The organism is Nocardia sp. NPDC056564 (assembly GCF_042793755.1).
GTDB lineage: Bacteria > Actinomycetota > Actinomycetes > Mycobacteriales > Mycobacteriaceae > Nocardia.
Genome location: NZ_JBHTUR010000008.1, coordinates 111,999 through 226,208, shown reverse-complemented (window position 1 = coordinate 226,208; position 114,210 = coordinate 111,999). Strand labels below are relative to the sequence as shown.

The following is a 114,210-nucleotide window of genomic DNA, read 5'->3' as shown; positions in this document are numbered from 1 at the left end:
GCGTCCGCGCTTGGTGCCGAACTCGACCGCGCCCGCCGCGAGGGCGAACAGGGTGTCGTCACCGCCACGACCGACGTTCACGCCGGGGTGGAAGTGGGTTCCGCGCTGACGCACCAGGATCTCGCCTGCGTTGACCTTCTGGCCGCCGAAGCGCTTGACGCCGAGGCGCTGGGCGTTGGAATCGCGACCGTTCCGGGAGCTGGACGCACCCTTCTTGTGTGCCATAGCTGAATCTCCTCGGGATGTCTTACTTGATGCCGGTGACCTTGATGACCGTCAGCGGCTGACGGTGACCCTGACGCTTGTGGTAGCCGGTCTTGTTCTTGAACTTGTGGATGCGGATCTTCGGGCCCTTTGTCTGCTCGACGACCTCTGCGGCCACGGAGACCTTGGCCAGCTTTGCGGCGTCGGTGGTCAGGTCGGCCCCGTCAACGACGAGAACCGGATCCAGGGCGACGGAAGTACCCGGCTTACCCTCGATCTTCTCGACCTTCACCAGGTCACCGACCGCGACCTTGTACTGCTTTCCGCCGGTCTTGACGATCGCGTACGTTGCCATCGGTCGGCTTCCTCCACTCGATTAAGTACAGTCATGTTTCTTCTCGCGACACAACTGCGCGACGCGAGATGTTCTTGGCTGGCTTGCTGCGCGGGGCGTGATATAACGCCCATCGCCAGGCAGCGACCGACCTAGGTTACCAGAGCACCCCTTCAGCGACACAATCCGCCCGTCGGCAGCCTGCGAGCAACCCCGCGTAGGCCCGGTTCCGGTGCGTTCCGCGTGCTGCGCCCCGTGCCTGAGCACGGCCGTGCACCGCCTCAGCGCGACCGTCATCCGACGACGCGGCCGGTCATACCCGAGGGTGTGACCGGCCGCGTCGAGGCTGTCAGATCAGCCGCTACGACTCCGCGGGCGGCGGGCCTGCGGGTCGGCCCACGGCACGCCGCCGCGGCTTGCGCTGCGGCACCTCGACCGGGATCTCGGCGGTGAAGTCGATCGCGGGCGCGGGAGCCTGCTCCGCGGTCGGCAACACGAACACCGCGCCGCTGCTGTCGGCGGCGGGAGCCGCGGCCGAACGCGCGACCCGGCGACGTCGGCTCGTGCGCGGTGCCGGTTCCGGCGCACCGTTGGTTACCGCGTGTTCCACGGTCGGCGGTGTCACCGTTTCCGCAGGAGCCTCGGCGACCGGCGCGGGCTCGACCGGCGCGGTCTCGACGACCGGCTCGGCCGCCTCGACGGTGTCCGCGACCTCGGCGGGCTCGGCAACGTCGGCCTCGGCCGTCGCGACCTCGAGCGGCTTGATATCCACCGACTCGTGCTCGGCGTCAGCCCGATCCTCGGCAGCACCGGGCTCGTCCTCGTCACCGTGATGCGCGGCCATCGCCAACGCCACCGGATGCGCCCGCTTGACGGCGATGTCCTCCTCGGACTCCACCGGCGCGGTCCCGTTGGTCGCGGCGACCGGCGCGGCGGGCGCCGCACCCTTGTCCCGGCCGCGGCGACGCCGCGATCCGGTCTCCCTGGCCGCGCCCCGGCCGCCCCCGTCGTCGCCGGAGGACGGCTCGACCGGGTAGGCGTGCACCAGGATGCCGCGCCCGTGGCAATGCTCACAGGTGGTCGAGAACGCCTCGACCAGGCCGGTGCCCAGCTTCTTGCGGGTCATCTGCACCAGGCCGAGCGAGGTCACCTCGGACACCTGGTGCCGGGTGCGGTCGCGCCCGAGCGCCTCGGTGAGCCGGCGCAGCACCAGGTCCCGGTTCGATTCGAGCACCATGTCGATGAAGTCGACGACGATCATGCCGCCGATATCGCGCAACCGCATCTGGCGCACGATCTCCTCGGCGGCCTCCAGGTTGTTGCGGGTGACCGTCTCTTCCAGGTTGCTGCCGCCGGAACCGGTGAACTTGCCGGTGTTGACGTCGACCACGGTCATCGCCTCGGTACGGTCGATCACCAGGGTGCCGCCGGAGGGCAGCCACACCTTGCGATCGAGCGCCTTGGCCAGCTGCTCATCGATCCGGTACGCCTCGAACACGTCGACGCCGTTGTTCTCGTGCCGGGAGACCCGGGCGAGCATTTCCGGCGCGACGGTGCCGATGTACTTCTCGACGGTGCTCCAGGCCCGGTCGCCCTCGATGACGAGCTTGGAGAAGTCCTCGTTGAACAGGTCGCGGATGACCTTGACCAGCAGGTCGGGCTCTTCGTACAGCGTCTTGGGCTGGCCGTCGTTCTTGCCTTCGGCGGCCTTCTCGATGGTGCGCCAGGTCGCCTGCAACCGTTCGACGTCGCGGGCCAGCTCGTCCTCGGCGACGCCCTCGGACGCGGTGCGGATGATCACACCGGCGTCGTTCGGGACGATGTCGCGCAGGATTTCCTTGAGCCGCTTGCGCTCGGTGTCGGGCAGCTTGCGGCTGATGCCGGTGGAGGTGCCGCCGGGCACGTACACCAGGAAGCGGCCGGCCAGGCTGATCTGCGTGGTCAGCCGAGCGCCCTTGTGCCCGACCGGATCCTTGGAGACCTGCACGAGCACGAGTTCGCCCGGCTTGAGCGCCTGTTCGATCTTGCGCTCTTTACCGCCGAGACCGGCGGCCTCCCAATTCACCTCGCCGGCATAGAGCACGCCGTTGCGGCCACGGCCGATGTCGACGAACGCCGCCTCCATGCTCGGCAGCACGTTCTGCACCTTGCCGAGGTAGACGTTGCCGACCATGGACGCCGAACCGGTGCTGGTGACGAAGTGCTCGACCAGGATGTTGTCCTCGAGCACCGCGACCTGGGTGGCGGTCGGATGGTCCGGGAACGCCTTCTCCCGCACCACCATCACCCGATCCACCGCTTCGCGGCGGGCCAGGAACTCCGACTCGGTCAGGATCGGCGGACGACGCCGGCCTGCCTCGCGGCCGTCCCGCCTGCGCTGGCGCTTGGCCTCGAGCCGGGTGGAACCGGTGATGCCCTGCACCTCGTCGACGGCGGCGGCGCGGCTGCGGCTCTTGTTCCGCGGCTCGCGCTCGTGCACGACGGTGTTCGGCGGGTCGTCCTCGGTGGTGGTGGCGGCCTCGGCGTCGGCGGAGTCGCCGGCCACCTTGCGCCGGCGACGACGACGCCGGCGACGGCTCGCGCCGTCCGACTCGTTCTCGTCCTCGTCGGAGTCGGCGTTGTCCTCGGACGAGTCGCCGGCTTCCGGGGTGCCGCCGGTCTCGGCGGTCTCGGCCGGTTGTTCGTCCTCGGCGTCGTCCGAGTCGTTCTCGTCGTCGGCGTCGCTGTGCTGCTCGCCGCGACCGCGGCCACGGCCACGGCGGCCACGACGGCGGCGACGGGGCTGACCGTCGGCGTCGTTCTGCTGGTCGTTCGAGTCCTGATCGTCCTCGGCGGTCTCGGGCTCGTCCTCGACCACCGGCTCCTCGGCCACCGGCTCTTCGCGGCGGACGTCGCGCTCGGTGCGGCGCTTGCGGCGGGCCTGTTCGGCGGCCGCGGCATCCGGCGGCAGGAACAGCGGCGCCTGCACGACGGCGGCGGACTCGAAGACCACCGGCGCGGCGACGTGCGGCTCTTCCCGGACCGGGTGGGTGAACAGCTGCACCGAGGGCTGGTGGGCGACCTCGTGCGGGTTCTCCGCGCCGGAGTTGCCGATCAGCGGTTCGGGGGCGGAGAAGACCAGGCCGCCGTGACCGCGGCTAGGCGCGGGTTCCGGTTCGGCAGGGGCCTCGACCGCGGCGGCCGGTACTTCGACCGGCGGTTCGGCCGCGGCCTGCGGTGCCGGGGCGTCGCCTTCCGGCGGCCCCAGCGCGTCGCGGACGGACTCCGCGATCGCCCGGTCGACGTTCGATTGCGCGCTGCGCGCGTCGGACCCCAACTCGGTGAGCTTGGCCAGGATGCGCTTGCTCGTTACCCCCAGCAGCTTGGCGAGTGCGTGAACTCGGATTCGCTCCGGCAATTGTTCGGCATCCTGTGGTGTTGTTTCCAATGGCTCTTTTTCGGCCACGAAGTCTCCTCGGACCCCCGGGCGCGTCCCTCCCGGTAAGGAGTGAAGCGGCCGACGCGGGGGCACTATCCGTTCGCCTCACGCCGCTCAGCGCAAGGTCATATGGTCTCGCCCCGCATGTCCGGTTATCACCATGTTGTTCGTCGGTTTGGGCTAACTGGTCACGCGGCGCCTGGCTGTTGGCTGAACTCCACAGTTGTGAGCGCTCATCCAGCGTGCCGACGCGAACAACAGGCCCAGCGACCGGGCCTTTTGTCCGTGGCAGCGATGATCGGCATCGAACCGCGGTGTGTCATCCGGCTGCGATGGCCCCGATAGTCCACGTACCTGCGCGAACAGTCGGCATCAAAAGCAGCCGATGTCAGTATCCCATACCGAGCGCCGCGGGTTCGCCGCGGCGCACGACTAACCTCGCTGAAGCTCGGTCAGCCGCGCACCGCTGGGCGCTGTGTCGTTGGTTCACTCGCTGCGCTCGCTCACGACTGTGTCCAACTCGCAAACTATTTTCAGGCCGGGAACTCCGGGAACCACAGAGCAATCTCACGCTTGGCCGATTCGGGCGAATCGGACCCGTGTACCAGGTTCTCCTGAGTCTCCAGGGCGAAGTCTCCGCGAATGCTGCCCGGTACGGCCTTTTCGACCGGGTCGGTGCCGCCGGCGATCTGCCGGAACGCCGCGATGGCGCGCGGCCCCTCCAGGATGGCCGCGACGACCGGGCCGGAGGTGATGAATTCGATCAGGGAGCCGAAGAACGGCTTTTCGGCGTGCTCGGCGTAGTGGCCCTTGGCCAAGTCCTCGGACACATGCTTCAGCTCGAGGGCCGCGATCTTCAGGCCCTTGCGCTCGATTCGTACCAGCACCTCGCCGACGAGGCCACGGGCCACACCGTCCGGCTTGATGAGTACCAACGTCTGCTCAGTCACGGCGCACACTCTAACCGGAACCCCCAGTGGGTACCGAACCGGCGGTTGCCAAGGCAACGCGGCGGTCCCGGATTCAGGACGAGCGCTGCGCCCGCTGGCTGGGCAGCAGGCCCTTCTCCATCCGGCCGCGCACGTCCGCGCGCAACACCAGGATGAAGCCCCAGACCACCGCGAAGACGATGCCGATGACGCCGATGGACAGGTGGATGAACATGCCGAGCAAGACGAACACCTGCAGCCCGAGGTTGAACGGCATGGCCCATGACCTGCGCTGCACGCCCGCGCCGAGGAACATCACCACGGCGAGCAGCACGAGATAGGTGCCCGAAACCCAGGTCACCCCGCCACCCACGGCACCGACGACGGGCAGCGCGAGCAGCACCACGATCGCCTCGAGGATCAGCGTGCCCGCCATGACCCCGCGAAAGCCCTTCCACGGATCGGTCGCGGGCGGCGGTACCGAATCAGGTTGGGCGGCGGGCTCACTCATGCGGGGTCCTTTCCGAACAGCGCGCGCGTCGCGCCCGCCGTGACCACGGAGCCGGTCACCACGACGCCCGCGCCGGACACCATCTCCCCCGCCTCGCCGACCTCCTCGGCGATGGCGATCGCGGTCTCCAGCGCGTCCGGCAGGGTCGGCGCGGTGATCACCCGCTCGTCGCCGAAGCGCTGCACCGCGAGATCGGCGAGCTGGTCGACGTCCATGGCGCGCGGCGAACCGTTGCCGGTGACCACGATCTCGTCGAGCACCGGCTCCAGCGCGGTGAGGATGCCGTCGGCGTCCTTGTCAGCGAGCACCGAGACCACGCCGACCAGCTTGCGGAAATCGAACTCCGCGGTCAACGTCGAGGCGAGGGCCTGCGCGCCGGCCGGGTTGTGCGCGGCGTCGATGAAGATGGTCGGCGCGTTGCGCATCCGCTCGAGCCGGCCCGGGCTGGTGACGCTCGCGAAACCCGCACGGACGGCCTCGATGTCGAGCTGGCGGTCCGCGCCCGCCCCGAAGAACGCCTCGACCGCCGCGAGCGCGAGCACCGCGTTGTGCGCCTGGTGCTCACCGTGCAGCGGCAGGAAGATCTCGTCGTATACGCCACCGAGGCCCTGCAATTCGAGCTGCTGGCCGCCGATCGCTATCTGCCTGGCCAGCACCCGGAATTCGCTGCCCTCGCGGGCCACCGCGGCGTCCATCTCGACCGCCCGGCGCAGCAGCACGTCCATCGCCTCGGGGTCCTGCTCGGCGATCACCGCGACGGTGTCGCGCGGGATCAGGCTCTCCGGCGCGCGTTTGATGATCCCGGCCTTCTCCCCCGCGATGGAGGTGAGATCGGTGCCCAGGTATTCGGTGTGGTCCAGGCCGATCGGGGTGATCACCGCGACCTGCCCGTCGATCACGTTGGTGGCGTCCCAGGTGCCGCCGAGGCCGGTCTCCACGACCGCGACGTCGACCGGCGCCTCGGCGAAGGCCGCGAACGCCATGCCGGTGAGCACCTCGAACTTGCTCATCGCCGGACCGCCCGCCGCGGCCGACTGCGCGTCGATCATCTCGATGAACGGCACCAGCTCGCGATAGGTCTCCACGTACTGGGCGGGCGTGATCGGCGCGTTGTCGATGCTGATCCGCTCGGTGGCCAGTTGCAGGTGCGGGCTGGTGATCCGGCCGGTGCGCCGATGCAGCGCGGTGAGCAGCGCGTCGATCATCCTGGTCACCGAGGTCTTGCCGTTGGTGCCCGCGATGTGGATCGCCGGGTAGCTCTGCTGCGGCGAGCCGAGCAGGTCCATCAGGGTGGCGATCCGGGTGAGCGACGGCTCGATCTTGGTTTCCGGCCAGCGGGTGTCGAGTTCGGCCTCCACCAGCGCCATTTCGGCCAGCTCGACCGGCGACGGGCCGGAGCTCAGCCGCGGGCCCGCGGCCGGGTGGCGCAGGTCGTCGCCGTACTGCGGTTCCGGTTCGTGGTTCATTTTCCGCTCAGTTCTGCGAGTCGAGCGCCGATGCGCGCCACCTCGGCGGCGGCGACCGCCTGGCGATCCTTGATCTTCGCGACCACCGGCTCCGGCGCCTTGGCCAGGAACGCCTCGTTGCCGAGTTTGGCCGCGGTGCCCGCCAATTCCTTCTCGGCCGCGGCGAGGTCCTTCTCCAGGCGACGACGCTCGGCGTCCAGGTCGACGGCGCCGGAGGTGTCCAGCTCGACGGTGACGGTGGCGGCGCTGAGCCGGACCTCCACGGTCGCGGTCGCCGCGAACTCGTCGCCGGGCTCGGTGAGCCGGGCCAGGTTCGCGACCGAGTCGTGCAGTTCGGTGAGTCCGGCGGCGTCCAGGCCGATCAGCTTGGCCGCCACCTTCTGCTTGTCGGCCAGGCCCTGATCGCCGCGGAACCGGCGGATCTCGGTGATCAGCCGCTGGGTATCCGAAATGCGCTGCGCCGACACCTGATCCGTCGCCACCCCGGAGGCCTGCGGCCACTCGGCGATCACCAGTGACTCGCCGTCGGTCAGTGCCTGCCACAGCGATTCGGTGACGAACGGGATCACCGGATGCAGCAGGCGCAGCACCGAGTCGAGCACGGTGCCGAGCACCACCTGCGTGGCCTCCGCGCGCGCGCCGTCCCCGGCGAACTGCACCTTGGTCAATTCCAGGTACCAGTCACACAATTCGTCCCAGGCGAAGTGGTACAGCGCCTCGCAGGCCTTGCCGAATTCGTAGCTGTCGAACGCCGAATCCACTTCGGCGCGCACCTCTTCGAACCGATCCAGGATCCAGCGGTCGGCGTCGGTGAGCCGGGCCCGGTCCGGCAGTTCGCCGGTGCGCGCGCCGTTCATCAGCGCGAACTTGGTGGCGTTGAACAGCTTCGTGACGAAGCTGCGCGAGGCCAGCGCGTGCGGCTCGCCGACGGAGAGGTCACCGCCGGGCTGCGCGGCCCTGGCCAGCGTGAAACGCAGTGTGTCGGCGCCGTATTCGTTGATCCAGACCAGCGGGTCGATGCCGTTGCCGCGCGATTTCGACATCTTCTTGCCGAACTGGTCACGCACCAGGCCGTGCAGGAACACGTCCTTGAACGGGACCTGCCGCTGATCACCCTTGCCCGCGGTGAGCACCGGGTCGTCGGCGACGTAGGTGCCGAACATCATCATCCGGGCCACCCAGAAGAACAGGATGTCGTAACCGGTGACGAGAACGCTTGTCGGATAGAACTTCTCCAGTTCCGGGGTGGCGTCCGGCCAGCCCATGGTGGAGAACGGCCACAGGCCCGAGGAGAACCAGGTGTCGAGCACGTCGGGGTCCTGCACGTAACCCTCGGGCGCGGTCTCGTCCGGGCCGACGCACAGCACGTCGCCGTCGGGGCCGTACCAGATCGGGATGCGGTGCCCCCACCACAGCTGCCGGGAGATGCACCAGTCGTGCATGTTGTCCACCCAGTCGAACCAGCGCGGCTCCGAGCTGGCCGGGTGAATCACGGTGTCGCCGTTGCGCACCGCGTCGCCCGCGGCCTTGGCCAGCGACTCCACCTTCACCCACCACTGCATGGACAGGCGCGGTTCGATCGGCTCGCCGCTGCGCTCGGAATGCCCGACGCTGTGCAGGTACGGCCGCTTCTCGGCGACCACGCGGCCCTCGGCGGCCAGCCGCTCGCGCACCGCGACGCGCGCCTCGAACCGGTCCATGCCGTCGAATTCGGTTCCGGTGTCGACGATATGGCCGCGCACGTCCATGATGTTGGGCATCGGCAGGTTGTGCCGCAGGCCCATCTCGAAGTCGTTCGGGTCGTGCGCGGGGGTGATCTTCACTGCGCCGGAACCGAATTCGGGGTCCACGTAGTCGTCGGCGATGATCGGGATCCGCCGGCCGGTGATCGGGTGCTCCAGGGTGGTGCCGATCAGCGCCTGGTAGCGCGGATCGTCCGGGTGCACGGCCACCGCGGTGTCGCCGAGCATCGTCTCCACCCGGGTGGTGGCCACGATGACGTGCGGTTCGTTGTCGTCCAGCGAGCCGTACCGCAGCGAGACGAGCTCGCCGGGGACGTCCTCGTACTTGACCTCGATGTCGGAGATGGCGGTGCGCAGCGCGGGCGACCAGTTGACCAGTCGCTCGGCGCGGTAGATCAGCCCGGCGTCGTAGAGCCGCTTGAAGATGGTCTGCACGGCGCGGGACAGGCCCTCGTCCATGGTGAACCGGTCACGGCTCCAGTCGACGCCGTCGCCGAGCGCGCGCATCTGCCACTGGATGGCGCCGCCGGAGTCGCGCTTCCAGTCCCACACCTTGTCGATGAACAGTTCGCGGCCGAAGTCTTCCTTGGTCTTGCCGTCGACGGCGAGCTGCTTCTCCACCATGGTCTGGGTGGCGATGCCCGCGTGGTCCATGCCGGGCAGCCACAGCACCTCGTAACCCTGCATGCGCTTGCGGCGGGTGAGGGTGTCCATCAGGGTGTGGTCGAGGGCGTGGCCGATGTGCAGGTTGCCGGTGACGTTCGGCGGCGGGAGCACGATCGAGTACGGCGGCTTGCCGCTGGTGGGGTCGGCCTCGAAATAGCCAGCGGCTACCCAGCGCTCGTACATCGAGGGCTCTACCTCGCCGGGGGTCCAGCTCTTGGGCAGGGCATCGGCACGATTACGCGTCTGGTCAGGGGCTGCGCTGGTCACCCGACGATTCTAGTGGTCGGGCTCCAGCGATTTCCGCAGGGTTCGGGCCGACGCCGGACGGTCCGTCCGAATGCCCAGGGTGGACGTCACCCAGCGCGCGTCGTGTGAGACTTGCCGGGTGAGTCAGCTCGGCGAATTCCTGAGGGCAAAGCGTGCGTCGATCGCGCCGGAACAGGTCGGCCTCACGCCGGTCGGCAATCCGCGCCGGGTGTCCGGACTGCGCCGCGAGGAGGTTGCCCAGCTGGCCGCGCTGAGCGTCGATCAGTACACCCGGCTGGAGCTGGGCCGGGTGACTCGCGTCTCGGACGACGCGCTCCGCCGCCTCGCGCGGGCCCTGTTGCTGACCGAGGACGAACAGGCGTATCTGCGGCTGCTCATGCTGCCGCACAACGGGATTGCCGGGGTATCGGGCACAAAGAAAGGCGGAGTCTTCGGTGGATGAGGGACACCGAAGACTCCGCCTACACCTCAAAGCTTACCGTCCCAACTGGAAGGGAAAGGGAATCCATAAGCAATTCTCAGCTTCTGGCATTTTCTACCCCTGATCTCCGGATTAACCGGTCGAAACGGGCTCCTGGGCGGCGGCAGGCCAGTCACAATTCGGTCATGTCCGTATTGTCCGTTCTTGCCAGATCGGCCGCCGGTGCGGACCCTGGAAGATGTGAACGCAACCGCTGGTCCGATTCAGGGAAATCTCAGTGAAAAAGCAGGGTTTTCCCCGTTGCCGGAGTTGCGGCCGCTGGGGACCCTGGAAGAGGTGAACCCGCCGCTCGCCATCCTGCCGCCGCCCGCCCCCGCAGCCCTGCTGCCCTTCCTCGCGCCGGATGCCGTGCACGATCTGCGCGGACGGGCGATCGACGAGTTGCAGTATCCGCCGATGTCGGCGCTGGTCGTGGCGGGAATACCAGGCGCGGGGAAGAGCACCGTGCTGCGCCGATTCTTCGGTGCGACCACCGAATCCGAGGATCCGTCCGACGGACCGGAGGGATCGGTGGTGCTCGATTCGCTGCAGGCGCGAAATCGATTGCGGCACCGGCTCGGCTGGCTGCCGTACTCCCTGTGGCGGCCGGTGGTGCACGTCGCGCATTTCGCCGGAATCCGTGCGGCACTGCGGGATACCGACGGACCGGTGGTGATCCACGATTGCGCCACGACCGGATGGTCGCGACGGATCATCTCCCTGTGGGCCGCCGGATACGGCCGGGAGTTGCATCTGATCCTGCTCGACGTCCCCACCGCCGTGGCCCGCGCCGGCCAGCACGCACGCGGGCGGCGGTCCAACCGAATGACCTTCGTGCTGCACTGCTTTCGCTGGCGTCGGCTGATGGAGCGGCTACGCGCCGGTGGCGGACTGCGGCCCGCGCCGGAGTCGCTGGTGATCGTCGACCGGATCAACATCAATCATCTGAGCCGAGTCACCTTCGCCGCGTAGGGAGCTCAGGGCACCAACACGGTCAGCGCGGCGGGCACGGCACGGATGGTGATCGGCAGTACGCCCGCGGGTTCGCCGTCGGCGGTCGCGGGCGCGCCCGGCGCGGTCAGGGTGATCTCCGCGGCCCGGTACTGCCTGACCTCCGGGTGATTCTGCCGCTTGCCCGCGGACAACGCGGGCAGCAGCCGCAACATCTCCGTCCTGGACAGCGCGCCGACCACGGTGAGGTCGAGCAGGCCGTCGTCCAGCACCGCGTCCGGACAGATCAGCATGCCCCCGCCGTAGGTGCGGGTGTTGCCGACCGCGACCATCACCGCGTTCAACGCCAGTTCGGAGCCGATGCCCGGGTTCGTCAGCCCGTCTGTGACCGCACCGGTCAACTCGACCCGGTAGGGCACGGTGAGCCGGCCGGAGATCTCGGCCAGCGCGGCGACGGTATACCGCAGCCGCCCCCTGGGCCAGCGCATGGCGTTGGCGCGCAGGGTAACCCGGGCGTCGAACCCGGTGCCGGTGACGGTGACGAACCACATCGGCGCCGATTCCGGTGCGGCCGACTCGATCCGGCCGAGGTCGATGGTCCTGACCCGGCCGCCGACGACGATATCGGCGGCGGCGACCGGATCCTCGGTCGGCACACCGAGTTCCCTGGCGAGGTCGTTGCCGGTGCCCGCGGGGACCAGGCCGAGCGGCACTCCCGTGCGCGCGACGGCAGCGAGAGTCACGTTGATCAGCCCGTCTCCGCCGATGCACACCACCGCGTCGGAGTTGCCCCGCTCGATCGAATCCCGCACCAGCCGAACAGTTTCGGCGGCCGACGGCGCCTGCACCTCGGCGACCTCGACCCCACGCTCGCGCAACCGCGCCAGCGCCGCGGTCGCGGCCGCCTGCCCTGCACCGAGTCCCGCGTGCCGATTGGTCACCACGGTGATCGCACGCACGGCGCGGGTCGAATACTGCGTCACGGAACCAGCTTTCCAGGATTGAGGATGCCCGCGGGATCCAGTTCGGCTTTCACCGCACGCAATACCCGCACCCCGAGCTCGCCGATCTCGGCGGGCAGCCACGGACGGTGATCGGTGCCGACCGCGTGATGGTGCGTGATGGTGCCGCCTGCCGCCACGATCGCGTCGCCGACCGCCTGCTTCGCCGTGTGCCACTGGGTGATCGGATCGTCGAGTTGCTTGGCGACGATGGTGAAGTACAGCGACGCACCGGTCGGGTAGGTGTGCGAGATGTGGCACATGACCAGCGGCGGGGTGCCCTGCCCGGCGAGCGAATCGGTCAGTGCCGCGGTCACCTTCGCCTTGAGGTCGGCGAGGTTCGCCCACGTGGTCGCGGTCTCCAGCGTTTCGCACAGCACACCGACATCCAGCAGGGCATCGCGCATGTACGGTGCGCCGAACCGTCCGTGTTCCCACTCCTTCGCCGGGGTTTCGCCGAGCGCGGTGCCACCCGCGGCGGCGAGCAGTGCGCCTGCCTCGGCGCTGCGCGCCGCCACGTGCGCCTCGGTGCCCTCGAAGGTGGTGATGGCGAGGCAGCCCGCGACCGCGTTGCCGCCGATATCGCCGGCCCGGGCCAGGTTGATCCCGGTCTCGGCCTCGTCGGACAGCCGGAGCACCGTGGGCGCGGCACCTGCCTGCACCACCGACCGCAGCGCGGTGGCGCCGGTTTCGAAGTCCGGGAACGACCATGCCTGGTAGGCAATGGTTTCCGGCACCGGATGCACGCGCACGGTCACCGCGGTGATCACCCCCAGCGCACCTTCCGAGCCGACGAACAGCTCACGCAGATCCGGCCCCGCCGCCGAGGCGGGCGGACGGCCGAGTACCAGCGAACCGGTGGGAGTGGCGATCTCGAGCCGCTGCACCATGTCGTCGAACCGCCCGTAACCGGCCGACGCCTGCCCGGACGACCGGGTCGCGGCGAATCCGCCGATGGTCGCGAATTCAAAGCTCTGCGGGAAGTGTCCGAGCGAAAGCCCTTGCGCGCGAAGCAGTTCCTCCGCGCGCGGCCCGGTGAGCCCGGCGCCGAGGGTGGCCATGCCGCTGACCGGGTCGATGTCCGACACCGTGTCCAGCCTGCGCAGGTCTACCGCGATCACGGTGTCGAAGCGACCGCGTCCCGGCTCGACGCCGCCGACCACGCTGGTGCCGCCGCCGAACGGCACCACCGCGACGGCGTGCTCGGCGCAGTACGCCAGCACGGCGAGTACCTGCTGGTGATCGGCGGGGAAGACGATCGCGTCCGGTGCGTCCTGCGGGCCATCGGCCCGGCGGCGCAGCAGGTCGGGGGTGCTCTTGCCGCCCGCGTGCCGCAGCCGGTCGTGATGGCCGGCCGAGACGTTGTCCGCGCCGACCACCGCGGCCAACCCGTCTCGTTGGGCAGGCGTGAGCGCCGACTCCCGGAGTGGCACCTCGCCCTCATCGCGGCGCGCCACCGGGTCGCCGGACACTCCGAACACCTGCGTCAGGAGGCCCCGGACCTGCGCGGACAGCGGCTTGTGTCCGGCGGGAATGCCCCAGGCATCCCAGACCATACTCGCCGCGGTCCCGGTTACGCCCGGGTTTTGCGCCGGAGCCGATTCCTCGCCGGTGTGCTTCTGCGTCTCGACCATGCGTTACAGTTTGACATAGAATGTCAAGCAGTAACGAACTCGACCTCTCGAAGGTGACGCCTTGACCGCTCCAGACGCACCCGCCGACGACGCGCTCTCCGCCATCGATCTGGCGATCTTCACCGCGGCCCGCCGCTGTGTGGAGGAGTTCGGCGTGCGCCGGACCACGCTCACCGAGGTGGCCCGCCGGGCCGGCGTCAGCAGGCCGACCGTCTACCGGCGCTGGCCGGACACCGGCGCGCTGGTCGCCGAGCTGCTGGTGCGTGAGCTGCGCGCGATCGTCGCCGAGACCATGCCCAGCGCCGGGCCCGGCCGCACCCGGCTGGTCACCGGCATCGTCGCGGGCGCGGTCAAGATCCGCTCGAACCCGTTGTTCGGCAAGATCTTCCGCACCGACACCGACCTGATGCTCACCTACGTCTTCGGCCGCCTCGGCCGCAACCAGCGCGCGCTGATCGAGTTGTTCGCCGCCGGCATCCGCGCGGGCCAGCAGGACGGCTCCATCCGCGCCGGCGACCCGGAACAGCTGGCCACCATGCTCCTGCTGATCGCGCAGTCCGCCGTCCAGTCGGCGGGCACGGTCGCCCCGCTGCTGGCCGGGGCCGATCTGGACACCGAGCTGGCCAACGCGCTCGACGGTTATCTCGGGCCGAACGATCGAAAGGTGCTGTGACGATGACTGATTCGACCGATCTCGGAAAGGTGACGCGATGACCGCAGTGTCCAGAGGGGATTCCGCGCTCAACGCGGAGCGCCGCACCCGCGAGCTGCGGCGGCTCGGCGACGAGGGCGAGATCGACGTGCTGGTCATCGGTGGCGGCGTCACCGGCGCCGGCGCCGCCCTCGACGCCGCCGCACGCGGACTGCGCACCGTGCTGGTGGAACGGCACGACCTGGCGTTCGGCACCAGCCGGTGGAGTTCCAAGCTGGTGCACGGCGGGCTGCGGTATCTGGCCAGCGGTCAGGTCGGCATCGCGCACGAGAGCGCCGTGGAGCGGGGCATTCTGCTCCGGACCACGGCACCGCATCTCGTGCGACCGCTACCGCAGCTGGTGCCGCTGCTGCCCGGTATCGGAGCCGCGCAGAGCGCGCTCGTGCGGGTGGGGTTCCTGGCGGGTGACGCGCTGCGTCGCGGCGCGGGGACACCGGCCGCGATCCTGCCCCGGTCCCGCCGGGTCGCGGCCGCGGAAGCGCTGCGACTGGCACCGACCGTGCGCCGCAACGGATTACGTGGCGGCCTCCAGGCGTGGGACGGACAGCTCGTCGACGACGCCCGCCTGGTGGTCGCCCTGGCGCGCACCGCGGCCGCCGAGGGCGCGACCATCCTCACTCGGGTGGAAGCCCGTGGCGTGACCGGCAATTCGGCCGCGCTGCGCGACGCCCTGACCGGCGAGACCATGACCATCCGTGCTCGCGCCGTCGTCAATGCCACCGGCGTGTGGGCCGACGAGGTCGATCCCAGCATCGAGCTACGCCCGAGTCGCGGCACCCACCTGGTGTTCTCCGCCGAGTCGTTCGGCGGCCTCACCGCCTCGTTGACCGTCCCGGTGCCCGGCAGCACCAGCCGTTTCGTCTTCGCCTTCCCCGCCGCGCACGGCCGCGTGTACCTCGGCCTCACCGACGAGGACGCCCCCGGTCCGGTCCCGAACGAGCCGAAACCCACCGAATCCGAAATCGGCTTCTTGCTCGACACGATCAACACCGCATTGCGCGAACCGTTGACCCGCAAGGACATTCGCGGCAGTTACGCGGGCCTGCGGCCGCTGTTGAAGACCGCCGACGACAGCACCGCCGACATCTCCCGCAAACACGCGGTGCTGCACTCGCCCACCGGCGTCATCACCATCGTCGGCGGCAAACTCACCACCTACCGGCAGATGGCCGAGGACGTCGTCGACGCCGCCGTCACCCGCGCCGGGCTCACCGCGGGTGCGTGCCGCACCAAGCGACTTCCCCTGGTGGGCGCGGTATCCGGCGCCGCGCGCGACCGCATCGATGCCCCGCCGGTCCTCATCGACCGCTACGGCAGCGAGGCCGTCACCGTTCTAGCCGCCGCGCACGACAATCCGGCCCTGGCGCAGCCGGTGGCTCCCGGAATCGACGTCACCGCCGCGGAATTCCAGTTCGCGGTCACCCACGAGGCCGCCCTCGACGCCGACGATCTCCTCGATCGCCGCACCCGCATCGGCCTGATCGCCGAAGACCGGGCGGCCGCCGCCCCGGCGGCGATGGCCGCGCTGGCACCGGCGACCTAGGTCTCCGAAACCGTCCCGTCGAACGACCAGGACTCCAGATCGGCGCTCATGGAGGCACGCGGCCAGCCGTCCAGGCCGTGTGCCGCCTCCGCGGCGCGGATCGCGTGCAGGCCCGGCGTCTGCTCCTCGTCGCTCAGGTAGCGGAAGCCGAGGCGCTCGTAGTACGGGCCGTTCCACGCGACGTCGATGAACGTGGTGAGGGTGATCGCCTGCATCCCATGGTCTTTCGCCCAGAACACGGCGTGATCGATCAGGCGCTTGCCGATGCGCTTGCCGCGATGACCGGGCAGCACCGACACCTGGTCGATGTGGGCGTCACCGTCGACGACGCCGAGGATCAGGTAGCCGATCGGATGGTCGCCGTCATCGGCCCACACCCAGGCGCGCCCGGCGCGCTGGAATTCACGCAGCGTTTCCAGCGAGGGTGGCTCATCCTCCGCAACGGCCGTCATGCCGATATCGGCGAACGGTTTACCCGCCGCGATTTCGATCTCCTGGAGGGCTGGCAAGTCGACCTCGGTCGCCGGTCGGATCACGGACACCCCTCGCATCTTAGAGTTCAGGTGACCGGCGTGCCGAGAATGCCGTCGATCAGCACCCGGAGCGCCCACTTTCCGCGGGCGTCACCCTCGCCCGCGAGCAGCGGTCCCTGCATCGCCGTGATCATCGGATAGCGGTCTCGCGGCAGCTCGGCGAAGCGCTCGGCGACCTCGGCGAGGTGCTCGGTCTGCGACGAGTCCTTGGTGTTGTAGGCGCTCTGCTCGGCGGCCGCGGCGGTGATATGCAGGTAGATCAGGTCGACCGCCCACGCGTTGGTGAGGTCGTCCACGCCGCCCTCGGCGAACAGCGCCAGCATTCGTTCGAACAGCAGCAGCGCGTTCGCCCCGGTGGGAATCGCGCCGAGGGCGACGAGCGCCAGTCCCTCGTGCTTGCTCATCACGGTGACGGTCGTCTCGACCAGGTCGACCAGCCGTTCGCGCCAGGTATCCCCGGCCGGTTCGCCGATCGTGCCGAGCACGTGATCGAGCATCGCGGCCATCAGGTCGTCCCGGTTGGCGACGTAGACATAGAGCGAGGCCGCGCCGGTATCCAACTCCTGCGCGACGCGGCGCATGGTCAGCGCGGCCAGACCGTCCTCGTCGAGGATGCGCAGGCCGGTTTCGATGATGACGTCCCGGCTCAGCGGGGCCTTCGCCGGGCGAGCGCGGCGACTGACGGGTGCGTTCATGGCGTCGAGCATACGCGCCGACGAACAGCGTTTGACACGAACGCCGTTCGTTTCTTATCGTGGCGTAACCGAACACCGTTCGTAACGATCGAAGTTCGATCGCTTTCTCTTCACCTCGAAGGAGGTGTCCCATGACCACCGTCGCACCCCTTACTCCCACACCACCCCGGGTCAACGGCCGGATGTGGGCGATACTCGCCGTCATCCTCGCGGCCGACATCCTCGACCTGCTCGACTCGACGATCACCAACATCGCCGCCCCCACCATCGCCGAGGACCTGCGCGGCGGCCAGTCGCTGATCCAGTGGCTCGGCGCCGGTTACGCCCTCGCCCTCGGCGTCCTGCTGGTCGTCGGCGGCCGGCTCGGCGATCGCTTCGGCAGGCGCCGCATGTTCCTGATCGGCCTGGCCGGCTTCACCATCGCCTCGGTCGCCTGCAGCCTGGCCATCGGTCCGACCTCGATCATCGCCGCCCGGCTGGTCCAGGGCGCGTTCGGCGCGCTGCTGATTCCCCAGGGTTTCGGCATCCTCACCGCCGTCTTTCCCCGCGAACAGCTCGGCAAGGCGTTCAGCGCGTTCGGTCCCACGATGGGCCTGTCCGCGGTCGGCGGCCCGATCCTGGCCGGGGTCCTGATCGACGCAGACCTGTTCGGATTCGGTTGGCGCGCCATGTTTTTGATCAACATCGCGCTCGGTGGCGCCGCGTTCGCCGCCGCCTACCGGCTGCTGCCCGCCGATACCGGTGACCGCGGCATCGCCATCGACGGGCTGGGCGCCGCACTGCTCGGCGCAGGCATGTTCGGTGCGCTGTTCGGGCTGATCGACGGCTCGGCCAACGGCTGGACCGGCGCGCCCTTCGCCTACCTCGCCGCCGGCCTGGTCTGCTTCGGACTGTTCGCCCGCCGCCAGCTGACCGCCGCGAACCCGCTGATCCAGCCGACGCTGTTCGCGAACCGGGGCTTCACCTCGGGACTGCTGCTCGGGCTCGTGTTCTTCGCCGCGGTCGCCGGGCTGCTCTACGTGCTGTCACTGTTCCTGCAAGCCGGACTCGGCTACACCCCGACCGGTGCCGCGATCGGCTTGGCGCCCTTGGCCGCAGGCATCGTGGTCTCCTCGATCGTGGCGCACCAGTTCATCGCCCGCGTCGGCCGCACCCTCATCCTGATCGGCTTGCTGATCACGCTGGCCGGTACGGGACTGCTGCTCGTGCTCGCCATGACCGCAGGGGCGACCGTCGCCGGGTGGGCGATCGCCGTGCCGATCCTGATCCTCGGTCTCGGCCTCGGCACCTGCTTCGGCACCATCTACCAGGTCACCATCGGCGACATCGAGCAGGACGAAACCGGCAGTGCGAGTGGCTCTCTCACCGCCGTGCAACAGCTCGCCAATGCCGTCGGCGCGGCCGCGGTCACCACCGTGTACTTCCACTCCGCGGGCGCAGGCCAGGTACACGCGCTGATCGTCAGCCTGGTTCTGGTCGCCGCCGTCGCCCTCGCCAGTTGCGGGCTGGTCCGCCTGCTACCGCGCAACGCACCCGCGCAGCACTGACCCATTCCGCCAACGGCCGCAAGCGATTCCACGACGGACACACACCCCTCCTGATCAACTCACCGACTCGAAGGACTTTCGCATGATCCTCATCACCGGCGGCCGCGGCGCGGTCGCCACCCAGCTGCTGACCCTGCTGCACGCCGACGGCCGTGCCGTCCGGGTCGGCTCCGGCCATCCCGGCAAACTCCAGCTACCCGCCGAGGTCGCCGGTGTCGCTTGTGATCTCACCGACCCGGGCACCTTCCCCGCGGCCCTCGACGGCGTCAGCTCCGTGTTCCTCTACGCGGAAGCCGCCGCGATCGGCGAGTTCGTCTCCGCCGCAACCGAAGCCGGGGTCGAGCAGATCGTGCTGCTGTCCTCGTCCGCGGTGCTCGACCCGGACGCCGACGCCAACCCCGTCGCCAAGTCGCACCTCGACGCCGAACGCGGCCTCGCCGACGCCCCGATGACCGTCAGCGTGCTGCGGCCCGGCGCCTTCGCCGGCAACGCCCGCGGCTGGGCCCGGCCGATCAAGGCCGGTACCCCGATCAACCTCCCCTACCCGAACGCCTACGTCGACCCGATCCATGAAATCGACGTCGCCACAGCCGCTTACGCGCTGCTCACCATGCCGGCACACCGCGGCGAAACGCACCACCTGACCGGACCTGAAACGCTCACCTTCACCGAGCAGATCGATCGCATCGCCGAGATCACCGGGCGCGCCGTCGCGATCGAGCAGGTCACGCCCGAGGCATGGAAACGGCAGATGGCCGCCTATATGCCCGCCGAGTACGCCGACGGCCTGCTCGACTACTGGCGCCGGACCGACGGGGTGCCCAATCAGCTCACCGACACCGTCACCCGCCTGACCGGTCGCACACCCCGCACCTTCGCCAGTTGGGTCGAGGAGAACGCCGCCGAGTTCACCGGCTGAGCCCGGCATCCGCACCCAACGACGACCATCCCGCACACCGCTTCCCTCGGCCGCACCCCTGCACTGGTAGTGCGGGCGACCGAAGCGGTGTAGAACAGTTGCGCACAGCCGATACTCAGCATTGCGACGAGCAGCCGAACCCGGTGCCGGGCGAGATGGTCGCCACACTTGCCGCCGCGGGCGAATTGGACGAAACGCCAGGCCGCCAGCATTTACGGGCGGCCGGCACCACGAGCGACGAACCACCAGAATCCCAGCGGCGCTGGGAAATTCGTGGACCGGTCGATACTTCCAGATGAACACGACTGCGCATCCCGGCAAGTCCCCACCGTCGCGGTACGCACCGGATCCGGTCCTCGCGCACGCTCTATGCTGGCTTCGAATGTCGGTAGTGCGCCGGGAAGGAGGGCGCGGGTGCGCAGCAAATCGTCCACTGTCGGTATCGCGCAGGGTCATGGCCTGGTCGCGCGCTTCGGCGGCGTGGTGGTCTATCTGGCGGGCGAAACGGCCGCCACGGACCGGATCCTCGGTGCCATCGAGGCGGTCGCGGACGCCGAGCATCCCGGCGCGGCGATCGCCCAGCGGCTGGCGGCCGTGGTTTTCGGCGGCACCTCCGAGACGCCGCCGTTCGGCGTGGTGGCGCCGACCGACGACGGCACGCTGATCCTGCTGCGCGGACCGGTCTTCGCCGAGATCAACGGCGCCGAGGGCACCCGCAGGCTCGACGGTGCGCGCGCGTTCACCTGGGTCGACGAGATCGTCCGCGAGCCGCTGCGCCGGATCACCGTCGGCACGGACAACGAAACACCGCTGAAGGCGTTGCCGCGCACCGATCTGCGGGCGGGCGTGGTGCCCGGCGGTGGGTTCGTGGTGAACGTGGCGCTTCGTCGCGCGGCCAAAGCGGCCAAGGGTTCGTCGACGCCGCGCCCGTCCGCGCCCACGTCGACAACCGAGCCCGCGCCGACCGCCGCCGCCGGATTCGCCGCGACGCCCGAGCCGACCGGTGCCGACCCGGCGGTCGATTCGCCGACCTCCGTGGCCTCAGCCGTAGCCGCCGCCGGGCCGCCGGCCACCTCCGCCACGCTCCAGCCGAAGGAATCGGCGCGACCACGCGCCAGACCGCGCCCGCCGATCGGCAACCGTCCCGCGGATCGCCAACTCGCCTGGTCCCAGACGCATCTGCCCGAACCGGTCGCGCTACACAAGACCTCGGCCGACCGCGCCCGGCTCGTCCGTCCGGTCGCCGAGAAGGACCGAGCCGCAGGCACCTTGATCCTCGAGAACGGCACGGCGTTCCCCCTGGACCGCCCCTACGTCATCGGCCGCGGCCCGCAAGCCGACGACGCCGTCCGCTCCGCCACCGCCGAGCCCATCGTGATCCAGCGCGACCGGCACGTCTCCCGGGTGCACGCCTACGTCTCGGTCGACCGCGGCAAGGTCTTCGTCCGCGATGCCCCCGCCACCTCCGGCACCTTCATCGCCCCGCCCGGCGCCGACCAGTGGACCCGGATCGGCACCTCCCCCACCGAACTGCCGCCCGGCTGGAGCGTCCGCATCAGCGAACGCGTGATCACCTACCGCTCCCCCGCTGAGCCCGATCCCGAGTCCTGACGCCCGCGCCTGCACGCTCAACGTTGCCGACGGGCGCGGCGAAGATAGCGGCGGCGCTTGCCGATTCGGCGCGCACCGACGGACGCGGCCGATCCCGCCGCGGTGGCGAGGGCGGCCGATCCCACGGTCGCCGGCACCATCGGCGGGTGCCCGAGCAGGATCCACGCGGCGCCGACAAGGGCGATGGCGAGCAGCGCGGCACTGATCATCAGGCCGAGGCTGTTGGCGAATCCACCACGCCCCCTGCGTAACCGGCGCATGTTCGACTTGAGATAAGCCAGCGAGAACAACCCGAGCAGCACGATGCCCGCGGCCGTCGCGGTCGTCGCCGGGGGCTGGACGGTGTGGAATTCGACTCGCTCGACGGCGATTTCGCTGCCGTTCCGCAGTAGTACGAGGTTCCCGGTGAGTGTCCCGGCCAGCACGTACCGATGGACGGGCGCGGGAAGCATGGCGCTGTGCTCACCCGGCACGAACGGAACGATCTCGCCCCCGAGCGGAACGCCGAGCACGGTCACCGTCAGCGCCGCGGCGTCCGCCTCGACCCCGTTGACGCGCAACGGGATCGGCTTCGTCAGATCGATCTCCACCGGTGTGGTCACCGGATCGACGCCACCCAGGCTGACCGAACCCGCCGCCAGACCACCGCCGATCGCCGGCTCCCCCACCCCGAATACGGCGAGCACAGCCGCCGCCACCGCGAGGACCGCGGCCACGGCGAACGGCACCCTGGCCGGCTTGAAACCGACGACCTGCTGAATCGGCACCAGATCCCGCCGATCGATCTCCACCAGCCGCGCCCCGCCCGCCGGCAGCACCTGCAACGGCCGCACCTGCGCCGCCGGCCCTCGAACCGGTCGCCCGCCCTGCCGATAGGACCGCGGCCCAGCGGGTGGCCGAGTCCCGGCCGAAGGGGGCGCACCAACCGGCCGAGCCCCGGCCGGCGGTCGCGGAGCACTGGGAGGCGGCGAGCCGGCGGACCGCGACCCGGCCGGGTACCAGGGCACCGTAGGCGGAGCGGCCCCGGACGACGGCGGCGGACCGGGGTGCGGCTCCGGCATCGCGGGCGGCATTCCTCGACCCGGCCCAGGCGTCACCGGCGGCGTTCGCGGGTAATCGCTCGTCCCACGGCCCGGTGTGCGTCCGGCTCCGGTCGCGGCGGCGATGATCGTGTCCGCGCCGAACACCGGAATGCCCAGGGGGGTAAGCCAATCCTCGCCCCAGCAGGAGGCGGCGGGCTGGGCCAGGGCGATGCCGAAGGATTCGGCCGTGTCGAATCGCTGGGCGGGGTCGGTGGCCAAGCCGCGCATCACCACGGCGGCGATCGGTTCCGGGATGCCCGGCGCGACCTCGCCGAGTGGGATCGGCTCGTCGAAGGCGTGCGCGAACAGCGTCGCCAGCGGCCCGTCGCCCGGCGGGAACGGCAGCACCCCGGACAGCAACTGGTAGAGCATGGTGGCCAAGGCGTATACATCCGTCGCGGGCGAAAGTTGTTGTCCGCGGGCCTGCTCCGGCGCGATGTAGGACGGCGTGCCGATGATGTCGCCCGCCTTGGTCACCAAAGTCTGGTCACCGCCGACGATCTTGGCGATACCGAAGTCGGTGAGCTTGATCGCCCCGCCCGCCGCGAACATCAGATTCGCCGGTTTCACGTCGCGGTGCAGCACCTGGTGCCGGTGGGCGGCGGTCAATCCCGCGGCGCAGGACAGGGCGATCGCGACGGCGGTCGCGGAATCGTAACCCTGCCTGGCGAATCGCTCGCCGACCGTGCCGCCCGGCAGGTATTCCATCACCAGCAGGCAGAGCTCGCCGTGCTCCAGATAGTCGAAAACCCGCACCACATGTGGATGATCGATCGCCGCGAGCACCCGCGCCTCGGCGACGAACCGGCGGCGGACCTGGTCGTCGTGCACGAACTGCGGGGGAATCTGCTTGATCGCCACCGGCCGGCCCAGCCGGCGATGCGTCCCCGCGAGCACCACCCCGCACCCGCCGCGGCCGAGTTCGGCGCCGATGTCGTAGGCGGGCAACGCCGCCCGCACGAGTTCGTCCTGCTCGGTCACGGCGTCGGCCCCTCGGCCGGGAAGCGGTAGGTGACGTCTTCGTCGGCCTCGTCCGTGTCGTCGTCGAGGTCGTCGTCCTCGTCCGGTTCCGGCGTCGGCGACGCGTAGCCGAGCAGAAACGCCACGGCGGCGGTGACGCCCGCGAAGGCCAGCCACAGTCCGGTGTCCGGCACCCACCACCGCGCCACCGACGCGGTGAACGCGAACACCAGACCGATCCCGAGCCCGGGCGCGAGCAGCCGCACCCCCCGCTGCCACCGATTGGCCGAAAGCCGGTGTCGCGCAATGGCCAATGCCGCATCCGCGAAGCCGAGCGCGGTCAGCACGGCCAGCGCGATGCCGAACAATCCATACACCGACCACAGCGACCCACGCACATCGGTGACCAGCGGAATCTTCGCCACCGCGGTATCGCCGGCGCCGTAGACCGCCAGCTCACCACCGATGAACCCGGTCGCCTGCCCGGCCAGCCCGCGCAACTCCAGCCGATAGCCCAGCGAATCGGATTTGCCTGGCGCAATGGTCAATTCGACCGCGGTGGAATAGGAGAAGAAGCTCAGACCGAGCACCTGCCCCGCGAGATCGACGTGCCGGATCTCCAGCGGCTCACTCGTATTGTTGGTCAGCTCGACCGCCACCCGGACCGTGCTGTCCGGCTCGAGCCGCAGCGGCTTGTCCGCCGTGGTCCCCGCGATGTCGTGCCCGTCGAAGTTCGCGGACAGGTCGACCCGGTCGGATCGCGCATCCGCCTGCGCGGCGGGCCAGGCCAGCACGATCAGCAACAGCACCGGCCAGACCGCACGCCGAAAGCCCCGGGAATCACGGTTCATTCGCCCCTCCGCGCGGGTAGCTGCGAAATCAGGCGATTGCCGTAGTACCACCCGCCGAGCAGCAGGAAGAACAGGATCACGGTGAGTGTCGAGGTGGCCGACCCGACGCTGCCGACCAGCACCACATCCAGCGGCGCGACCAGCACCCGCCCGCATCTCGCCGTCACCTGATGCCTGCCGACCTCCACCGCGCCGGTGCGCAGCGGCACCTCGAACGCCCCGTCCACCCCGGCGACGGTCTTGCCGACGGCGACATTCTCGATCGAGACATCGACCGGCGAGCGCGGATCGCAACCGTGCCCGCTGGCGGTGACACCGGCACCGGGGCCGATCGCCGACGGCGTGAGATCCATTGCAGCGGGCTCGGTTCGAGGCGGCGGAGGCGGCAGAACCGCGGGATCGGGCGGCACGACAGCGGGTGTCCGGGCCGGATTCCCGGGCGGCACAACAACAATCGGCGGCCGGATCACCGGCGGCGGCACCGGGACGGCCGCTTCCGGCGGCGGGACAACCTCGGTGGTCGAACTCGCGGGCGGCGTCGATGTGATCGACGGCGGAGTGGTCACCGTCGGGGTCGTGGTGGGTGGGGTCGTCGTGGGTGGAGTGGTGACCGGCGGCGTCGTGGTATCCGGTGTGGTCGGCTCGGTCGACCGCGGCGCACTCGGACACGTCGGTCCATCCGGCTCATCGCACGGTTGCTGCCGCCGCGGCGGCGGCCCGTCCGGCGTCCCGGTCTCGTCCTGCGGCGGTGGCGGCGGTTGCCGCGCGGGGACCGGCGACACCGGCCCGTCGCGCGTCCCGCCACCGTCCCCCGGCGGCGGCAGCGGACTCGCGGGCTGACGTGCGGGAACCGGCGCTACCAGCCGGGCATCGAGGTACCGCACGCTCGCGGGTCCGCCCCGCGAAGGTGGTGATGGTGGTGGTTCCGGCGTGGGCCCGGTCGAGACCGGCCCGGCGCGGGTTCCACCACCATCGGGTGGCAACGCCGGCGACGCCGAATCGGTCGACTGCCGGACAAGGTCGGCCCCAGCACGAGCTTGTCCGCGGTTCAGCCCACCACTCGGTGCCGACCATCGCGGCTGCACCACTACCGGAGCCGGTTCCGCCGACCCCGGATCCCCGACCGCGGCAACCCCCGGAAAACCCACCAGCACAACGCCGTACAGAATTCCGGTGGCGCCGATGAGCGCTCGGCCCGCGCGCCTGTTCCCCACCTGCCGACGCCCTGCGCCGGCACGCGCAGCAACTGGTGCCAGCGTCCCCATCGGCCATGCTCTCGCTAGGCGTACCGCCGCCGTCGCGCCGACCCTGCCCGGTTCGACGGCGGACTCTGTACGACCGCGCCTACGTGCGTGCGATCTCTAGCATCGTAATGCCGTGCGCGCCAACGCGGAGCCAACTCCGGCGAGCCCGGCCGCCGAGGGAGCCGGGCATCCGGCGCGATCTGGGGACGCGCCGGATGCCGCACGCGGTTTAGGGTCAGCGCAGGTTCCGCACCCGCACCGTCCCGAGTGCATACCATCGAAGTAGCTGGTCCCCTGCCCGACTCAGACAGCGCGAAGAGGACAATACGAACTATGCACCGTAATGGTCCGACCGAGGATATCGATGAGTCCGCGCTGCGCGTGACCCCGCCGAAAGAGCAGGCCGCGGGTGTCACCGCGGTCGCGGTGTCGCTGAAGCGCGCGATCGACGAGATGGGCGTGATCCGCACCGCCCGCACCCTCGCGCGGGTCAATCAGGTGCACGGCTTCGACTGTCCCGGCTGCGCCTGGCCCGAACCGACCGGACATCGCCGTCCGGCGGAGTTCTGTGAGAACGGGGCGAAGGCGGTCGCCGAGGAGGCGACCGTGCGCACGGTCACCCCCGAGTTCTTCGCCGCCCACTCGCTCGACGACCTGGCGGACAAGTCGGGCTACTGGCTCGGCCAGCAGGGCAGGCTCACCCATCCGATGGTGCTGCGTCCCGGCGACACCCACTACTCCCCCATCGACTGGGACGACGCCTACCGGCTGATCGCGGATCATCTGCGCGACTTGACATCTCCGGACGAGGCGGTCTTCTACACCTCCGGCCGCACCAGCAACGAGACCGCGTTCCTCTATCAGACACTGGTCCGTAGCTTCGGCACGAACAATCTGCCGGACTGTTCGAACATGTGTCACGAGTCCTCGGGCGCCGCACTGGTCAGTTCGATCGGCATCGGCAAGGGCTCGGTCTCGATCGACGACTTCGCCGCCGCCGACCTGATCATCGTCGCGGGCCAGAACCCGGGCACCAACCATCCACGCATGCTCAGCGCGCTGGCCGGCGCGAAGGACAAGGGCGCGAAGATCATCGCGATCAACCCGCTGCCGGAGACCGGCCTGCTCGGTTTCCGGGATCCGCAGACGGTCAAGGGGTTCACCACCGGCGTGTCGATCGCCGACCACTTCCTGCAGATCCGGCTCGGCGGCGACATGGCGTTGTTCCAGGCGCTCGGCCGGCTGCTGTTCGAGGCCGAGGACCGCGCGCCGGGCACGGTGGTGGATCGGGAATTCGTCGACACGCACTGCGCCGGCCTCGCCAAGTACGAGAAACAGGTCCGCGCCGTGGATTTCGACACGGTGCTGGCGGCGACGGGCCTCACCCAGGCCGAACTCGACCGCACCGCAAAGCAATTGGCCGAATCGAAGAACATCATCATCTGCTGGGCCATGGGGCTCACCCAGCAGGCGCACGGCGTCGCGACCATCGAGGAGGCGACGAACCTACTGCTGCTGCGCGGCATGATCGGCAAGCCGGGCGCGGGCGTGTGCCCGGTACGCGGGCATTCGAACGTGCAGGGCGACCGCACCATGGGCATCTGGGAGAAGATGCCGGACGCGTTTCTCGACGCGCTGGACCGGGAATTCGGCATCACCAGCCCGCGCAAGCACGGCTTCGACACGGTCGACGCCATCCGCGCCATGCGCGACGAGCGCGCGTCGGTGTTCTTCGGGATGGGCGGCAACTTCGTCTCGGCGACGCCGGACACCGCGGTGACCGAGGCCGCGCTGCGCACCTGCGCACTGACCGTGCAGGTTTCCACCAAGCTCAACCGCAGCCACGTCGTGCACGGCCGGACCGCGCTGATCCTGCCCACCCTCGGACGCACCGATCAGGATCTGCGCGACGGCCGCAAACAGCAGGTGTCGGTGGAGGATTCGATGTCGATGGTGCATCTGTCCACCGGCAGGCTGAAGCCGGTGAGCGAGCAGCTGCGCAGCGAGGTCGCCATCGTCTGCGATCTCGCGCTCACCCTGTTCGGCGCGGATCATCCGGTCCCGTGGGCACGCTTCCGCGGCGACTACGACACCATCCGGGACGCGATCTCCCGGGTGGTGCCCGGCTGCGCCGACTACAACACGAAGGTGCGCGCCCGCAACGGATTCGTGCTACCGCATCCGCCCCGGGACAGCCGCGAATTCCGCACCAGCACCGGCAAAGCCAACTTCGCGGTGAACGAGTTGAGCTGGACCCCGGTGCCCGAGGGCAGGCTGATCCTGCAGACGCTGCGCAGCCACGACCAGTACAACACCACCATCTACGGTCTCGACGACCGCTACCGCGGCGTGCACGGCGGCCGCAAGGTGGTGCTGGTGCATCCCGACGACATCACCGCGCTCGGCTTCGCCGAAGACGATCTGGTGGACGTGATCTCGGAATGGACCGACGGAACCGAACGCAGCGTCAAGGGTTTCCGGCTCATCGCCTACCCGACCCCGCGCGGCAATGCGGCGGCCTACTATCCGGAGACGAATCCCCTTGTCCCCCTGGACCATGTCGCCGCCCGGTCGAACACCCCGGTCTCCAAGTCGGTGACCGTCAGACTCGAACGGGCCGCCGATGAGTAGAGTCACCGCCCGCCGCCGAATGCGCCGGATCTCGCCGTCGGGTGAGATCCAACGCCCCGACACCCTCGCCGTCGAGGAGCCGCTGGAGATCCGGATCGGCGGCGAATCGCTCGCCGTCACCATGCGCACCCCCGGCAACGATGTCGACCTGGTGCACGGATTCCTGTTGAGCGAGGGCATGATCGGCGTCGCCGAGGAGATCATGGCCGCCCGGTACTGCGCGGGGACCGACGACGACGGCCGCCAGACCTACAATGTCCTCGATCTCACGTTGCGCCACCCGACCCCGGTGCGGCCCAAGAACTTCCTGACCACCGGCGCGTGCGGCCTGTGCGGCAAGACGGCGCTGGACGAGGTGCGCACGCTGTCCCGGTATCCGATCGCCGAGGGCGGGGCGATGGTGGACACGCAGGTGCTGTCCGGCATGCCGGACACGTTGCGCAGCAAGCAATTCCTGTTCGAGGCGACCGGCGGCCTGCACGCGGCGGGATTGTTCGGCACCGACGGCACGGTGCTCGCGGTGCGCGAGGACATCGGCAGGCACAACGCGGTGGACAAGGTGATCGGCTGGGCGCTGCGGCAAAACCTGGTTCCGGCACGCGATCTGGTGCTCATCGTCAGCGGGCGCGCCTCCTTCGAGCTGGTGCAGAAGGCGGCGATGGCGGGCATTCCGATGCTCGGCGCGGTCTCGGCGCCCAGTTCGCTCGCGGTCGATCTGGCCGCCGAAAGCGGCCTCACCCTCGCCGCGTTCCTGCGTGGCGACACCATGAACGTCTACACCCATCCGGAGCGGATCGTCGCCACGCCCAACGACACCTCGATGCTGGCCTGATCACGCTTGCCCGGACCGGATGGCCGACTTACCGTGACAGCACGTGATCGGAGCGGTTCGGCGGGAACGGAGAGACCGATGCGGATCTCGGTGGAGGGCACGCAGGCGGGGTTACGCGTGCGGATGCGGTTCGAGCAGTATCGCCGCCGCCTGCTGATCACCCGAGCGTGCTGGCGGTGCTGGCCGTTCAAGGTGCGGTCGTCGGGCTGTGGGCGACCGTCGCGCCGCACTCCTGGTTCACCAGCTTCCCCGGCTTCGGCATGCGCTGGGTCGCCGCCGATGGCCCGTACAACCACCATCTGGCCGGCGATGTCGGCGCGTTCTTCCTGGCGCTCACCGCGGTGACCATCGCGGCCCTGGTGCTCAATTCCACCGCGGCGGCGCGCATGGCGGGCATCGGCTGGCTGGTTTTCAGCGTGCCGCATTTCGTCTACCACGCTTTCCACCGACCGATGGAAATGAGCGGGGTGAATTTCGCCGTCAGTCTCGTAGCCGCGGCGTTGCTGATCGTCCTCGGGCTGGCCTGTCTGCTGCTGCCGCCGCGCGGCGACATACCCATGTCGGACCCGGCGCCAGTCAATATCGAGTTCCCGCGTCGCCGACGGTGAACCCCGCCGACGACAACGCCCCACAGCCCGTCTCGGCGCTGTGGGGCGTTTGAACTGTCCGTGCGGCTGGGGGCTGAGCTACGTGGTCAGGACCGCGAGCAGGCGGTCCTTCGCGAGGCAGAGCCGCGCCACCGACGTGAGGTTTCGTTCCCCGGTTCTAACAACCGCGAGTTGTAGCTCGTCAGTCCTTCAGGGCGTCGAGCAGCGCCGCACGCTGACGTGCGCCGAGCCCGCCGATCCGACGATCCTCCGGGATCTCCGCCTGATCCATCAACTTGGCGGCCTTCACCGGTCCGACGCCTGGCAGAGCCTTGATCACCGCGGCGACCTTGGTCTTCTTGACCAGCTCATCGGAATCGGCCTTCTTCAGCAGGTCGGCGACCGAAACCTTGCCCGCCTTCACCTTGCCGATCAGTTCGGAGCGCGCCTTGCGGACCGCTGCCGCTTTGGCCAACGCTTCAGTGCGCTGCTCCGCGGTCATGGTAGGCAGTGCCATGTCTCCTCCGCTTCCACTCGTCACTCGAACATCTGGTTGACCGGACCGAGTAAACAGCACTCCACCGGCAGGGCAAGGCCGACACACCGGGACCGGTTCGGCGGAGTTAGCGATGAGTTTCCTGGTCGGCGGCCGCAGAAAGCAGTAATCAGCGGGCAAAAGGGACAAAATTCGGCTTTGTTCCGCTCACAGGACCGGCGGTAACACCTCGGCCGGTAGACGCGACAGAATCTACGAAAGCATCAGCGCGGGATAAAGGTTCAACGGCGAACCACGGGGGATCAATGACGATCCCCGGCACCGGGCGCGATCGGGATCGCCGATCGTCACCGGGTCCACGGCGCGGATGCCGACAACAGCACAGTGTCTGCGGGGGCAATGCAACTTTCGGGGGGATTCCCCACGGCCCGAGTCACATCGATCGCCGTCGGACAGCGCAACGAGAGCGCGGAACCGATCCTTGACCGCCCCCGCGGCTGTGCTGCTAGTCTGCCGAATTAGAACACGTTCCAATTCGGCAGGAGTTCCGATGTCCAAGCAGATCCGCGACACGGTCGAGCAGTACGTCAAGCTGGTCGGCGCAGGCCCGACCGAGGCCATCGTCGAGCTCTACGCGCCGGAGGCGACCGTCGAAGATCCGGTCGGCACCCCGGTCCGGCAGGGACACGCCGCCATCCGCGAGTTCTACGACGTGATCGCCGCGCTCGACCGGGACACCGAACTGCACGCGGAGAGCGTGCGCGTCGCGGGCAACGAGGCCGCCTTCATGTTCACCATCGTCACCCGGGTCGGCGGGCAGCGCTTCACCATGTCGCCCATCGACGTGATGGAATTCGACGACGCGGGCAAGATCACCCGCATGCGCGCCTTCTGGAGCCAGGAAGACATGGCCATCGAGCCCGAGTGACTCGCCGGGATTTTCGGCGCAGATAACGCTCGACCGTGTCCTCGGCGCGCTGAATCGACTATGAAGAGTAGGTGTCGATGCCACCTGTCCGCTACCCTCGCAGCGAGCTACTACCCAGCTCCCGGTGATCGGGCAGCCCGACATCTCCCGATTTGTCGAGTTCCGTTCAGCCCATCCACTTTTGGAGCAGCATGCCCGAGGAACACCCCTTCGACGAAGTCGCGCAGTTGGCCAGGCGGGTCGAGCGGGCCCGCGGTCGACTGGCTTACCAGTTCGATCCCGCGCTGACCGAGGTCTTGGCCGAGGACGAGCTGGAAGCCGAACGTGAACTGGCCGAACGCATCCGCACCCAGGACCGCGGCCAGCGGTGGAAGTACGCGGAGGCCGTGTCCAACGCCGCCGACCGCGCCAGGCAGACCAAAGAGGCCATCGAGAAGGCCGACATCCGCGACCTGCTGATGGCCCGCAAAGCCATTGCCGCACAGCGTCGCGAGTCCAGCCCGCACGCGCAGCTCGCCTCGCTGTACCGGCATCGCGCCTGGTCGCTGCGCGCGCTGGCGGGCGTGGTGGTCGCGGGCATGCTGTGGTCGGCGGTCAACGTGCAGCACAACATCGCGCCGGACGGCATCACGGATCCGCTGTACTGGTTCAGCTATCTGGTCGAGGCGATGATCAGCGTGTGTCTGGTGATCATCATGATCGGCACGACCAAGCTGGCCGAGTGGGGCGTGCTGAACAGTCGCACCCAGGTGGTCACGGCCGAAATCGTCCTGCTGGCACTGACGATCGGGTTGAACACCTATCCGCACGTGCGGGATGCGCGGTGGTTCGACGCCGGCGTGCATGCCGTCGCGCCGATGATGATCGGTGTCGCGCTGCTGACGCACAACGCGGCGAGCGCGCGATACAGCCAGGCGATCACCCGGGCCACCGAGCACATCCGGGAGAACCCGGATCGGCCCCGGCCGACGTTCGACAGCACGTTACTGGGAGCGCAGCGAGGGTGATCACCGGTCGGGCCCGCTGCCTGACTCGTGCACGCTGATCGGTTGATTTGTCGTGCGCGGATCCGGATCGATCGAGTCCGGTCCGGCTCCGCGGGATCGCTTTCCTCGCTGCCGAGATGAGCCCGTGTTGTTGCGGGGTGCGAGTGGTCGGCGGTACGGTTTGCCCAGGTAACGGGGGCGGGCACCGGGACGTCGCCACCTCCGGATGGAATTCGGACACCGGCGGTTAGGGGAACGGATGACCAGCAGGGGGAGCAGGCTGCGTGGAATCGCCCTGGTAGTGGGTGTTGGTTTGGTGTTGGTGGGGTGTGAGAAGACGACGGATGGGGCGCCTACGGGGACGGGGGCGCCGAGTTCGACGGGGGTGACGAGTGCGAAGCCGTCGGGGCCGAAGGATCCGGATGCGGCGATCTGGGATCCGTGTACATCGCTGCCGGACGATGCGTTGCGCGCCGATGACCTCAATCCCGATACTCGAACCAAGGACATCGCAAGGTTCGACCCGACCGGCTGGAAAGTGTGCGCCTGGCGATCAACAGCCAAATGGTACGACCTGGGAATCTATTCCGGCGAGCCCACGCTCGATCAGGTCCGAAAGCGGCAAGACCTGGAAAGCGTCGTACCGCTCACCGTCGGAGGACATCCGGCATTACGCTTCTTGTTCTCCGACGATGCTGAAAAGCGGCTCGATTGCGGCGTAGCTGTCGAAGTCCCTCAAGGGAAAGCAGCGGGAACGGTGGCGTTCCTGGTCACCACGCGCTACTCGATCGGCAAGCTTGGCGATCCCTGTGACCAGGCGACGCGGCATGCGAATGATTTTGCGAAGTACTTGCCCGGCGGAGGGAACTGAACGATGGATTCAGCTGCGCAACCTTCAGACTGGCGTCAGTTGCTCGACCGAGCTAACGCAGGCGAACTGAGACTGAGTCCGGAAGTCGGCAAGGATCTCGACGCGAAGTGCGAGACGTACCTGGACGACCTTGACGATATCCGCGGCTCTATGCGCGGACTTTCGTGGGCCACGGGGTTCGGCGGAATGCCGTCTGGTCCTGTCCTAGAGCAAAAGTTTGCGCTCAAGGGCAGGGGCGGCGACACCTCACTCGAGTCATCGCTCGAAACGCACATCGATGAAGTCAAACTTATGCGCCAAGTCTTCGCCCAGGCCATGGCGAACTATCGCGCTGTTGACGAAAGCAATAGCCAGCAAATCCCGACCCTCGACGCTCCGGGGAAGGATGGCTCATGAGTCAGGACGACTATCAAGCGCGGATCATCGCGGCCCAGCAGCAGTGGAACGACGACCGCACTGCGATCTACTCACATCTCAGCAGACTGGCGCAGGATCTAGAGCAGGGCTATGACCCGCCGTCGATCACCGACCCCGGCCAGGATCTGTTTGTCATCGAGACCAGCACACTGCAAGATCTCATCGGCAAGGTCGAGGCGATGAAACCCGGCCAGGCGTGGGAAGCCTCGCAGATGTGGCAGAACGTCAGCGCAGCGTTCCGAGAGAAGTCGCACGCCTTTGGTGACGCGATCAAGGCAACCGTCGCCAATGGTTGGAGAGGCCAGGCCGCGGACCAGGCGGTCCAATCAGTCGGCCGGTACGTAGACATGTCGCAACAGCTGACACTGTCCACTGAACTGATCTCCGTGAAGCTCAGCGAGCTGTACACCGGCCTGCACCAAACCCAGGCCCTCATGCCGCGCGCCGGCGACAGCAGCCCCGACCTACGCGGCAAAACGCTGCCCAGCGAGGGCGTGCTCAAGGTCGATGACCACAACCAGACCGAGGCGACCGCCGAGGCTCGGCGCGTGTTGCGCACGGTGTACTGGCAGGTCGCGAATCAGACGGACAACGGGGTGCCGGTCGTGCCCAACAGCCCGACCCTGGTGAGCAATCCGGATCAGCCGTCGAGTCCACCGTCGACTTCGCCCAGCCCGGGGACTTCCACCGGCGCCGGCGATCAGCCGAAGCAGGAGAATCCGGGTTCCACCGAAGACAAGTCCGGAGACAAGTCGGGCGACAAGTCCGGTAACCCGAGCCAGGATCCGAACTCGACCCAACCCGCGAGCAACAACCCGCAGACCACCGCGTCGAGCACGACGCCCCAATCCACCACTCAGGCAAACAACCCGACATCGACGCCGAGCACCACCTCGACGACGCCGAACCAGAACAACCCCGGCACAACACCGGTCACCACACCGACGCCCAGCCGCAACGGCCCGGGCAGCCCGACCAGCCGGTCGCCCGGCAGCCCCGGAAGTCCGCGCACCCCAACCACTCCGGGCACCCCCTCCCCCGGGCGCAGCATCCCCGGCACGCCGGGCCAACCGGGAACCGCGGCCCCGCTGGCCGCCCGCGCGGGCACCAGCACCGGTGCCGCAGGCCGACCCGGCATGAGCGGCATGCCGATGGGTGGCGCCGGCGCCAAGAAGGACGATGACGAAGGCGCCCATCAGACCAAGGATTACTTGATCGGGGACTGGTCCGAGGAGCTGCTCGGCGAACCGACCAAGGCCGTGCCCCCGGTGATCGGGGAAAACTGAGCGTGCGCAGCTGGAGATTCACCGGCCAGGAGTTCGACATCCTCTGGTCGGCCTACGGTCGTGACCGCCTGCCCTATCCCCTGGCGTTCCGCCCGACGACGGCGGTCGATTGGGATGATCTGGTGCGGCAACGCGAGTCGGCCGTTCAAGAGTTGCTCGGCCGGTATTCAGAGAACCTGGAACTCGCCCTGACGACCCTGCTGGAACCCGAAACCCGCGTCGAATCCAAGGGTTTCGGCGGCTCCGGGCTCGCCGCGGTGTTCCGGTTCCACGGCACGGTCCGCAATGGCTCCGGCGCCACCCTGGTTCAACTGCCCGGCACCGCGGAAGACACCGGAGGCGACGTGATCATGGGCCTGTGCGCGCCGAGCGAGGTGGCCGCCGCGGCGGTGGCCGCGCTGCCGAAAACGCAGGCGGGTACCCATCCGGCGGTCAGTTTCCGCAGAGACGAGATCGCCGCCGACCGACAGCGCTACAGTCGCCGCCCCGGCGAGGTCAGCATCAACGACCAACTCAACCGCATGTTCAAGCGCGACCGCACCGCCGTCGGCGAGATCACCGTATTCCCCGGCCCGGCAATAGATTCCAGGCCGACCACCGACGGCCGCGGTTTCCTCTGGACCGATTATGCCGACGACGGCCGCTACTACATCAAGTCCGGCGACCCGATCGTCGCGACGCCGATGAGCCCCACCTCGATGACCAACGAAATAGCCCGCCTCCTCGACCTCACCCGCCGCTACTACCGCATGGAGAACGAGCAGGCCGAAGCCACGTGGTGACGGTCGAGCCGATAGCCGATTCGGCCAACGCCGCGATCGAGGTCGCGGACCAAACCCGCACGCCCCGAGTCGATGTCATCGATCTGGCTACGGTCGGCGATGGCATCCCTGGCGGAACACAACCGCTGCTCGTGCAGGTCGGGTCAGTTCCCGCGCCGGCCGCAGCGCCGACAGCTCACCTCGACAGGCTTGTAGTAGCCCATGTTTCGGCGGAAGTGCAGAGGTAAGCACCGAGATCCCTTCGGCCGCAAAATGATTTCATTGACCTCCGCACGCGCGTCGGCTGGTAGGCCATCAGCTGCGCGACGGTAGACGCGGCGGGTAGTCGGTGTGTCCGGATTGATGAGAAGCCACGACCGGTTCCGGAGGTGCTCCCGGCTGCCCGGCATGGTCCATGCGAACAGCCCCCCGAGTCAGTTCGTAGTGCGGGCGCTCAGGTCAACTTGATGCTGAGCTGAGTGCCCAGTTCACGGAAGCCCAACGCGGCGGCGACTCTTCTGGACTGGGGTGGGCGGGCTCGCCACTGGGGCAGTAGCCCGGCATCGAGTGCGTGGGCCACCGCGGCGGAGGCCGCTACCCGGGCCAAGCCTCGGCCGCGTCGGTCTGGTGCGGTGAGGACGGAGAGGTGAGCGGTCCGGCCGGGCCAGATGTGGTATCCGGCGGCGGCGATCAGGTCCGCTCCGGCGCGAATGGTGAAGGCGGGTGAGGTGATCTCGTCCAGGCCGCTTTCGGCCGCGTCCTGATCACCGGACCGCACCTCGAGGGTGCGGAGGTCGGGATGCTCGGCGGGTAGGGATTCCACGGCGAGCGAGTTCCGCGGCGCAGGACGGAAGCCGTCCTCGCCCACATATGCCAGCGCGGCCGGGCCGAGCACCTCGGCCAGCGGCAACGCCTCGCCGAGGATATCGGGGACGGTCAGATCAGCCACCGACAGCTGGGCAACTGCGGCGCGAATCACCGCCGCGGCAGCCGAACTGGGAGCAGTCACGATCGCCTGCCCGTGCAGCGCGACGATGCCCACCCATCCCGGCGGACAGATCAGCGCTTTCGGTGAGACCACCACGCTGGGCACCGAAGTGAACGAGACCGGCGCTGCCGCCAGTCCCTCCCACAGCGCTCGCACCCTGGCCGGCACCGGATCCGTCGACATGGCCCCATCGTTGTACATCGGCGATCGCCAGAACTCGGCGACACCGATCTCGGGCGACCGCACGGCCCACTCGTCCCCCGGCTCACGACTGACAACGGTGGTCGCCCCGGCCCTCTCGGCTTGCCGTAGACCAGGCCCAGGGGCCTCCCCGGCTCCAGTACACCCGAACCGTCTCGGCCGAGTGCCTCGTCCACGGCCGACTCCCCGCCCAGGACACCGCCGACCAACCGAGCTGACCCCGGACATGGATCTGCCCCGAGGTCGATGTTCGAGTCGACCTCGGGGCAGTCGGGATTGCGCGGGCCGCGGATGCCTGCAGGTGTTCACCCGCGACCCGGTCTATCTACCTACCGGAGGACCCCAGGGCGCCTGCCGCCGCACCAACGAAGTCGGTGACCGCGATGTAGGCAGCAGCGATGGCGACCAGAATGAACTCCATGACGGCTACATCGCTCGGCGATAGTGATTCGTTACCAGAATCTTTTTGCCGGATTGTGTGCCGGCCCGAGCCGACCTCTCGGTGGCTGTCTGCGGCTTGCTGAACTCGGGCCCGACAGGCCAACTCACAGTAGACGTTCCACCAATAGCAACGCGCCGATGATGATCATGGCTACGCCGGACACCCGGGTAACGAGGCGGGCCGCGGTGGGACGAGCACGCAGGACGGTGCGGGCCAGGACGCCGACGCACAGGTAGATCGCCGCGCAACTCAGCGTGTGGATCAGGCCGAGCGTGCCGATCTGGGCGGCGAGCGGCCAGGAACCGGTCCGATCGGTGAATTGCGGCAGCAGGGCGAGGAACAGCAGGATGGCCTTGGGGTTGAGGCCGCTGATTCCGATACCGCGCAGCACGCTGGTTCCCCACGGCGCGGGGTTGGCCTGCTCGGGCAGCGCGGCGGGAGTGCTCGCCGATGCCAGGGTGGTGCCGCCGAGCCACAGCAGATACAGGCCGCCGAACACCGTAAGCGCGGTCAGCACAACGGGATTCCGGTCGACCACCGCCGCGACCCCGGCCGCCACCACCGCGGTCAACGCGACATACCCGAGCAGCAGTCCCCCGACGGCGGGCAGCACCGAGCGCTCGCGCAGGCCGGCGGCGATCGCATACGCCCAATCCGCGCCGGGCACCAGGATCAGCAGAACCGACACGGTCCAGAACGCAGCGATGTACCCGACAGCCATGCGGAAAAGGATAGGCCTGTCGATCCAGCAGGTGATTCCAAGTTTTCGCTGGTAGACGCCAACGTATGGAAGAATCTTCCCCATGGATCGCATCGACCGGAAGATTCTTGCCGAGCTACAGCAGAACGGACGGTTGACGATCACCGAACTCGCCGCGCGGGTGCGCCTGAGCCTGTCGCCGTGTCACCGCAGGCTGCGGGAATTGGAGAGGTCCGGAGTCATCCGCGGCTACCGCGCGCTGGTCGACGCCGCGGCCGTCGGGCTGACCTTCGAGGCGCTGGTTTTCGTGACGATGCGGCAGGAGGATCGCACCACGGTGGCCGCGTTCGAGCAGGCGGTCGCGGAGATACCGCATGTGCTGCAGGCGCAACGCCTGTTCGGCGATCCGGATTTCCTGCTGCGCATCGTGGCGGCGGATCTGCCTGCGTTCCAACAGCTTTACGACGAGAAGCTGGCCACGCTACCCGGCGTCCAGCATTTGACCTCGACCCTGGTGATGAAGCACGTGGTGCACGAACGGCCGGTGCCGCTGTAACCGATCAGTACCGGTGGCGCTGTTCGACGGCGTCCTTGGCCTCCTTGAGACCGGCGCCGGTCAACTCCCGGTACCGCTTGATCGCCTGAATCTTCTTGTCGTGCAGCAAGAGCGCGTCGATCTCGGCCCAATTGACGGCGGGCCGTGCGGTGGTCGGCACGGCCCGGATCGGTTCGGCGGGAGCGGCAGGAAGGTTTTGGATCCCCAGGTGCTGGAGGATCAGATCGACTTTGTAGTTCAGCGCGTCGATCTTCCGTTCGAGGCGGCGGTGAGCAAACATGATCGAATCGTAGTGACCACCACCGCCACTGGAACTAGGCGGCGTCGAGCAACGCGTCGACGAGGTTGGCGGCGGTATCGAAGGTAGCGACGTCGCCCGCGACCTCGAGCAGCCGGTCGACACAGCGCGGCCCGGTGACCAGGCGGATCCGCCGGTCGGTGTGCTCGGCCCAACCGCGGGCCTCGATCAGCACGTGCAGCCCGGCGACGCCGAAGAACGTCACCTGGGACAGGTCGATGACCACCAGCGGTCCGGCGGTGTCCAGTGCTCCGATCAGCTGCGATCGGAACTGGCCGGCGGTGTAGAAGTCCACCTCACCGGCGAGCGCGCACAGGGTCACCCGCTCGCTGGGGGCGGTGATCGAGACGCTCAGCCGGGCCTCGGGTTCGGACAGCTTCGGCAAGGTCGCTCGACTCGGTGCCACACCTCGGTTCGATGTGGGGTCCGATCTCGACGTCGTACCCGCAGCGGATGCGGAAGTAGCAAGGGTTGTCGACATGAGGATCTCAGTCCTGTCGCGCACGGCAATTGACGTCCGTTGCCGGCAATGCGTTGCGCCCGGGGCTCCTCGTGAGCTCAGAACTAGGCTGTGTGCTCAACCCTGAACATTGGGTACCCAAAATGCGGGGCCGTCACACCATGAAAAAAGCCACCGCGCGGGGCGGTGGCTTCTTTCGGCTCTGACGTGGGGTTACGCCGACTTCTCCCGGCGCTCCGTCCGCTGCGCCTTGCGCGGCACGATGGTCGGCAGCACGTTCTCGGTGACGGTGTCGGAGTCGACGACCACCTTGGCGACGTCGTCGCGGCTGGGGATGTCGTACATCACCGGCAGCAGGACTTCCTCCATGATGGCGCGCAGGCCACGAGCGCCGGTGCCGCGCAGGATCGCCTGATCGGCGATCGCTTCCAGCGCGTCGGTGGTGAACTCGAGGTCGACGCCGTCCATCTCGAACAGCCGAACGTACTGCTTGACCAGCGCGTTCTTCGGCTCGGACAGGATCTTGACCAACGATTCCTTGTCCAGGTTGGTCACCGAGGCGACCACCGGGAGGCGGCCGATGAACTCGGGGATCAGGCCGAACTTGATCAGATCCTCCGGCATCACCTCGGCGAAGTGATCGGCGGTGTCGATCTCGGACTTGGACCGCACCTCGGAGCCGAAGCCGATGCCGCGGTGGCCGGTCCGCTCGGAGACGATCCGCTCCAGGCCGGCGAACGCGCCCGCGACGATGAACAGCACGTTGGTGGTGTCGATCTGGATGAATTCCTGGTGCGGGTGCTTGCGCCCACCCTGCGGCGGCACGCTCGCCTGTGTGCCCTCCAGGATCTTCAGCAGGGCCTGCTGCACGCCCTCGCCGGAGACATCGCGGGTGATCGACGGGTTCTCGCTCTTGCGCGCGATCTTGTCGACCTCGTCGATGTAGATGATGCCGGTCTCGGCGCGCTTGACGTCGTAATCCGCGGCCTGGATCAGCTTCAGCAGGATGTTCTCCACATCCTCGCCGACATAGCCCGCCTCGGTCAGCGCGGTCGCGTCCGCGATGGCGAACGGGACGTTCAGCATCTTGGCCAGCGTCTGCGCGAGGTAGGTCTTGCCGCAGCCGGTCGGCCCGAGCATCAGGATGTTCGACTTGGTCAGCTCGACGACCTCGCCGCGGCTGTCGCGGCCCTTGTCGCCGGCCTGGATGCGCTTGTAGTGGTTGTAGACGGCCACCGCGAGGGTGCGCTTGGCGGTGTCCTGCCCGATCACGTAGTTCTCCAGGAAGTCCCGGATCTCCGCGGGCTTGGGCAGCTCATCGAGCTTGACCTCGCTGGACTCGGCGAGCTCTTCCTCGATGATCTCGTTGCATAGATCGATGCACTCGTCGCAGATGTACACCCCTGGTCCCGCAATGAGCTTCTTGACCTGCTTCTGGCTCTTTCCGCAGAACGAGCACTTGAGCAGATCGCCGCCATCTCCGATGCGCGCCATCTCGTGGGTCCCTACTTCCTTGTCCGCGTGCAACCGTCCGTCCAGGTTGCCAGCTATCTGCCGCGTTAACTGTTCGCACCACCGGCCGTAGTCGCAAACGCTTCGACCGGTTCCGGTGGGTGAGGCAGTGCTGTCAACCGGGAGCAAAGGTCCCTAGGTTGACCGTACCTGGTGTGTGCGATGGAGGTCGACAACTCGAGCATGTTTCTCCGCCGGGTTGTGCGAGTTCTCACCGCACCGGAGTGCGTTGTGTGCGTTCAGCAGCCTTTTCGTGCGCCGGCCGCTTGTTTCATCGGGGCTGGTCGCCGGAGCGTTTCCGGGCCAGCCGTTGCACTGAAGCAGTCCGGCCGGGCAGCACGCAACGAGGCGCGCTTCCCGGCCGGAATTCCCTGGGGTGTAGCAACTTACGAGCGAATCACCGCCGGGATCGGCGATTCGCTCCGGTAGATCACTTCTTCTGCGCGCTGAGCTTGCGGTAGTCGAACACCTGGTCGATGATCCCGTAGTCCTTGGCCTCGGCGGCGGTGAGGATCTTGTCGCGGTCGGTGTCCTTGCGGATCTGGTCCGCGTCCTTACCGGTGTGGAAGGCCAGCGTGGTCTCCATCAGGCGACGCATGCGCTCGATCTCGGCGGCCTGGATCTCCAGGTCGGAGACCTGGCCCTGGATGCCACCCTCCAGCGCGGGCTGGTGGATCAGCACGCGGGCGTTGGGCAGGCAGGCGCGCTTGCCCGGCGTGCCCGCGGCCAGCAGCACCGCCGCGGCCGAGGCGGCCTGGCCGAGGCAGACGGTCGCGACGTCGGCGCGCACGTACTGCATGGTGTCGTAGATGGCCATCAGCGAGGTGAACGAGCCGCCGGGCGAGTTGATGTACATGGTGATGTCGCGATCGGGATCGAGCGACTCGAGCACCAGCAGCTGCGCCATGACGTCGTTGGCCGACGCGTCGTCGACCTGCACGCCGAGGAAGATGATGCGCTCCTCGAACAGCTTGTTGTACGGGTTGGACTCCTTGACGCCGAAGCTCGAGTGCTCGATGAACGACGGCAGGATGTAGCGCGAGTCGGCGCCCCGCGGTGCCATACCGCCGAGGCCTGCGCGTGGGTCAAACTGGTTGGCCATCTTGGTCTCCAAAGTCTGTGTGTGGAAGCGGCTGATGCGCTGAACGGACAGAGAGTCCGGATGGCGTCTAGTTGCTGCCTACGCCGTTGGCCTGGCTCGCGTGGCCGATCACGTGATCGATGAAGCCGTATTCCAGGGCTTGCTTGGCGGTGAACCAGCGGTCACGGTCGGCGTCGATGTTGACCTGTTCCACGGTCTTGCCGGTGTGCAGCGCCTGCAGTTCGTTGAGCTCACGCTTGGTGTGCGCGAACTGCTCGGCCATGATCGCGATGTCGGCGGCCGAACCACCGATGCCCGCCGACGGCTGGTGCATCATGATCCGTGCGTGCGGCAGTGCATGGCGCTTGCCCTTGGTGCCCGCGGTGAGCAGGAACTGCCCCATCGAGGCGGCCAGGCCCATCCCGAAGGTGGCGATATCGCAGTCGGCGAACTGCATGGTGTCGTAGATGGCCATACCGGCAGTCACAGAGCCACCGGGCGAGTTGATGTAGAGCTTGATGTCCTTGCTCGGATCCTCCGCCGAGAGCAGCAGGATCTGTGCGCAGATCTTGTTCGCGATGTCGTCGTCGACCTGGGTGCCGAGGAAGATGATGCGCTCACGGAGCAGTCGCTCGTACACCGAATCGCTGAGGTTGAGCCCAGCAGTCGCGGATGTCATGACGACCCCTGCCTGATTGACTGTCACGGATACCTGCCTTTTCTTACCGGCTCGTTGGCCGACGGCCATCTCTGGTTCGTTGTCACAAACATTAACGAAGCAGGGCGGCACCGAACTCCCGGTACCGCCCTTTCTTCGCTCACAGCGCAACTTCGCTAGCGCTCAGCTGCGCTGTTCGCGAGGGCGCGCCGTGTCTTTGGTTCACTCGCTTCGCTCGCTCACAGCGCAATCAACGCAGCTCGCTGCCGCTCATAGCGCTGGTGTTGCATGGATTTATTCGGCCTTCGCCGCGGCGGTCTCGGTCGACTCGTCGTCGGCGGCGACCTCGGTGGTCACCTCGACCTCGGCGTCGGCGTCGGAATCCGCAGGGGCACCGAACATTTCGGCGGTGTCCACCACGTTGCCCGCGGAGTCCGTCACCTTCACCTTGCCGACCACGCCCGCGAGCGCCTTGCCGCGCCGGACGTCGGCGAAGATCGCGCCGAGCTGGCCCGCCTGCTGCACCTGCTGGATGAACTGCTCCGGCGCCAGGCCGTAGCGCTGGGACTGGAACAGGATCCGCTCGGTGAGCTCTTCCTGGCCGACCTGGGTGTTCTCCGCCTCGGCGATGGCGTCCAGCAGCAGCTGGGTGCGCACCGACTTCTCGGCGGACTCCTTAGCATCCTTGTCGAACTCTTCGCGGCTAGAGCCCTGGGCCTCGAGCGCCTCGGCGAGCTTGGCCTCGTCGTGGTCGAAGCCGTGCACGGCGTCGTGGGTGACGGCGTCGATCTCGGCCTGCACGACGGCCTCGGGCAGCGGCACCTCGACCTGCTCGAGCAGGGTCTCCAGCACCTTGTCCCGGATCTGGCCCGCCTGCTCGACCTTCTTGCTCCGCTCGACCCGGCTGCGCAGGTCGGTCTTCAGCTCTTCGAGGGTGTCGAATTCGCTGGCCAGCTGGGCGAAGTCGTCGTCGGCCTCGGGCAGCTCGCGCTCCTTGACGGACTGCACGGTGACCTTGATGACGGCTTCCTTGCCCGCGTGCTCACCGGCGACCAGGGTCGAAGTGAACTCCTTGGACTCGCCGGCGGACAGGCCGACCAGCGCCTCGTCCAGGCCCTCGATGAGCTGGCCGGAGCCGACCTCGTGGGACAGGCCGGTGGTGGCCGCTTCGGGAACGTCCTCGCCGTCGACGGTCGCGGACAGGTCGATGGAGACGAAGTCGCCGTCCTGCACCGCGCGCTCGACCCCGGTGAGGGTGCCGAAGCGCTGGCGCAGCGACTGCAGCTGCTCGTCGATGTCCTCGTCGCCGATGGTGAAGGCGTCGACGGAGACCTCGATGTTCTCGTACTCCGGCAGCGTGAGCTCGGGGCGCACGTCGACCTCGGCGGTGAACGCGAGTTCCTCGCCGTCCTCGATCTTGGTGATCTCGATTTCCGGCTGGCCGATGACCTTCACGTCGGACGCGGTGACGGCCTCGCTGTAGCGGCCGGGCAGCACGTCGTTGACGACCTGCTCCAGCACCGCGCCGCGGCCGAGGCGGGCCTCGAGCAGCTTGGCCGGCGCCTTACCCGGACGGAAGCCGGGGATCTTGACCTGCTTGGCGAGCGCCTTGTACGCGCGATCGAAGTCCGGCTTGAGTTCCTCGAAGGGCACCTCGACATTGATCCGGACCCGGGTCGGGCTCAGCTGCTCGACGGTGCTCTTCACGGACATGCTCCTTGTTCGTCGTCTGTTCTGGTTGAGACGCGATCCCCCGTCGGCCCGGACTTCCACCGGGACCCCGGCACCCGCCGGGTCGGCGAGGGACGCGGCGTACGCATCCCGACCAGGTTAGTTGACCGGCCGGGGCGCGCTGCACTGGGCCGCTTTTCCGGCCCTACTTTCCGACCGATACGGCGTCGGTGACGAAGACCAGCGTCTCGTTCGGGGCGATGCCGCTGCGGCCGCTGGCGCCGTAGCCGAGGTCCGGCGGCACGATCAGCAGCCGGCGCGCGCCCTGCTGCACGCCGACGAGGCCCTGGTCCCAGCCGGGAATGACCTGCCCGCCGCCGAGCGTGAGCTGGAACGGGGTGCCGCGATCGAAGGAGCTGTCCTTCTTCTGGCCGTTGGACCAGGTGATCAGCGCGTAGTTCATGGTCAGTTGCTGACCCGGGGCGGCGCCGGGACCGGTGCCCGCGATGAGGTCCTTGGTGATGAGCTGCTTCGGCGGATCGCAGTTGTCCGGGAGGGTGATCTTCGGGGCGGTGCCGAAGTCGCCGCTCACCCCGATGTCCGCCGCGGTGCATTCGCGGCCCTTGCTCGCGGACGGCGCGCCCTGCGCCTGCGCGGTGGCCTTCGCTGCGGTGGACGTAGCGGAGGGAGTGGACGACGCCTTGTCGTCCGAGCCGCAGGCGACCAGTGTCAACGCTGCCGCGGCCATGGTGCCGATCCCGATGAACCTGCCGAGTGTGTGCATGCGGCGGACCCTAGACCATCGGGGCGGCGGACGTCCGAGTCGCCCGGTGCGCGCCGAACTGCCGATACGCTGGCACTGGAATTCTCCCCCCACTACGAGGAGAGTCGGCGCATGACCCATGCCAGCACGGGAAGTGACACCTCGGCCGACAATGTCGGCGGCACGGGTGGCGAGACCGTCGCCCCCGAGCCCTATCGGCTGACCGACCTCGCGGGACCGCTGGACCGCGACGAGCTGACCTCGATCGATGCCTGGTGGCGGGCCGCGAACTACCTGGCCGTGGGGCAGATCTATCTGATGGCGAATCCGCTGCTGCGCGAGCCACTTCAGGCCGAGCACATCAAGCCGCGGCTGCTCGGTCATTTCGGCACCGTGCCCGGGTTGAACCTGGTGTGGGTGCACGCCAACCGGGCGATCCGCCAGCGCGGGCTCAACGCGGTGTTCGTGGCCGGGCCGGGCCACGGCGGGCCGGGGCCGAACGCGTGCGGCTGGCTGGAGGGCACGTACTCCGAGCTGTACAGCCACATTCCGCAGGACGCGGCGGGGATGGGTGCGTTCTTCGCGCAGTTCTCCTTCCCCGGCGGGGTGCCCAGCCACTGCGCGCCGGAGACGCCAGGGTCGTTCCACGAGGGCGGCGAGCTCGGCTATTCGCTCATGCACGCCTTCGGTGCGGCGCTGGACAATCCGGATCTGACCGTGTTCTGCGTGATCGGCGACGGCGAGGCGGAGACCGGTCCGCTGGCCACCAGCTGGCACGGCAACAAGTTCCTCAACCCGGCGCGCGACGGCGCGGTGCTGCCGATCCTTGCGCTGAACCAGTACAAGATCGCCAATCCGACCATCCTGGCGCGGATCCCGGAGGCCGAGCTGGTTTCGCTGATGCGCGGCTACGGGTACGAGCCGATCATCGTCTCCGGCAGCGATCCGACCGCGGTGCACCAGGCGATGGCGGTCGCGATCGACACCTGCATGGAACGCATCGCGCAGATTCAACGGGCCGCGCGCGGCGGCACCGACGCGGTGCGGCCGATCTGGCCGATGATCGTGTTGCGCACGCCGAAGGGCTGGACCTGTCCGCCGATGGTGGAGGGCGAGCCGGTCGAGGGCACGTTTCGCGCGCATCAGGTGCCGCTGCCCGCGGCGCGCACGAACGCCGATCACCGTGCGGTGCTGGAACAGTGGCTGCGGTCCTATCGCCCGGAGGAGCTGTTCGACGAGTCGGGCCGGCCGGTGTCGGAGCTGCTGGACCAGGTGCCCGACGGCGATTACCGGATGAGCGCCAACCCGGTTGCCAACGGCGGCAGCCTCGTTCGCGACCTGAACCTGCCGGACTGGCGCGAGTTCGGCGTCGAGGTCGGCACGCCGGGCGGGTCGCAGCACGAGGCGACCAGGGTGCTCGGCGGCTGGTTACGCGAGGTCGCCAGGAACAACCCGGACAACTTCCTCACCTTCGCGCCGGATGAGCTGGCCAGCAATCGTTTACAGGACATCCTCGAGGTGACCGGGCGTGACTGGCAGGCCGAGATCGGCGAGCACGACGAACACCTCGACCGCGCCGGGCGGGTGATCGAGGTGCTGTCCGAGCACCTGTGCCAGGGGCTGCTGGAGGGGTATCTGCTGACCGGCAGGCACGGGGTGTTCACCTGCTACGAGGCGTTCATCCACATCGTCGACGCGATGTTCAACCAGCACGCGAAGTGGCTCGACGCGAGCGCGGGGGTGCCGTGGCGGCGCCCGATCGCGAGCCTCAATTATCTTCTGTCGTCGCATGTTTGGCGGCAGGATCACAACGGGTTCACCCATCAGGATCCCGGCTTCCTCGATGTGGTGATGAACAAGAAGGCGTCGATCGTGCGGGTCTATCTGCCGCCGGACGCCAACACACTGCTGTCCACCTACGATCACTGTCTGCGTTCGCGGCACTACGTCAACGTGGTGGTCGCGGGCAAACAGCCACAGGCGGACTGGCTTTCGGTGACCGATGCCGCCGAGCACTGTGCGCGCGGCATCGGGATCTGGGAGTGGGCGGGGCACAACGACGAGCTCGGCACCGTGCCGGATGTCGTGCTGGCCTGTGCCGGCGATGTGCCGACGTTGGAAACCCTTGCGGCGGCCGCGATTCTGCGCGAACGGCTGCCGGAGCTGCGGGTCAGGGTGGTCAACGTGGTCGACCTGACCCGGTTGCAGCCGCAGGACGATCATCCACATGGGTTGCCGGACAGCGAGTTCGACACGTTGTTCACCCATGACCGGCCGGTGATCTTCGCCTTCCACGGGTATCCGTGGCTGGTGCACCGGCTGACCTATCGACGGGCCAACCATGCCGGGCTGCACGTGCGGGGATACCAGGAACGCGGCACCACGACCACGCCGTTCGACATGGTGATGCTCAACGATCTGGACCGGTACCACCTGGTGATGGACGTCATCGATCGGGTGCCGAGCCTGGGCGAGCGGGCCGCAGGCCTGCGGCAGGAGATGGTGGACGCGCGGTGGGAGGCGCGGGCCTGGACGCGCGAGCACGGCGCGGACATCCCCGCCGTCGCGGATTGGACGTGGCCGCACCGGACGGAGTGAGCGCCGGTCCGGTAGCCGCGGCCAGGATGAAACTTCCTTGCGCAGGTTGGCGGGCCTACGCGACGATCGCTGCATGCTGTTGACGATCACCTGCACACCACCGGACGGCGCGGCCTGGCCGGCGACCGATCTGGGGTTCTTGCTGCACAAGAACCCCGACCGGGTGCAGGCGTTCGAGCAGTCCTACGGCACCGCGCACGTGGTGTACCCGGAGGCGACGGCGGCCCGGTGCACCGCGGCGCTGGTGCTGGAGATCGATCCGATCCGGCTGGTGCGTGGACGTTCGCGTGGGACACCGGATTTCAGTCTCGGGCAGTACGTCAACGATCGGCCGTACGCGGCGTCGTCGCTGCTGTCGGTGGCGATCGGCGCGGTGTTCCGCACGGCGCTGCACGGGCGTTGCACGCTGCGGCCGGAGCTGGTGCGGACGGCGCTGCCGTTGCGCATCGAGTTGCCCGCGGTGCCGTGTCGCGGCGGCACGGAGGTGGCCGAGCGGCTGTTCGCGCCGCTCGGCTGGGCGGTGACGGCCGCTCCCCTGCCGTTGGACCCGGCGTTTCCGGAGTGGGGCGATTCGCACTACCTGCGGGTCACGTTGTCCGGGACCGTGCGCCTAGCCGACGCGCTGTCGCACCTGTACGTCCTGCTGCCGGTATTGGACGGGGCCAAGCACTACTGGGTGGCCGGTGACGAGGTGGACAAGCTGATCCGGGCCGGTGGCGGGTGGTTGGCCGAGCATCCGGAGCGTGGGTGGATCACGCGGCGGTATCTGGCGCGGCGGCATTCGCTGGTACGCACGGCGCTGGCTCGATTGGCGGAGTTGGACGAGGTGGAGCCGGAGCTGCTGGATGCGGTGGAGGTGGACGAGCGCGACGAGGTCGCGACCACCGGCGACGACCCGAAAACGACGGTGACAGAACGCATCACTACGCCCACGAACGACAGCTTCACCGCGAGCGGCGCCGAAGTCGGCGCATCGACCGGTGGCGATGGCACGACTGGGAACCCGGTCGGCGACGCGACGGTCGCCGACGGCTCGGCCGCGGTGGCGACTGAACGGCGCGGTGCGGTCGAAGCCATCAGCGGGGCAACGTCTTTGGCGGTGGCTCGGCGGGCGGCGGTGCTTTCCGCGCTGCACGAGGTGGGGGCCCGGCGGGTGCTCGATCTCGGCTGCGGTGAGGGTGCGCTGTTGCGGGAGTTGCTGGCGGACAACGCGTTCAGCGAGATTGTCGGGGTGGATGTGTCGATGCGGGCGTTGCGTGTCGCCGAACGCAAGTTGCGGCTGGAGCGGATGCCCGAACGGGTGGCGCAGCGGCTGACGCTGCGGCAGGGAGCGCTCACCTATACCGATGCCCGGTTGCGCGGCTATGACGCGGCGGTGCTGATGGAGGTCATCGAGCACGTGGATCTGCCGCGTCTCGGGGCACTGGAGCACGCGGTGTTCGCCTCGGCGGCACCGGGAGCGGTGGTCGTCACCACGCCGAACGCGGAGTTCAACGTGCGCTTCGAGACGTTACCGGCGGACACGTTCCGGCATGCCGATCACCGATTCGAGTGGACCAGAGCGGAATTCGCGGCATGGGCCGACGGAGTCGCGGCACGGCACGGCTATCGCGTGCGGTTCGTGCCGATCGGCGTGCCGGACCCGGAGCTCGGAGCTCCGACCCAGATGGCGGTATTCACGGAAGGGGCGGCATGATGGCAGAGCTCTCGGTGCCCGAGCTGTCCCTGGTGGTTTTGATCGGCAGCACCGGATCGGGCAAGTCGACATTCGCGCGCAAGCACTTTCGAGCCACGGCCGTGGTGTCGTCGGATGCCTGCCGCGGCGTGGTCAGCGACGACGAGAACGACCAGTCGGCGACCGCCGAGGCATTCGCGCTGCTGCACCACATCGCCGGCGTCCGGTTGCGGCGCGGTCTGCGCACGGTGGTCGACGCGACCAACGTGCAGGCCAAGGCGCGGCAGGAACTGATCGCGGTGGCCCGCGCGCACGATGTGCTGCCGGTGGCGATCGTGCTGGATGTGCCGGATTCGGTATGCCTGGAACGTAATTCGGGACGGCCGGACCGGGCGACGCTCGGCGCGCACGTGGTGGTCCGGCAGCAGCGCGAGTTGCGGCGCAGCCTGCGCGGGCTGGAGCGCGAGGGCTTCCGCAAGGTGTACGTGCTGCGCGGGGTGGCCGAGGTGGAAGCGGCGACCATCGTCGACGAGAAGGCGTGGAACGACAAGCGGGAGCTGACCGGGCCGTTCGACGTGATCGGCGACGTGCACGGGTGCCGGAGCGAATTGGAAACGCTGCTGGGCGAACTCGGGTATGCGATCGATCGCGACGAGGCGGGCCGGGCGATCGGCGCGCGCCATCCGGCGGGCCGGACGGCGGTGTTCGTCGGCGACCTCGTCGACCGCGGACCCGACACCCCGGGCGTGCTGCGGCTGGTGATGGGCATGGTCGCGGCGGGAACCGGCCTGTGCGTCACCGGCAATCACGAGAACAAGCTCGTGCGAGCCCTCGACGGCAAGCAGGTTCGAGTGGCGCACGGTCTCGCCGAGTCGCTGGCGCAGCTCGACGCCGAGGACGAGGTGTTCCGGAAGGCGGCGCACGACTTCTGCCGCGGGCTGGTCAGCCACTATGTGCTCGATGGCGGCAAGCTCGTCGTCGCACACGCGGGGCTGAAGGAAGAGTTCCACGGGCGCGCGTCGGGGCGGGTGCGGTCGTTCGCGATGTACGGCGAAACCACCGGGGAGACAGACGAATACGGTCTGCCGGTGCGTTATCCGTGGGCGAACGACTACCGCGGACGGGCGACCGTGCTGTACGGGCACACGCCGGTGCTCGATCTGCAGTGGGTGAACAACACGCTGTGCCTGGACACCGGTGTGGTGTTCGGCGGCAGGCTGTCGGCGCTGCGCTATCCCGAGCGGGAGCCGGTTTCGGTTGCGGCCGAAGCGGTGTGGTACGAGCCGGTGCGTCCGCTGGAGGCCGTGACGATCAGCACGCCCGCGGGCGTGGTGCACCGCGATCCCGGCGTGCTCGACCTGGACGACGTGGTCGGCCGGCGGGTGGTGCAGACCCGGTATCACGGCCGCGTCGGCGTGCAGGAGGAAAATGCCTGCGCCGCACTGGAGGTGATGAGCCGGTTCGCCATCGATCCGCGCTGGCTGGTGTACCTGCCGCCGACGATGGCGCCGTGCGCGACCTCGGAGCAGGCGGGCTACCTGGAGCATCCGGCGGAGGCGTTCGCCTACTACCGCGCCGAAGGCGTCGACCGGCTGGTGTGCGAGGAGAAGCACATGGGGTCGCGGGCCGTGGTCCTGGTCGCCAGGTCCGCGCAGGCCGCGCGGGACCGGTTCGGCGTCGACGACGGCGGCGCCGGGGTGATCTACACGCGCACCGGCCGTCCGTTCTTCGACGACCCGGCGCACACCGAGGCGTTGCTCACCCGGGTGCGCGCGGCTGCCGAGACCGCGGGGCTGTTCGACGAGCTGCGCAGCGAATGGCTGCTGCTGGACGCCGAGTTGATGCCGTGGTCGGCGAAGGCGATCGGCTTGCTGCGCAACCAGTACGCCGCCGTCGGCGCCGCCGCCCGGTCGGCGCTCGGTGCGACCGCCGACGTGTTGGCCGCGGTGGCGGGGCGCGGACTGGATGTCGCCGATCTGGCGAGCCGCACCGGAGCGCGCAAGGACGACGCGGCGGCGTTCACCGAGGCGTACGGCCGATACTGCTGGCCGGTCGAGGGCATGTCCGGGCTTCGGCTCGCGCCGTTCCAGATCCTCGCCGCCGAGGGGACGAATTATGCGGTACGCGAGCATGATTGGCACCTCACGCTGATCGATCGCCTGGTCGCCGCCGACACCGAGCTGTTCACCTCGACGGGCCGGATGTTCGTCGATCTGACCGATCCCGACAGCGTCACGGCGGCCACGGACTGGTGGACCGAGCTCACCGCGTCGGGCGGCGAAGGCATGGTGGTCAAGCCCCGGCAAGCGCTGGCGCGCGGGCCGAAGAAGTCCGACAACGCGACGGACGCGGGCAGGCTGGTTCAGCCCGGGGTGAAATGCCGTGGGCCCGAATACCTCCGGATCATCTACGGTCCGGAATACCTGCGCGAGCACAACCTCGATCGCCTCCGTTCGCGCGGCCTCGGCCGCAAGCGCTCGATGGCCCTGCGCGAGTACGCCCTCGGCCTCGAGGCCCTGGATCGGCTCGCCGCGGGGGAACCCCTGTGGCGGGTGCACGAGGCCGTCTTCGCGGTGCTCGCGCTCGAGTCGGAGCCCGTCGACCCACGTCTGTGACCCGCCGCGCCCGCGCCGGGCAACTGTCTCAGACCCATTGCGGGCGGCGACTGACACACGTTACCGTGGGGTGTTAGCAAGCCGCTTGCAAGTGTTACCGCAACGGTTCGGCTGACGCACGGGACGAAGGAGTCTGACCATGCCGTTCGGGAGTTCGGACAGCACGCCCGGCAACGGGCACATGCTCATCGACGACCGCTTCACCGTCGTGGCCGGGAAGTTCTTCTCCCTGTTCCGGCGCAGGCGGCAAGGCGGCGGCGCCCTCGCGGTCTACCTGCACGGCGCGCCCGTGCTGGACATCTGGGCAGGCTGGGCGGACACCGAACGGCGCTGGCATGCCGACACGATGGCGCTGTCCTACTCGACCGGTAAGGGTGTCGCGGCCACGGTCATCCACCGGCTGGCCGAACGCGGCGTGCTCGATTACGACGCTCCGGTGGCGACCTACTGGCCCGAGTTCGCGGCGAACGGCAAGGAAGCCATCACCGTTCGCGACGTGCTGAGCCATCGGGCCGGATTGCAGCGCACCCGCGGACTGGTCGAGGACCCGGCGGACCTGCTCGACCACGACGCCATGGCCGCCGCCATCGCTGCCTCCGCGCCGGACCCGCTGCGGCTGCGGGCGTCCGGGTATCACGGGCTCACCTTCGGCACCATCGTCGCGGAGATCGCGCAGCGGGCGACCGGGCGCACGTTCACCGAATTGGTGCGCGCCGAGTTGGCGAAGCCGCTGGGCGACAACGACTTCTATTTCGGCGTCCCGCAGCGCGAGCGGCATCGGCTGGCCAGGCTGTCGCCGCGGCTCGGCATCGCGCGGGTGCCGTTCGACCGGATGATCGCCCCGTTCGCCTCGCTGCGCGCGGTGCACTCGGCGCGCGGCGCGGTGTACGACGGCTGGGCGGACATGACCCTCGGCGAACAGCCCTACGACACGATGATGCCCGGCTGGAACGGGGTTTTCACGGCGCGCGCGCTGGCCAAGATGTACGGCGCGATCGCCAACGACGGCGCGATCGGCCGCCGGCGGCTGCTGCGCCCGGAGACCACCCGGCTGATCGCGCAGATGCCGCCGAACGGGCGGTTCGACTACGTCCTCGGCGCCGCACCGCATTTCGCGCTCGGGTACCACCGCGGCATCGTCGGCACCAAGCTCACCCGGCAGGCGTTGGGGCACTTCGGGATCGGCGGGTCGGGCGGCATCGCCATGCCCGGGCTCGGCCTGTCGGTCGCGTTCGTCACCAATCACCTGGGCAATCACGCGATGTCGCTGGGTGACGCGCGGCTGCCGGTGCTCGCCATGCTCGCGCAGCGGGCCGCGCGCGGGCTGGACGACACCGGCGAGCTGCCGGACAGTCTCGACGTCGCGGTCGGTTGACCGTCAGCTGTCGCCCTTCAGTTTGCGCCAGCCGCCCGCCCGATTGTTCGCGATGATCTGCTCGAACATCGCGAGCAGCGGTGCGGCAGGAACCTTTTCGCCCTCGCGGACGGCGACGGTGCGCGCGGTCTTGTTGGCGTGCCCCGCGGTGATGATGCCGTCGGGGTCCGGCACGATCGCGCCGTCGTAGAGGAAGACGTTGACGTGCGTCTTCGCCGCGAGCAACGCGCAGATATTGCCGTCGAGCACGAAGTACGGCCGCACTGTGCGCTTGATGGTCTCGACCACCTCGGGATCGGCGGCGTGCACCAGCTCGCGCACCTCCCGGCAGATCGCTTGCTGCCAGGCGGGCAAGGCCTCGATGTAGGCGTCGACGCGCGGGTCGGGCTCGTAGGACATGGGCCGATCCAAACACACTCCCGGCGGGCCGGTGTCCGTTTTTCGCCAGCGTGAGTACGATCGACCGTATGGAAAGTGGCCCCGATACCGCGGCCCTCGCCCACCGCGAGCCCGCCGAGATCACCGACAAGCGCCTGCTCCGCGGGGCGAAGACGCGGCAGACGGTGCTGCGGCACGCGGTGGACATCGCCTCGCTGGACGGGCTGGAGGGGCTGAGTTTCGGCCGGCTCGCGACCGACTCCGGGCTGAGCAAAGCGGGCATCCAGACGCTGTTCAAGACCAAGGAGGCGCTGCAACTGGCCGCCATCGACTTCGCCCGCGACATGTTCGTCGAGACCGTGGTCGAACCGGCCCGGCCCGTGCCGCACGGCGTCGCCCGGTTCCGGGCGCTGGTGCGGAACTGGCTGGCCTATGTGCAGAACCCGCTGTTCGCCGGCGGCTGCTTCTGGGTCGCGAACATGCCGGAACAGGACAGCAGGCCGGGACCGGTGCGCGATGCGCTGTTCCGCGACCGGCAGGCGTGGATGCGCATCCTGGAGGGTGAGCTGCGGCACGCGGTGGCCGCGGGTGAGATCGCCGAGGTGGACGCGGAACTGGCGGTCTTCCAGATCGACGCCGTGCTCTTGGTGACCAACACGGCGCTGCGCCTCGACGACGAACGCGCCATCCCGCGGGCCTGGCGCGTCGTCGACAGCTTTCTCACCGCGCCCTGACCCCGGACGGCAACCGGAAGATCAGCACGATGCCGACCGCGAACGAGCGCCGCACGAGCGGGTCACCGCCGGTCCGATCGACCGACTGGCGACCTGCCGATCAGGCCGAGGGTTTGTGCGCCACCGCGAAGATTCGGCGGAACGGGAACCAGGTGGTGCCGTCGGGGCGGGCGGGGTAGGCCACGCGAAGGCGGGGTGCGAGTTCGGTGCGGAATTCGCGCCAGTCCTCGTCGTCCAGTGCCGCGCGGATCGGGCGCAGGGCAGTGCCGGTCACCCACTCCAATACCGGATCCGGACCCGAAAGACGTTGCAGGTAAGTGGTTTCCCACACGTCGACCGCGGTGTCGCCGACCGCGAGGACCGTCGCGTAGTCGGCAGGCCCGGAGACCGCGTCGGCGCTGCGCAACGCGATCTCGCCGAGCTCGCCCCGCCAGCGCGCCTCGGTGGCGAGCGCGCGGATCTCCCGGTGCGAGGGCGCGTCGAAGTTGCCCGGCACCTGCATGGCGAACCAGGCGCCGGTCGGCAGCGCGCTCACCCACTCCGCGAGCAGCGTCAAATGGTTCGGAACCCATTGCAGGACAGCGTTACTGACGACGACATCGGTCTCGGCGTCCGGCTCCCAGTCGTGCACGTCGAGCACGCGGGCGTCGATCCCCCGCTCCCGCGCCTCCCGCACCATCTCCGGCGAGGAGTCGAGGGCGTCCAGCCGCGCGTCCGGCCATCGCTCGGCGAGCACGCCGGTGAGGTTACCCGGGCCACAGCCCAAATCGACTACGCGGCGCGGTTTTTCGGCGTCGATCCGGGCGACCAGCTCGAAGAACGGGCGTGCCCGGTGGTCGGCGAAGTCGAGATACTTCTTCGGATCCCACATACGAAACCCTTCTCGTAAACAGTACGAGCGTACTTAGTACGATTGTACTGTATAGCATCCGCCGTCCCGAGGGTGCCCGCGCTTCGACGGCACAAACCGCTCCCACCGAAGAAACCGACCGGTTTGCTAAGTACGATAGGGGGTAACCCGGAATGAATGGTTGCCGACCCGATACCCGGCCGACCAGCACAACGGCAGCCACCGCCAGTCCGGCCGGTCCCCGCTTGGTTCATCAATGTTGTTGCACGCAAGCCAGATACAGTGACCTGTATCGGAAAGGTGCGTGAATCATGACGGAAGCCAAGTTCTCGGTAGGCGATCGAATCCGCCACGTTTCAATGGGTCATCACGGCGTCGTCGTCGCCGTCGATCGCGAATACTCCCCGGCTCACGCCGACAACGACCTCAGCCTCAACCCATCCATCCGGGATCACCCCTGGTACCGGGTGACGCTGGAGGACGAGCACGGCAAGGCCGTCGACAGCTACCTGTCCGAATCCCAGATCGACGCCGAATAGGTCGCCGCCTTCCGGACCCGGTCGTTGCCCGAAGCCCGAAGCTTCCGATGGCCGTGCGCTGCCGGAAAATGAGTGGCTCCGGGGATTCGGGCGGGGCTAGGTTACGGCGATGGCGGAGATCCACGGCCGGTGCGCCGGCCGGTTCGAGGCGGTGGCGCACGCGTTGGCGGAGTCACTGGACGGCGACGACGTCGGCGCTGCGGCGGCGGTGTTCATCGATGGCGAAGCCGTGGTCGACATCTGGGGCGGGTATGCCGATGCGGGGCGGAGTGTGCCGTGGGGGCGGGACACGATTGTGAATGTCTGGTCCACCTCCAAGACGATGGTGGCGTTGTGCGCGTTGATCGCGGCGGATCGCGGGGCGCTCGATCTGGATGCGCCGGTTGCGGAGTACTGGCCCGAGTTCGCGGCGGCGGGGAAACACGGCGTGCTGGTCAGGCACCTCCTCGGACATACGGCGGGGCTGCCGGATTGGGACGACCCGGTCACCGTCCAAGACCTGTACGCGTGGCCGGTGGCCACGGCTCGGCTGGCCGCTCAGGCGCCGCGCTGGGAGCCCGGCGCTTCCGCCGGATACCACTCGATCACGTTCGGCTACCTGCTCGGCGAAGTCATCGCGCGGGTGACCGGACGCAGCGTCGGCCGATTCTTCGCCGAGGAGGTGGCGGGGCCGCTGGGCGCGGACTTTCATATCGGGCTCGCGGCCGAACATGACTGGCGGGTGGCGGAATTGATCGCGGCGCCGGAGGGCGACAAGCCGGCGGGATTCGTGGTCGGGGTCTCCGATGCCAATACGCCGGCGTGGCGGCGGGCCGAGATACCGGCGATCAATGGCCACGGCAACGCTCGCTCGGTCGGCTTGGTGCAGTCCGTGCTGGCCTGCGGCGGCACCGTGGGTGGCGTCCGGCTGCTGTCGCGAGCGGGTTGCGAGCGGGTGCTCGACGAGCAGTTCCGGGGCATCGACCGGGTGCTGGGGAGCCCGATCCGCTGGGGTATGGGATACCGGCTGGAGGGGCGCAGCTGCTCGTGGGGCGGGTGGGGCGGCTCGCTGGTGCTCGTGGACCTGGATCATCGAATGACGGTGTCGTACACGATGAATCAGGTGCTGTGGGACTCGGGCTACGACCGGTCCCTCAGCATCCTGCTGGCCGCCTACGAATCGCTCACCGCCTGAGTCGATTCAGGCCGCGACCCGCGCGCGCAGGCGTTCGGCGAAGGCACGGGCAGCCGCGAGATCGGCGCCGTCGGGGCGGTTCTTGCGGATGCCGCCGACGAGTTTGAGGGGGGCGTAGGTGTCGAAGGCCCGGCAGGAGAAGGTGCCTGCCACCTCGAAACCCTTCTGCGCCAGCAGCTTTGCCATCGGACGGGAGAAGCGCTGGAAGCGCGCCTCGGGAAAACCGCTGGTGGCGAAGAGGAATGCCGTGCGCCGCGGTTCCTCCGGCAGAGCGTCGACGAACTCGCGAAGCTGAGCGTGAAAGGAGCCGAGGAAGATTCCCGAACCGAAGCCGACGAGGTCGTAGCCGGCGAGTTCGGCCGCATCGATCTGGTCGGGCGTGACCACCCGGGCCGCCAGGACCTGACCCATGAGGTCGGCGATCCGCTTCGTATTGCCATGGGACACCGAGGTGCACACGATGATGGCCTTCATGACGAGACTCCTTCACGTCGGATTTGCTCCGGTCCCTACTGAGACACCGCTCGGCCCGGGAGCGTGACAGGCGGGCGGCTGTGGCCTCCGTCACCCCGGGCCATCGGGTATCACGCGGTCGAGCGGGCGCAGCACGTCGGCGGAGCGCAGCTTGTCGGGGTTGCGGACGGCGTACAGGCCGGTGATGCGGTCACCGTCGATCTCGATCATCAGGATGGTGTCGAGTTGCCCGTCGGCGCCGGACCGCAGCAGCAGCGCGGGCAGCGCGTTGAAGCTGCCGAACTCGACGGCCATGTCCGCCATGCTGTTGCGGGCCAGCCCGATCAGGAACTTGGCGACCGGCTCGGCCCCGACGATCGGGCGACCGGCGACGACGACCCGACCACCGCCGTCGGAGATCTGCACGACGTCGGGCGCGAGCACGTCCATCAGCGTCTGCACCTCGCCGGTGCGCGCCGCGAGCAGGAAGCGGGTGATGATCGCCTGGTTGGTCTCGGCGTCGGGCTGGAAGCGTTTACGGCGGGCCCGCACGTGTTCGCGGGCGCGGTGCGCGATCTGGCGCACGGTGGCGTCGGTCTTGCCGATCATCTCGGCGATCTCGACGAGGCTGTGGCCGAACACTTCCGAGAGCAGGAACACCGCGCGCTCGGTCGGGCCGAGGGTTTCCAGCACGAGCAGCATGGCCATCGACACCGATTCGGCCAGCAGCACATCGTGACTGGCGTCGTGCTCGGTACGGATCGGCTCGGGCAGCCAGTTGCCGACGTACTCCTCGCGGCGGCGGCGCACGGTGCGTAGATGGTTGAGCGCCTGGCGGGTAACGATCTGCACGAGGTAGGCGCGGGGGTGTTCGACCGTGTCCTGGTCGGTGTCGAGCCAGCGAAGAAAGCTGTCCTGCAACACGTCTTCGGCGTCGGCCGCGCTGCCGAGGATCTCGTAGGCGATGGTGAACAGCAGCGGGCGGAACTGATCGAAGGTATCCGTTTCGGGGAGTTCGCCGTTCATCGGATCGCGGCCGGGATCGGCTCGGGCACAGCCGGTCCGGGCCGCCACCGGTAGGCGCGCGGGAAACGCATCGAGGTGAGGGTCCAGCGGCAGACCTGTTCCTTGGCCACCGCCGCCACCCGCCCGGACAGCGTGAACCCGCGGGCGCTGTCGTCGCGGTGTGTGGCTTGGATGAACCCGTCGCGCCGTCCGAGGCTGATCGCCTGACCGGCCAGGCCGAGCGACAGCGGTTCCGGTTCTTCGCCGCGGATCAGTGCGAGCACCGTGTCGGCGCCGTGCGCGCCCATGGGTATCGCGGCCTGACAGCTCATTCTCACGTGCTCCCCCACATGTCCAGGTGGCATGACGGCGTCCCCGACGCCGACGATCCGTCCATGATCAACACACACCAACGTATCGCCGGTGCGCAAGCGACCGTCGGCCGACACAGGTAGACCACTGCGCAACGCCAGGTCGGGCACGCCGAACGAACCGGCCCAGACCGTGCAGTCACTGGGCAGCAGGTCGGCGTCGGTCACCACTCCATCGGATCGGACTCCGCTCACCCGCAGTCCGGTCAGCAACTGGACACCGGCCTGCACGAGCTTGCCTTCGATCGTCGCCCGGCTCGACTCGGGCAGCCATCCGGCGACCGACCGCGAAACCAGCTCGACCGTCAAAGACGGGTACCGGTAGGCGATTTCGGCGGACGTTTCGATTCCGGTCAGACCGCCGCCGATCACCACGACGCGTGCGCCCGCCGGCAGCCGCGGCAACCGCAGGCGCAACGCCTCGGCACCGGCGAGGTCGGCGACGCGGTACGCGTATTCGACCCCGGGCACGCCGGTGGCGGCCGCACTGCCCACCGCGTACACCAGATAGTCGAATCCGAGCGCGGCACCGTCATCGAGCCGCACCGACCGGGCCCCGATCTCGTCGACCGCCGCTACCCGCAGCCGGACGTCGCGGTGCAGCAGCCCCCTTCGCCGCTGCACCGCGTTCGTCCCGCCGGCCGCGTGCTCGTGCAGCCGGATGCGTTCCACGAACTCCGCCCGCGGATTGACCACCGTCACGCGCACGTCCGACTGCCCAACGGCGGCAAGCCGATTCGCGGCCATCACGCCCGCGTACCCCGCGCCCACCACCACGACGTGTGCCCGCACACCCACCTCCGCTCCAGCTTCGAACCGACATCTCGAAGACACCGGCCGGGCAGAGACCGTGACAGCGCGAAAGTGTGGTGACGATCACAAGGGATCCGACCTGCATGACACAGGCATCGGCCTGCAACGGTCAGATCGGCCCGCTGCCGATCGAACGGCCGGAACGCCGCGAGCCGACCAACGCATCTGACCCGCGTCGATCGGCTCGAATAGTTGTCGGGGTGACAGGATTTGAACCTGCGACCCTCCGCTCCCAAAGCGGATGCGCTACCAAGCTGCGCTACACCCCGTCGTCCCTCGCGGCGGGTATCGGCCGCCGCCGAGGCTGAATTCCGTGTGGAGCCGGTGACGGGAATCGAACCCGCACCATCAGCTTGGAAGGCTGAGGTTCTACCATTGAACTACACCGGCAGGCAAACGACACCGATGGGATCGCCACGATGTCGCGTGCGTCCCGACTGTACCGAACCCTGCTTCGCAAATGCCAATCAGCCCCCCGCGCAGCGAGATAGCGCAGGTGTGTGTCCGGGTAGCCGGCGCGACGCCCTATCGTGAGTCTCGCACGCCACTCGCCCCGGTCAGGGCGGGGCGCGCGGTGCAGAACTTAATGAAATTAAGAGGCATCTCTTCCTTGAAACTCGGGCGTGTCGGATTGGAAGCGGGGAGCATATGGGACGCGTGACGACTCCTGTCGGGGGGAGCCGTGGCCCACGGGGTGGCCACCAGTCACGCCCGACCGGTCGCGGAGAGGATGCCACCCATGGGGACATCACGACTCGCCGAAATAGCACTAGCAGGAAATTGCGCCGTGCCACCGACCGCCGGGTGTGCTGTGGGCAGGAAAATCCGGCTCCACACCCCCACTGGGCAGAAGACCCGCAGACCTTCGGCTACTCGCACCGCTACTTCGGCGCCGCGACCTGGCGGACGGCCCATCCGGCCGCCCGCTCGGCCACATCGCGCCGGGGTCTGGCGAGCGGCCGAGGGGACCCGCATGGCGCGGCGCTACAGCGTGTCGCCAGCGCGTCTCGGCGCGACTTCTCAGCGAACGAAATCCGGGTGTAACGCCGCCGCGACTTCTGCGATCTCATATCCGATCGCCATTCGCGAGGTATCGAGAACACGTTGCAAAACAGCGTTTTTTGATGCCGGGTGGCTTGCTAGGATCCTTTTTGCCGGACGGGGGTATCTGGAAAGGGGGCGGTGAGCGTGCGCCGAGCGAGGTGGACACAACCGCGTAGCAGTGCGAACGATCGGGGTGACGTCGGCACCTGTGTCAGCACAGGGCCTCTGGGTACCGACGCCACCTGCGCAGGGTGAGTTCGATGTCGATCGATATCGAGCCCCCTGTCGCCGCGATGGCCCGCGCCTGGGCCCGTGCGGTGTGCGCCGAGCCGGGTTCCGGCGCGGCGCCGCAACAGCTGGAACCCGTGCTTATCGAGATCGTCGAGCAGCTGCTCACGCTCGCCAGGTCCGAGCCGTTCCCGGTGCCGCAGGCCCGGATGCTCGGCGCCCGGTTGTCGGAGGCGCCGTTCGACCGGATCCGGATGCTCGCGCAGGCCTCCAGGTGGCTGCTCGGCTTCCCGTCCGGCGCCCCGGGTTCGCTGGTCGCCACCCGCTGGCCGTTCATCGCCAGCCAGGCCATCGACAGCTACGCCCAGGCGCTGCAGGAACGCGCGCTGGCCCAGCAGGAACAGAACCTTTCGGCGAAGGTCTCGCTGCGCGTGCAGGAGATCGCGGCGTTGCAGCATCGGCTCCGGCACGAGGCGACCCACGACGCGCTCACCGATCTGGCCAACCGCACCCTGCTGCAGGACCGGGTGCGGCTGATGTCCACCGACCCGAACCGCGGCGTCGGGCTGCTGCTGATCGACCTCGATCGGTTCAAGCAGATCAACGACGGCTACGGGCACGCGATCGGCGACGAGGTCCTGGTCGAGCTGGCCAATCGGCTGCGCGAGGTGTGCGCGCCGGAAACCGTGATCTGCCGTTACGGCGGTGACGAATTCGTGCTCGCGGTCAATCCGCCGCACAACACGCTCGGCGATCTGGCCAGCAAGATCGTGTCCGCGCTGCGCGACCCGGTGTGGTCGACGGCGGGTCCGGTGCCGGTCTCGGCGAGTGTCGGTACGGCGTTCTGTCCGCCCGGAAGTCCGTGCGACTTCAGCGATCTGCTGCGCCGGGCCGACCGCGCGATGTACTCGGCGAAGACGGCGGGCGGGCGGCGGTTCGCGCTGGCGGACGAGCCGGCCATCGACGAGGCCGTGGCGGGTTGAGGAGCCGGCGAAGCTAGACCGCCTGACAGGTAGGGCACCAGAAGAGGTTCCGGGCCTCCATGACCGCGTGCGCGATCGGTGTGCCGCACACGCGGCAGGGAGCGCCCTGGCGGCGGTAGACGTAGGTGCGCGGCCGGTCTGGTGCGTAGGACGGCTCGCCGTGGTCGTCCTCGGGCCGAACCACGACCATCTTGCCGACCCGCACCCCGACCTTCATCAACGCGACCAGATCGACCCACATCGCGGCCCACTCCGCGGCGGACACCGCGGTGCCCGGCCGGTGCGGCGAAATGTGGTGCCGGAACAGCAGTTCCGCCCGGTAGACGTTGCCCACCCCGGCGAGCACCGCCTGGTCCATCAGCAGCGCGCCGATCGGCCTGCGCGAGCGATGCATTCGCTGCCAGGCCCGATCCGGGTCGGCGCCGCGGCGCAGCGGATCCGGGCCGAGCCGATCGGTGAGCGCGGAAACCTCTGGGGCGAGCAGGACTTCGCACGCGGTCGGCCCGCGCAGGTCGGTGCCGAACCCGGCCTGCCCGTCCTTGACGCCGAACATGCGCATCCGCACCTGCCCGACCGGCTCCCCCATCGGCAGCTCGGATTCGGTGAACTTGCCGTACAGGCCGAGGTGCACGTGCACGATCAGGCCCGAATCATAGTGGTGCAACAGGTGTTTGCCCCACGCCTCGGCGCGGGTCAGCAGCTGCCCGTCGACCCGGGCCGCGCCAGCCGCGAACTTGCCCTGCGGGCTGGACACGCGCACCACACTGCCCGCGAGGCGCCTGTGGTGCAGCCTCGCCAGCCGGTGCAGCGTATGACCTTCGGGCACAGTCGGTTACCGCTCAGTACGCGGGAACCGCCGGGGCCTCACCGGACTTCTCGTACTCGGCCAGGATGTCGATGCGCCGCTGGTGGCGCTCCTCGCCCGACCACTCGGTGGTGACGAACGCGTCGACGATGGCCAGCGCCTCCTCGGTGGAGTGCATGCGGCCGCCGATGCCGGCCAGCTGTGCGTTGTTGTGCTGACGCGCCAGCTGGGCGGTCTCCACGCTCCAGGTCAGCGCGCAGCGGGCGCCGGGCACCTTGTTCGCGGCGATCTGCTCGCCGTTGCCGCTGCCGCCGAAGACCAGCCCGAGGCTGCCCGGGTCGGCGACGGTGCGGCGGGCCGCCTCGATGCAGAAGGCCGGGTAGTCGTCGAGCGCGTCGTACTCCAGCGCGCCGCAGTCGACCACCTCGTGGCCCGCCTTTTCCAGATGGTCCTTCACGTGATTCTTGAGTTCGAAACCGGCATGATCGGCACCGAGGTATACGCGCATGGCACGCATTCTGTCAGGCCCGTTTCCGGGCCGTTACGAAGGGGTTCGCCGCCCGATTAACACTGAGGCCCGCCACCGCGAATCGAGAGATACCGCGTGCGTGTCCTGAGCCACAGCGCTCCGCCGGCCACGACCGAGTAACCGCCTCTGTCCCGAGCAACTGAATAGAGTTCATTTCATGCAGCCGCACGAACCCCAGCCCCATCAGACGGGCCCGCACGTCGACCCGTATGCCTCGGCCGGGTGGGCGCAGGCGCAGGACGCGCCCTACGGCTCGCCGCCGCCCTACCCCGTCCCGCCGCCATACGGCCCCTATCCTGGCGCGCCGGTCCCGCCGACCGTGCCGCCCCAGCAGCAGCCCCGCGGGCTGTCCCCGTTCGGCATGCCCGCCCGGCACAGCTGGGAGATCCCGATGCTCATCGTGGTCGTCACGCTGACCGTGCTCGCGTACGCGATCGCGGTGACGTTGCTGGCTACCGGCAGCTTCGACCAATACGTGCTGCTGCTGGTGTTCGCGCCGGTGCTGATCTGGTTCGGTCGCGGCATGCTGTATTCGACCCAGCGGGTCAACGGGGTCAAGATGTCGCCGACCCAGTTCCCGGAGGGGCATCGGCTGGTGGTCGAGGCGGCCGCGCGGTTCGGCATGACGAAGGTGCCGGACGCGTATGTGGTGCTCGGCAACGGCCAGATCAACGCGTTCGCCAGCGGGCACGGGTTCCGCCGGTTCGTCGCGGTGTACAGCGACCTGTTCGAGATCGGCGGCGCCGCACGGGAACCCGACGCGCTGGCGTTCATCATCGGCCACGAGGTCGGTCACATCGCGGCGGGCCACACGTCGTATTGGCGGCAGGTGGGCATGTTCCTGGTCCCGTTCCTGCCGCTCATCGGCAACTCGCTGATCCGCGCGCAGGAGTACACCGCGGACAACCACGGCTTCTGCAATCGGCACACCGGCGCGCCCGCGGCGATGGGCACGCTGGCCGCGGGCAAGTACCTGAACACGCTGGTCGGCGTCGACGAGATGGCCGACCGGGCGGCGACCGAGAAGGGCTTCTTCGTCTGGGTGGTCAACGCCATGTCCTCGCACCCCGTGCTGACCTGGCGGATGTGGGCGCTGCGTGATCGCAGCAGGCACGGCAAGCTGTGGTTGCGGCCGAGCCCGCCCGCGGGCGCGATCCCGCCGCCGGGCGGCTATCCGAGCACCTATCAGACGCCGGCGCTACCGCCGAAACCCGTTTCCTAGCCGGCACGGTCCGAGTGCCGCGGGCGAACCCGCGGCACTCGCCCGGTCTCAGTCGAACTCGGGATCCTCGGTACGGGTGCGCTTGAGCTCGAAGAAGTGCGGGTAGTCCGCGAGCGTCACCGCGGCGTCCCACAGCTTCCCGGCCTGCTCGCCGCGCGGGATCCGGGACAGCACCGGGCCGAAGAACGCGGTGCCGTTGATGTGGATGGTGGGCGTGCCGACGTCCGGGCCGACCTTGTCCATGCCCTCGTGATGGCTCTTGCGCAGCGCCTCGTCGTAGTCGGTGCTCTCGGCCGCCTTCGCCAGCTCGGCCGGCAGGCCGACCTCGGCCAGCGAATCGGCGATCACCGCGGCGAGGGACTCGACGCGCGAGTCCCGCTGGTACTCCTCGCGGCGGTTGTGGATGCGGGTGCCCATCGCGGTGTAGAGCGGCAGCAGCACCTTGTCGCCGTGCTCCTGCGCGGCCGCGATGGCGACCCGAACCGGGCCCCAGCCGCTGGACAGCAGCTCCTGGTACTGCTCGGGCAGGCCTTCCTTGTTCTCGTTCAGCACCGACAGGCTCATCACATGGAAGCGCGCCTCGATGTCGCGTACCTGCTCGACCTCGAGAATCCAGCGCGACGTGATCCAGCACCAGGGGCACAGCGGGTCGAACCAGAAGTCCGCAACATCTTTCGTGGAGCTCTTCTCACTCACGACAGGTCCTCTCGAATCGCATGCTCGACTGGCGGCGCTCAGCTCCGCCGTTATACGGAACCAACCACAGCCGGCGCCGATTCGTTCCCACCCGGTCGTCGCGTTTTCGACTGCGGCCGCGACCGGCCCCAGTAGGGTTGGTCCGCAGGAGTCCACGTTCCCTCTCGACAAGGAGTCCGCATGGGTTCGGATGATCGTTTTGTCATCGTCGGCGGCGGGCTGGCCGCGGCGAAACTGGCGGAAGCGTTGCGCGCCAACGACTTCGACGGCTCGGTGACGCTGATCGGCGCGGAGGAACAGCTGCCCTACGAGCGGCCGCCGCTGTCCAAGGAACATCTGGCCGGCAAGAAACAACTCGCCGAGTTCACCACGCATCCGCGCCAGTGGTACCGCGACCACAACGTCGAGGTCCGGGTCGGCACGACCGTCGAGCGCCTCGATACCGCCGCGCAGACCGTCTCGCTGCCGGACGGTTCGACGGTCGCCTACGACAAGCTGGCCCTCGCCACCGGCTCGACGCCGCGCACGCTGTCGATCCCCGGCGCGGACGCCCCCAACGTGTACACCCTGCGCTCCATCGAGGACTCCGACACCCTGATCGAGTTCTTCGCCGGCGCGACCCGGTCCCTGGTGATCATCGGGGCCGGCTGGATCGGCCTCGAGGTCGCGTCCGCGGCCCGCGCCGCCGGGCTCGCGGTGACCATCGTGGAGACCGCCGAAGGTCCGCTGCTGGCCTCCCTCGGACCGGAGATGGGCGAGGTGTTCGCCGAGCTGCACCGGGCCAACGGGGTCGAGCTGCGTTTCGGCGCCAAGGTCACCGAGATCACCACGAAGGAAGGCATCGGGACCAGGCTGGCCACCGGGGTGAAGCTGGACGACGGCAGCGTCATCGAGTCCGAGGCGGTGCTGGTCGCGGTCGGTGCGAAGCCGAACATCGAACTGGCCGCCGAGGCCGGGCTCGACGTGGACGGCGGCGTGCTCGTCGACGAGCACCTGGCCACCAGCAACCCGGACATCGTCGCCGTGGGCGACATCGCCGAACAGCAGCATCCGCTGCTCAGCCGCCGAATTCGGGTGGAGCACTGGGCGAACGCGCTCAACCAGCCCGCCGTCGCGGCCGCGACCATGCTCGGCAAGGACGCCAGTTACGACCGGCTGCCCTACTTCTTCACCGACCAGTACGACCTGGGCATGGAGTACACCGGCTACGCGGCGCCCGGCGACTACGCACGCGTGGTCACCCGCGGCGATGTGGCGAAACGCGAGTTCGTCGCGTTCTGGCTGGACGCGGACAACCGGATCCTGGCCGGCATGAACGTGAACGTCTGGGACGTCACCGATCGGATCAAGGAGCTTATCCTGGCGGGCGAACCGGTCGACCCGGACGCGCTGGCCGATACCTCGAAACCGTTGTGAGTCCTGATGAAGTACATGCTGCTGAAGACCTACAGCTCCCCCGCCTACTGCGACACACCGATCAGCGAATGGTCCCCACAGGAGATCCAGGCGCACATAGACTTTCAGCGCGCCCTCGGCGAGCAGTTGGCGAAATCGGGTGAGCTGGTAGACGCGCAGGGGCTCACCGGCCCGACCGAGGCGCGCATCGTCAGCTCCGACGACCGCTCCGCGCCGCTGGTGACCGACGGACCGTTCCCGGAGACGAAGGAGTTCCTGGCCGGGTACTGGATCGTGGATGTGGACAGCCCGGAACGGGCCTACGAGATCGCCGCGAGCGCCTCGGCGGCACCGGGGCCGGGTGGCAAACCGATCGGCGAATACATCGAGGTACGGCCGGTGATGAGCGTCCCGGCCAGCGACCTGTGACCTACCGGCGAGTGGTGCCCGACGACACACCGCTCCCGGCGCGGCCCGAGGACCTGTTGCGCGAGTTGGCGCCACAGGTCCTCGGTGCTTTGGTCCGCCGGTTCGGCGACTTCGACACCGCGGAGGACGCGCTCCAGGAGGCGATGCTCGCGGCGGCGACCCAGTGGCCGGTCGAGGGCCTGCCGGAGCATCCGCGCGGCTGGCTGATCCAGGTGGCGCAGCGCCGGATGGCCGACGCGGTGCGCGCCGAGGTGGCCCGGCGGCGCAGGGAGACAACGGCATTCGACCGCGAGGTGCCGGACGCGCTGCCGGTCGACCAGGACGACACCCTGGCCATGTTCTTCCTCTGCTGTCACCCGGCGCTGTCCGCCGCCAGCGCCGTCGCGCTCACCTTGCGGGCAGTGGGCGGACTCGGCACGGCGGAGATCGCGCACGCCTTCCTGCTGCCGGAATCGACCATGGCGCAACGGATCACGCGGGCCAAGAAGAAGCTGGCGACGCTGGACCGGCCGTTCGCGCGCCCCGGCGATGCCGAATGGCGCGCCCGGCTCGGGACCGTGCTGCACGTGCTGTACCTGATCTTCAACGAGGGCAGTACGAGCACGACCGGTCCGGCGTTGCAGCGGGCCGACCTGTCCGGCGAGGCGATCCGGCTGGCCCGCGCGGTGCATCGGCTGCTGCCCGACGACACCGAGGTCACCGGGCTGCTCGCGCTCATGCTGCTCACCGATTCCCGGCGGGCGGCCCGCACGGGGGCGCGCGGCGAACTGATTCCGCTGGCCGAGCAGAACCGGGCGCTGTGGGATCGCGGGCTGATCACCGAGGGCGTCACGCTGACGACGAGCACCCTGGCTCGCGGACTTACCGGCCCCTATCAGCTCCAGGCGGCCATCGCGGTGCTGCACGCGCAGGCCGCGAGCGCCGAGGAGACCGAGTGGCCGAAGATCCTCGCGCTCTACGACCTGCTCGACAAGCTGGCGGACAACCCGATCGTCACGCTCAACCGCGCCGTCGCGCTCGCGATGGTGCACGGTCCCGCGGCCGGCCTCGAACTCGCCGCGACCCTGCGCGACCAGCTGGCCGGCAACCATCGACTCGATGCCGTCCTCGGCCATCTGCACGAGATGGCAGGCGATTTCGACGCCGCGATCACCAGCTACACCACCGCCGCGGGCCGTACGCCCAGCGCACCCGAGAACCACTACTTGACCCTGCGCGCCGCCGAGCTCCGGCATCGGTGAGCCCACCGGGTGCCGCACACCGGCCGGAGCGTGGGGCAGACTGCATAGGTGACGGATAAGACCAGTGCGGGGGTTCTGTTGTTTCGGCGGGGTGCGGACGCGCACGTCGAGGTGTTGATCGGGCACATGGGCGGGCCGTTCTTCGCGCGGAAGGACAACGGCGCGTGGTCCATTCCGAAGGGCGAGTACGAGCCGGAGCTGGAGGACGCGCAGGCTGCGGCCAGCCGCGAGTTCCACGAGGAGCTCGGACTGTTCGTGCCCGCCGGTGACTGGATTCCACTCGGCGACGTGCGCTACAGCAGCGGCAAGGGCAAGAAGACGCTCACCGTCTGGGCCGTCGAGGGCGATCTCGACCCGGCCGACGTGGTCCCCGGCACATTCGAGATGGAGTGGCCGCCGCGTTCGGGCAAGCTGGCCAGCTTCCCCGAGATCGACCGCGCGGACTGGTTCGATCTGGACACCGCGCGGGAGAAGCTCGGCACGGGGCAGCGTCCGTACCTGGATCGGCTGAACGACTACCTCGGCCGAGCCTGACGACTACCGCGGCACCCCGGTCCAGGTGCGGCCGGTGACGAGTTCGTAGGCCTCCATGTACTTCTGGCGGGTGGCCTCGACGATGTCGGCCGGGATCTCCGGGCCGGGGTACTCCTTGTTCCAGCCGGTGGAGGTGGACCAGTCGCGGACGAACTGCTTGTCGAACGAGCGCTGCGCGCGGCCGGGCTCCCACTCGGCGGCGAGCCAGAAGCGTGACGAGTCGGAGGTCAGCACCTCGTCGCCGAGGGTGAGCGTGTCACCGTCCCAGCCGAATTCGACCTTGGTGTCGGCGACGATCACGCCGCGCTCGGTGGCGTGCGCCGCGCCGCGCGAGTAGATGTGCAGGGTCAGGTCGCGCAGCTGCTCGGCGACCTCGCGCCCCTCCTGGTTCACCACGTCGGCGAAGGTGATCGGCTCGTCGTGGCCCTCGGACGCCTTGGTGGTCGGCGTGAAGATCGGTTCGGGCAGCTTGTCGCCCTCGCGCAGGCCGGGTGGCAGCGCGACACCGGACACCGAGCCCTCCCGCTGATACTCCTTCAGGCCGGAGCCGACCAGGTAGCCGCGGGCGATGCATTCGACCTGCACCATCTTCAGCGGCTTGACCCGGATCGCGCGGCCGGCGAACTCGGCGGGCACGTCGGTGGCGGAGACCACGTGGTTGGGCACGTCGGTGAAGTAGTCGAACCACCAGTTGGACAGCTGGGTGAGCAGCGCGCCCTTGTCCGGGATCGGCGTCGGCAGCACCACGTCGTACACCGAGACCCGATCCGACGCGACGAGCAGCAGGGTGTCGCCGTCCTCGTAGAGGTCGCGCACCTTGCCGGCGTGCACATGCTTCACTCCGCAGCTCCGATCCTGGATAGGGTTCATAAGGCAGTCTGCAAAAAACTCCCGCGCGGGCAACCTTACCCAGGTGGCATCGTGGGGAACGCCCGAGCTAGTTCTTCGAACCCGAAGGAGCCTTATGTCCGCACCGAACCTGACTCGCGACCAGGCGATCGAACGCGCGTCGACCGTGTCGGTCGACAACTACCGCATCGACCTGGACCTGACCGACGGTGCGGGCAAACCGGGCGAGCAGACCTTCTTCTCCCGCAGCACGGTCACCTTCTCCGCGACCGCGGGCGCGAGCACCTTCATCGACCTGGTGGCCCGCGGCGTGCGTTCGGCGGTGCTCAACGGCACCGCGCTCGATGTCTCCGGCTACGACGAGTCCACCGGGATCGCGCTGCCCGACCTGGCCGCGACCAACGAGCTGGTCGTCGAGGCCGACTGCGAGTACTCCAACACCGGCGAGGGGTTGCACCGCTTCGTCGATCCGACCGACGACGCGGTCTACCTGTACTCGCAGTTCGAAACCGCCGATGCCAAGCGGATGTTCGCCTGCTTCGATCAGCCGGACCTGAAGGCCACGTTCGACATCAGCGTCACCGCCGCGCCGGACTGGCAGGTCATCTCCAACAGCGCGGTCGTGGAAACCCTTGCGGCAGAACCGGGTAAGCACGTCTTCCGGACCACGCCGAAGATCAGCACCTACCTGGTCGCGCTCATCGCGGGTCCGTACGCGCAGTGGACCGACGTCTACACCGACGAGCACGGCGACATCCCGCTCGGCATCTACTGCCGCGCCTCGCTGGCCGAGCACATGGACTCCGAGCGGCTGTTCACCGAGACCAAGCAGGGATTCGCCTTCTACCACAACAACTTCGGCGTACCGTACGCGTTCGGCAAGTACGACCAGCTGTTCGTGCCGGAGTTCAACGCGGGCGCGATGGAGAACGCCGGGGCGGTGACCTTCCTGGAGGATTACGTCTTCCGGTCCAAGGTGACCCGCGCGTCCTACGAGCGTCGCGCCGAGACCGTGCTGCACGAGATGGCGCACATGTGGTTCGGCGACCTGGTCACCATGAAGTGGTGGGACGACCTGTGGCTGAACGAGTCGTTCGCCACCTTCGCCTCCGTGCTGTGCCAGGCCGAGGCCACCGAATACACCAGTGCCTGGACCACTTTCGCGAACGCGGAGAAGTCCTGGGCCTACCAGCAGGACCAGCTGCCGTCCACGCACCCGATCGCGGCCGACATCCCCGACCTGGCGGCGGTCGAGGTCAACTTCGACGGCATCACCTACGCCAAGGGCGCGAGCGTGCTCAAGCAGCTCGTCGCCTACGTCGGCCTGGAGCCGTTCCTGGCCGGCCTGCGCGCCTACTTCGCCGACCACGCCTACGGCAACGCCACTTTCGACGATCTGCTCGCGGCGCTGGAGAAGTCTTCCGGCCGTGACCTTTCCGACTGGGGCGCGCAGTGGCTCAAGACCACCGGCCTGAACACGCTGCGGCCGGACTTCACCGTCGACGCCGACGGCAAGTTCACCTCGTTCGCGGTCGTGCAGGGCGGCGCGGAGCCCGGCGCCGGTGAGCGGCGCGTGCATCGCCTTGCCATCGGCGTCTACGACGACCAGGACGGAAAGCTGGTGCGCACCAAGCGCGTCGAGCTCGACGTGCAGGCCGCCGAGCGCACCGAGGTGCCCGAACTGGCCGGCGTCGCGAGCGGGCAGTTCGTGCTGATCAACGACGACGACCTGACCTACTGCTCGGTGCGCCTCGACGCCGGTTCGCTGGACGTGCTGGTCAACCGGATCGCCGACATCGCCGAGCCGCTGCCGCGCACGCTGGCCTGGTCGGCGGCGTGGGAGATGACCAGGCAGGCCGAGTTCCGGGCCCGTGACTTCCTCGCGCTGGTCCAGCGCGGCGTCGGCGCGGAATCGGAAATCGGTGTGGTGCAACGACTCCTGATGCAGGCGAACCTGTCGCTGCGCAGCTACGCCGACCCGGTGTGGGCGGCCGAGACCGGCTGGGTCGAGTACGCGAACCGGCTGCTGGAGCTGGCCCGCGAGGCCGAGGCGGGCTCGGATCATCAGCTGGCCTTCGTCAACGCGCTCACCACGGCCAAGCTGTCCGCCTGGCACACCGAGGTGCTGCGCGAACTGATCGACGGCGATCCGGACAAGGTCGGCCTGGCCGGGCTGGCGGTCGACGCCGACCTGCGCTGGCGCATCGTGATCGCGCTGGCGGCGGCCGGTGAGATCGACGCCGACGGCCTCGACACCCCGTTCATCGACCAGGAGCTGGCCAAGGATCCGACCGCCGCGGGCCGCAGGCACGCCGCGACCGCGGCGACCGCAAGGCCGCAGCCCGAGGTGAAGGAACAGGCCTGGGTGAAGGTGGTTTCGGACGATTCCGTCTCCAACATCACCACCCGCGCGATCGTCGCCGGATTCGCCCCGGCGGGTCAGAACGAGCTGCTGGCGCCCTATGTCGACCGCTACTTCGCGGAGGTGGCCGGCGTGTGGGAGCGGCGCTCCAGCGAGGTCGCCCAGACCGTGGTGGTCGGCCTCTACCCGGGCTGGTCGATCAGTGACGACGCCGTGGCGATCGCCGACAAGTTCCTCGCCGGGGATCACCCGCCTGCCCTGCGCCGCCTGGTGGTCGAGGGCAAGGCGGGCGTCGAACGTGCCTTGCGCGCAAGGGCTTTCGACCGGCGGTAATCGAACCACGAATCAACGGGACCTGTCCGCGGGCGTGCGGCAGGTCCCGTTGTTCGTGAATGTCACTGGAACAGCGCGGTATTGGCCGCTGCCCAGTGCGCGAAGGTGGTGGCGGGGGCGCCGGTGAGGTCGGCGACGGCGGTGCCCGGCGTGGGGTGCCAGCCGACCATCGAGCCGGTGGCCCGCACGTACCATTCGGGGGCGGGCATGCTGCGCGCGAAGACCTCGATCGCCGCTTCGGGCGAGACCTGCCGGACGGTCAGGGGGCGGCCGAGGGCCACACCGATCTGCCGGATGCGGTCGGCCCTGGTGCACACCTCCGGGCCGGTGAGTTCGTAGGTCTGTCCCCGATGCCCCTCGGAGAGCAGGACTTTCGCGGCCACCCTGGCGATGTCGTCCATGGCGACCGGGACGCTCTCCACCTCCGGATACGGGTCGAGGATCTCGTCGGACGCGCGGATCTGCTCGGCCCAGACAGTGGCGTTCTCGATGAAGTCGACACCGAACAGGTGCGTCCACGCGAGCCCGGAGTTCTCCACCGCTTGCGCGATCGGCGTCCAGTGCGCTTCCCCGGACAGATCGACGATGTGCCGGATGCCCGCCTGCTTCGCCAGCGCGACCACCTCGGCTACGGTCTCCAGCTTCGGCGCGAGATACATCCGCTGCACGCCCTCGAAGGCGGCGGGCAGGGATGACACCCGGCCCAGATAGCCCTCGGCGATCTCGACGCCCGCGGGCAGCGCGGCCCGGTCCGGATGGTTGGTCAGTGCCCGGACATCGTCGGCGCCCGCCGCGAGCAGATGGTCGACGACCATGCGGCCGATGTTCCCGGTGGCTCCTGTCACAAGAATCTTCACCGCACCACGGTGCGCGAGCCGCGCGGCGGCGCGCAACCCGATTGTGCTGTGCCGCAAACGCCACCGGCGCGCTCACCCGAGGTGGGTGAGCGCGCCGGAAGCATTGCTCGGGACTCCGCCGGGGTGGCGGAACGGGTCAGCGGCCGATCGCGGCGGCCATCACGCGGACCGCGGACACCAGCCCATCGATCAGCTGGCCCTGCCGGAACGAGCTGGACGCGGCGGTGACGCCGAGCTGGCACACCCGATCGTTCGCGCGGTCGGCGACCTCGCGGCCGGAGCGCACCTCGATCGCCTTGTCGTTGGGCGAGACGGCGATCAGCACCGAACGCGCCGCCTCGGGGGTGTTCGGGAAGATCGCGTCCGCGCCGGCGGCCGGATCCGCGCCGAGATCGCCGATGTAGACGTTGAATCGCACCTTGGTCGCGCGGGTCGCCTCGGTGAGCACGTTGTCCATGGCCAGCCGCTCGTCGTCGCTGAACGGGGCCTCCTTGAACACGTCACCCGCCTCGTGCACGCCGGAGACGCGTCCGCTGGTGGTGACCACGTACCCGTGCGGCAGGTCGGCCTCGACCACCGCGGGCCACTTAGAACTTGCCACTTGCCCGGCCTCCGATCAGCTCCGCCTTGGGTGCGTCGATCGCCGCATGATGCCCATGCGCCGTCTCCGCGTGATGACCGTGCGACTCTTCGGCCCGTTCGTGGTGAAATGCCGAGGTCACCTCGTCGGTCGCACTCCACAGCACCGGCGCCGCCGTCCACTGCTGACCGAGGTCGTAGTGGGCGGGCTTCTCACCGGCGAGTGGCTTGCCGAGATATGACAATCCGGCAATCGCGAGGTATATCACCAGCGGGATGCCGAGGAAGACCAGCACTGTCTCGAGAATGCTCACGGTCCAACGGTAGACGATGCTGTGTAGTAGTTCCTCCTCTGGTGGCCGGGAATCCGTCGTGTCGGGCCGTCACCCGGCGAATCACCTGCGGGGATGGCGGAAGCGGACGTTGAGGTTGATCTCCGCGAACCCGAAGTGCCGCCAGAGCGCGCGCAGCGACGACCAGCCGGCGCGACCGGCGAACACCGCCGCGCCGACGAGCAACGTGCGATGCGGTCCGTCCGCGGGCAGTCCGGACCCGGCCAGGTGGGCACCCGTCGCGGCGGTCATGACGCTGCCGGCGAGCAACCGGACATCGACCTTCATCGAGCGCAGGATCGCCCGGGAGGTCCACACGTCGAACGCCGGTTGCGGCTCGGGTGGCAGCACGACCGCGGCGTCCGCGTTCACCTGGTCTTCGACGTCGTCCACCCGCTCGGCTCCGCCCGCGGGATGTCGGTGCGAATTCAGCATCTTGGTTTCGTGCTCCTTGGTGAGGAATCCGTGTTCGTGGACCGCACCGGCCGGTCGAACGACGAACTCGTGAACTGCGGGGAATGTGACCGGCGCACACGCGGTGCGCGTTTATCGAACTGCCCGGCGAACCCGAGCGCAGGCTTGCCGGAGTCGCCGCCTTCCCAGACCGGGGAAGGCGATCATGAGCATAACTAAAACCGGCCGGGTTTCAACGTTCCTTTTTCACCCGTCCGCCCGGATCGATTCATCTTCGAGCGAACATCGGACTTCCGTCCGGACCAAATGCCCATTCGGTTGGATCAATGAATAGTTGGAATTCCAAAGATGAATTCCAAATTGGCCGTTACGGTCCCGATCCAGGCTCCGACCAGGATCGTTGGAATCCGCCAAAAAGTGCGCCTAACAGCACATTTGGAACTTGGATCCGCGTTGGACACGGACAAATAGCCCCTGCGAGTCCCTTGTCGGGACCGTTCTGGCCACGGGCGAATGGTTGATTGGTAAACGAGATGAGCGCCCCGGATCGGTGCGCACACCGAGTCCCCCGACCCAGACGCAGGGAACGCTACCGAGAATAAGGTGACGCCGAATAGACCGCCGTCCGTATGCAGAGGCCCACTCCCGGCGATTAGACCCGCATCCAAAACCGGACTGCATGGTTCTGAAATGGTTGGACAAATTCATCGACCCCGATGACAATGAATTGGAACCGAAATCGACCATCCCACGATCACACAAAAACAATCGAATGGAAGTATTTCGATCGGTTAAGTCCCGCGGACGAGGGATCGCCTCATGTTGCCTAGGCGACACCTGGCCGCGGTCGCCTGCTCCAACGGGCCCTGGGAGCCGTCTCCAGCCTGGCCATCAACTGCTGCGCGGCGGTCGCGGAGTTCTTGGGGAGCGCGTCCTGTATCGCCGTCAACCGAGCGTCGCGCGGATAGACCGGCTCACGCACCGGATCCCACGCGGTCGTGGTCGAGGAGAACTCGATGCCGCCCCGAATCCTGGCCGCGGTGAACAACTCCCGTCCGCTCAGCGGCATCGGCACGGCGCGCTGGCGCGCCCGCTCGACCGCCACGATCACCATCGCCACCACCTCGGCGGTTTCCGGGCACCGGCGATGGCGGCCGCTGCGCCGCTCCCCGGCCCGATAGATCCGCACGAGACGCCCGGTCCCGTCGTGCTCGACGATCTCGACCTTGCTGGTCAGCCCGTAGCCGGTGGGCGCCGGAACAGCGGACACCCGCCACGCCGCCACGTACAGCGCGGGCTGCAACGCGCTGGCGACAGGGGCTCCCGCGGGCCCCAAATAGACCAACTCGCCGCGTTCGCCGTAGAAGCCGAGCACGCCGGACTCGGTGAACACGATGTCGCCCGGGCGCAGCGCCACATGCCGCAGGGCGGCCGCCATGATCGGCAATTCGAACCGGATGCGTTCCGGCAGTGGCAGATCGACGGCCTTGAACGCCTCGCGAACCAGCCACGCCTGCGAGCCCGGATGCGGGAACACCAGCCTGTCGATCGCGCGGAGCGCCGCCAGGCCGGGTTCGGCCGCCCGCCCGGCGGCCTCGACCTGCTCGCTCATCGCGTGCACCAGGTGCTCGTATCGTGCGGCGACCGCTTCGGCCGAGACCGGCGGCTCACCCCCGGTTTCCGTCGGTGCCGGACGGTGCCCGACCTGTCCATACCCGGCGACGGCCACGCCGATCGCCCGCAGCGCCGCCAAGCCCAGTTCGGCCATCGGCCCGGCGGCCTCGACCTGCTCGGTCACCGCGCGCATCAGTTGCTCGTACCGCGCGACGACCGATTCGGTCGAGAGGGACGGCTCACCGGTGGCCGTCGACGACGGCGAACGGTTGCCATCGTCGGCCGGCTTCGGGACCCCGCCGGCGTAGGGCGGTACGCCGTCGGCCGCGATCGAGGGCAGCCTCGAAGCCATCGGCGGCACGGCGTAGGAGGGCGGCGCGTGGCACGGGTCCGGGACGACACCGACCGCACTGCTCGGCGCCCGGCGGTCACCCAGCACGACCCAATCGGCATTCGGCCATACGCCACCCCAGCCCAGGGGGCGGTCGGTGAGTGGCACCGAATCCCAGTTGATGCGATGCACCGTGTGCACCTGGTCATCCCGGATGCCGTGCAGGTTCGCGCCGTCCGCCGCGGTCGCGAGCAGCAGCGCCCAGCCGCCGCCTGCGTACAGGCCTTTGCGGCCGTCGACCAGGGTAAGGATGTCACCGGGCGCGGCCTGCTCGAGCGACACGGGCACCCCGGACTCCTCGCCCGCCCGGGTGCGCAAGGCGATTCCGAGGGTGGCGTACGCCTTACGCACCAGTTCCATGGCATTGCATTCATCTCGCGGCCAAGCGTTTTCGAGCTCGGCCCGGACGATCCGCAACGCCAGCCGACCCGGCGTGACCCGGATACCCGAGTCGCGCAACTCGCGGCCACCCCACGATCGATCCGCGCTGTCGCCCCGCTGCCAGACCGGCGTGTGCTTGCTCGGCTGCCACGGTTCGGACGTGCGCGACCCGTACCAGGTCGACGGCAACGGCGTGACGAAACGCGGCTCACCAGCACCGTCGACCGCGGCCACGATCTTCCTCGCCACAATCAACCGCACCAGACCACGCCACCGCCCGGCCCAACCACCCGATTGCGCCGACAACGGCAGCCCGACGCGCGGCAGGCGGCCACCTCCCGTCAGGCCGGAGTCGTCGGCCGAGCAAGTAGCGCTCACCACGTCATTCGCGCTCGCGAAGCCGGGAGCGTCCACCGAATCGGCACCGTCCACCAGACCCGCGGCGCTCGGCAACTCAGGGGCGGCCGCCGGGGCGGCGCTCGCGGCGCGCTCCAGTCCGTCGGCGCTGCGCTCGTCGGGTCGAGGGGGTGGGGCCTTGCGCGGGCCCGGCTTGCCGGCCTCCGGGTGTCGGCGCCGGATCTGCGCGCAGCGGTCGACCGCGAACCGCACCCGGTCCGGGGGGAGGTCGCAGCTTTCCAGATACCGTTGCAGCAGATCGGGTTTGGGGAAGCTCAGGTATCCGGCGCCGCCGGCGTAGTTGTACACGGTCTGCTTGCCGGGGCGACCGGCGCAGCGTTGCACCACGACCGCCTTGGACTGCCCCGAGGCGCGCTGGGCCGCGGCGGTCATCGCGAGGAACTCGGCGCGCAACTCGGCGTAGGTGGCCGTGTCGAGGTCCAGCGTGAGTTCGAGCGCGGCGCCGAGCAGCGCCCACTCGGCGTTCAATGCGGCGAAAAGTGGTCAGTGACACCCGGATTCACAGATAGCGCGCCGTCGACCTCCACGGTCCGCCAGGCTCGCAGGCGGTGCAGGCATTCCGGCACGGCAAGACCGGTCACGTCAACTCCTCAACCTATGAAACGGAGGGGTTCGCGGGCCGCGATGCTGCGCGCCGTCGGCGCCGCTGGGTCCGGATCCACCACGAGATGGGTTCCGGCCCGACAAACATCGCGCGCCTCGCGAACCCCAAAACTTTGCAGGTGCAGCTCAATTCGGGACCAGCGCAACGCTCGCGCGCAATCAACCGGCAATGCCGAGCGCGGCTCCCCACTGCACTGGGGGCAGCACCAAGTTTGCCACTCCGTCACACTTACGGCCACCCTTCGCGAGCAAAAATCACAAATGTGTAACTATCGTCGGCGTGATCCGTCCGCTGACCACGAAAAATCCCGCCCACCAGCGACTTAAGCGCAAGTGCAAGGCCCCTGGACGCCGGGCCGCAGCGTCCGGGACGCTCCCTAGGGATAGATCCACTGCGGTTCGACGTGCGCATCGGCCGGATGACCGATCTTCGCGGCGGTGCGCATCGCGCAATCCATCCGGAACCGACCCACGGCAGCATGTGCGTTGCGCACGGATAACGAGCGAAAGATCAACCACCGCAACAACTCAGCGATCCACGACCGCGCCGGACGAACAGCAGCTGACCGCCGGTCACTCGTCGGATTCGAGCGTCGCGCAGGCCGGCTCGGTCGCGCGGACCGCAGGATCGCCGGGGCTCGCGGGTAGCCGACCACCGATCATCACGAGCACTCCTCCAGTCCGGCAAGGAGTTCGGCGGGCGACGATGCCAGTCGAGCGCGGCGATCTTCGTGCGTCACGGACTCCACGCAATGGTTCACGGATCCCACCGCACAGGGCCCTGACGGGCTCGGGCGGCGACGCCTCCACAATCCGATCGAAGGCGTCGGCAATTCTTCCACGGCCGGACCGTACATATCCAGTCCTATTGACCGGCAGGTGCTTTCGCCGAACACAATTCGAGTCCAATCAACCGGGTGCGGCAGTCCAAAACAGCTCATGAACTGCCCGTATGTCGAAGGGCGCACCGCCGGAACGGAGTTCGTTGGACTCCGCAAGCCATGCCTGGAATTCCAACAAACCCGTTGCGGCGCAATATTATTGAAATTGCAAATGCATTCTCACCGCACCCGTGCAAACTCAACCGTGCGAATAGCGCCGGGTCCTCGATCCGGACCCGGTGCGATTCAGACCAACCAGGCGGCCGCGTTCGGCGGAAGCTGCCCCCCGTCGAGCGGCGCGCTGGCCAACAGCACGTCCCCCGGCGGCAACTGGGTGGGCGCCTGCGACGCGTTCAGCACGCAGACCAGCCCGCCCTCCCGGCGGAAGGCCAGGCAGCCCGCCGGGCTCCCGTACCACTCGATCCGGTCGCCGCTGAATTCCGGTCGCAGACCGCGCAATTCGATGGCCATCCGATACAACGAGAGGGTGGAGCCGAGTTCCTCGAGTTGCGCCTCGACGGTGTAACCGGCCCAGTCGGCCGGCATCGGCAGCCAGGGTTGCCCGGTGGTGAAACCGAACGGGGGCGTGGCGCCCTCCCACGGCAGCGGCACCCGGCAGCCGTCGCGGCCGCGCTCGGTGTGCCCGGAACGCTCCCAGGTCGGGTCCTGGAGGACCGACTCGGGCAGGTCGTCCACGTTGGGCAGGCCCAATTCGGCGCCGTTGTAGATGAAGACCGAGCCGGGCAGGGCGAGCTCGAGCATGATCATCGCGCGCGCCCTGGCCACGCCGGCGGCCCCGCCGCCGTACCGGGTGACCTCCCGCTCGATGTCGTGATTGGACAGCGTCCAGGTGGGGGCGGCGGCGACCGGCGCCACCGCGGCGAGCGAGTTGTCGATCGCCGCGCGCACGTCGTCGGCGTCGAAATCGGTCTTGGCCAGCCGGAAATTGAAGGCCAGGTGCAGCTCGTCGGGGCGCAGGTACTCGCCGAACCGCACGTTGTCGTCGACCCACACCTCGCCGATCGACACCGCGTCCGGGTAGTCGTCGAGCACCCTGCGGATGCGGCGGTGGATCTCGTGCACGCCGGGATTGTTGAATCGCGGGTCGTCGTCGTCATTGGCGAGCAGCGCGGTTTTGACCACCGCCATGTCCGGCAGGCCGGCCGGTTTGGCCATGCCGTGCGCGACGTCGAGGCGGAAGCCGTCCACGCCGCGATCGAGCCAGAACCGCAGGGTCTTCTCGAAATCGGCGGCTACCTCGGGGTTTTCCCAGTTCAGGTCGGGCTGCTCGGGGGCGAAGATGTGCAGGTACCACTGACCCGGCGTGCCGTCCGGTTCGGTGACCCTGGTCCAGGCCGGACCGCCGAAGATGCTCGGCCAGTTGTTCGGCGGCTCGTCGCCGTGCGGTCCGCGGCCGTCGCGGAAGAGGTAGCGGGCGCGTTCCGGGCTGCCCGGACCGGCCTCGAGCGCGGCGAGGAACCACGGATGTTCGCTGCTGGTGTGGTTCGGCACCAGATCCATGGTGATCTTGATGTTCCGGTAGTGCGCCTCGGCGATCAGCTCGTCCATCGCGGCGAGGCCGCCGAAGAGCGGGTCGATGTCGCGGGGATCGGCGACGTCGTAGCCGCCGTCGGCCATCGGCGACGTCATCACCGGACACACCCACAGTGCGTCGATGCCGAGCAGCTCGAGATAGCCGAGCTTGTCGCGGACGCCCCCGAGATCGCCGACTCCGTCGCCGTCGGAATCCGCGAAGGATCTGGGATAAACCTGGTAGAACACGGCCGACCGCCACCATGGTTGCGTGGTGCGATCCGCCGGAACCAGCACGGCGGGTGTATCAGTCACAGACGTAATAGTGCCAAAGTTTTGCGGCAAAAACCTTTAGGCGGAGCACCGATCTCAACTTTGGGCAAACCGCCAGCGTCCGCCGGGACGCGCCGAAAACCCTCGGCCCGTCTCGGTTCTCGACCCAAACGCCCTCACCAGGGGGCGTTCATCAGCGAATTCGCCGCCATCTCCAGGTAGTCCAGCAGAGCCTTGCGATGTTCGTCATCGAGTAGCTCCGGCTCGATCTCCGCCACGGCGATTCGCATGCAACGCAACCACGCGTCGCGCTCGATCGGGCCGATGACGAACGGGTTGTGCCGCATCCGCAGCCGCGGGTGGCCGCGCTCCTCGCCATAGGTGCGCGGGCCGCCCCAGTACTGCTCCAGGAACATGCGCAGCCTGCGCTCGGCCGGGCCCAGATCTTCCTCGGGATAGAGCGGGCGTAGCACCTCGTCGGTCGCCACCTCGCGATAGAACGCCGCGACGATCCGCCGGAACGTGTCCGCCCCGCCGACCGCGTCGTAGAACGACGCGGGCGTCTGTTCCGCCGATGCCGCTGCTGTCTGCTCGCCCGAAGTCATAGACCCTCTCGATTCGCTGGATGCGCCGACGTCCATTGTGCCCGTGCCCGGCATCGACAGCCCACACCGCGGTTTTCCGGGGCCGCAAATCGCAGACCGGCGGCGCTTCAGCCACAGTTAACCGGACATTGTTGAAAATCACCGTGCAATAGCCGTCGTTCCATGGTCAACTGGGTGGCAATCTCTGCCGAGCTAACAGCATGATCCTGCCAATCATGAAATTGAGGTCCAGATGAAGCAGCGGCACAGCGCCAGATCACACGAGGCGCGGACACACCGACAACTCCAGCCCGCCGACGTCCACAATCGTGGCTCGGGGGCTACTCCGCTGCATATCTTGTCCGATCATTATCCGGGCGCGCATCACGGTCATGCCGATCATGCGCACCGCTCAGCATCGCCGCCCAGTGAGACTCCGAGCTGGTTGAAGCGCCGGGTGCTGCTCCTGAACGCCACCTACGAGCCGCTCACCGCCCTGTCCGCGCGCCGCGCGATCGTCCTGCTCATCTGCGACAAAGCCGACACCGTCCACGGTGACGCCGAAGGCCCGGTCATCCATTCCGCCGAAGCCGCCGTGGCCATCCCCTCCGTCATCCGCCTGCGCACCTACGTGCACGTCCCCTATCGGGCCCGCGTCCCGATGACCCGCGCCGCCCTCATGCACCGCGACCGCTACCGCTGCGGCTACTGCGGCGGCAAGGCGGAAACCATCGACCACGTCATCCCGCGCAGCCGCGGCGGCGAACACTCCTGGGAGAACTGCGTCGCCAGCTGCGCGCCGTGCAACCACCGCAAGGCGGACAAGATGCTGAGCGAACTGGGCTGGACCCTGCGCTCGCCGCTGGTCTCGCCGAAGGGCCCGCACTGGCGGCTGCTGTCCACGACGGCCGACCTGGACCCGGTGTGGTTGCAGTACCTCGGCGAAGGGGCCGCCTGACCCTCGCTCAGGTGTACTCGATCACGAACGTCGCCCACGTCCCCGGCTCCAGCGCCTCGAACACGTGCGGAAGATCGCCGGGATAGGAGATGTAGTCGCCAGGGCCCAGTTCGGCGGGTTCGTCGATCAGGCCGACCTTAGCGCGCCCGCTGGCTAGCAGGACGTGCTCGAAGACCCCGGGGATGTGCGGCTCGGACAGCCGGGCCTGGCCCGGTTCGGCGGTGATCCGGAACAGGTCGCGGCGCGAGTTCGGCGGGCTGGCGGCCAGCAGGGTCGCGCGGTAGTCCGATTCCGCCGCGGCGACGACCGGGCCTTCCCCCGCGCGGATCAGCCGGACCGCCGGGCGCGGCGGCTCGAGCAGGCCGGAGAACGGCATGTCCAGCGCGACGCACAGGGCCCAGAGCGTTTCCAGGCTCGGGTTGCCGGTGCCCGATTCCAATTGGGACAGGGTCGATTTCGCGATGCCCGCACGGTGCGCCACCTCGGTGAGCGAGAGGCCGGCCCTGGTGCGTTCCCGGCGCAGGGCAGCCGCGATCACCGCCTGGGGCGTGCCCGTCGTCGAGTCCTGCTGTGCCACTTGTCCTCCCATTGTGTGGTTGACCACCCAACAGAAAACCATATTGACGGATCGGGCCGTCGTGTTCACTATAAGCTACATGCGTTCGATATGGCGAACACTCGGACGGGACACCTTCTCCGGGATCGTGGCGGTGTGCCTGGCGGTCTTCGTGATCGGGGTGTCCTACGGCGCGACCGCGGTCACCACCGGCCTGCCGGCCTGGTTACCGATCGTGCTCGGCTTCGTGGTGCTCGCCGGGGGCGCGGAGTTTCTGTTCATCGGGATCATCGCGTCCGGCGGCAGTCCGATCGCGGCGCTGCTGGCCGGATTGGTGGTGAATGCCCGGCATCTGCCGTACGGGTTGTCGGTGCCGGAGGTGGTCGGGAGCGGGTGGCGGCGGTTGCTCGGCGTGCATCTGATGAACGACGAGTCGGTGGCGATGGCGCTGGCGCAGTCGTCGGTGGAGCGCAAGCGAGCCGCCTACTGGGCGTGCGGGTTCGGCGTTCTGCTGGCCTGGCCCGGCGGTGCGGTGCTCGGGGTGCTGATCGGGACCTTCGCGCCGGATACCGCGGCGTTCGGGTTGGACGCGGTGTTCCCGGCGGTATTGCTCGCGTTGATCATCCCGGCGTTGCGGGAGCTGGCGACGCTGCGCGCGGCTGTGGTCGGCGCGGTCGTGGCGGTCACCGGCGCGCCGTTCTTGCCGGCGGGAATGCCGGTGCTGGTTGCGCTTTCCGGATTGCTCTTCATCGGGCGGGAACGCGAAACGACGGAAGCATCGGAACCCACTGTGCCGGTGGCAGTTACGAACCGTGAGCTGAATACCGTCGAAGCAGGTGCCGAATGATATTGGCCGCGAGCATGATCGCACTCGCCCTGGGAACCTACGCGTTGCGCTGGTCCGGTCCGGCGCTGCGCGACCGTATTCGCTTCCCGGCCCGCACCATTCGGCTACTGGAGGTCGGCGCCGTCGTGCTGATCGCCGCGCTGGTCGCGGTGACCACCCTGCCCACCGCCACCGGCGAATTCGGATTCGCCCTCCCCGCAGGCGTTCTCGTCGCCGGCATCCTGGCCTGGCGCAAACAACCCATCCTCGTGGTCATCCTCGCCGCCGCCGCAACCACCGCCCTACTCCGCCTGCTCGGCCTCCACTAGCCCGAATCGGCGGCAGCGTCAGCTCGGGGAGAGCGAGATGCCGCCGCCCAGCCGGCGGGCGACCGAGCCGTAGCGGGCGTCGATGCGGAGCCAGGTTTTGGTGGCGCGGACGCGGACGATCTCGGTGGGCAGGATGCGGCGGGAGTCCGCCTTGTCCCCCGAGTGCGGGATGAAATCCATTGCGGTGAGCGCGAAGACGACGCGCATCGGAACCTGCACCTCGGTGTCGGCGCCGGAGACGGTGAGCACCGTCTGGTCGAGCAGGGACGCGGGCGGGCCGTGGCTGCTGCCGTGTTCCTTGGCCAACTGCGCGCCCTGCTCGGCGAGTTCGACCAGGGTGCGGGCCGGCACGTCGTCGATGTGCGCGAAACCGTCCACCGGCGGCAGCGCGCCCCGCCACGCGGAATCCATCGAATAGCCGAGATCGATGGGCAGACCGGAGCCGAGCCCGGCCAGCACCATGTCGGCGCCGACGGTGACGTCGTCGACGCCGAGCTCACCGACGATGGTGCGGACCGCGAGCGCCTCGAAACCCGTTGCCACCCAGGCGGAGACGTACTGCTGCCCGCGGCGGCGGAGACGTACCACCGCCGCGGGGTCCAGCCGCACGGCCCGAGTCAGGAACGTCGCGAGGTTCTCTCGCTCCGCCGGATCGGACACGTGCAGGACACGTTGTTCTGTCGTCACGGCCGTGCTGCCGTTCTCGACCGGCTGCTGTCGATGCGGATCAGTCCAGCCACTCGGCGAGATAGTCGCGTTCGGCGTCGGTGAGCCGGCGCAACCGCTGCGCACTCATGTCGAACGCGGCGATCTGGGTGGAGGCGATCACCGCGGCGGGCGAGTCCGGCGCCGCACCCGCGGCCCGCACCTCGTAGCCGATGGTGAAATCGACCGCCCGCAGCTGCTGGATCCACATCGCGATGTCGAGCGGTGTGTCCTCGTGCCGGAGCTGACCGCGGTAACGCACCCGCAGGTCGGCCAGCACGCAGCCGGTGCCGAGCGCGGCGGTCGGCCGGCCCGGTTCCAGCAGCCACGGGATGCGCGCCTCTTCCAGCAGGGTCACCATGCGGGCATGGTTCACATGCTGGAAAGCATCCATGTCCGACCATCTGACCTCTACCTGGGTGTGAAAACGCTTGGGCAGCACGACCTTGCTGCCCGTGGCGTCCGCCACAGCCGGCGCCTTCCCGTTACCGTTCAACGCACTCGTCAACGTGGTACCTCCGATTGGGCGCCCACCCCGCTCACCATGCTTCGCACCTGCCGCGCGGCCACCGACAGCGTGGCGAGATCGTGGGTACCGGATTCGAACAACTCCGACAGCGCGGCTCGGGCACGCCCGAGCCGGGACTGGTTCTTCGACTCCCAGTATGCAATCTTCTCGTCCGCGCTTTCCTCCGGGTCACCGGCGGAGAGCACATCGAGGGTCAGCGAGCGCAGCGACGAGTACATGTCGTCGCGCAGCGCGAGCCGGGCCAGCGAATGCCAGCGGTCCCCTCGTTCGAGGTGGCTGACCGCCTGGAGCAGCCAGTCGATCTTGAGGTGCTCGTTGAGCGCGTAGTACAGCGCGCCCACCTCGTCGCCGTCGCGATCGGTGATGTCGGCGATGTCCACGATGTCGAGCAGCGGGAACAGGTTGAGCAGGCCGAATACCTCGGTGGCCAGGTCGGTCGGCGCACCGCGGGCGATGAGCTCGGCCGACTGATCGGTGAGCGTCGCGACGTGATGTCCGCGCAGCCAGCCCGGCACCTTCGGCGCCAGCGCCTGCACGTCCTGGCAGTACCGGTTGATCTCCGCGCCGACCGCGATCGGCTGCGGCCGGTTGCTCAGGAACCAGCGCGAGGCCCGGTCCAGGGTCCGCTTGGTTTCCAGTTCCAGCAGGTCGCGCACCGAGGTGGCGGCGTCGGCCGCGCGGATGCGCGCCCACATCTCCGGCAGGCCGAAGATCTCGGTGGCCGCCGCGAACGCGCGCACCGAATCGGTGGGCGTCGCGCCGGTCTCCTCGCTCAACCGGTGGGCGTAGGTGATGCCGCCGTAGTCGACCATCTCGTTCACGATCATCGTGGTGAGGATCTCCCGGCGCAGCCGGTGCTTCTTGATCGCGGCGCCGAACCGCTCGCGCAGCGGCGTCGGGAAGTAGTCGGGCAGCCGGGTGACGAAGAACGGGCTGTCCGGCAGATCCGTGTCGAGCAGGTCGGCCTTGAGCGCGAGCTTCACGTGCGCCATCAGGTTGGCCAGTTCCGGGGAACTCAGGCCGGCGCCCTCGTCGAGCATGCGCTGCAACTGCGCGTCCGAGGGCAGCGCCTCCAGCTCCCGGTCGAGGCCGCGGCGCGCCTCCAGATCATCGATGAGCCGCATGTGCACGTTCAGCATCTGCGGTGCGTCGGTGCGGGACATGCCCATCAGGAAATTCTGCGCCACATTGTCTTCCAGCACCATCTGCGCGACCTCGTCGGTCATCGAGGCGAGCAGCGGGTTGCGCTCCGGCTCGGGCAGCTGGCCCGCGCTGACCACGCCGTCGAGCAGCACCTTGATGTTGACCTCGTGGTCGGAGCAGTCCACACCCGCCGAGTTGTCCAGTGCGTCGGTGTTCATCTTGCCGCCGTTGCGGCAGAACTCGATCCGGCCGAGCGCCGTCGCGCCCAGGTTGCCGCCCTCGCCGATCACCTTGACCCGCAACTGGTTTCCATTGACGCGGACCGGGTCGTTGGACTTGTCGCCCACCTCGCCGTTCACCTCGGTGCTGGCCTTGATGTAGGTGCCGATGCCGCCGTTCCACAGCAGCTGCGCGGGCGCGAGCAGGATCGCGCGCACCAGCTCCGGCGGGGACAGCGATTCGACGTCGTCGGCCAGGCCCAACGCCTTTCGGGCCTCGGGGCTGATCGGGACCGACTTGACCGTGCGGTCGTACACGCCGCCGCCCTTGCTGATCAGCGAGGCGTCGTAGTCCGCCCAGGACGAGCGGGGCAGCGCGAACATCCGCTGCCGCTCGGCGTAGGAGGCCGCGGTGTCCGGGTTCGGATCCAGGAAGATGTGCCGGTGGTCGAACGCCGCGAGCAGGCGGATGTGCTCGGACAGCAGCATGCCGTTGCCGAACACGTCACCGCTCATGTCGCCGATGCCGACGACGGTGAAGTCCTGGGTCTGGGTGTCGATGTCCATTTCCTGGAAGTGCCGCTTGACGCTCTCCCAGGCGCCCTTGGCGGTGATGCCCATCGCCTTGTGGTCGTAGCCGGCCGAGCCGCCGGAGGCGAACGCGTCGCCGAGCCAGAAGCCGTAGCGCTTGGCCACATCATTGGCGATATCGGAGAACGTCGCGGTGCCCTTGTCGGCGGCGACCACCAGGTAGGTGTCGTCGCCGTCGCGGCGCACCACCCGGGCGGGCGGCAGCACCTTGCCGGTCGCGCGATCCACGTTGTCGGTGACGTCGAGCAGGCCGGAGATGAAGGTGCGGTAGCAGCTGATGCCCTCGGCGCCGAGCGCCTGCCGATCCGCGACCGGATCGCCGGTGGCGGCGGGTGGCTGCTTCACCACGAAGCCGCCCTTGGCGCCGACCGGGACGATCACCGCGTTCTTCACGGCCTGGGCCTTGACCAGGCCGAGCACCTCGGTGCGGAAGTCCTCCAGACGGTCGGACCAGCGCAACCCGCCGCGGGCCACCGGACCGAACCGCAGGTGCACGCCCTCCACCCGCGGCGAGTACACGAAGATCTCGAATTGCGGCCGCGGCTTGGGCAATTCGCTGATCTCGCGCGGCTCGACCTTCACCGACACGTAGTCGCGGGACATGCCCTCGGCGTCGGTGACGTAGTAGTTGGTGCGCAGCGTGGCCCGGATCAGGTTGAGGATGGCGCGCAGGATGCGGTCGGCGTCCAGGCTGACCACGTCGTCGATGCGGCCCCGGACCTGGACCTCGAGCTCGGCGGCATGCTCGGCCGAGACGGTGTCCGGGTCGAAGCGGGCCCCGAACAGGTCGACGAACAACCGCGCCACGTCCGGATAGGTGAGCAGCACCCGGGAGATATTGGCCTGGCTGTACGGGAAACCGGCCTGCTGCAGGTACTTCGCGTAGGTGCGCAGGATGGAGACCGCGCGCCACGGCAGCCGCGCGCGCAGCACCAGTTCGTTGAGCCCGTCGGCTTCGGCGCGACCGTACCAGGCCGCCTCGAAGGCCTCGGTGAACCGCTCACGCAGGCCGCGAACCTCGGCCTCCAGCACGGCCGCCCGGGTGGACGACTCCAGCAGTTCCGCGTCCAGGTCCCGGTCGAGCGCGCTGCGCAGCAGCTCCGGACGAGCCAGCAGGCCGAAGTCGTAGATCCAGCGTTCGCCACCGGTGCTCGGGTCGCCGCCGGGCTGCGGCTCCAATTGCAGCTGGTACGGCCGCTCGTCGACCACCTCGACGCCGAGGCTCTGCAGCACCGGCAGCACCTGGCTCAGCGAGATGCCGGGGCCGGCGACGTAGAGCGAGAATCGCCAGGAACCGGGGTCGGACGCCACATTGCGGTAGAGGTACTGATCGATGCCGCCCTCGCGCAGCCGCTCCAGGCGGACGATGTCGGCGAGCGCGCGGCCTGCCTCGAAGTCCTCCTTGTAGGCGTCCGGGAAGGCCGCGGAGTAACGCTGCACCACCGCGGGGTCGAGCATGGTCGAGGTGCTGACCTCGTCGTTGAGCAGATCCTCCCAGGTCCGGCTGGCCTCGCCGAGCAGCCCCTGGATACGCAGCCGGTTGGCCTCGGAGGTGTCCGCGGCCGGGGCCGCGTAGCGCGGGGCGCCGTGCTCGGCCTCGGGCATGCGGACGGTGAAATACACACTGGCCAAGTCGCTTTCGCCGACCCGGGCCGAGTAGTCGATGGAGACGCCGCCGAGCTCGCGGACCAGGATGTCCTGCATCTCCAGCCGCACCCTGGTGGTGTAGCGGTCCCGCGGCAGGTAGACCATGCAGGCGACGAACCGGCCGTAGCCGTCCGCGCGCAGGAACAGCCGGACCTGCCTGCGCAGGCCGATGTTCAGCACCGCCAGAGCGGTGCGGCGCATCGTCTCCGCGTCGGAGGAGAACAGCTCGGTGCGCGGGAAGGACTGGATGACCTCGAGCATCGCCTGCCCGGAGAACGACTCCAGGTCGAACCCGCTCTCCTCGATCACCGAGCGCACCCGGCGCTCGATCACCGGGATGTCCAGCACGTTCTCGTGCACCGCGGTCACCGTGAAGACGCCGATGAACAGGTGCTCGCCGACGATGGTTCCGGACTCGTCGAAGTCGGCGACGCCGATGAAGTACGGGTACACCGAGCGGTGCACGGTGGCGGGCACCAGGCCCTGGGTGAGCATCAGCAGCGGGCGATCGGCGGCGTTGATCGGCACCCGGAAGTCGGTGCCGACGTCGGGCCGGAGCACGCCCAGGCAGGTGCCGGGCATCGGGTTGGACGACGACTCCTGGCCCGGCTCGGCGCTCAGCTGATAGCGGGCATAGCCGAGCACGGTGAAGTTACCGCTGGCCAGCCAGCGCAGCAGATTCGCGGTGTCCACCAGGTCGGTGTCCGGGAACGGCGCGGTGCCCGACTTCGCGGCCAGCTCCAGGTCGTCGGCCAGCTTGCTCTGCACGTCCTTGATCGACTCGGTGTCGCCGATGACCTGGCGCACGTCGGCGACCACGTTCGGCATGCCGGATTCGATCTTGGCCAGCAGCGCCCGGCTGGTCGCCGGGTGCAGTTGCAGGTGCATCCAGGACTCACGCAATGCGCCCGCGCCGTTGGCGCCGTCCACCTCATGCGGGCCCGCGTGTTGCAGTAGGCCGTCCGCATCGCGTTCGACCTCGAAGATCGGGTGGATCACCTCGCTCACGCTGACGCCGAGCCGGCTCAGCGACGAGGTGATCGACTCGACAAGTAGGGGCATGTCATCGGTGACGAGTTGTACCGCCGCGCCGAGGCCGGAGCCGTCGTCGGGGTGGTACACCCGGACCAATGCCCGGCCCGCCGGGCGGTGCATGGCCAACTCCATGTGCCGCCGGAAGATTTGAGTGATGCCGGTGATCGCGCAGTCCACATCGCCAGCGTCGACGTGGCGGAAATACGCCTCTTCGAGAGTCGCGAGTTCGCCGCGCAGTACCTGCGGCAGACTCGCGGCCCACGCCGCACCGGACAATTCGGACGAGACCGTCATTTTTTCGCCAACTCCTCGGATTCGGTTCCGTAACAAAGCGACGCCGGTCCGAGAGTAGCTGTGCGTGGAAGACGAGGGGGTGAAATCCCTTCCAATCCTGGGGTGTTCACCATCACGGCCGTGTTCGCCACGCGATTGCCCAGCTCGGATGAATGATCTCGGCACAGCATCGTTCGGACGCACGAACGTCAGGTGTGCGCGACAGGGTCTTTCTGCGGCGGCAGCGGGGCCGAAGCACCTCGGTTCAGCTCGGCTACCAGGTCGACGGTGGGGGCCGCCGATTGCTCGAACTGTGCCTGCGCATTCACGTGTCCCACACTAGCGAGGCGAAGAGCGTCTGTGGGGCGCAGGTGTACGGCCGTTGTGCCGGATACAAGACATAACGGGCGTCCGGTATTTTCGGCACCGGTCGGGATCGAGTCGTGCGGTCGTGCGCGACGGCACGACTCGATCCGGAACCTGGTCAGTCGCGGGTCAGCCTGCGGTGCGTAACCCGGTGCGGGCGGGCGGCTTCCGGGCCGAGGCGCTCGATCTTGTTGGCCTCGTAGGCCTCGAAGTTGCCCTCGAACCAGAACCACTTGGCGTCGTTGTCGGAATCGCCCTCCCACGCCAGGATGTGCGTGCAGGTGCGGTCCAGGAACCAGCGATCGTGGGAGATGACCACGGCACAGCCGGGGAACTGTTCGAGCGCGTTCTCCAGCGAACCGAGGGTCTCCACGTCGAGGTCGTTGGTCGGCTCGTCGAGCAGGATCAGGTTGCCGCCCTGCTTGAGCGTGAGCGCCAGGTTCAACCGGTTGCGCTCACCACCGGAGAGCACGCCGGCCGGCTTCTGCTGATCCGGACCCTTGAAGCCGAACGCGCTGACGTAGGCGCGCGACGGCATTTCCTGGTTGCCGACCTGGATGAAGTCGAGTCCCTCGGACACGACCTGCCAGACGTTCTTCTTCGGGTCGATGCCGGCCCGGTTCTGGTCGACGTAGCTCAGCTTGACCGTCTCGCCGATCTTGACCTCGCCGCTGTCCGGCGCCTCCAGTCCGACGATGGTCTTGAACAGCGTGGTCTTACCGACACCGTTCGGGCCGATGACGCCGACGATGCCGTTGCGCGGCAACGTGAACGACAGATCCTTGATCAGCTGGCGGTCGCCGAAGCCCTTGTCCAGGTGCGAGACCTCGACCACCACGTTGCCCAGGCGCGGGCCCGCCGGAATCTGGATCTCCTCGAAATCCAACTTCCTGTGCTTGTCGGCCTCGGCCGCCATCTCCTCGTACCGGCCGAGACGGGCCTTGTTCTTGGCCTGACGAGCCTTCGCGCCGGAGCGCACCCAGGCGAGCTCGTCCTTGAGCCGCTTCTGCAGCTTCTGGTCCTTCTTGCCCTGGACCTCGAGCCGCTGCGCCTTCTTCTCCAGGTAGGTGGAGTAGTTGCCCTCGTAGGGGTAGGCGCGGCCGCGGTCGAGTTCGAGGATCCACTCGGCGACGTTGTCCAGGAAGTACCGGTCGTGGGTGACGGCGAGTACGGCGCCCGGGTACGCGGCCAGGTGCTGTTCGAGCCAGAGCACGCTCTCGGCGTCGAGGTGGTTGGTCGGTTCGTCGAGCAGCAGCAGGTCGGGCTTGCTCAGCAGCAGCTTGCACAGCGCGACGCGGCGGCGCTCACCACCGGAGAGGTTGGTGACCGGCTCATCCGGCGGCGGGCAGCGCAGCGCGTCCATCGCCTGTTCCAGCTGAGAGTCGACGTCCCAGGCGTCGGCGTGGTCCAGGTACTCCTGCAACTTGCCCATCTCGTCCATGAGCTCGTCGGAGTAGTCGGTGGCCATCAGCTCGGCGATCTCGTTGAAGCGGTCCAGCTTCACCTTGACCTCGCCGAGGCCCTCCTCGACATTGCCGCGGACCGTCTTCTCCTCGTTCAGCGCGGGCTCCTGCATGAGGATGCCGACCGTCGCGCCGGTGGCGAGGAACGCCTCGCCGTTGTTCGGCTGGTCCAGTCCCGCCATGATCTTCAGGACGCTGGATTTACCCGCGCCGTTCGGGCCGACGACACCGATCTTGGCGCCGGGAAGGAAGTTCAGGAAGACATCGTCGAGCACGACTTTGTCGCCATGGGCCTTGCGAACCTTCTTCATCGTGTAAATGAACTCAGCCATAGAGAGGAAGCCTATCGGTGTCGGAAACGGTAAGGAGAACCGGCGGATGCCCCGCGCAGCGCGCGGCCGGAAGTCCGCCGTACTGGGTCAGGCGTCGGCGGGCTCGGGGTGGGTCGTTCGGGGTGGCGCCGTAGAGGCGGCTGCGACATTCTCCCCCAGCTCGTCGCCTGCCGGTACCTCGACATCAGCGCCGAAGCGGTCTCCAGTATTCCGCATCTGCGACCACCTGGTCACCTGCGCGGTGCACCGGCCGAGATCCGGGCCGACGGCGCTGGCCCGCATCTCCAGGTCACGCCGTTCTATCCCGTCCCGGCCACGGAATTCGTGCGAGCGCAGCTGACCGTACGCGATGACCGGATCGCCGCGCCGCAGCGAGGCCTCGACCCCGGCCACCAGTCTGCGCCAGCAGTTGACGGTGAGGAACAGGGTGCCGTTGTCCACCCACTCCCCCGTGCTGTGGTCCAATCGGCGCGAATTGCTCGCCATCCGAAAACTCAGCAGCTGCTCGCCGTTCGGCAGTTCCCGCCTGATCGGATTGTTGACGACATTGCCGATCACGGTCGCGTGCGCCTCGTACATGTTTACGCCCCTTCGCATTCGGCCCGTGGCGGGTGCCCGGGAACTTCCGCTCGTCCGGAAGGACCCCTCCAGCCTCATCGATGCGCGGGGCGATCGGTCGCCTCGATCCGCGAATGTGGACAACTTTTCCGAATGTGGATATCCGGCGCTTCTTTCCTGCCACCGGCGGGGGCGCTGGGCGAAAGTGGTTACAGCACCGAAAGATCGGTGTTGGCGCCGCAGAGAACGATCACCGGGCGCTCGTCCGGCGCGGGGACGTAGACGCCGCTCTGCACCGCCGCCAGCGCGGCCGCACCGGCGAACTCCACCACGATGCGGAACTCGCGCCACAGATAGTCCCTGGCCGTCGCGATCGCGTCGTCGGTGACCAGCAGCGAACGCACCTGATAGCGGCGCGCGATGTCCATGGCGATATCACCGATCCTGGTGGCGCCCAGGGATTCCGCCGCGATGCTCGACACCGCGACCTCGACCGGCCGGTTCGCCGACAGCGCCGCGTGCAGCGTGGGAATGCCCTCCGGCTCGACCCCGATCACCTGCTGGCGCCTGCCGATCGCCGCCGCGATTCCCGCGACCAGCCCGCCGCCGCCGACCGCCGCCAGCACCGGCGGCCGCCCCCGCACCTGCTCCTCGATCTCCAGCCCGACCACACCCGCGCCCGCGACGATGGCGGGCAGGTCGTAGGCGTGCAGCTGCACCGCCTTCCGCTCGGCGGCGAGTTCGTTCGCGTGGCCGAGGGCCTCCGCGTAAGTCGTTCCGTGCCAGAGCACCTCGGCGCCGTGCGACCACATAGCCGCCACCTTGGTGTGCGGCGCCGACTCGGGAACCACCACGGTGCAGGACTTTCCGAGATGCGCGGCGGCCAGCGCGGCGGCGATCCCCGCGTTGCCGCCCGAGGCGATGACCACCTCGGTGCCCGCCGGCGACTCGAGCAGCGCGTTGAAGCTCCCCCGAACCTTGAAAGTGCCGCCGTACTGCAGGTATTCGAGTTTCATCGTGACCGGCACCGGACCGTTCGGCCCGGCGACGGAGGTATGGAAGACCGGCGTCTTGCGGATCCGGCCGGCCAGCCGCCTACGCGCGGCTCGTACGTCGGATCGGTAGATCCGATCGACCGGTCTGTGTTCGGAGAAAACTACGGACCGCTCGTTCACAACCACACCTTGACCAACTCGACTCCACCATGACCTGAGACCTCATGCCCAAAGGCATTGCGCCGACCGACCGCTCACGACGCGCTGTGCCCTTGGTTCACTCGCTGCCGCTCGCTCACTTACTTGTGTACCCCTCGGTCACGTTTTGCCAGCTCCGCGAACATCGCGTTGTGCGCGGAGAGGGCGGCGTCGTGGTCGCGGTCGGCGGCCCGATCGGTGCGTTGCGCCAGCCGCCGATCGCTGCGCGACCATTGGATGAGCAGTGCCAGCATCACGACGACCAGCGGCACCTCACCGCTCGCCCAGGCCAGGCTACCGCCGGTGCGCTGATCGCCGAGCAGGTCGCCGTTCCAGCCCAGACCGAGGCCACGATAGAACCAGCCGCCGAGCACGGTATTCATGCTCATCAGCGCGATGCCGAAGAAGGCGTGGAACGGCAGCGAGCCGAACACCATGCCGAGCTTGGTCAGCGGTTCCACCCGGCGCGGCTTGGGATCGATGCCGATCACGACCCAGTAGAACAGGTAGCCGCTGAGCAGGAAGTGCACGTTCATCATCAGGTGCGCGGCGTGCGAGTCCGCGTAGGTGTCGAAGATCCCGCCCAGGTACAGCGCGTAGAACCCGCCCACGAAGATGACCGACGCCACGATCGGATGGGTCAGGAAGCGTGACACCGGATTGTGCACGGCGGCCAGGATCCACTCCCGCGGTCCCGGCGCACCCGCACGTCCGGCGGGCGGCAGCGCGCGCAACGCCAGCGTCACCGCGCCGCCGAGCGCGAACAGGATCGGGGCCAGCATGGACAACGCCATGTGCGCGCCCATGTGCACGCTGAACATGGCCGGCGCGTACCGCCCGACGCCGGACGAAGTGGCGATCAGCAACACCACGCAGCCGGACAGCCAGGCGATGGTCCGCCCGATCGGCCACGCGTCGCCGCGCGCCCGGAGCCTGCGCACGCCCAGCAGATACACCACCGCGAGCACGATCGCCAAGGTGCCGAAGATCAGGTCGAACCGCCAGTCGAACAGCAGCCGTGCGACATTCGGCGGCCCGGCCAGGTTGTAGCCGAGTTCGACCTCGGCCGGCGTCGGAATGCTGGTCGGCGGGGGCGGCGGGGTCCGGCCGAGGCCGACCGCGAGCCCCATGGTCGCCGCGAAGACCAGCACCTCGGCCCCGGCGAAGCGGACCAGCGCGCCGCGATCGCGCGGGTTCGCCGCGAGCGCGGGCAGTGCGGCGCGCCGCTGCGCGAAACCGATCAGGCCGAGAACCACCAGCGCCGCGGCCTTGGCCAGCACCAGCCGGCCGTAGGTCGTGGTGAACAGGTCGTCCCACGGCACCCGGATCCACGAGTTGATCACGCCGCTCACCCCGATGGTGACGAACGCGATGCTCGCGGTGAGCGAGAACCGCCGCGCGGCGAGGTCGGTGTGCGCGCCGCCGCGGCGTGCGTGCGCCAGCAGCGCGAACAGGCCGCCGACCCACACCGCGGCCGAAACCAGGTGCAGGATCAGGCTGTTGGTGGCCAGGTCGTGCGCGCCGCCGGAGGACGAGTGCCCAGTCAGCGCCAGCGGCATCATGGTCACGATGGACGCGGCGAACAGCACCGGGGTCCAGCCCCAGCGCAGCGCGATCCGGGCGCCGACCGCGACGATCAGCGCGAACAGCACCGTGGTGCGCCAGGCGCCGGCCAGCTCGATCTGATCGATGGCGCGCCAGAGCGCCTCCGGGCGCAGCGTGTCGCGCACCGGCTGCCCGGTCGTGTCGGACACCGTCAGCGGAATCAGCAGCGCCGCACAGCCCGCCCAGATCAGCGCGAAATTGGAGGCGCGGCGCACCGCGCGATATCCGCCGACGTCGAGCAGCCCGTTCGCCTGCGGCGGCACCAGGAACGCGGCGAACAGCAGCGAACCGACCGTCAGCGCCGCCGACAGATCCGCGAGCGCGCGCACCGCGGGCAGGCCGTAAGTGGTCAACGCGCCGGGATCCGGAATGCCGAGCAGGCTCAGCGCCTGCGCCGCGGACAGGCCGACCACCAGCGCCGCGACCACCGCCGCGATCGCACCGGTGAGCGCGATCACTACCGCGTATGTCGCCGCCGAGCGAGTGACCTCCAGATCGGATGAAGCGGACGGGTCCTGCGCTGACGACATACGACTGAGCGTAGTTCGATTGTTATCGCGTGGCCGCGCCGGGTTTGGGCCGATAGGGTGGTCCCAGATCACGGAGGTGCAATGTCGATCGTTTCGATCGTGTTGATTGCCTTGGTGGCGTTGTTCTTCGCTGCCATGGGTGTTTACGGGCTACTGCGGCCCAGCCAACTCGCCGACCCACTCGGGCTGCTCGCCGACCGCGCGGACGCACGCGCCGAGGTGCGAGCCGTCTACGGCGGATTCGGCGTCGCGATCGCGGTGATCCTCGGGTTGGCCGCCGCCGATGTCGGCGACCTGAGATTCGGGGCCTGTGTGACGGTCGCCGCAGCGCTCGGCGGCATGGCCGTCGGCCGCGTCTGGTCGGGTTTCGTCGAAAGCCCGTCCGCGTTCTTCCCCGTTTGGTTCTACCTGGTGCTCGAGGTGATCATGGCCTCAATGCTCGTACTCGCGGTCACGGTAGACCCCTAGCCATCTGGTCGGTCGCTATAATTGGCGCGCTGGACAGCACGACCAATGTCGGCCAAGGTGGAACCCACTGCCTCCGTAGCTCAGTTGGATAGAGCAAGGGCCTTCTAATCCCTAGGTCGCAGGTTCGATTCCTGCCGGGGGCGCTCTATAGATGGGAACATGGTTCCCATCTACGCGCCGGATCGCGTCGCCACCCAACCGGGTGGCGGCGTTCGCGGTCCCTATGGCCGTGGTCGCGATGTCGGTGGCCAGACGCAACGTATGACCGGTGAGCGTCACCCGGTATTTGGCGCAGTGGTGGATCTTGTTGTACCGAACCTCCAGTCGGAACGCCTCGAACAGCTGGCGAGCCAGTTCGTACGGCAAAGCTTCGATGTCTACGTACCCAATCGGAAGCGCGTCAATCAGATTCACGTTCGGTATCTCGACCACCTCCGCGTCCACGGCAGCCAGGTTGCCGCGGAGCTCGGCACGTTCGTCATTGAGTTCAGCCCGGCGCTGGTTGATGTCGGCGGCGAAGTCCGGATCAGGGTCATCGAGTAGCTCGAGATTGCGGACCAGCCGCTTCATCCTGGCCTCGACATCGGCAATCTGCACCCGCAGCGCTGAGCGCCTCTGCTGGCGTTCGTCTTCGGCGTGACTATCCAAACGATGTTGTCGAAGATGTTCCGTACCGAATCAGGAGGCACAATCATCAGCAAGTCTTCGTCATAGTCCAGGCTGGCTAGACTGCCGATCTTGCTTCTAAACGTATCGACCTGGGCCGCAGAACATTTGGTCAACGCGTACACATCGGGGCTGACCAATACCTGAACCTGACTGACAGCCGCCAATGACTCGTTGGTGCCGAGACTGCCGTTATCTGGCGCCGCCGAGCGTTCGATCGCTGTCGGAGCCGGACAGCGGGGTCGGCGGCTCGAGCGACATCCTGTCCGATACTCGCCTCCACTGACATCTGCGTGTCGCCTGGTCCCTTCACGACGAGCCTCTCGATTCGGCGGATGAGGCCGTCGAGGGGAACGCGGAAAAGCCAGACGATTCCGCCCGCCAGGACGAGCCATTTCAGGGCGTTGACGTACTCCAAGAACATCTCGGGCGCACTCACCTCGCGATCGTAGGCAGCGCGGAGTCGCGCAACGGTTTGACTGGCCGCAGTTGAGCCAAAGGTTATCCCTGTTCGTCGCTGCGCACTGTGCCGATCACCGCACCCCGGAATCCTGCTGGCCGGGACGGGCTCATCAGGACGAATCCCGCCGAGGACCGAATCGATACGCCAATCGGCAGCTGTCACAGCGCAAAGTCAGCTTCGAGCACCTGCCACCAAGAAAATGCTGGTCGGTACTGTTCCCATCTATATGATGCCCCGCCGAGGAGGCGGGTCTCCGGCCGCACGACGAATCCTGTTGGCGCTCAACATATTAAAAGTACACGGAACGCCACTCACAGCCACCACAGGGTAATACGCGACGAAAACGTCTGCACGGTCCGCCGAGCCCAGCTGAACGGGGAGAAGTACATAACCGCCAAACTGGACGGAAGTTTGCGGCATCGGCGCGCATTGGGAAGCCTGGTCGACCAACGGATTTGGACGACAGAGCCAGTCTCAAACGGTGGCGCGGTCGGCATGGGATTTGTCGCTCACAGGCAACAGAAACATCGTTCGTAAAAGATCAACTCTCGCAGGTAAATGACCGATCGCCACCCCACCTATCGTGGATCGTCGTCCACTTCCGTGTCGTCTGGGCCGATCCGTGTACGTGCCTGGTCGGACCTCAGGAGGTCGTTCTTCTCCTCGTCGGTCCAATCGGAGAACTGGTTGATTCCTGCCTCGAAGGCGTCCGGATTGGACGAGCCCGGTCGGCTCGTGACGATCTCCTTTGCGCCCTCGGAGGTCGTCCTCGCGTGCTAAGGGTGTCACTACTCCACCTCAGAGATCAGACGAACGCCCGAACCTGGCGGCCTCGCTCTGAAGGGCCATAGGGGGCGCGGTCGAGATTCACCGGAGAGCGTTCGGAAAACGACCGAACGCCGAACCCGAACACTGGCCGCCGTCCAGCGAAGGTTCGTCACGTTGAAGTGTTCGGTAACCCGTACAAACCGTGCTTCGTGGTGTGGTGCGATGTGTTGACTTGGTTCTGGATGGGGGCACAGCGGCCGAGTTGTTCTCGCAGCTGGGTCAGGCCGGCGGTGGCTATCTGCTCCCACCATTGGTCGCCGACTTCCTGGGTGAGATTGATGGCTTGACGGTAGTGGTTGATGGCGTCGTCGACAGCGTTTGCGTTGGCCAGGACCATGCCGAGCCCGGTCAGTGCTATGGCTTCGCTCCACCGGTCACCGGTTGTGCGAGTGAGACGCAGGGCGTGTTCCAGATGCTGGCGGGCGTGGGGCAGTGAAGTGGTGAGCCCGACGCCGATAGATGCCAATCCTTCGCCCCAGCGGTCGCCTACCTCGCGCGCCAATTCGAGGGCCTGTCGGAATCGGGTGGCAGCTTGGCTGCTGCGACCTGCTTGGTAGTCCAGGTCGCCGAGTCCGATCAGCGCTCGCGCCATGCCGCAACGGTCGCCGCTATCCTCATACAGCTCCGCCGATCGCTGGTGGTGTTTCAGCGCTGCGGCGTGGTCGCCGTCGCGGGCGTGAATGAAGCCGAGGTGGTTGTGGGTTTTGGCCTGGCCCCACGTGTCGCGGTTGGCACGGTCGAGTGCCAGGGCACGGGTGTGCTTATCGATAGCGTCGTCCAGGCGCCCGAGGCGCCAGTAGCCGAGGCCGAGACTTTTACGGATCTCCGCCTCTGCCGCGGTATCCCCCAAGTACAGGGTGCTGGCCAGTGCGATGCGATGGGTTTCGATGAGCAGGTGCATGTGTCCGCGGATGAAGAAGTACCGCCACAATGTCTGGGCGAGCTGCCAGCTCTGTACGTGATGTCCGCGGGTGGCCGCGGCGGCCACGACGGCGGCCAGGTTGAGACGTTCGGACTCGAACCACGTCAGCGCATCCATGGTTGAGTGCAGTGCGGGCAGGTGATCCGGTGGTGGGCTGGTGATCGGGAAACGTTTGCGGGTTGGTTCGAGCAAGTCGGCAGCCATCGCGGCGAGGTGTATGTAGAAAACGTAGGTGCGGGCGGTCGCTTCGTACCGCTGGCCTGCGGGCTCGGTTTGTCCCATCTGCCTGGCGTGATCACGGATCAGGTCGTGGAAGCTATACCGGTCGAGCGTAACCTCATCCAGCAGGTGCACATCGACGAGACTCTGCAGTAGCAAGGTGGTTTCCTCGGCGGTGGAATTATTGATCGCCGCAGCCGCAGCGGCAGTGAAATCCGTCCCGGGAAAGTCGCCCAACAGCCTGAACAGCCGCTGTTGCGCATAGTTCAGATGCCGGTACGACAACGTCAGCGCGGCGCTGACGCTACGGTCGCCGACGCTGAGGGCAGGTAAGCGTCGCCGTTCGTTTCGCAACAGTGCCAACAGGTGCCCCAGTGTCCACGATGGCCGATCACGCAGGCGAGCCGCAGCGATCCGGATTGCCAGCGGCAGGAATCCGCACAGCCGGATGACCTCATAGACTTGATCGTCCTGTCCGCAGATTCGCGGCGTCCCTGCCACCTGGACAAACAGGTCCACCGCCTCGCGGTCGGAGAGCACCTCCAACGGCACGGTGTCGATCGCATCCAGGCTGGTCAACCGGCTTCTGCTGGTAATCAGAAACTGACAGTTCGTGCCGCCGCCCGGAAGCAGCGGCCGGACGTGGGCCGCATCGGCGACATCGTCGAGCACGACGAGTGCTTCCCGGCCTACCAGCAGCGATCGCCACAGCGCCGCACACTGGTCGACTTGATCCGGGATTCGATGCCCGTCCACCCCCAACTGTCGCAACAACGCGTCCAGGGCCGCCTGCACGGTCAGCGGCGCGTGTGTTCCGCTGTGGGTGTGCAGGTCGACGAACAGCCGTCCGTCCGGGAACCGGTCGGCGAGGCGGTGGCCCAGGTGGACGGCCAGCGTTGTCTTTCCGATCCCGGCCATCCCGCTGAGCACATGCACGCCGGGTCCGGTCGCCTTCCACAGGGCCTGGGCCAGGTCGTCGATCTCGGCGGCTCGCCCGACGAAGTCGTCCATGTCCCGCGGCAGGAAGTTGAGACCGCCCAGCGAGCCCCGGCCCGCAGCGGGGATTTCCTGCCGCAAGACCCTCAGCTGCGCGGTGCGGATCTCTGGGCCCGGCTCGATACCCAGCTCCGCAGAGAGCCGTTCAGTCAGGTTGTCGTACAGTTCCAGGGCGGCCGCTTGTTGCCCGTTGCCTGCCAGGGCAGTCATGAGCCGGGCATGCAGGCCCTCGTGCAGCGGCTCGTCGTCACGCACGGCTTCGAGGCGGGTGAGGGTCTGCTCGTGCCGGCCGAGCGCGCACCCGATATCGGCGAAGGCCAACGTCGCAGAGAGCCGCTGCCGCGACAACACTGCCGCCCAGGGGTGCCATGCCAGTCGCTCGTTCCCGGACAGTACCGGCCCACGCCAGCAGGCCAGAGCGCGGTCATAGGTTTCGTACGCGATTTCCAGATCGCCTGCCTCTGCGGCGGTACGCGCCTGGACCGCTAATTCGCCGAACTGTAAGAGGTCCAGCTGCTCAGGGTCCAGATCGAGTCGGTAGAAGCCGCGGCCGACGGTCAACCGTAGACGGGGGCCGAGCAACCGACGCAGCCGCCGCACATACCGGTTCAATAGCTCGGTGGCTGATGTTGGCGGTTGGTCGGCCCACACCGCTGCGGCTGCGCTGGCCAGCGATAACGGCTGATTCACTGTCAGCGCAAGCAATCCGAGCACAGTCGCCTCGCGGGTATCGCCCAGCGCCAGCCGCGTGCCGTCGCGCCCAACAATTAGCGGCCCGAGCACACCGATCCACAATGCCGGAGCCATCGGCTCCGATGTCGCCTCCGTCAACGCGGCGAGCAGTTGGCGCACCGATGCAGTACGGGGATTGCGGACGACCCCGTGCTCGAGATCGCGTACTGTGCGCACACCGACACCAGCACGTCGCGCCAGCTCGGACTGTGTGATGCCCAGTTCGCCGCGCCGCTGCCGCAGGAGCGCCGACAGCGCGGCCGGATCCAACTCCATCCGGTCCCCCAAGTCCCTGGATCCTCTCGTGGGGGTAGTCGCGGGAGGTAAACGTGCCATCAACGCGGTCTCACGCAACGGCAGTTCCCTCAGATGGCCGTTCGGCGTCCGTGCTGCTGAACTGACGGCTGCCACGAAACCGCCGTGAGACGGCGCGATAACCGAATTGTGCTCGACGACAACGCAATCGACAACCCCTACCAGCTAACCTGGTCGAGTTCCCCCTCGATGAGTGCCTCGTCCGCTCTGCCCCGACCAGGTGTTCGATTCGGCGCGCCGCATCGTCTACTCCCGCTGCGGCCGAATCGCGACACGACCGCGTGCTGACACGTCGCACCCTGGCAGCGGCAGAACTGCCGATCCTGCTGCCTCTCCGCCGACCCGATCGGTGGAGAGCCGTGACGTTTTCGCTGGCTGACGCGCTCATAGCGCGCCGGTGCCACGGTCGTTCCGAAGTCGCTTCGCGGCTCCTGCTGGTTGCTAGCGTTAAGGCATCGGAGAGTTCGTGATGGTTGCGATGCCACGAAACTGTGGTCCATAGCACGGGGGATTTGAAACTATTTTCGACAGGCGTATTCGCAGAGTGTCGGCTATTGCAAACCGCTGCCGATTTCGACCCGGACATCGAGTTCCAGATCTATACAATATAGGCCGACCAGGCGAGGGGTCTGACCATGCAAGATTTGGCCGAGCGCGGCTGGCATCGTTCGAAAGCTCTGCCTTCCGGAAACCTCAGAAGTTCAGAAAAGGACCGACGGTTGAGTAAATTAGCCAAGCACGGAGAAGCGTTCGGTGTCGAGCTGTACAAACTCGACAAAGTGGCGAACGACTATTTCCCGGCAATTGCAACGGATTATCAGAAAGCAATCTTTCACTGCAACAGCGTCGAAAATGCGGTGGAGAACATGATGCGGCGACCGCAGTACTTCGGAGGAGAGACCCTAGGCCCGGTATACCGAGCTTATATGCACTTACATTTAGCCGTAGTGAATTGCTTGATAGACACCAAAACCAACCTGGACGATACAGGTGTTGCGCTCGCCAAAGCCGGACGATATTTCGCGGACACGGATCGAGCGGCAGCCGAGGAGATGAATCGGCGAAAGCAAGAGGATGACGCACGATGAGTTACGAGCAGCTCGCGCAGCATGTGAAGGATCTCAGAATCGAGGCGACACGCGCGCAGATGACATACATACACAGATGCGGAAGTACTTCACATTGGGAAAATATTTACAAGAACTACGAATTTATAGAGCCAGTGTTCGATCCGTTTCTCAGGATGCCCGATCCGGCGGTCTACGACCCATCGATCCAGCAATTGGGCGACGCTATGGCCAAGCTGAACAATCGGACTTCCACTATCCACACCGATCTTAGCAAGGACGTGCAAATACTCGGCGGCAATCTCGACCATCTGGAGACTGCTGGAGGTTATTTGGACGACTGGACCGGCGAAGCCGCCATTGCGTTCAAGGCGAATTATATCGACCGTTTCAGAACGATTGCCGGAAACCACTTCACTATGCTGTCCACGATGAGAGGTGCACTACAGGCGCACCAGGCGATGTGGCTTGCCGCGCGCAAAGACATCGACAAAATAGCACACAACACCTTGGACGCGCTCCAGAATTATCAAGAACCCACCAAGAATGACTGGAAGTTTCCGTTCTCGGTACTTGCCGCTGTCGGCACAGTTGCCGCGGCCGCCATTACCATTGTGACCGGCGGGGCCACCGCGCCGGTCGTAGGTATCGGGTCCGCCGCGTCCGTAGGGAATGCAGCTATAACATACGAGGCAAAAGTAGGCGGGGCTACGCCCGATACTATCATCGCTTCGATGCAAAAAGAGATAGATAGTCTGCGGGACCATATTCAGCATGTCGAGTCAGTTCAAATCGAAGAAAGGCTCTGGAGGCTTCAAGATGCTGTGTATCAGAATCGGGATAGTCTAGTCGCCGCTCGCCCGAAGTTGGCCGATATGAGCGACGGCGATCTCTATGGAAAACACGGCATGGGTAGGACATAGGGCGGGAATGAAATAATGTCGAACTTGTCCACTCGGTTGGATAATATTCGGGTACATGTGCGTGCATCCGAGTTGGAAATCGAAGCGGAGCTACGCCATCGTACAAATGTCACGATTTCACTTGGAGAAGGAGTCTATGATTTCGTCGATGAATCGGCGATAGAGCAGGTGCTAGCCAATATCTTGGAGCTATTATGGGCCGGATGGCAGCGCGAGTACCGCAAGGTAATAGAACATACCGACTTGGTTATCGACGCCGAAGACTTAACAGACAAGCGATTTTTCGCCGAGCGCGACTCGGTTGAGGCTGTTGGCAGTTCAAACGACAAACGGATCACCCTTTCCACGGTCGGCATGAAGGACTATTCGGTACACATCACACCTGGCACGATGCGAAAGCTAACCTCAATTGAATTCAGCGTCGGTGTGGGCGACGCGGCAACTGAACTGATCCAAGATTTCCGGGATAAGGTTGGGGAGGTAAAGGACCGACATTACAACTACTGATGCCCCGCATCCTGCTCCACCAAATCATGGGCGCGTGCATCGATCTGCTCGACGCTAGCGCGGCCGGCATCCCTCTCAACCCCCCGAGTCAACGCCACCACCCTCGCCTCACGACCCCGACCGCCACCACAGAGGGCCGCGCCGACCGACGATGACACACAACCAAGTCTCGATGACGACGATCTAAACCAAATCGTTCGATGGGTGCGGGAAACGCGGGGCGCAGGCAGCGGCGAGCCACACAGCCAATGCAAGTTGAGGTGGGAGGGTTGCTCCGGCTCGATCGTACGTCGACGTTACGAATGTCCGTGCGAGTTATCTATTACAGCCGCTGGCCGACGAGCACCACCTGACCAGAACACGCCCGCGAATCCCGCCCAACCCAGACACCAGACGAACTCAGAGAGAACACAAAGTGGCGGCCCGTTCCAGCAACCAGCAATACTCCTTGCAGTAACCGACTCGCACAGAAAGATCGATGCCGATTACCCCTACTGCCTACTGCCAAGGGCAAAAACGGCCTCAATAACCAGCCGACGAGCAAGAAGATACTGGTCGGTGCCGTTCCCATCTATGTCACGCCCAGCCGGGGGCGCTTTCCCGCTCTGACCTGGATATACTCCGGGTCAGAGCGGGATTACCCAAACAGCACAACGCTCAAACAGCTAGGGATTGTCGCGAGGCGACAGTGTCCGTGGAATGACAGCGTCATCGATGGTGCGATTCCCATCGATCGATCTCGCAGTCGTGACGCCGTCGCCAGGTCGAACACCAGGCCCGGGGGCGTACAGCGCCAGTGCACGGGAGTTGGCGATGTGGTGCTCCGGGACTTGGGAACCTCTAACATCACCTGCACCGTCCCGGTCGGCCTTCGGAGTCAGCGGTGCCTGGTCGGCATCACGGGGCGCTTTTCGGGTTGACTCGCTGCACGGCGTGGTGGGTGTGATGCCAAAGCGCTCGAGCGGGCATGTCAGACCGAGAGGCGTCATCTCCTGCGAACCCTGCCTAGATATTGCCCGACCCGTTGTCGATAGCAACGGTCGACACCTCGTCTTCGAACATCCAGCTCCCTTGCCACTCCGGGACCGACCACCCGGACCGGTCGCAAAACCCCGTGATCACAACAAGTTTCGGAACACACGCCGGAGGCCACCGAGTCGCCCTCGATGTCCGCCCATCACCACCGAAACAGTCGGACCGAGTCTCGCGGCCCGCCCCACCTAGGCCTCCGCCAATCCACCGGAGCATCCGCTAGGAATATCTGCTGGAACCTCAAAAGGGAGTGTATATATCAACGTTTCGACGATTTCCCAAACCCTTCTTGCCGTCACGACCTTCATGTCATTGATGACGCAAACCGCTGAAGCCAACGCAGCCCCTCCCGAGAAAGAGCGAATAGCGCAGTTTGAATGGAGCTTCGTCAGACCTGGTCTAGTGCAGCGCGGCGCGACAGTTCGTGGGCTACAACAGCAGGGGATGCCGGTGTGACAATGGTGTCGTTGTCGTTGACTTCGATGATGTAACGTCCTGCCCCTGGGAGATCTGGGTGGATGTCGATCCAACTCAGATACGACGAAGGGTACGGGCGGGCGTCGTGTCGATTACGTTCGATTCGAAAGTGCCCCTCGGCATTACGGCGTCGATGCAACAGGCTCCGGATGCGTTCCTCTACGGCATGTTCGCCGTTCGAGGTTGCTGTCCACGAGGTTGGCGGTTCCTCACCGCGCACGCGTGGTGTGTAACCGATCATCTTTTCGGTGGTCCCGGCCGAAGCCGGGGGCATGGTGCTGGCGAGGTGCCGAGCCAGGTCCTGACGGCGGGTGACGACCAGCTTGATGTCGCCACCGAATTCGGCTGCGGTGCCGGACCTTTGGAACAAGATGACGCCGATTTCACCAACGGCTGCCCCTAGGGTGCGAACTCGCTTGTGGGAGTTATGGGATCGCCCTTTACAGATGATCCGGAGATCAGGGTTTGTAAGTACCCGCATCGGTCCGGTTAGGTCGGGATCACCTCTGCGGGGGTAGCGGACGCTGATCTCCGCGATTAGTTGCTCGTATTCTTCTCGAGTGGTCGCTGACTCGATGATGCTGAGCGGCTCGGGGTACTCGTCGAGACCGGTTTCGCTCCAGACCCAGGCGAATTCGTCTGGAGTGAAGGTCCAGGCTGCCCGAATCATCACGTGGTGCCATTCGAGCGGAGCGTGTCGGTGTCCCCTTCTGGCCGAGCTTCTTTCGCGTTGGCGTCCGCGGTGCCGGGTGTTGCCGGTGAGTCGTTCACGTTCCATCCGTACTCGGCGAATAGATCTTGGAGCGAAGGCCCGGTATCGGGACGTTCGACAGGTTCTGGGGAGTTGGGCTCGGTCTGGGAGTTGATGGAAGCCGGTGCAGCGGCAGCGGCGGCTGATGTCGGTACTGTGTGTGCTTGCGCAGGCAAGCTGAGCGTCGTGTTCGCAGGCGCGTTGTTGTCCGCCGGGTTTCGAGGCTGAGGATCGATCGGCTCGGCAACGATCGGCGCCGGCTGCCTCGGTGGCACCGAAGGTGGTGGCGCGTAGTTGGTATGTGGGTCGGCTTCGGTAAGCGGCCCAGCACCGATCACGTCTACTGATGCAGCTAAGCCTTCGGTCCAATCCGACGCGACTCCCCGGAGGTAGTCGGGAGCATAGTGTTCGGACTCGTCTTCGCCGTCCTTCCGTCGTCCTCCCGCGCCGGATCCGGGGCCCATCGAAGTTCCGGGCCTGCCCGCTCCAGGACGTCCTGCTGCGGTCGCGGCAGCCGGAATCCCGGATCCGGGTACGCGACCGGTTCCGGGTACCGCCGGGACCGAGGCGCCGGGGCCTCCAGTCCGCTGCGGAGTACCGGGTCCGGTGTTTGTGTTGGGTACTCGTCCTGGCCCTGTGAGTCCGGGCGTCACCGGCGATCCGGGAGTATTCGTGACGCTGGCTGGTGTGGTGGTGGCCGAGCTGGTGCCGTCGGGAGTACGGGCACTGGCAGGGCTGGTGTCGCCGGGCGATGTACTGGCTGGTCTGGTCGTGGCCAGGGGTTGTTCGGTGGGTGCGGCAGAGTTTTCCGGCGCACTCCCTTCTGCTGGTGCCGGCGTATCGTCGCCGGGAGGTTTACCGGCGTCGTTGGGACCGGTTCCTGCGGGCACGGGACTGCCATAGTTGATGCCGTTGGGTATGCCCGGATCCCCGTTGTGGACTGTTTGCGGCACGACCGCGTAGGTCGGAACTCCGGTTCCAGCAGGCGGGAACGTCTCTTTGTAGACGCTGTTCAGAGCTCGAATTGCCGCTTGCCGAGCGTGTTCTCGCGTGTTGTCGACTTGATCTTGGTATGCGGGGTTGATCAGTCCGGGCAGGATCGATTCGACCGGGTTGTCAGGGTTCGGGACGACGGTCACCGACGGCGATGTGGTGGGGACCGCGATCCGGACAGCTTCGGCTGCCCACGCGAGGGAGTCCAGGCGCTGGCTCATGGACTCGAACACTCGACCGATCTGATTCGCCACTCGCGAGTACTGCTCGGATGCAGTCTGCGCAGCCGAACCGCTGGCGCCCTGCCAAAGCCCATTGCCGAAAATCCGGTTCATCCCCACCAGGTTGAATGTGGACTGGTTGACCAGGTCGGAGTAGCAGTCGAACCAGGTCTTGCGGATCGTCTGCAGGCCCGCGGCGTTCAACCCGCCGCTGCCGTCGGCTCCGCCGTGCACGGCAGCGATCATGGCTTCCAGTGTCATGCCCTCGAAGCGTTCCTCGGTGCGCACATAATCCGGGTCAGTTCCCGCACCGAGAGCGTTGAGTTCTGCGTCATCTCGACGCACACGCGACTGGGAATCGGTGGACTTGCCTCGGGCAATCTGGACATCGTGCTGGTCCAAGAGATCTTGCAGGCCGGGTATCGGCAGTTTGGCCGGTTTGTCTTGATCACCCATCGTGGTCGTCCCCCTGCGTGAGCCGGTAGCACCAATTCATCTGAACACGAGCCTAACAACGCTCCTCAGCTTATCGCTGGGCGATCCATTCTGGATACTGGACCGCGACCGGCTTGATGGGCGGAGGAGAATCCGGCGATGCCGCAAAGGATTTGGTGATTCCGATCTGGGTAAGCATTGGGAACTGCTGTCGCCACCACTCGATGCAGCTGTCAGGTATATCAGCGAAGGAGAGGAGTTTGAGTTTCTTGATCTTCCATGTTCCGAACACATTCCACGTCGGCAGTCTCCGGGCCTGCGCAGCGTGATCTGACACGGATTCGTCTCGCTGACCTGACGTGCCCGCGTCAGCGCTCGAATTCTCGAGCATGACGCCTTCGCAGAATGTGTGATCGTTGGATTCGGCACCAGGGACAGGTTCAGCTCTGAGATAGAAACGGCATACGTTCGCCGAAACTGTTCTGCCTTCCTCGGCGTATGAGGTGATGTGCAGGTACTCGGTTCTTTTCGATTGCGGCAGGGTTTTGCTGTCGCTGACGAATCCCGAGTCGATGGCGTCGTCGCCGACTTGGCGAGGTCCGTTGATTGCCGCTGCATACCCGGGAAATGATGCGCCGATCCCCGCGAACAACGTGATGTCGCCGGCCTCGACGGCGGCACGCACCAGCTCGGCGCCTCGACTGAAAAGATCAACGCCAGGGTCTGCGGACCAGACATTCGAGTTCAGCAGCTCGGTATCTGGCTGCGGCGATGTCGTGGACGTCGTCGGTGGCTTCTCGTCGGTGGTCCCGCAGCCGACCGTCAGCAGCACTGCCGCAAAGACGACGACCCCCGTTCTGCGGAGGTCAGCCATCTTTGCGCACCACGTCGGAGTAGGCGTTACGGATCTGATGGCCGTCCCCGCCGCCGAGTTGGGTGACCATCCATTCGAACGCGTCTTTGCGCTGAGGATCGTTGCCGAGCTTGATCTGCATGTCGTCGTAACTCAACAGCTTTCCACTCCCATCGACCATCCACGAATACTGCGGCGGAACAGCTGGCAGCGGCAGTCCTTGATCCTGGCGCGCCGAGAGAATCGAGTAGTCGTCGCGGTAGAAATCTACACTGGAAAGACCGGCCAACGCTGCGGGTCCAGGCTTGCCGCCGGTGATCGCATCCTTCAGCGAATCTCCACTGCCATTTATCAACGCATATCCGAGCTTCTCGGGTACGTCACCGAACCCGCTACCGAAGCTCAATGCTGCTTTGGCAGCGTCGAATGCCGCCGCTTTGCGCTTGTAGCTCTCTGTCTCTTGTGTGTGCTGATCGTCGTATCGGTCTTGAATCTCGATCATATTTCCCTTGTCGATCAGGCCGTGCAGCCTGCCCGATGTGGAGAGCCAGCCGCCGGCATTCGGGTCGGTCGGGTTTGCCGCGAAACGCGCTTCATTCTGTACCAGCTCGGAGATTGCCGCCGCGTTGAATTCTTTTCCGGCTGCCTCGTCGGTGTTCATGAGGGCAAAAATGTTCGCCGAGCCGCTGAAGCTGTTGGTTCCCTTGGGATCTGCCCACGACGTGTGGTCGGATCGCAGTAGATCGAAGCCGGGTTTGTTGGGCTGATCGGCTCCGGCCAGATCCGATACGTACGGGGCCATGTTGTGCGAGACCGTGCGGAGCAAGTCAGGATTGAGCTGGCCTACCGATTGGCCGTCGGCGTTTGGGACGTTCGACATCAGTTTCCATGCCTCATCGCTGCTGGTCGCCTCGGCCACCACCTGCATGATGCGACCGGTGCGCGTCGCCGTCTGAACATCGGCCGGGTTGCGTGAATCCTCGACGGTCGCGTCGTGCTCGCCGAAACTGAACACGGACGAGACAGCCTTACCGTTGTCGGACCAGTTGTGAGTCAACGAATCGGACACGAAGTCCTTGCCGTGGTCTCCGGTCACGACCGACTCGACAGCGATCTTGTCCTGACCTACTGCACTGAAGATTCCTTCGGTGATCGCTGAAGTGTCATCGGCGCCCTTGCCGTCGACAGTGAACGACGTAAACTTGCTGTCCGGCATTTGTTCATGACTGACCTGGGCATCTAGGTACTTGCGCCCGACGTCCATCAGCTCACGATCTACAGCCGACCCGGAACGGTATTGTGGGTCGCCCGCGCCGATGATCCTGGCCGTGGCCTGGTTGTCGGCGACACCATTCAATTCGATGCTCGGCGTGATGGCGTTGCCGGTTTGATGGAACTGCGTTGTTACCAGATCGTCGCGGGTCAGCGAAGCCTGCAGCTTCTTCGGTAGCTGGTCCGCACCTCCGGTCTTCGGGATCGCCGGATCCGTCGTGACCCCGGCATTGATCTTCTCGTTCGAGATGATCTGAAAGGTGTTCGACAGTGCTCGCTGCCCATCGGGTGGGAGCTTGTTCATGATCTGCTCGATCTCTTGCGGGCTCTTCCCGTCCAACGATCGGCTGACCTGGGTGAGGTACTCCATTTGCGATGCGGGGATGGTCGTGTTCTCGCCCCGTTGCACCGCGGCCAGCTGTTCCGGGGTCAGCTGGCCGGCCTCGATCAGCCGCTGGGTCGCCTCAGGAGTGAGGTGCGACGGGTCGTTGGCGAGGCTGGTGCCGTCCGCCTTGCCTTGTTCAACGCCCAGCGCGGCCTTGGACGAGAACGCCGCGGCGAGATCTGGGCGGGCGCCGTTCAACGCATCGCGAACAGTGATGTCCGCGCGCATCGCCGACTGGACCGCATCGTTCAAATCTTGTTGCAGCTGCGCCAGTTTGGACGCAGTAACTTCCTTGCCGGAAGGGAAAAGCGTCAAGAACGGCGTCGCGGTGATGCTCAGGCTCTCAGCCTCGGCAAGGATGCCGCGTGCGCGTTGCAAGGGTGCGTTGATTTCGTCGAAGCCGAGCCGTGCCCGTTGCGCCAGCGCCTCGAGCTTGTCGGCGAGGACCTGCATCGTTTTGAGGTCGCCGGTGGCTCGGCCCTGGGCAGCTTCGGCGGCTTGGCCCTCCCAATGGGTGCCTTCCACCTTGACTACCGCATCCACATACCGGGTGAACACGGCTTCGAGCCCGGAGCCTACCGCCACCCACCCGTCGGCAAGTTCGTTCAGGGCCGCGGGGTTGCAGTTCCTCAGCCACTCCAATGGGGTCATTTCGGAGGCTCCGCCGACCAGTCACCCGTGGCGTTCTTATACAAGTCGACCAGCGTGTTCGCGAAGCTGTCGTCCTTGTCCTTGTATTCCTTGGCGAGCAGGGTCATCACGTCCCCGGTTTCGCTCAAACGTTCCTTGACCGCCGATATCAACGCCCCCTGGACCAGATCCCGGGTGATCTCCTCGGCGGCCGTACAGGACAACAGTCCCTTGCCGGATCCAGCAGCTGGAGTCGACGCCGGCTTCACAGCCGCCGCATCACCCGCTAGGTCATGGAGCTGCGGACCCAACTTCTCCAGGATCTCGAGATCCGCTTTGAAAGTACCCATACGCTCCCCCGTCCAGTGGGACCTATAGCGATCGCAAAACGCTATCGCACCCGCAACGAACCGGTCAAACATGGCCTGACCGGGCCGTCGAAGCTTGTCAGAGACCTGCCACCGGTGAACTGTTACCCTCGCACTCGAGGCCGAGACCGGGGGTTGAGTTGACCAGAGTGAGCATCGACTACGGGCAGTCCGCCATCACGGCATTCAATGCGGCGGCGGGCGCAGGGTCCATCAATTTCGACCCAGCCGCTGTCAAGGAAGCCGTCGGGCTGTACACCCAAATGATCAACGGCCTCACCACGACTCGCCAACGGCTGGAGGAAGCCGTCAAGGCCCAAGGCTTCGGCGGTTTCCAATCCGGGCAGGAACTGCAATCCGGATTCATCAGCAAAGCGCGCGAAGGCATCGACGTCATCAACCAGTTGATCGAGGGCGCCATGCGGCTACAAGAGGCGTACCTCCGTGCCGGGAACCTCCTCGAGGATGCTGATCAGAAGAACGCCGCCGCGCTGCGGTTTGCGGCGCAGGCCGCCGAATCCGATAGTTTGCCAACATGAACCGTCGGTGGAGCGCCGCAATCGCTGGACTCGGCATGCTGGTTCTGACCAGCTGCAACGATGGCTCGCCGACGGACGGACCCGCCAGCGTGCCAACCACATCCGTCCCGCCCAGCCTGGCGGTGTCACTCCCGCCCGCGCCTACGCAGCACAATCAGGGGCGGCAAGAAGTGAAGATCGATCCATGCCTCCAGGTCGACGATCAGACAGTTACTCGAGCGGGATTCGACCCGAAGTCCCGCAAACGGGACGATCAAATCTTCGACACCTACTCCATCATTGGATGCAAGTTCGACGACAAGAAACAAGTCGATGGCCAGGTGGTGACAGCTCGATCGTTGACCGTTTGGTCGACAAACGTCAGCCTTGACGAATTCCGCACGCGCGAAAGCAATTCCGCAACAACAGTCAAGGTCGGAAACAACGACGCCATCAAGTACGAGACACCGAATGCCGGTGCCTGCTGGGTCGCGATGAAAGATTCAGACGGTGTGCTCAACATCCGCATCGGAACGAACCTTCCGTTCACCAGCGAAAAGCCGTGCGACCGAATCATCGAAACCGCCGAGATCATCTCGTCGGCGGTACATTAGAACACCTTGCGCTGACCTGCAGTTGCAAAACACCCGTACCAGAATCCATCACACAGTCCGAGCCGCCGGACTGTTGGGTCCTTCGCTGGCTTGAAATACTGTGCTCTTGGGGTCGGTTGACATCACTATCTTAGGAAACCTCCTGCTTCGTAGACCTCGCCCATCTGGGTGACGACTGCGTCCCAAATCAGCGGTCCCCAGTGCGGCGAGCGGGTGGTGTTCGCGACCTCCCGCTCGCCGTGCTCAGACCAGCGCGGAGTCAGTGCAGGGGGAGGTTTTCGACGGTGAACGTGGGACTGGTCAGTGGCGCCCCGTACAGATAGTTGTCCATCTGGGAGTTGGTGACCAGTAGCCGGTCGGCGCTGACGGTGATGCCGGTGGTTGTGTGGGCTCCCGGGTAGGTGCGTTCGGAGACGACGGTGGCGCGGGTGCCATCGTCGGAGAGCCGCAGGGTGGTGAACTCGTTGTTCACCGAGCGGGCGATGTAGAGGGTGTCTCCCTGTCGCGCAATGCCGTCGGCGCTGGGCAACGGTGGTGCGTCGATCTTGCGGATTTCGCCTGTGGCGAGGGTCAGTCGGTAGAGGGCGCCGGTGTACCAGTAGCCGATGATCAGCGACTTGCCGTCGGGGGTGGTGGCGATGCCGTTGCCGTTGGACTGGCCGTCGACGTAGTCCGGTAGGTGGTAGGCCACTTCCAGTGGCCGGTGCGCGCCGGTGGCGGCGGCATTCACCTCGGCGGCTGGGATCCGGTAGACCACGGCGCGGAAGGAGTCGGTGATGTAGACGTCACCGTCGGGGGTGACGACCGCGTCGTTGACGAGGGTCTTCTCGCCGGTGTCGGGGACGGAGTAGGAGGATACGAGCTTTCCGGTGTCGGTGTAGACGAAGAAGCGTCCGGTGAAGGCGCCGGCGAACAACAGGTGGTCGCCGGCGATCTTGACGCCGGTGGTCTGGGTACGGCCGTCCTGTCCGCCCGGCAGGAACGGCTCCAGGGTCGCCGCTCCGACGCGTCCGCGGTAGATGGCGCCGTCGCCGATACTTCCGGTGTAGACGTAATTGCTATCGGCGGCAATGCTTTCGGGGAACGCATTGGCACCGTTGATGGTGATCGTATTGGCGGCGGGCGCGGGACGATCGGCCGGTGTGGCGCAGGCAGCGAGCGCGAAAGCCGCCAGGGCCGTGGATGTCGCGGTGAGCGTGACGAACACGCACCGCCAGGTAGTCCGAGTGGGCATGATGACGGGCCTTTCTTGACGCAGGCAGGGATGCCGCAGTGGTAGCGCTTGCACGTCGGACGCGAAAATGACTGGAGCCGTGGAGCTTTCGAGCGGTCTCCGGTCATTTCGCAATCCTGCGTGGCTTCACGACAACTACGGTGACCTGGTCGCTCTCCAACGGCAAGCAGCCACCTTTCGGTAAGGTAGCAACCCGATAGAAAGCATCGAGGTGAGCAGGATGGCGAGCGCCACGGATATGACCAAGCCGACAGTGTCGTGGGACCCGTACACGCGTGGCTGCCCGTCGCGGGATGTGCTCGATCGGATCGGGGACAAGTGGACGGTGCTGGTGCTGGGCGAGCTCGCTGAGCACGGGGCGCGCCGCTTCACCGAACTGCGCAAGGGATTGATGGGGGTGAGCGAGAAGATGCTCACTCAGACGCTGCGCGCGCTCGAGCGCGACGGGATCGTCCGGCGCACGGTGTATCCGACCGTGCCGATGCGCGTCGAGTACGCGCTGACCCCGCTGGGTCAGACCCTGCGGGAGCCGTTGAAGGCGCTCACGGAATGGTCGGTGCGGCACATGCAGGAGGTCCTCGCCGCGCGCGAGGAGTACGACGCCGATACCGAGCCCGCCGGCCGAGTATCGCCCTAGCGCAGCGGTTCTACCGTCGACCAGATCGGACCGTCGGCGATGATCGGTGACCGCGGCCGGGAGCCTGACGGATCCGCTGCGCAGTGGCCGAGTCGACATCGGCGGCGACCCGCCTACTTCAGGCTAGTTCTGCTCAGGTGTTTCCCAATGCTCCTTTTCGTCCTGTAGCAGCGTCCGTCTCCGGTCGAAAGCGTGCTCCCAGAATGCTATCGAGTCCTTGGCGGATCGTGATGGGACGGTACGGTCATCCGATTCCTCGGGCATATGCGATCCTCTCTCGATCGACTGCGACGCCAGGGCGGCTCATCACATCGCGGCGTTGGAATAAATACG

Annotated in this window: 99 protein-coding genes and 3 tRNA genes (2 of these 102 running past the window's edge); 43 read left to right on the top strand and 59 right to left on the bottom strand. The window is 67.5% G+C overall.

Features of this window, described 5'->3' with window-relative positions:
* From rpmA to ACFQ9K_RS21830, 7 genes are all read right to left on the bottom strand, one after another.
* On the bottom strand, positions 1-225 hold the 5' portion of the coding sequence (gene rpmA / locus ACFQ9K_RS21860) for a 50S ribosomal protein L27 (RefSeq protein ID WP_040732806.1). Its footprint begins 42 nt before the window's first position; 225 of the gene's 267 nt are visible here — the first part of the coding sequence; the start codon lies at positions 223-225; its stop codon lies beyond the left edge, outside the window.
* 22 nt (positions 226-247) lie between these two features.
* On the bottom strand, positions 248-559 hold the full coding sequence (rplU, locus tag ACFQ9K_RS21855; RefSeq protein WP_040732804.1) for a 50S ribosomal protein L21: 312 nt from the start codon (positions 557-559) through the stop codon (positions 248-250).
* A 340-nt stretch (positions 560-899) separates the two neighbouring features.
* Positions 900-3,983, bottom strand: a complete 3,084-nt coding sequence (locus tag ACFQ9K_RS21850) for a translation initiation factor IF-2 N-terminal domain-containing protein (RefSeq protein ID WP_378983477.1) — start codon at positions 3,981-3,983, stop codon at positions 900-902.
* A gap of 506 nt (positions 3,984-4,489) precedes the next feature.
* Complete coding sequence (ndk, locus tag ACFQ9K_RS21845) at positions 4,490-4,906, bottom strand: nucleoside-diphosphate kinase (protein WP_378720321.1); 417 nt, start codon at positions 4,904-4,906, stop codon at positions 4,490-4,492.
* Between the two features lie 73 nt (positions 4,907-4,979).
* Positions 4,980-5,396 carry a DUF4233 domain-containing protein gene (locus ACFQ9K_RS21840; protein WP_378720322.1) on the bottom strand — a complete coding sequence of 139 codons (417 nt, stop codon included), beginning with the start codon at positions 5,394-5,396 and terminating at the stop codon, positions 4,980-4,982.
* Positions 5,393-6,763 carry a bifunctional folylpolyglutamate synthase/dihydrofolate synthase gene (locus tag ACFQ9K_RS21835; protein WP_378720361.1) on the bottom strand — a complete coding sequence of 457 codons (1,371 nt, stop codon included), beginning with the start codon at positions 6,761-6,763 and terminating at the stop codon, positions 5,393-5,395. Before ACFQ9K_RS21835 ends, ACFQ9K_RS21840 begins: the two co-directional genes overlap by 4 nt.
* Positions 6,764-6,858: 95 nt before the next feature.
* On the bottom strand, positions 6,859-9,537 hold the full coding sequence (locus ACFQ9K_RS21830) for a valine--tRNA ligase (RefSeq protein WP_378720323.1): 2,679 nt from the start codon (positions 9,535-9,537) through the stop codon (positions 6,859-6,861).
* Between the two features lie 118 nt (positions 9,538-9,655).
* Here ACFQ9K_RS21830 and ACFQ9K_RS21825 point away from each other — a divergent pair, with 118 nt between their 5' ends.
* Both ACFQ9K_RS21825 and ACFQ9K_RS21820 read left to right on the top strand, forming a co-directional pair.
* Positions 9,656-9,979 carry a helix-turn-helix domain-containing protein gene (locus ACFQ9K_RS21825; protein ID WP_378720324.1) on the top strand — a complete coding sequence of 108 codons (324 nt, stop codon included), beginning with the start codon at positions 9,656-9,658 and terminating at the stop codon, positions 9,977-9,979.
* Between the two features lie 279 nt (positions 9,980-10,258).
* The gene (locus ACFQ9K_RS21820) at positions 10,259-10,969 is read left to right on the top strand and encodes an AAA family ATPase (protein ID WP_378720325.1); all 711 of its coding nucleotides are present in this window, start codon (positions 10,259-10,261) and stop codon (positions 10,967-10,969) included.
* A gap of 5 nt (positions 10,970-10,974) precedes the next feature.
* Here the strand turns inward: ACFQ9K_RS21820 and ACFQ9K_RS21815 are convergent, their stop codons facing one another.
* Together ACFQ9K_RS21815 and ACFQ9K_RS21810 are read right to left on the bottom strand one after the other, a co-directional pair.
* A complete protein-coding gene (locus tag ACFQ9K_RS21815; RefSeq protein WP_378720326.1) occupies positions 10,975-11,931 on the bottom strand; it encodes a diacylglycerol kinase in 957 nt (318 codons plus the stop codon).
* On the bottom strand, positions 11,928-13,505 hold the full coding sequence (locus ACFQ9K_RS21810; RefSeq protein WP_378720362.1) for an FAD-binding oxidoreductase: 1,578 nt from the start codon (positions 13,503-13,505) through the stop codon (positions 11,928-11,930). Before ACFQ9K_RS21810 ends, ACFQ9K_RS21815 begins: the two co-directional genes overlap by 4 nt.
* Before the next feature lie 139 nt (positions 13,506-13,644).
* On the opposite strand from ACFQ9K_RS21810, the gene ACFQ9K_RS21805 reads away from it, so the two are divergent.
* Positions 13,645-14,256 (top strand): TetR/AcrR family transcriptional regulator, encoded by a 612-nt coding sequence (locus ACFQ9K_RS21805; protein ID WP_378720327.1) that lies wholly within the window; start codon positions 13,645-13,647, stop codon positions 14,254-14,256.
* A 37-nt stretch (positions 14,257-14,293) separates the two neighbouring features.
* The gene (locus ACFQ9K_RS21800) at positions 14,294-15,838 is read left to right on the top strand and encodes a glycerol-3-phosphate dehydrogenase/oxidase (RefSeq protein WP_378720328.1); all 1,545 of its coding nucleotides are present in this window, start codon (positions 14,294-14,296) and stop codon (positions 15,836-15,838) included.
* Here ACFQ9K_RS21800 and ACFQ9K_RS21795 read toward each other — a convergent pair.
* Positions 15,835-16,389 carry a GNAT family N-acetyltransferase gene (locus tag ACFQ9K_RS21795; protein ID WP_378983474.1) on the bottom strand — a complete coding sequence of 185 codons (555 nt, stop codon included), beginning with the start codon at positions 16,387-16,389 and terminating at the stop codon, positions 15,835-15,837. The two genes, ACFQ9K_RS21800 and ACFQ9K_RS21795, sit on opposite strands and share 4 nt — an antisense overlap.
* An 8-nt stretch (positions 16,390-16,397) precedes the next feature.
* Positions 16,398-17,066, bottom strand: coding sequence for a TetR/AcrR family transcriptional regulator (locus ACFQ9K_RS21790; protein WP_378720330.1), 669 nt, complete (start codon positions 17,064-17,066; stop codon positions 16,398-16,400).
* A gap of 131 nt (positions 17,067-17,197) precedes the next feature.
* On the opposite strand from ACFQ9K_RS21790, the gene ACFQ9K_RS21785 reads away from it, so the two are divergent.
* The 3 genes from ACFQ9K_RS21785 to ACFQ9K_RS21775 all read left to right on the top strand — a co-directional run bounded on the left by ACFQ9K_RS21785 (position 17,198) and on the right by ACFQ9K_RS21775 (position 21,143).
* On the top strand, positions 17,198-18,613 hold the full coding sequence (locus tag ACFQ9K_RS21785) for an MFS transporter (RefSeq protein ID WP_378720331.1): 1,416 nt from the start codon (positions 17,198-17,200) through the stop codon (positions 18,611-18,613).
* 82 nt (positions 18,614-18,695) lie between these two features.
* On the top strand, positions 18,696-19,532 hold the full coding sequence (locus tag ACFQ9K_RS21780) for an SDR family oxidoreductase (RefSeq protein WP_378720332.1): 837 nt from the start codon (positions 18,696-18,698) through the stop codon (positions 19,530-19,532).
* A 414-nt stretch (positions 19,533-19,946) separates the two neighbouring features.
* On the top strand, positions 19,947-21,143 hold the full coding sequence (locus ACFQ9K_RS21775) for an FHA domain-containing protein (RefSeq protein ID WP_378720334.1): 1,197 nt from the start codon (positions 19,947-19,949) through the stop codon (positions 21,141-21,143).
* A gap of 17 nt (positions 21,144-21,160) precedes the next feature.
* Here ACFQ9K_RS21775 and ACFQ9K_RS21770 read toward each other — a convergent pair whose 3' ends face one another.
* The 3 genes from ACFQ9K_RS21770 to ACFQ9K_RS21760 are packed head-to-tail and all read right to left on the bottom strand — an operon-like array spanning position 21,161 to position 24,389.
* Positions 21,161-23,206: a serine/threonine-protein kinase gene (locus ACFQ9K_RS21770; protein ID WP_378720335.1), complete on the bottom strand. Its 2,046-nt coding sequence runs from the start codon at positions 23,204-23,206 to the stop codon at positions 21,161-21,163.
* A complete protein-coding gene (locus tag ACFQ9K_RS21765; RefSeq protein ID WP_378720337.1) occupies positions 23,203-24,036 on the bottom strand; it encodes a hypothetical protein in 834 nt (277 codons plus the stop codon). The genes ACFQ9K_RS21770 and ACFQ9K_RS21765 overlap by 4 nt, the downstream gene beginning before the upstream one ends.
* Positions 24,033-24,389: a hypothetical protein gene (locus ACFQ9K_RS21760; protein ID WP_378720339.1), complete on the bottom strand. Its 357-nt coding sequence runs from the start codon at positions 24,387-24,389 to the stop codon at positions 24,033-24,035. Before ACFQ9K_RS21760 ends, ACFQ9K_RS21765 begins: the two co-directional genes overlap by 4 nt.
* On the opposite strand from ACFQ9K_RS21760, the gene ACFQ9K_RS21755 reads away from it, so the two are divergent.
* The 4 genes from ACFQ9K_RS21755 to ACFQ9K_RS21740 all read left to right on the top strand — a co-directional run bounded on the left by ACFQ9K_RS21755 (position 24,379) and on the right by ACFQ9K_RS21740 (position 29,351).
* The gene (locus ACFQ9K_RS21755; RefSeq protein WP_378720340.1) at positions 24,379-24,876 is read left to right on the top strand and encodes a hypothetical protein; all 498 of its coding nucleotides are present in this window, start codon (positions 24,379-24,381) and stop codon (positions 24,874-24,876) included. The two genes, ACFQ9K_RS21760 and ACFQ9K_RS21755, sit on opposite strands and share 11 nt — an antisense overlap.
* A gap of 737 nt (positions 24,877-25,613) precedes the next feature.
* Entirely contained in the window at positions 25,614-27,911 is a 2,298-nt protein-coding gene (locus ACFQ9K_RS21750; RefSeq protein ID WP_378720341.1) for an FdhF/YdeP family oxidoreductase, read from the top strand.
* A complete protein-coding gene (fdhD, locus tag ACFQ9K_RS21745; protein WP_378720342.1) occupies positions 27,904-28,743 on the top strand; it encodes a formate dehydrogenase accessory sulfurtransferase FdhD in 840 nt (279 codons plus the stop codon). The genes ACFQ9K_RS21750 and fdhD overlap by 8 nt, the downstream gene beginning before the upstream one ends.
* Before the next feature lie 176 nt (positions 28,744-28,919).
* On the top strand, positions 28,920-29,351 hold the full coding sequence (locus ACFQ9K_RS21740; protein WP_378720343.1) for a hypothetical protein: 432 nt from the start codon (positions 28,920-28,922) through the stop codon (positions 29,349-29,351).
* 181 nt (positions 29,352-29,532) lie between these two features.
* Here ACFQ9K_RS21740 and mihF read toward each other — a convergent pair whose 3' ends face one another.
* On the bottom strand, positions 29,533-29,847 hold the full coding sequence (gene mihF, locus ACFQ9K_RS21735) for an integration host factor, actinobacterial type (protein WP_029895202.1): 315 nt from the start codon (positions 29,845-29,847) through the stop codon (positions 29,533-29,535).
* 529 nt (positions 29,848-30,376) lie between these two features.
* Between mihF and ACFQ9K_RS21730 the strand changes: the two genes are divergently transcribed.
* From ACFQ9K_RS21730 to ACFQ9K_RS21705, 6 genes are all read left to right on the top strand, one after another.
* Positions 30,377-30,754 carry a nuclear transport factor 2 family protein gene (locus tag ACFQ9K_RS21730; RefSeq protein ID WP_378720344.1) on the top strand — a complete coding sequence of 126 codons (378 nt, stop codon included), beginning with the start codon at positions 30,377-30,379 and terminating at the stop codon, positions 30,752-30,754.
* Positions 30,755-30,945: 191 nt separating this feature from the next.
* Positions 30,946-31,761: a hypothetical protein gene (locus tag ACFQ9K_RS21725; RefSeq protein WP_378720345.1), complete on the top strand. Its 816-nt coding sequence runs from the start codon at positions 30,946-30,948 to the stop codon at positions 31,759-31,761.
* A gap of 205 nt (positions 31,762-31,966) precedes the next feature.
* The gene (locus tag ACFQ9K_RS21720; protein ID WP_378983470.1) at positions 31,967-32,611 is read left to right on the top strand and encodes a DUF3558 domain-containing protein; all 645 of its coding nucleotides are present in this window, start codon (positions 31,967-31,969) and stop codon (positions 32,609-32,611) included.
* 3 nt (positions 32,612-32,614) lie between these two features.
* On the top strand, positions 32,615-33,007 hold the full coding sequence (locus ACFQ9K_RS21715) for a hypothetical protein (RefSeq protein ID WP_378720347.1): 393 nt from the start codon (positions 32,615-32,617) through the stop codon (positions 33,005-33,007).
* On the top strand, positions 33,004-34,314 hold the full coding sequence (locus ACFQ9K_RS21710; protein WP_378720348.1) for a hypothetical protein: 1,311 nt from the start codon (positions 33,004-33,006) through the stop codon (positions 34,312-34,314). Before ACFQ9K_RS21715 ends, ACFQ9K_RS21710 begins: the two co-directional genes overlap by 4 nt.
* 2 nt (positions 34,315-34,316) lie before the next feature.
* On the top strand, positions 34,317-35,096 hold the full coding sequence (locus tag ACFQ9K_RS21705) for an ESX secretion-associated protein EspG (protein ID WP_378720350.1): 780 nt from the start codon (positions 34,317-34,319) through the stop codon (positions 35,094-35,096).
* 433 nt (positions 35,097-35,529) lie between these two features.
* Here the strand turns inward: ACFQ9K_RS21705 and ACFQ9K_RS21700 are convergent, their stop codons facing one another.
* Both ACFQ9K_RS21700 and ACFQ9K_RS21695 read right to left on the bottom strand, forming a co-directional pair.
* Positions 35,530-36,246: a GNAT family N-acetyltransferase gene (locus tag ACFQ9K_RS21700; RefSeq protein ID WP_378720351.1), complete on the bottom strand. Its 717-nt coding sequence runs from the start codon at positions 36,244-36,246 to the stop codon at positions 35,530-35,532.
* A gap of 563 nt (positions 36,247-36,809) precedes the next feature.
* A complete protein-coding gene (locus tag ACFQ9K_RS21695; RefSeq protein WP_378720352.1) occupies positions 36,810-37,427 on the bottom strand; it encodes a LysE family translocator in 618 nt (205 codons plus the stop codon).
* A gap of 82 nt (positions 37,428-37,509) precedes the next feature.
* On the opposite strand from ACFQ9K_RS21695, the gene ACFQ9K_RS21690 reads away from it, so the two are divergent.
* A complete protein-coding gene (locus tag ACFQ9K_RS21690; RefSeq protein ID WP_378720354.1) occupies positions 37,510-37,962 on the top strand; it encodes an Lrp/AsnC family transcriptional regulator in 453 nt (150 codons plus the stop codon).
* A gap of 4 nt (positions 37,963-37,966) precedes the next feature.
* Here the strand turns inward: ACFQ9K_RS21690 and ACFQ9K_RS21685 are convergent, their stop codons facing one another.
* The 7 genes from ACFQ9K_RS21685 to ACFQ9K_RS21655 all read right to left on the bottom strand — a co-directional run bounded on the left by ACFQ9K_RS21685 (position 37,967) and on the right by ACFQ9K_RS21655 (position 44,426).
* Positions 37,967-38,242 carry a ribosomal protein L7/L12 gene (locus ACFQ9K_RS21685; protein ID WP_378720355.1) on the bottom strand — a complete coding sequence of 92 codons (276 nt, stop codon included), beginning with the start codon at positions 38,240-38,242 and terminating at the stop codon, positions 37,967-37,969.
* A 34-nt stretch (positions 38,243-38,276) separates the two neighbouring features.
* Positions 38,277-38,645, bottom strand: coding sequence for an STAS domain-containing protein (locus tag ACFQ9K_RS21680; RefSeq protein WP_378720356.1), 369 nt, complete (start codon positions 38,643-38,645; stop codon positions 38,277-38,279).
* 288 nt (positions 38,646-38,933) lie between these two features.
* Complete coding sequence (clpX, locus tag ACFQ9K_RS21675; protein WP_150403131.1) at positions 38,934-40,214, bottom strand: ATP-dependent Clp protease ATP-binding subunit ClpX; 1,281 nt, start codon at positions 40,212-40,214, stop codon at positions 38,934-38,936.
* Between the two features lie 448 nt (positions 40,215-40,662).
* A complete protein-coding gene (locus ACFQ9K_RS21670; RefSeq protein ID WP_378720358.1) occupies positions 40,663-41,334 on the bottom strand; it encodes an ATP-dependent Clp protease proteolytic subunit in 672 nt (223 codons plus the stop codon).
* 67 nt (positions 41,335-41,401) lie between these two features.
* Entirely contained in the window at positions 41,402-41,992 is a 591-nt protein-coding gene (locus tag ACFQ9K_RS21665; RefSeq protein WP_378720360.1) for an ATP-dependent Clp protease proteolytic subunit, read from the bottom strand.
* A gap of 273 nt (positions 41,993-42,265) precedes the next feature.
* Positions 42,266-43,678: a trigger factor gene (tig, locus tag ACFQ9K_RS21660; RefSeq protein WP_378721581.1), complete on the bottom strand. Its 1,413-nt coding sequence runs from the start codon at positions 43,676-43,678 to the stop codon at positions 42,266-42,268.
* A 169-nt stretch (positions 43,679-43,847) separates the two neighbouring features.
* Positions 43,848-44,426: an FKBP-type peptidyl-prolyl cis-trans isomerase gene (locus tag ACFQ9K_RS21655; RefSeq protein WP_378721582.1), complete on the bottom strand. Its 579-nt coding sequence runs from the start codon at positions 44,424-44,426 to the stop codon at positions 43,848-43,850.
* Positions 44,427-44,537: 111 nt separating this feature from the next.
* Between ACFQ9K_RS21655 and ACFQ9K_RS21650 the strand changes: the two genes are divergently transcribed.
* The 4 genes from ACFQ9K_RS21650 to ACFQ9K_RS21635 all read left to right on the top strand — a co-directional run bounded on the left by ACFQ9K_RS21650 (position 44,538) and on the right by ACFQ9K_RS21635 (position 52,668).
* Positions 44,538-47,003: a phosphoketolase gene (locus ACFQ9K_RS21650; protein ID WP_378721583.1), complete on the top strand. Its 2,466-nt coding sequence runs from the start codon at positions 44,538-44,540 to the stop codon at positions 47,001-47,003.
* A gap of 73 nt (positions 47,004-47,076) precedes the next feature.
* Positions 47,077-48,699 carry a 3' terminal RNA ribose 2'-O-methyltransferase Hen1 gene (locus ACFQ9K_RS21645; protein ID WP_378721584.1) on the top strand — a complete coding sequence of 541 codons (1,623 nt, stop codon included), beginning with the start codon at positions 47,077-47,079 and terminating at the stop codon, positions 48,697-48,699.
* A complete protein-coding gene (locus ACFQ9K_RS21640) occupies positions 48,699-51,293 on the top strand; it encodes a polynucleotide kinase-phosphatase (protein WP_378721609.1) in 2,595 nt (864 codons plus the stop codon). The genes ACFQ9K_RS21645 and ACFQ9K_RS21640 overlap by 1 nt, the downstream gene beginning before the upstream one ends.
* A gap of 139 nt (positions 51,294-51,432) precedes the next feature.
* Positions 51,433-52,668: a serine hydrolase domain-containing protein gene (locus ACFQ9K_RS21635; RefSeq protein ID WP_378721585.1), complete on the top strand. Its 1,236-nt coding sequence runs from the start codon at positions 51,433-51,435 to the stop codon at positions 52,666-52,668.
* Positions 52,669-52,671: 3 nt separating this feature from the next.
* On the opposite strand, the gene ACFQ9K_RS21630 is transcribed toward ACFQ9K_RS21635, so the two are convergent.
* On the bottom strand, positions 52,672-53,067 hold the full coding sequence (locus tag ACFQ9K_RS21630; RefSeq protein ID WP_378721586.1) for a DUF1801 domain-containing protein: 396 nt from the start codon (positions 53,065-53,067) through the stop codon (positions 52,672-52,674).
* 68 nt (positions 53,068-53,135) lie between these two features.
* Between ACFQ9K_RS21630 and ACFQ9K_RS21625 the strand changes: the two genes are divergently transcribed.
* Positions 53,136-53,780 (top strand): TetR/AcrR family transcriptional regulator, encoded by a 645-nt coding sequence (locus tag ACFQ9K_RS21625; protein WP_378721587.1) that lies wholly within the window; start codon positions 53,136-53,138, stop codon positions 53,778-53,780.
* Positions 53,781-53,880: 100 nt separating this feature from the next.
* Here the strand turns inward: ACFQ9K_RS21625 and ACFQ9K_RS21620 are convergent, their stop codons facing one another.
* Positions 53,881-54,651, bottom strand: a complete 771-nt coding sequence (locus tag ACFQ9K_RS21620; protein WP_378721588.1) for a trans-aconitate 2-methyltransferase — start codon at positions 54,649-54,651, stop codon at positions 53,881-53,883.
* Positions 54,652-54,941: 290 nt separating this feature from the next.
* Between ACFQ9K_RS21620 and hspQ the strand changes: the two genes are divergently transcribed.
* Positions 54,942-55,169 (top strand): heat shock protein HspQ, encoded by a 228-nt coding sequence (gene hspQ / locus ACFQ9K_RS21615; RefSeq protein WP_378721589.1) that lies wholly within the window; start codon positions 54,942-54,944, stop codon positions 55,167-55,169.
* A 109-nt stretch (positions 55,170-55,278) separates the two neighbouring features.
* Complete coding sequence (locus tag ACFQ9K_RS21610) at positions 55,279-56,343, top strand: serine hydrolase domain-containing protein (protein WP_378721590.1); 1,065 nt, start codon at positions 55,279-55,281, stop codon at positions 56,341-56,343.
* A gap of 6 nt (positions 56,344-56,349) precedes the next feature.
* On the opposite strand, the gene ACFQ9K_RS21605 is transcribed toward ACFQ9K_RS21610, so the two are convergent.
* The 5 genes from ACFQ9K_RS21605 to ACFQ9K_RS21585 all read right to left on the bottom strand — a co-directional run bounded on the left by ACFQ9K_RS21605 (position 56,350) and on the right by ACFQ9K_RS21585 (position 59,375).
* The gene (locus ACFQ9K_RS21605) at positions 56,350-56,817 is read right to left on the bottom strand and encodes a flavodoxin family protein (RefSeq protein WP_378721591.1); all 468 of its coding nucleotides are present in this window, start codon (positions 56,815-56,817) and stop codon (positions 56,350-56,352) included.
* Between the two features lie 90 nt (positions 56,818-56,907).
* Positions 56,908-57,822: an RNA polymerase sigma-70 factor gene (locus tag ACFQ9K_RS21600; RefSeq protein ID WP_378721592.1), complete on the bottom strand. Its 915-nt coding sequence runs from the start codon at positions 57,820-57,822 to the stop codon at positions 56,908-56,910.
* Positions 57,819-58,970, bottom strand: a complete 1,152-nt coding sequence (locus ACFQ9K_RS21595; protein WP_378721593.1) for an NAD(P)/FAD-dependent oxidoreductase — start codon at positions 58,968-58,970, stop codon at positions 57,819-57,821. Before ACFQ9K_RS21595 ends, ACFQ9K_RS21600 begins: the two co-directional genes overlap by 4 nt.
* A 210-nt stretch (positions 58,971-59,180) precedes the next feature.
* A tRNA-Pro gene (locus tag ACFQ9K_RS21590) sits at positions 59,181-59,254 on the bottom strand.
* Between the two features lie 47 nt (positions 59,255-59,301).
* Positions 59,302-59,375 (bottom strand) — tRNA-Gly (locus ACFQ9K_RS21585).
* A 914-nt stretch (positions 59,376-60,289) separates the two neighbouring features.
* Between ACFQ9K_RS21585 and ACFQ9K_RS21580 the strand changes: the two genes are divergently transcribed.
* A complete protein-coding gene (locus ACFQ9K_RS21580) occupies positions 60,290-61,240 on the top strand; it encodes a diguanylate cyclase domain-containing protein (protein WP_378721594.1) in 951 nt (316 codons plus the stop codon).
* 13 nt (positions 61,241-61,253) lie between these two features.
* On the opposite strand, the gene ACFQ9K_RS21575 is transcribed toward ACFQ9K_RS21580, so the two are convergent.
* Together ACFQ9K_RS21575 and ACFQ9K_RS21570 are read right to left on the bottom strand one after the other, a co-directional pair.
* Positions 61,254-62,066, bottom strand: coding sequence for an Fpg/Nei family DNA glycosylase (locus tag ACFQ9K_RS21575; RefSeq protein ID WP_378721595.1), 813 nt, complete (start codon positions 62,064-62,066; stop codon positions 61,254-61,256).
* A 13-nt stretch (positions 62,067-62,079) separates the two neighbouring features.
* Positions 62,080-62,553 carry a ribose-5-phosphate isomerase gene (locus ACFQ9K_RS21570; protein ID WP_378721597.1) on the bottom strand — a complete coding sequence of 158 codons (474 nt, stop codon included), beginning with the start codon at positions 62,551-62,553 and terminating at the stop codon, positions 62,080-62,082.
* Positions 62,554-62,731: 178 nt separating this feature from the next.
* Here ACFQ9K_RS21570 and ACFQ9K_RS21565 point away from each other — a divergent pair, with 178 nt between their 5' ends.
* On the top strand, positions 62,732-63,796 hold the full coding sequence (locus ACFQ9K_RS21565) for a M48 family metallopeptidase (protein WP_378721598.1): 1,065 nt from the start codon (positions 62,732-62,734) through the stop codon (positions 63,794-63,796).
* Between the two features lie 48 nt (positions 63,797-63,844).
* Here ACFQ9K_RS21565 and ACFQ9K_RS21560 read toward each other — a convergent pair whose 3' ends face one another.
* Positions 63,845-64,492, bottom strand: coding sequence for a DsbA family protein (locus tag ACFQ9K_RS21560; RefSeq protein WP_378721600.1), 648 nt, complete (start codon positions 64,490-64,492; stop codon positions 63,845-63,847).
* A 180-nt stretch (positions 64,493-64,672) separates the two neighbouring features.
* On the opposite strand from ACFQ9K_RS21560, the gene ACFQ9K_RS21555 reads away from it, so the two are divergent.
* Genes ACFQ9K_RS21555 through ACFQ9K_RS21540 form a run of 4 tightly spaced genes read left to right on the top strand, consistent with a single transcriptional unit; the run spans position 64,673 to position 68,091 of the window.
* On the top strand, positions 64,673-65,908 hold the full coding sequence (locus tag ACFQ9K_RS21555; RefSeq protein ID WP_378721602.1) for an NAD(P)/FAD-dependent oxidoreductase: 1,236 nt from the start codon (positions 64,673-64,675) through the stop codon (positions 65,906-65,908).
* Between the two features lie 6 nt (positions 65,909-65,914).
* Complete coding sequence (locus ACFQ9K_RS21550) at positions 65,915-66,316, top strand: YciI family protein (protein ID WP_378721603.1); 402 nt, start codon at positions 65,915-65,917, stop codon at positions 66,314-66,316.
* A gap of 14 nt (positions 66,317-66,330) precedes the next feature.
* Complete coding sequence (locus ACFQ9K_RS21545) at positions 66,331-67,557, top strand: RNA polymerase sigma factor (protein WP_378721604.1); 1,227 nt, start codon at positions 66,331-66,333, stop codon at positions 67,555-67,557.
* A gap of 48 nt (positions 67,558-67,605) precedes the next feature.
* The gene (locus tag ACFQ9K_RS21540; RefSeq protein WP_378721605.1) at positions 67,606-68,091 is read left to right on the top strand and encodes an NUDIX domain-containing protein; all 486 of its coding nucleotides are present in this window, start codon (positions 67,606-67,608) and stop codon (positions 68,089-68,091) included.
* A 3-nt stretch (positions 68,092-68,094) separates the two neighbouring features.
* Here the strand turns inward: ACFQ9K_RS21540 and ACFQ9K_RS21535 are convergent, their stop codons facing one another.
* Positions 68,095-68,961 carry a phosphoribosylaminoimidazolesuccinocarboxamide synthase gene (locus tag ACFQ9K_RS21535; protein ID WP_378721606.1) on the bottom strand — a complete coding sequence of 289 codons (867 nt, stop codon included), beginning with the start codon at positions 68,959-68,961 and terminating at the stop codon, positions 68,095-68,097.
* Between the two features lie 94 nt (positions 68,962-69,055).
* Here ACFQ9K_RS21535 and pepN point away from each other — a divergent pair, with 94 nt between their 5' ends.
* Positions 69,056-71,635: an aminopeptidase N gene (gene pepN, locus ACFQ9K_RS21530; RefSeq protein WP_378721607.1), complete on the top strand. Its 2,580-nt coding sequence runs from the start codon at positions 69,056-69,058 to the stop codon at positions 71,633-71,635.
* A gap of 62 nt (positions 71,636-71,697) precedes the next feature.
* Here the strand turns inward: pepN and ACFQ9K_RS21525 are convergent, their stop codons facing one another.
* The 7 genes from ACFQ9K_RS21525 to ACFQ9K_RS21495 all read right to left on the bottom strand — a co-directional run bounded on the left by ACFQ9K_RS21525 (position 71,698) and on the right by ACFQ9K_RS21495 (position 80,515).
* Positions 71,698-72,492, bottom strand: coding sequence for an NAD(P)H-binding protein (locus ACFQ9K_RS21525; RefSeq protein WP_378721608.1), 795 nt, complete (start codon positions 72,490-72,492; stop codon positions 71,698-71,700).
* Positions 72,493-72,628: 136 nt separating this feature from the next.
* Positions 72,629-73,093 (bottom strand): DUF5130 domain-containing protein, encoded by a 465-nt coding sequence (locus ACFQ9K_RS21520; RefSeq protein WP_378723610.1) that lies wholly within the window; start codon positions 73,091-73,093, stop codon positions 72,629-72,631.
* Positions 73,080-73,385, bottom strand: a complete 306-nt coding sequence (locus tag ACFQ9K_RS21515; protein ID WP_378723613.1) for a hypothetical protein — start codon at positions 73,383-73,385, stop codon at positions 73,080-73,082. Before ACFQ9K_RS21515 ends, ACFQ9K_RS21520 begins: the two co-directional genes overlap by 14 nt.
* Before the next feature lie 81 nt (positions 73,386-73,466).
* Complete coding sequence (locus tag ACFQ9K_RS21510; protein ID WP_378723615.1) at positions 73,467-73,838, bottom strand: hypothetical protein; 372 nt, start codon at positions 73,836-73,838, stop codon at positions 73,467-73,469.
* A gap of 805 nt (positions 73,839-74,643) precedes the next feature.
* The gene (locus tag ACFQ9K_RS21505) at positions 74,644-77,088 is read right to left on the bottom strand and encodes a hypothetical protein (protein ID WP_378723617.1); all 2,445 of its coding nucleotides are present in this window, start codon (positions 77,086-77,088) and stop codon (positions 74,644-74,646) included.
* Between the two features lie 1,262 nt (positions 77,089-78,350).
* Positions 78,351-79,952 carry an alpha-amylase family glycosyl hydrolase gene (locus ACFQ9K_RS21500; protein ID WP_378723619.1) on the bottom strand — a complete coding sequence of 534 codons (1,602 nt, stop codon included), beginning with the start codon at positions 79,950-79,952 and terminating at the stop codon, positions 78,351-78,353.
* A gap of 134 nt (positions 79,953-80,086) precedes the next feature.
* On the bottom strand, positions 80,087-80,515 hold the full coding sequence (locus ACFQ9K_RS21495; protein ID WP_375908727.1) for a globin: 429 nt from the start codon (positions 80,513-80,515) through the stop codon (positions 80,087-80,089).
* A 232-nt stretch (positions 80,516-80,747) separates the two neighbouring features.
* On the opposite strand from ACFQ9K_RS21495, the gene ACFQ9K_RS21490 reads away from it, so the two are divergent.
* Positions 80,748-81,452 (top strand): HNH endonuclease, encoded by a 705-nt coding sequence (locus ACFQ9K_RS21490; protein WP_378723623.1) that lies wholly within the window; start codon positions 80,748-80,750, stop codon positions 81,450-81,452.
* 7 nt (positions 81,453-81,459) lie between these two features.
* Here the strand turns inward: ACFQ9K_RS21490 and ACFQ9K_RS21485 are convergent, their stop codons facing one another.
* A complete protein-coding gene (locus ACFQ9K_RS21485) occupies positions 81,460-82,029 on the bottom strand; it encodes a helix-turn-helix domain-containing protein (protein WP_378723627.1) in 570 nt (189 codons plus the stop codon).
* 79 nt (positions 82,030-82,108) lie between these two features.
* On the opposite strand from ACFQ9K_RS21485, the gene ACFQ9K_RS21480 reads away from it, so the two are divergent.
* Both ACFQ9K_RS21480 and ACFQ9K_RS21475 read left to right on the top strand, forming a co-directional pair.
* Positions 82,109-82,855 carry an AzlC family ABC transporter permease gene (locus tag ACFQ9K_RS21480; protein ID WP_378723640.1) on the top strand — a complete coding sequence of 249 codons (747 nt, stop codon included), beginning with the start codon at positions 82,109-82,111 and terminating at the stop codon, positions 82,853-82,855.
* A complete protein-coding gene (locus ACFQ9K_RS21475) occupies positions 82,852-83,163 on the top strand; it encodes an AzlD domain-containing protein (protein WP_378723629.1) in 312 nt (103 codons plus the stop codon). Before ACFQ9K_RS21480 ends, ACFQ9K_RS21475 begins: the two co-directional genes overlap by 4 nt.
* An 18-nt stretch (positions 83,164-83,181) precedes the next feature.
* On the opposite strand, the gene ACFQ9K_RS21470 is transcribed toward ACFQ9K_RS21475, so the two are convergent.
* The 7 genes from ACFQ9K_RS21470 to ACFQ9K_RS21440 form a co-directional block, all read right to left on the bottom strand.
* Entirely contained in the window at positions 83,182-83,850 is a 669-nt protein-coding gene (locus tag ACFQ9K_RS21470) for a hypothetical protein (protein ID WP_378723632.1), read from the bottom strand.
* Between the two features lie 40 nt (positions 83,851-83,890).
* Entirely contained in the window at positions 83,891-84,337 is a 447-nt protein-coding gene (locus ACFQ9K_RS21465; RefSeq protein ID WP_378723635.1) for an acyl-CoA thioesterase, read from the bottom strand.
* A gap of 35 nt (positions 84,338-84,372) precedes the next feature.
* The gene (locus ACFQ9K_RS21460) at positions 84,373-89,325 is read right to left on the bottom strand and encodes an NAD-glutamate dehydrogenase (protein WP_378723638.1); all 4,953 of its coding nucleotides are present in this window, start codon (positions 89,323-89,325) and stop codon (positions 84,373-84,375) included.
* 463 nt (positions 89,326-89,788) lie between these two features.
* Positions 89,789-91,465, bottom strand: coding sequence for an energy-dependent translational throttle protein EttA (ettA, locus tag ACFQ9K_RS21455; protein WP_378714418.1), 1,677 nt, complete (start codon positions 91,463-91,465; stop codon positions 89,789-89,791).
* An 87-nt stretch (positions 91,466-91,552) separates the two neighbouring features.
* Complete coding sequence (locus tag ACFQ9K_RS21450) at positions 91,553-92,044, bottom strand: single-stranded DNA-binding protein (protein WP_378714420.1); 492 nt, start codon at positions 92,042-92,044, stop codon at positions 91,553-91,555.
* Positions 92,045-92,232: 188 nt separating this feature from the next.
* Complete coding sequence (locus tag ACFQ9K_RS21445) at positions 92,233-93,198, bottom strand: serine/threonine dehydratase (protein WP_378714422.1); 966 nt, start codon at positions 93,196-93,198, stop codon at positions 92,233-92,235.
* Between the two features lie 119 nt (positions 93,199-93,317).
* Positions 93,318-95,351, bottom strand: coding sequence for a cytochrome c oxidase assembly protein (locus ACFQ9K_RS21440; RefSeq protein WP_378714423.1), 2,034 nt, complete (start codon positions 95,349-95,351; stop codon positions 93,318-93,320).
* Between the two features lie 81 nt (positions 95,352-95,432).
* Here ACFQ9K_RS21440 and ACFQ9K_RS21435 point away from each other — a divergent pair, with 81 nt between their 5' ends.
* Together ACFQ9K_RS21435 and ACFQ9K_RS21430 are read left to right on the top strand one after the other, a co-directional pair.
* The gene (locus tag ACFQ9K_RS21435) at positions 95,433-95,819 is read left to right on the top strand and encodes a DUF4345 family protein (RefSeq protein WP_378714425.1); all 387 of its coding nucleotides are present in this window, start codon (positions 95,433-95,435) and stop codon (positions 95,817-95,819) included.
* A gap of 69 nt (positions 95,820-95,888) precedes the next feature.
* Positions 95,889-95,962 (top strand) — tRNA-Arg (locus ACFQ9K_RS21430).
* Here the strand turns inward: ACFQ9K_RS21430 and ACFQ9K_RS21425 are convergent.
* Together ACFQ9K_RS21425 and ACFQ9K_RS21420 are read right to left on the bottom strand one after the other, a co-directional pair.
* A complete protein-coding gene (locus ACFQ9K_RS21425) occupies positions 95,931-96,416 on the bottom strand; it encodes a hypothetical protein (RefSeq protein WP_378714426.1) in 486 nt (161 codons plus the stop codon). The genes ACFQ9K_RS21430 and ACFQ9K_RS21425 overlap by 32 nt on opposite strands.
* A gap of 1,469 nt (positions 96,417-97,885) precedes the next feature.
* A complete protein-coding gene (locus tag ACFQ9K_RS21420; RefSeq protein WP_378714428.1) occupies positions 97,886-100,921 on the bottom strand; it encodes a BTAD domain-containing putative transcriptional regulator in 3,036 nt (1,011 codons plus the stop codon).
* A 674-nt stretch (positions 100,922-101,595) separates the two neighbouring features.
* On the opposite strand from ACFQ9K_RS21420, the gene ACFQ9K_RS21415 reads away from it, so the two are divergent.
* The 3 genes from ACFQ9K_RS21415 to ACFQ9K_RS21405 are packed head-to-tail and all read left to right on the top strand — an operon-like array spanning position 101,596 to position 103,457.
* Positions 101,596-102,048: a hypothetical protein gene (locus tag ACFQ9K_RS21415; protein WP_378714429.1), complete on the top strand. Its 453-nt coding sequence runs from the start codon at positions 101,596-101,598 to the stop codon at positions 102,046-102,048.
* Positions 102,045-102,950: a hypothetical protein gene (locus ACFQ9K_RS21410; protein ID WP_378714431.1), complete on the top strand. Its 906-nt coding sequence runs from the start codon at positions 102,045-102,047 to the stop codon at positions 102,948-102,950. Before ACFQ9K_RS21415 ends, ACFQ9K_RS21410 begins: the two co-directional genes overlap by 4 nt.
* Positions 102,951-102,974: 24 nt before the next feature.
* Positions 102,975-103,457, top strand: coding sequence for a hypothetical protein (locus ACFQ9K_RS21405; RefSeq protein ID WP_378714433.1), 483 nt, complete (start codon positions 102,975-102,977; stop codon positions 103,455-103,457).
* A gap of 1,420 nt (positions 103,458-104,877) precedes the next feature.
* Here the strand turns inward: ACFQ9K_RS21405 and ACFQ9K_RS21400 are convergent.
* The 5 genes from ACFQ9K_RS21400 to ACFQ9K_RS21380 all read right to left on the bottom strand — a co-directional run bounded on the left by ACFQ9K_RS21400 (position 104,878) and on the right by ACFQ9K_RS21380 (position 110,856).
* Positions 104,878-105,636 carry an ESX secretion-associated protein EspG gene (locus tag ACFQ9K_RS21400; protein ID WP_378714605.1) on the bottom strand — a complete coding sequence of 253 codons (759 nt, stop codon included), beginning with the start codon at positions 105,634-105,636 and terminating at the stop codon, positions 104,878-104,880.
* A complete protein-coding gene (locus ACFQ9K_RS21395; protein ID WP_378714435.1) occupies positions 105,636-107,387 on the bottom strand; it encodes a hypothetical protein in 1,752 nt (583 codons plus the stop codon). Before ACFQ9K_RS21395 ends, ACFQ9K_RS21400 begins: the two co-directional genes overlap by 1 nt.
* 70 nt (positions 107,388-107,457) lie before the next feature.
* Entirely contained in the window at positions 107,458-108,240 is a 783-nt protein-coding gene (locus ACFQ9K_RS21390) for a hypothetical protein (RefSeq protein WP_378714437.1), read from the bottom strand.
* Positions 108,233-110,527 (bottom strand): hypothetical protein, encoded by a 2,295-nt coding sequence (locus ACFQ9K_RS21385; RefSeq protein WP_378714439.1) that lies wholly within the window; start codon positions 110,525-110,527, stop codon positions 108,233-108,235. Before ACFQ9K_RS21385 ends, ACFQ9K_RS21390 begins: the two co-directional genes overlap by 8 nt.
* Positions 110,524-110,856 carry a hypothetical protein gene (locus ACFQ9K_RS21380; protein ID WP_378714440.1) on the bottom strand — a complete coding sequence of 111 codons (333 nt, stop codon included), beginning with the start codon at positions 110,854-110,856 and terminating at the stop codon, positions 110,524-110,526. Before ACFQ9K_RS21380 ends, ACFQ9K_RS21385 begins: the two co-directional genes overlap by 4 nt.
* Before the next feature lie 167 nt (positions 110,857-111,023).
* On the opposite strand from ACFQ9K_RS21380, the gene ACFQ9K_RS21375 reads away from it, so the two are divergent.
* The gene (locus tag ACFQ9K_RS21375) at positions 111,024-111,413 is read left to right on the top strand and encodes a hypothetical protein (RefSeq protein WP_378714441.1); all 390 of its coding nucleotides are present in this window, start codon (positions 111,024-111,026) and stop codon (positions 111,411-111,413) included.
* A gap of 35 nt (positions 111,414-111,448) precedes the next feature.
* Complete coding sequence (locus ACFQ9K_RS21370; protein ID WP_378714442.1) at positions 111,449-112,006, top strand: DUF3558 family protein; 558 nt, start codon at positions 111,449-111,451, stop codon at positions 112,004-112,006.
* A gap of 259 nt (positions 112,007-112,265) precedes the next feature.
* On the opposite strand, the gene ACFQ9K_RS21365 is transcribed toward ACFQ9K_RS21370, so the two are convergent.
* Positions 112,266-113,240, bottom strand: coding sequence for an SMP-30/gluconolactonase/LRE family protein (locus tag ACFQ9K_RS21365; protein ID WP_378714443.1), 975 nt, complete (start codon positions 113,238-113,240; stop codon positions 112,266-112,268).
* Between the two features lie 220 nt (positions 113,241-113,460).
* Between ACFQ9K_RS21365 and ACFQ9K_RS21360 the strand changes: the two genes are divergently transcribed.
* Positions 113,461-113,877 carry a winged helix-turn-helix transcriptional regulator gene (locus tag ACFQ9K_RS21360; RefSeq protein WP_378714444.1) on the top strand — a complete coding sequence of 139 codons (417 nt, stop codon included), beginning with the start codon at positions 113,461-113,463 and terminating at the stop codon, positions 113,875-113,877.
* Between the two features lie 306 nt (positions 113,878-114,183).
* On the opposite strand, the gene ACFQ9K_RS21355 is transcribed toward ACFQ9K_RS21360, so the two are convergent.
* Positions 114,184-114,210, bottom strand: partial view of a pyridoxamine 5'-phosphate oxidase family protein gene (locus tag ACFQ9K_RS21355; RefSeq protein WP_378714445.1) — the final stretch only. It continues 480 nt past the right edge of the window; 27 of the gene's 507 nt are visible here — the last part of the coding sequence; its start codon lies beyond the right edge, outside the window; the stop codon is at positions 114,184-114,186.

Excerpts from the sequence above, each read along its gene's own strand:
- hspQ (WP_378721589.1), top strand. The coding sequence starts at position 54,942 with ATGACGGAAGCCAAGTTCTCGGTAGGCGATCGAATCCGCCACGTTTCA.
- ACFQ9K_RS21570 (WP_378721597.1), bottom strand. The coding sequence starts at position 62,553 with ATGCGCGTATACCTCGGTGCCGATCATGCCGGTTTCGAACTCAAGAAT.
- ACFQ9K_RS21495 (WP_375908727.1), bottom strand. The coding sequence starts at position 80,515 with ATGACTTCGGGCGAGCAGACAGCAGCGGCATCGGCGGAACAGACGCCC.
- mihF (WP_029895202.1), bottom strand. The coding sequence starts at position 29,847 with ATGGCACTGCCTACCATGACCGCGGAGCAGCGCACTGAAGCGTTGGCC.
- ACFQ9K_RS21810 (WP_378720362.1), bottom strand. The coding sequence starts at position 13,505 with ATGGTCTGGGATGCCTGGGGCATTCCCGCCGGACACAAGCCGCTGTCC.
- ACFQ9K_RS21720 (WP_378983470.1), top strand. The coding sequence starts at position 31,967 with ATGGAATTCGGACACCGGCGGTTAGGGGAACGGATGACCAGCAGGGGG.
- ACFQ9K_RS21460 (WP_378723638.1), bottom strand. The coding sequence starts at position 89,325 with ATGACGGTCTCGTCCGAATTGTCCGGTGCGGCGTGGGCCGCGAGTCTG.
- clpX (WP_150403131.1), bottom strand. The coding sequence starts at position 40,214 with ATGGCGCGCATCGGAGATGGCGGCGATCTGCTCAAGTGCTCGTTCTGC.
- ACFQ9K_RS21715 (WP_378720347.1), top strand. The coding sequence starts at position 32,615 with ATGGATTCAGCTGCGCAACCTTCAGACTGGCGTCAGTTGCTCGACCGA.
- ACFQ9K_RS21600 (WP_378721592.1), bottom strand. The coding sequence starts at position 57,822 with ATGAACGGCGAACTCCCCGAAACGGATACCTTCGATCAGTTCCGCCCG.
- ACFQ9K_RS21580 (WP_378721594.1), top strand. The coding sequence starts at position 60,290 with ATGTCGATCGATATCGAGCCCCCTGTCGCCGCGATGGCCCGCGCCTGG.
- ACFQ9K_RS21760 (WP_378720339.1), bottom strand. The coding sequence starts at position 24,389 with ATGGATCTCACGCCGTCGGCGATCGGCCCCGGTGCCGGTGTCACCGCC.
- ACFQ9K_RS21420 (WP_378714428.1), bottom strand. The coding sequence starts at position 100,921 with ATGGAGTTGGATCCGGCCGCGCTGTCGGCGCTCCTGCGGCAGCGGCGC.
- ACFQ9K_RS21450 (WP_378714420.1), bottom strand. The coding sequence starts at position 92,044 with ATGTACGAGGCGCACGCGACCGTGATCGGCAATGTCGTCAACAATCCG.
- pepN (WP_378721607.1), top strand. The coding sequence starts at position 69,056 with ATGTCCGCACCGAACCTGACTCGCGACCAGGCGATCGAACGCGCGTCG.
- ACFQ9K_RS21620 (WP_378721588.1), bottom strand. The coding sequence starts at position 54,651 with ATGTGGGATCCGAAGAAGTATCTCGACTTCGCCGACCACCGGGCACGC.
- rplU (WP_040732804.1), bottom strand. The coding sequence starts at position 559 with ATGGCAACGTACGCGATCGTCAAGACCGGCGGAAAGCAGTACAAGGTC.
- ACFQ9K_RS21665 (WP_378720360.1), bottom strand. The coding sequence starts at position 41,992 with ATGACATCCGCGACTGCTGGGCTCAACCTCAGCGATTCGGTGTACGAG.
- ACFQ9K_RS21710 (WP_378720348.1), top strand. The coding sequence starts at position 33,004 with ATGAGTCAGGACGACTATCAAGCGCGGATCATCGCGGCCCAGCAGCAG.
- ACFQ9K_RS21550 (WP_378721603.1), top strand. The coding sequence starts at position 65,915 with ATGAAGTACATGCTGCTGAAGACCTACAGCTCCCCCGCCTACTGCGAC.
- ACFQ9K_RS21510 (WP_378723615.1), bottom strand. The coding sequence starts at position 73,838 with ATGCTGAATTCGCACCGACATCCCGCGGGCGGAGCCGAGCGGGTGGAC.
- ACFQ9K_RS21370 (WP_378714442.1), top strand. The coding sequence starts at position 111,449 with ATGCTGGTTCTGACCAGCTGCAACGATGGCTCGCCGACGGACGGACCC.
- ACFQ9K_RS21690 (WP_378720354.1), top strand. The coding sequence starts at position 37,510 with ATGGATCGCATCGACCGGAAGATTCTTGCCGAGCTACAGCAGAACGGA.
- ACFQ9K_RS21750 (WP_378720341.1), top strand. The coding sequence starts at position 25,614 with ATGCACCGTAATGGTCCGACCGAGGATATCGATGAGTCCGCGCTGCGC.
- ACFQ9K_RS21795 (WP_378983474.1), bottom strand. The coding sequence starts at position 16,389 with ATGCGAGGGGTGTCCGTGATCCGACCGGCGACCGAGGTCGACTTGCCA.
- ACFQ9K_RS21365 (WP_378714443.1), bottom strand. The coding sequence starts at position 113,240 with ATGCCCACTCGGACTACCTGGCGGTGCGTGTTCGTCACGCTCACCGCG.
- ettA (WP_378714418.1), bottom strand. The coding sequence starts at position 91,465 with ATGGCTGAGTTCATTTACACGATGAAGAAGGTTCGCAAGGCCCATGGC.
- ACFQ9K_RS21670 (WP_378720358.1), bottom strand. The coding sequence starts at position 41,334 with ATGGCCAACCAGTTTGACCCACGCGCAGGCCTCGGCGGTATGGCACCG.
- ACFQ9K_RS21480 (WP_378723640.1), top strand. The coding sequence starts at position 82,109 with ATGCGTTCGATATGGCGAACACTCGGACGGGACACCTTCTCCGGGATC.
- ACFQ9K_RS21695 (WP_378720352.1), bottom strand. The coding sequence starts at position 37,427 with ATGGCTGTCGGGTACATCGCTGCGTTCTGGACCGTGTCGGTTCTGCTG.
- ACFQ9K_RS21730 (WP_378720344.1), top strand. The coding sequence starts at position 30,377 with ATGTCCAAGCAGATCCGCGACACGGTCGAGCAGTACGTCAAGCTGGTC.
- ACFQ9K_RS21605 (WP_378721591.1), bottom strand. The coding sequence starts at position 56,817 with ATGAAGGCCATCATCGTGTGCACCTCGGTGTCCCATGGCAATACGAAG.
- ACFQ9K_RS21535 (WP_378721606.1), bottom strand. The coding sequence starts at position 68,961 with ATGAACCCTATCCAGGATCGGAGCTGCGGAGTGAAGCATGTGCACGCC.
- ACFQ9K_RS21475 (WP_378723629.1), top strand. The coding sequence starts at position 82,852 with ATGATATTGGCCGCGAGCATGATCGCACTCGCCCTGGGAACCTACGCG.
- ACFQ9K_RS21645 (WP_378721584.1), top strand. The coding sequence starts at position 47,077 with ATGCTGTTGACGATCACCTGCACACCACCGGACGGCGCGGCCTGGCCG.
- ACFQ9K_RS21790 (WP_378720330.1), bottom strand. The coding sequence starts at position 17,066 with ATGAACGCACCCGTCAGTCGCCGCGCTCGCCCGGCGAAGGCCCCGCTG.
- ACFQ9K_RS21640 (WP_378721609.1), top strand. The coding sequence starts at position 48,699 with ATGGCAGAGCTCTCGGTGCCCGAGCTGTCCCTGGTGGTTTTGATCGGC.
- ACFQ9K_RS21610 (WP_378721590.1), top strand. The coding sequence starts at position 55,279 with ATGGCGGAGATCCACGGCCGGTGCGCCGGCCGGTTCGAGGCGGTGGCG.
- ACFQ9K_RS21685 (WP_378720355.1), bottom strand. The coding sequence starts at position 38,242 with ATGTTTGCTCACCGCCGCCTCGAACGGAAGATCGACGCGCTGAACTAC.
- ACFQ9K_RS21410 (WP_378714431.1), top strand. The coding sequence starts at position 102,045 with ATGAGTTACGAGCAGCTCGCGCAGCATGTGAAGGATCTCAGAATCGAG.
- ACFQ9K_RS21765 (WP_378720337.1), bottom strand. The coding sequence starts at position 24,036 with ATGAACCGTGATTCCCGGGGCTTTCGGCGTGCGGTCTGGCCGGTGCTG.
- ACFQ9K_RS21725 (WP_378720345.1), top strand. The coding sequence starts at position 30,946 with ATGCCCGAGGAACACCCCTTCGACGAAGTCGCGCAGTTGGCCAGGCGG.
- ACFQ9K_RS21490 (WP_378723623.1), top strand. The coding sequence starts at position 80,748 with ATGAAGCAGCGGCACAGCGCCAGATCACACGAGGCGCGGACACACCGA.
- ACFQ9K_RS21785 (WP_378720331.1), top strand. The coding sequence starts at position 17,198 with ATGACCACCGTCGCACCCCTTACTCCCACACCACCCCGGGTCAACGGC.
- ACFQ9K_RS21700 (WP_378720351.1), bottom strand. The coding sequence starts at position 36,246 with ATGTCGACGGATCCGGTGCCGGCCAGGGTGCGAGCGCTGTGGGAGGGA.
- ACFQ9K_RS21555 (WP_378721602.1), top strand. The coding sequence starts at position 64,673 with ATGGGTTCGGATGATCGTTTTGTCATCGTCGGCGGCGGGCTGGCCGCG.
- ACFQ9K_RS21840 (WP_378720322.1), bottom strand. The coding sequence starts at position 5,396 with ATGAGTGAGCCCGCCGCCCAACCTGATTCGGTACCGCCGCCCGCGACC.
- ACFQ9K_RS21380 (WP_378714440.1), bottom strand. The coding sequence starts at position 110,856 with ATGGGTACTTTCAAAGCGGATCTCGAGATCCTGGAGAAGTTGGGTCCG.
- ACFQ9K_RS21440 (WP_378714423.1), bottom strand. The coding sequence starts at position 95,351 with ATGTCGTCAGCGCAGGACCCGTCCGCTTCATCCGATCTGGAGGTCACT.
- ACFQ9K_RS21360 (WP_378714444.1), top strand. The coding sequence starts at position 113,461 with ATGGCGAGCGCCACGGATATGACCAAGCCGACAGTGTCGTGGGACCCG.
- ACFQ9K_RS21625 (WP_378721587.1), top strand. The coding sequence starts at position 53,136 with ATGGAAAGTGGCCCCGATACCGCGGCCCTCGCCCACCGCGAGCCCGCC.
- ACFQ9K_RS21400 (WP_378714605.1), bottom strand. The coding sequence starts at position 105,636 with ATGATTCGGGCAGCCTGGACCTTCACTCCAGACGAATTCGCCTGGGTC.
- ACFQ9K_RS21635 (WP_378721585.1), top strand. The coding sequence starts at position 51,433 with ATGCCGTTCGGGAGTTCGGACAGCACGCCCGGCAACGGGCACATGCTC.
- ACFQ9K_RS21780 (WP_378720332.1), top strand. The coding sequence starts at position 18,696 with ATGATCCTCATCACCGGCGGCCGCGGCGCGGTCGCCACCCAGCTGCTG.
- ACFQ9K_RS21835 (WP_378720361.1), bottom strand. The coding sequence starts at position 6,763 with ATGGCGCTGGTGGAGGCCGAACTCGACACCCGCTGGCCGGAAACCAAG.
- ACFQ9K_RS21800 (WP_378720328.1), top strand. The coding sequence starts at position 14,294 with ATGACCGCAGTGTCCAGAGGGGATTCCGCGCTCAACGCGGAGCGCCGC.
- ACFQ9K_RS21395 (WP_378714435.1), bottom strand. The coding sequence starts at position 107,387 with ATGGGTGATCAAGACAAACCGGCCAAACTGCCGATACCCGGCCTGCAA.
- ACFQ9K_RS21385 (WP_378714439.1), bottom strand. The coding sequence starts at position 110,527 with ATGACCCCATTGGAGTGGCTGAGGAACTGCAACCCCGCGGCCCTGAAC.
- ACFQ9K_RS21565 (WP_378721598.1), top strand. The coding sequence starts at position 62,732 with ATGCAGCCGCACGAACCCCAGCCCCATCAGACGGGCCCGCACGTCGAC.
- fdhD (WP_378720342.1), top strand. The coding sequence starts at position 27,904 with ATGAGTAGAGTCACCGCCCGCCGCCGAATGCGCCGGATCTCGCCGTCG.
- ACFQ9K_RS21650 (WP_378721583.1), top strand. The coding sequence starts at position 44,538 with ATGACCCATGCCAGCACGGGAAGTGACACCTCGGCCGACAATGTCGGC.
- ACFQ9K_RS21435 (WP_378714425.1), top strand. The coding sequence starts at position 95,433 with ATGTCGATCGTTTCGATCGTGTTGATTGCCTTGGTGGCGTTGTTCTTC.
- ACFQ9K_RS21415 (WP_378714429.1), top strand. The coding sequence starts at position 101,596 with ATGCAAGATTTGGCCGAGCGCGGCTGGCATCGTTCGAAAGCTCTGCCT.
- ACFQ9K_RS21630 (WP_378721586.1), bottom strand. The coding sequence starts at position 53,067 with ATGTCCTACGAGCCCGACCCGCGCGTCGACGCCTACATCGAGGCCTTG.
- ACFQ9K_RS21390 (WP_378714437.1), bottom strand. The coding sequence starts at position 108,240 with ATGGCTGACCTCCGCAGAACGGGGGTCGTCGTCTTTGCGGCAGTGCTG.
- ACFQ9K_RS21655 (WP_378721582.1), bottom strand. The coding sequence starts at position 44,426 with ATGCACACACTCGGCAGGTTCATCGGGATCGGCACCATGGCCGCGGCA.